Raw genomic sequence first — 113045 nt, forward strand, 5'->3', positions numbered from 1 at the left:
CCGAGTCCGGGATGTCGAACTTGCCCGGGTTCTCGGCGAAGTCGGCCGGGTCGGCTCCCACCGCGACGAGGTGCAGGGCGAGGTCTCCGACGACCTTCGATGAGGGAGTCACCTTGGGGATGCGGCCGAGGATCTTGTCGGCCGCGTCGTACATGTCCTCGATGCGCTCGAACTGGTCCGCGAGTCCGAGTGCGATGGCCTGCTGGCGGAGGTTCGACAGCTGGCCTCCGGGGATCTCGTGCTTGTACACGCGACCGGTCGGGCCGGGGAGACCCGACTCGAAGGGGCGGTAGACGAGGCGGACTGCCTCCCAGTAGGGCTCGAGATCGGTGACGTTCGTGAGGCTGATGCCGGTGTCCCGCTCCGTGTGCTCGAGCGACGCGACCAGCGCCGAGAGACTCGCCTGGCTCGTCGTGCCCGACATCGGAGCGCTGGCGACGTCGACGGCGTCGACGCCCGCCTCGCTTGCCGCCAGGAGCGTCGCCAGCTGCCCACCAGCGGTGTCGTGCGTATGCAGGTGGACGGGCAGGTCGAAGCGCTCGCGCAGGGCCGTGACGAGGATCGAGGCCGCCTGCGGGCGCAGGAGACCCGCCATGTCCTTGATCGCGATGATGTGCGCGCCCGCCTCCACGATCTGCTCCGCGAGGCGCAGGTAGTAGTCGAGCGTGTAGAACGGCTCAGCGGGGTCGGCGAGGTTGCCGGTGTAGCAGAGGGCGACCTCGGCGACGGCGGTGCCGGTCTCGAGCACTGCGTCGATGGCGGGCTTCATCTGCGAGACGTCGTTCAGCGCGTCGAAGATGCGGAAGATGTCGACGCCCGTCGCGGTCGCCTCGTGGACGAATGCCTTGGTCACGGCCTCGGGGTACGGCGTGTAGCCGACGGTGTTCCGCCCGCGGAGCAGCATCTGCAGGGGGATGTTCGGGACAGCCTCGCGGAGGCTCGCGAGGCGCTCCCAGGGCTCCTCACCGAGGAAGCGGAGCGCGACGTCGTACGTCGCCCCTCCCCAGGCTTCGATGGAGAGCAGTTCCGGCGTGAGGCGTGCGAGGTAGGGCGCCGCTGTGACGAGATCCCGCGTGCGGACGCGGGTCGCGAGGAGCGATTGGTGCGCGTCGCGGAACGTGGTGTCGGTCACGGCGAGTCGCCGCTCCGAACGCAGCTGCGCCGCGAAGGCCGTCGGCCCGAGCTCGAGCAGCTCCTGTCGGCGCCCGCCGGGCAGCGGGAGGGCGGTGTCGAGCTCAGGGAGCTTCGAGCGGGGCTCGACGGAGGTCGGCCGAGCGCCGTGCGGGGCGTTGACCGTGACGTCGGCGAGCCAGTTGACGATCTTGGTCCCCCGGTCGCCGGGTCGGCGGTACTCGAGCAACCCTGGACGCTTCTCGATGAAGTCGGTCGCGACGTCGCCACGCTGGAAGTCGGGGTCGTCGAGCACGCCGAGGAGGAAGGGGATGTTCGTGGCGACGCCGCGGATGCGGAACTCGGAGAGCGCTCGACGGGCCCGTCGGACGGCTGCGGGGAAGTCGCGTCCGCGAGCCGTGAGCTTCATGAGCATCGAGTCGAAGTGCGGCAGGACCTCCGCGCCCGTTGCGATGGTGCCGCCGTCGATGCGGATGCCGGAGCCGCCCGCGGAGCGGTACGTCGTGATGACGCCGGTGTCGGGACGGAAGCCCTGGGAGGGGTCCTCGGTCGTGATGCGGCACTGCAGCGCGAAGCCGTGGAGTTCCAGCTGGTGCTGTTGGAGGCCCATATCGTCGAGGCGCTCGCCCGAGGCCACACGCATCTGCGCCTGGACGAGGTCGACATCCGTGACCTCTTCCGTCACGGTGTGCTCGACCTGGATGCGGGGGTTCATCTCGATGAAGACGTGCTGACCTGCGCGCGGCCCGGCTGTGTCCAGGAGGAACTCCACGGTGCCGGCGTTGACGTAGTCGATGGACTTCGCGAAGGCCACGGCATCCGCGTAGAGCTTGTCCCTGACCTCCTGCGGGAGGTTCGGAGCGGGAGCGATCTCGACGACCTTCTGGTGTCGACGCTGGACGCTGCAGTCGCGCTCGAACAGGTGCACGACGTTGCCGTGCTCATCCGCGAGGATCTGCACCTCGATGTGGCGAGGCCGCAGCACCGCCTGCTCCACGAACATCGTCGGGTCGCCGAAGGCGCTCTCCGCCTCCTTCATCGCAGACTCGAGCGCCTCGCGAAGGTCCTCGGGGCGCTCGACGCGACGCATGCCGCGTCCGCCGCCTCCGGCGACGGCCTTCGCGAAGATCGGGAAGCCGATCTCGTCGGCGGCCGCGCAGAGCTCCTCGAGATCCGTCGAGGGCTGGCTCGAGGCCAGCACCGGCACGCCGGCGGCGATGGCCTGGTTCTTCGCCGTGACCTTGTTGCCCGCGGACTCGAGGACACGCGGCGGCGGACCGATGAACGCGATGCCGGCCTCCTGGGCAGCGCGCGCCAGTTCCGGGTTCTCACTCAGGAAGCCGTAGCCGGGGTAGATGGCGTCAGCCCCAGACTCCTTCGCGACGCGGAGGATCTCGGCGACATCGAGGTAGGCGCGGACGGGCTGGCCGACGGTGCCGATCTGGTACGCCTCGTCAGCTTTCAGGCGGTGCAGGGAGTTGCGGTCCTCGTAGGGGTACACCGCGACCGTCCGCGCTCCGAGCTCGACTGCGGCGCGGAATGCGCGGATCGCGATCTCGCCTCGATTCGCGACCAGGATCTTCTTGAACACCGGTGTTCCACCTTCCGACAACACGACAGGGGCATGCAGCAACGTGACCTCAAGCCTAGTGAATGTAGCCTGGGCTGGTGTTCGTCCTCAGCATCAGTTCTCTCAAGGGCGGCGTCGGCAAGACCACGGTGACCCTTGGCCTCGCTTCCGCCGCCTGGGCCCGCGGGCTCAGAACCCTCGTCGTCGACCTGGATCCCCAGTCCGACGTCTCCACCGGGCTCGATGCCCGAGCGCAGGATGGCGCCACGATCTCCGACGTCCTCCGCTCGCCGAAGCCCAGCACGGTTCGCGCCGCGATCGCCCGCTCGGCGTGGGGCGAAGGCAGCCGCGGCGTCATCGACCTCATGGTGGGCAGTCCAGCAGCACTGAGCTTCGATACCCCGAATCCCTCGATCCGAGAGATCTGGCGCCTCGAGGAGGCACTCGCCGTCGTCGAGGAGGACTACGACCTCGTCCTCATCGACTGCCCGCCCTCGCTGAACGCGCTCACGCGCACGGCCTGGGCCGCCTCGGACCGTGTCGCGGTCGTCACCGAGCCCGGGCTCTTCTCGGTCGCCGCCGCCGACCGCGCGCTCCGGGCCGTCGACGAGATCAGGCGAGAGCTGTCGCCGCGGCTCCAGCCGCTCGGCATCATCGTCAACCGTGCGAAGCACCAGTCCCTCGAGCACCAGTTCCGCCTCGGTGAGCTCCGGGACATGTTCGGGCCCCTCGTGCTCTCCCCCGCGCTCCCCGAGCGCACCTCCCTGCAGCAGGCTCAGGGAGCGGCCAAGCCCGTGCACCTCTGGCCGGGAAGCTCAGCCGAGGAGATGGCGGCGAACTTCGACAAGCTGCTCGACCGCATCATGCGGGCCGGCCGGCTGGGCACCTACGCGGAAGCCCCCGCCACCGGAGACGACGAAGCCCCGGTGACGCGCGGGCGTCAACGGGGCCGGTCGAACACCTAGCGAGCTCTTGAGAACCGGCGGCCTCGGCAGCGGGGCCGCCGACGGCGTCAGCTCGCGCGGCTGGCGCGGCGAGCTGCGAGCTCGTCGACGGGGTCGAGCGTCTGCTGCTCGAAGTCGACGAGTGTCGACTCGACCTCGCGGAGCACCTGGCCGACGAAGATGCCGAACACGCCCTGCCCGCGGTGCACGAGGTCGATGACCTGGTCGTTCGAGGTGCACAGGTAGACGCTTGCGCCGTCCGACATGAGCGTCGTCTGCGCGAGGTCGACGACGCCGGTCTCGGCGAGCTGGTCGACCGCCGTGCGGATCTGCTGGAGCGAGATGCCCGTCTCGAGCAGTCGCTTCACGAGCTTGAGGACGAGGATGTCGCGGAACGAGTAGAGACGCTGGGAGCCAGAACCCTTCGCCCCTCGAACCGTCGGCTCGACCAGACCGGTGCGAGCCCAGTAGTCGAGCTGCCGATAGGTGATGCCCGCGGCACGAGCGGCAACGGCGCCACGGTACCCGGAGCCCGGATCGAGGTCCGGAATGCCGTCGGTGAAGACCAACTCGCCGCCGGTTGGCGCGTCGCCCTGTCCCTGCTCGCTCATGCCTGCACCTTTCACACGTTTTCGACCAACTCAGCGCCCCGTACTCCTGGAGCAAGCCCTGCGCTCCGGGGAGCAGATGCGCCCTGGGGAAGCCTTGTACCACAAGGGAACTTGAGGTAAGTCCCGAGCCGTCTGGGTCGATTCTATTGGAGTGCATGCCACTCGGCTACTTCCGAACGACAACGATGTGATCCTGACCCGACTTGCCCCGGATTTCAGGCCTCCACGGCAGGCCTGCGGCGTGTCGTGGCACGAGATCGTGGCTCGAGAATCCACTTCACGTTCAAGTGGAGGATGAACCTACCTGCGACCGCGAACCGCTTGGCGGATGAGGGACCGGCGAACCGACCCGAGGTGCTCGGCGAGCTCGTTGGCGCGCTCGACGGCCTCACCCTGCGAGCGTGCTCGCCGCGCGTTCGTCGAGAGCGCCTGCTCGATGAGCCCGAACTCGTGGTGAGCGGCAGCGCGGAAGGGGCGCAGGTGGCGGGGCTCGATGCCCACTCGCTCGAGCTCCACGAGCGTGCTCAGCATGGTGAGCTCGTCTTCCTGATACCGACTCGCCGCTGGGATGAGTCCGGCGCTCACAGCCTGCTCGAGCAGCGCGGGCTTCGCTCCAGACCGCTCGAGGAGCTGCGCGCGATCGAGGACGGTGCCGGCGGCGAGCATGGTCTGCCGCTGCGGTGCCCGCGATCCCGGGAGCTCAGGCTCGAGGCCCCGATCGAGATCGTCGAAGTACTCGGCGATCACCTTGAGCGGCAGGTAGAGGTCGCGCTGCATGGTGAGCACCTCGCGCAGGCGAGCGACGTCGGCCGCGGAGAACTTGCGATACCCCTTCGGCGTTCGCTCGGGGTGCACGAGGCCCTTGTCCTCGAGGAAGCGGAGCTTGGAGGGGCTCAGCTCAGGGAACTCGACGTTCAGCCGCTGCAGCACCTGACCGATGCTGAGCGTCCGACCTGGTCCCCGCGCAGAAGCCGCCGCCGCCATAGCGGCCACGATCAGTTCCCGGCAGACGCGGAAGTCAGGCTGGTGTCAAGCGGAGAGCTGTAGAAAGTGAGCCGGAATTTGCCGACCTGCACTTCTCCGCCGTTGGTGAGGACGGCGGAGTTGATGCGCTCGCCGTTGTAGTACGTGCCGTTGAGCGAACCGAGATCGCGCATGTGGAACTCGCGGCCGTGCCGCGTGAACTCGGCGTGACGACGGGACACCGTGACGTCGTCGAGGAAGATCTCCGCGTTCGGGTGCCTGCCAGCGACCTGGAGGTCGGTATCGAGCAGGAACCTGGCTCCCACGTTGGAACCGCGACGGACGATCAGGAGCGCGGACCCGGAGGGGAGCGCACTGATGGACTCCATCTCCTCCTTCGACACGCCACCTGCGATCAGCGCAGCGAGCTGCGCGCTGAAATCGCCGGTGAACGACATCGTCGAAGACTGCGTCTGCTCATCGACGACGCCGTCGCCTTCAGGGGTTCGCGCCTCAGCGTCAGAACCAGCCATATTTGCCTCCTCGAGTCGATGCTCAAGCGTAGCGGAATCGGGGGTGCCCGAATTCCGGTCGGTTAATTGCAGCAGCACCGCCTGCCATTGTGCGTCAGACGACTGAGTGTTGTCGAAACGAGCGGGGAAATCGAACCCCATTTTCACCCTCGGCGTACACTTTCGGGGTGCTAGACGTCTCCTCCTCCGGCGATCGCGCGAGTTTCGACGGCCGCGCTGGGTCCGATGACCGCTACGCGGGCGACCCCATCGCCCGCATGCGCGAACGCAAGTCCGCGCCGCTCACGCGCAAGGTGCCCATGGCGAGCGGCATGTGGCTCGAGGATGCGGCGAGCGGCTTCTACGGCCGCCTCGCGTCGGCGAACAAGCAGACGGTGACGCTGCAGGACTTCGACGGCCAGCGCAAGGCGTTCCCCGCCGATTCGATCTTCCTGCTCGAGGACGAGGCCGTCCTGCTCGGGCCCCCGGCGGCCAAGCAGCAGTCTGGGCGCGCACGCAGCGCGTCCGGCTCCTTCCACGTCGCCGATGCCAAGGCGAGGACCGCGAGGGCCGGGCGAATCTTCGTGGAGGGCAAGCACGACGCCGAGCTCGTCGAGAAGGTCTGGGGCCACGACCTGCGCATCGACGGGGTCGTCGTCGAGTTCCTGCAGGGCGCCGACCACCTCGCCGAAGTGCTGACGGTGTTCGGACCGAGCCCGACGCGCCGCGTCGGAGTGCTGCTCGATCATCTCGTCAAGGGCTCGAAGGAGCAGCGCATCGCCGACGACATCACGCGGCGCTTCGGCGCCTCGCACGTGCGGGTCGTCGGCCACCCGTACGTCGACGTGTGGCAGTCGGTGAAGCCCGAGCGCCTCGGGCTCAAGGCCTGGCCCGTCATTCCCCGAGGGCAGGACTGGAAGAAGGGCATCTGCAGAGCGCTCGGCTGGCCCGCAGAGGAGCAGGCGGACACGGCAAGGGCCTGGCAGCGCATCCTGGAGCGCGTCCGCGACTACCGGGACCTGGAGCCGTCGCTGCTCGGCCGGGTGGAGGAGCTCATCGACTTCGTCACGGAGCCCGGCGGCGCAGGTACCTGACCGCGTAGACGGCTCCTGCTGCGACGTGCAGGACCGTCCCGATCAGCAGCATCCACCACGTGATGGTGCGCAGCGGCTCGGCGGGGACCTGCTCGGCGTACGACAGCAGGTGGAGCGGCATGGCGACCATGATGAACGCCGACCTGGCCTTGCCGAGCAGGTTCACGCGCCCCTCGCGGACCCGCTCGAGCCGCGCCAGCCCGATGACGAGCAGCGCCAGGTCGCAGAGGAAGATCGTGACCAGCACGAACCACGGGAAGTAGCCGAGGAGTGCAAGGCCGAAGCCGATGATGATGATGCCGAGCCGGTCGGCGACCGGGTCGAGGACCTCCCCCACTCGGGAGACCTGCCCGAGGCGGCGCGCGAGGAAGCCGTCGATCCAGTCGGTGGCCCCGAACGCAGCGAGGCTCAGGGTGGCGGCCAGCTCCCGACCGTCGGCGGCAAGCCAGATCGTGAGGGGCACGAAGACGAGCAGTCGTGCCACCGAGATGGCGTTGGGCAGCGTCGCCCACCGCATCGGGCTCTCGTGCCGGTCGCCTGCCATGACGTCATTGTCGCAGTGGCACGCCTCGCGCGTCTGTGCACGACCGCTGTGCACGACCGCTGTGCACGACCGCTGGGCGCGGCCGCGCGAACTCGATACGATCATCGGATGGACCGAGACGAGCACGGCTACCACCAGCCAGGACCCGCGTCCGTGCGGGTCGACGTGTGGCTCTGGGCGGTCCGCATCTACAAGACGCGCAGCGCCGCGACCGCGGCGTGCAAGGCCGGGCACGTCAAGATCGACGGCGATCGGGCCAAGCCAGCGCAGCGCATCCACGTCGGCGACGAGGTTCGGGTTCGGACTGACCGCGACCGGGTCCTCGTCGCGCAGGAGCTCCTCAAGAAGCGCGTCGGCGCGCCGATCGCGGCGAAGGCCCTCATCGACAACTCTCCTCCGCCTCCCCCTCGGGAGTTCGCCTCCCCCATCGCGTACCGCGACCGTGGGGCCGGGCGTCCGACGAAACGGGAGCGTCGAGAGATCGATCGCATCCGCGGCCGCGACGAGCGGCCCCTGCTCGACCCGGACGAGTGATCGACCCGGACGAGTGATCGCGAACCGCGCTCCGAGTTGGGTTCCGTGGGGCGCGGTTCGCGATCGTCGTCAGCGACTGGACGTTGACGTCAGGCCTTGATGGCGTTCCGCTCGCCAGCTCTGACCGGCACGCTGAGTCGGTTGTCGGCGGCAGGCGTCGGGCAGACGAAGTGGTCGCTGAAGGCGCACGGCGGCAGGTAGGCGCGATTGAAGTCGATCGTCGTCGCCCCGTCGGCCTCGGGGGCTGGGACGGTCAGGAACCGGAAACGGTAGCTCTCGACACCGCTCGTCGTGTCGGCGAACACGACTTGGAGTCCTGCCTCGGTGTGGTCGGCGTCGATCGAGAACGCCGAGCCGCCGAGCTCGAAGTCGAGCTTCCCGCCGAGGTCCTTCCTGGACACGTAGCCGTCCGCCTGGAGCACGTCGACCTGCTCGGTCGAGGGACGGAAGCTCGCGGACACGACGTAGTCGTCGTCGGGCTGGTAGCTGTCGATGCCGAGGAGCGCGGCTCGCCCCGACGCCTCGGGGTCGAGCACTCGGAGGGCGCGCTGATCGTCGCGCGCGAACGCCCGGAGGATGCGCGCACCGTCGCGGAGCTCCTCGCCCGTCTTCAGCGTCACGCGGTCGCCGACTCCGGAGCCGGAGGCGTCCACGTACCCGCTCTCAGCGAGCCCGCTGCCGACGACGGCGCCGTCGACGATGCTCCAGGTTCCCGCGACGCCATCGAGTTCGAGCTCGACGCCGTCGGCGAGCCAGTTGGTCGCGACGAGGGCCGCCGGCCCGTACGGGGCACGGACCGCGCGCTCACGACTTTCGTGCCAGACCGCCCAGCGTGCGCTGAAGTGGTCTCCGGTAGTGGTGCTCTGCTGCGTGCTCATGCTGTTCCCTCTCCTCGTTCTCTCTGCTGATCTCGCCGACGAGTCTCAACGTACTCAGGGCGACGGCGTCGTTCTCGCGGAACGAGACGGCGTTGGTCCGGGGGCGGGAGAACGCCCCGACGAATGGATTGGACGTGTACGGGCCGATGGCGAACCGACGGGGATGCGTCGTCCCGTCTGCCTGCACGATCCTCGAGTCCTCGCGGCGCACCTCGATGACGCCGGTGGCGAGGCTGCCCTCCGGGGTGGCGGCGATGCGCTCGCGCCCCTCGCCCGACTCGATGAGCTGCCTGAGCGCCAGGTTGTCGGTGTGGGCGACGTCGGCGTCGGGAAGCCAGGCGTCGATGAGCGCGCGGGCCGACACCTGTCGCTCGAGCGTCGTGCCCTTGGCCCGGAAGAGGCCTGCCTCCTCGTCCTCCCAGACGCGCAGCTCGCCGCCCAGGAAGTGCACGACACCGGCCTCGCTGAGCGCGAGGAGCTCGTCGAGACGGTGTCCTGGCGGGCCGGACGCGACGTAGCTGAAGAAGCCCTTCCACCAGACGCGAACGTCTCCGGCGAGCGAGGCCGGCGACCAGTTGGGGGCATCCTGGAACTCGACGAAGGTCATGAAGGAGAAGAGGAGGGCGAGGAAGAGACCCTGGTTCTCGCTGTGCTGCTGGCTGTTCCTCCTGCGGAGGTCTTCGCGGATGTAGTCGTGGAGGGCGACCGACACCGAGCCGACGTCGGTAGCCGCGGCCCCGCGCAGGGGGTGGTCGAAGGTCTCGATGTCGAGCTCGTCGCTCGGGTCGACGAGCGCGGCGAGCACCGCCTCGTGGAGTTCGGGTGACTGCGCGGCGAATCGGTCGAGCTCGGCTCGGAACTCGACCCAGGACACGCGCACTCGGTCGGGGTGACCCGTGAAGAGCTCGCGGTAGTAGCCGTGCAGCATCTCCTTGGCGAGGAGCGGCCAGAAGTGCGTGCGGAAGTCCAGGATCTCGTGCTCGGCGACGATCTCGCGGGCGATGTCCGCCGTGAAGTAGCGGGTCTCGAACGGCTCCCCCTGGAGCACGCTCGTGACCTTGGAGTGGTAGGGAACGCCCCGCCTGGAGCCGACGAGGATGCGCGGCTCGCGTCCGGAGGGACGGTACTTGAGGCGTCCCGGCTCGTCTCCGGGCACGAACGCGCCCCCGCGCCCCTCGGTGAGCAGCACGAGCAGGTCGACGGCGGCGAGGCCGAGACCGCGGACGATGACGGGCTCCCCGGCTTCCACTGCACTGAAGTCTGCGTCTGCCGTGAACGAGGGCGGCACGTAGGCGAGGTCGTGGCGGGCCGCGAACTCGCTCAGCTCGGCGGTTCTCGTTCCTTCGTGGACCAGGGTTCCGGAATGGCCGAGCGCGTACACGACGACGTCGACGGTGAGGCTGTCGCCCGTGTCGAGCTCGACGCGCTGCGCGCCGTTGTCGATCGTCGTGACGCCCGTCACCTCCGCGGCATGGACGAGGACCGTCAGGCCCTCCGGCGCCGAGTCCGCCGCCTGCTCGAAGAACCAGCCCAGGTACCTGCTCTGCAGGCGCCTCGTGGGGAAGCTCGCCGGACCGAGTGAGCGCACCTCGTCGGCCACCTGCTGGTCCTCCGTGTCGAGGTCGTACCCGTCCAGCTCGCCGCGGCTCGCGAGCTCAGCCCATTCGACGAGGGAGGGTCCCTGCCTGACCGGGCCCTCGATGGTGCTCGTCTCGTCGGTGAACATGGTGACGTCGGCCGCCAGCGAGTTGAGCTTCAGGAGCCCGGACTGGGCGTCTCGCCAGATGCGTCCGGCTCCAGGCGGGTGCGGGTCGATGAGGTGCACGACAAGCGGGCCCGTGGTGTCCCCGTCGTAGTTGGCGACGATGCGCTCGAGGAGCCCCGCTCCGCGAGGTCCGGCGCCGAGGACCGCGATGCACCTGGCTCCCCTGGTGCTGTCGATGTCGATGAGCCTGGCCGCGGATGTCATGCGATCGCCTCCAGGACGCGCTCGGTGGGCTTGCCGCCGGGGATGGCGTCGACGAGTGCTCGGGTGTACGCGTTGGTGCTGCGCTCGAAGACCTCGTCGACGGTGCCTTCCTCGAGCAGCTCGCCGCCGCGGAGCACGCCCACGCGGTCGGCGATCTGGCGGACGACCCCGAGGTCGTGGGTGATGAACAGGTAGCTCAGCGAGTGCTCGGCCTGGAGGTCCACGAGGAGCTGGAGGATCTGCGCTTGGACGGAGACGTCGAGGGCGGAGACCGCTTCGTCGAGGACGATGAGCTCTGGCTTCAGGGCGAGTGCTCGTGCGATGGCGACGCGCTGCCGCTGCCCTCCGGAGAGCTGCGTCGAGCGCCGTTGCGCGAAATCGGCGGGGAGCGCGACGTCGTCCAGCAGCTCGAGCACCCGCGCGCGGCGCGACTGCTTGTCGCCGATCCCGAAGGCCCGCAGCGGCTGCTCGATGGAGTCCGCGACGGTGAAGCGCGGGTCGAGCGATGAGTAGGGGTCCTGGTGCACGAGCCCGGTCCTTCGGCGGAAGGCTCTCAGGGCGCTGCCTCTGGCGCCGGCGACTTCGAGGCCGTCGAGGCGGATGCTCCCCTGGTCCGGTCGTTCGAGGAGCAGGGCGAGGCGGGCGGTCGTGCTCTTGCCGGACCCCGACTCGCCGACGAGCGCGTAGCTCTCGCCGCGGGCGATCGAGAAGGCGACGTCCTTGGTCGCGTCGACCCGTGCGCCTCCCGGCAGCCGGAAGGTCTTGCTCAGTCCCCTGACCTCCAGCACCGGGCGGCTGCGGTCGATGCCGAGGGTGCCGGTGGCCGGCGCGAGTCGCGTCGAGGTCCTGGTGGGTGCGGCCGCGACGAGTCGCTTCGTGTACGGGTGCTGCGGGTCCTCGAGGACCTGGGCGGCCGGGCCGGCCTCGACGATCGCTCCGTGCTGCATGACGAGGATGCGGTCGGCCCGGTCGGCTGCCACCCCGAGGTCGTGGGTGATGAAGAGCACGGCCGTGGATGCGACGGCGGCCCGTTCCGCGATGAGGTCGAGGATCTGGCGTTGGACGGTCACGTCGAGGGCGCTCGTCGGCTCGTCGGCGATGATGAGGCCGGGCGAGGCTGCGAGCGCGGCCGCGATGAGGACCCGCTGCCGCATCCCGCCGGAGAACTGGTGGGGGTACTGCGCCGCACGCTTGGCCGCGTCCGGGATGCCGGCGTCCTGGAGGAGTTCGACGGCTCGCGCGCGAGCGTCCTTCTTGGTGGCGAGCCCGTGGATGAGGAGCACCTCGGCGACCTGCGCTCCGACGGTCTGCAGCGGGTTCAGGGACGCCGAAGGGTCCTGCGGGATGAGGCCGATGCGTGCACCGCGGACGGCACGCCATTCGAGCGGTGTCAGGGCGGTGAGGTCGAGGCCGTCGTAGCGGAGGGCGTTCGCGGTCACCGCGGTGCTCGCGGGGAGGAGGTCGACGATCGACTTGGCGACGCTGGTCTTGCCCGAGCCGGACTCGCCGACGATGGCGACCTGCTCCCCCGGGTACACGTCGAAGGAGACGCCGTCGACGGCGAGCGTCGTGGCTCCCTTGTAGGCGAGCTGGAGGTCGCGGACGGAGAGGAGCGGCTGCGGTTCGCTGCCTGCCTGCTGCGTCAGGGGTGTGGAGGTCATGAGCGGTCTCCTCGTTCTTGGAGCCAGCGCGAGATGCGCGCCGTGGAGAGCACGACCGCGACGATCACGAGTCCGGGCAGGGTGGTGAGCCACCAGGCGGCCTGGAGGTAGTCGCGACCCTCGGAGATGAGGGCGCCCCACTCCGGCTGGGGCGGCGGGGCTCCGAAGCCGAGGAAGCTGAGGGCGGAGATGGCGAGCACTGCGGCGCCGAACTCGATGGCGGCGAGCGCGAGGACCGGGGTGATCGCGGCGGGGAGGACCTGGCGAAAGATGATGCTCGGCCAGCGAGCGCCCGAGAGCTTCGCCGCCTCGATGTAGCCGGCGGTGGCGACCGAGAGGACCTGCGAGCGCATGATGCGCGCGAAGGCTGCGGTGGACGCGAGGCCGACCGCGATCGCGATGTTGAGCGTCCCGAAGCCGAGTCCCGTGATGATGGTGAGCGAGAGCAGCAGGGCGGGGATCGCGAGGATGACGTCCATGAAGCGCATGATCGCCTCGTCGACGAATCCCCGGAGGTATCCGGCGAGGAGCCCGAGGAGCGCCCCGGTGCCGAGCGCGATGACGACGGCGAGGCCGGACGCGAGGAGGGTGGTCTGCGAGCCGTGGATGAAGCGCGCGAGGGTGTCTCGACCCAGGTTGTCGGTGCCGAAGGGGTGCGCGGGGCTCGGCGGCTGGAGGCGGTCGAGGAGGGTGCCGTTGATGGCGTCGTACGGCGTGAAGATCGACGGCGCGATAGCCCAAGCGACGACGGTGGCGAGCACGGCGACCGCCAGGATGAGGGACGGCAGGCGCAGGAGGCTGCGGAAGCGCGCGAACGACGACGGCTTCACGGCGGCAGGCACGGGCTGCGGGGTCCGCTCGGCGGCGGCGCCGCCGGCACTGCCCGGGGCAACGTACCGCTCGGCGCGACTCAGCACAGCGAGGTCCGACGGCGGTGTGAGGAGGGGCTGGGTCATGCTGCGACCTCGTTCGCTCGTGTCCTGCCGGGCTCCGTGGAAGCTGCGCCGGGCGCCGATGGGGGCGTCGGACGCCCCTTGGTCGCGGGGCGCTGCTTCGTGGAGTGCGAGAGGCGGGGGTCGACGAGCGGGTAGAGCGCGTCGACGATGAGGTTGGTGACGACGAAGATCGCGGCGGCGAAGACGACCGCGATCATGACGAGGGGGATGTCGCGGTTGGCGACGGCGGTCACGATCATGCGGCCGACGCCGTCGCGGGAGAAGACGGTCTCGGTGACGACGGTTCCCGCGAGGAGCTGGCCGACGAGCACCCCGCCGATCGTGAGGGTCGGCAGGGCCGCGTTCCTGAGCGCGTGGCGCACGAGGATGCGTGTGTCGCCGGCCCCCTTCGCCCTGGCCTGCTCGATGAAGGGCCGGGCGAGGGTCTCGTGCAGGCTGCGGGTGAGCACCTGGGCAAGGTAGGCGCCGGTTGGGATCGAGAGCGTCAGCGCCGGGAGGATGAGCCCCACGAACCCCGTGCTGCCGAAGGCTGGCACCCAGCCGAGCTGGAAGGAGAAGACCTGCAGGAGCAGGAGCCCGAGCCAGAACGTCGGGACCGCGATGGCGAGGGAGGGCAGCGATTGGAGGATGCCGCGCAGCCAGGAGGATCGGATGAGGTTGCTGACGAGCGCGAGTCCGATGCCGCCGATGACGGACAGCACGAGGGCTGCCCCGGCGAGGGTTGCCGTCGACGGGAGCGCGCGGGCGAGCACCTCGGTGGCGGGGATGCCGTTCTGCACGGAGCTGCCGAAGTCGAGGACCAGGGCTCCCCCGAGGGCGGCCAGGTACTGCTCGTGGAACGGAGCGTCGAGTCCGAGCTCCGCTCTCAGCGCCTCGATGGCGGCCGGGTCTGCGGCCCCCTCTCCGCCGCCGGCCGCGGCCACGGCCGCCGCGTCGCCGGGGAGGAGGTAGAGGAGGAGGAACGACAGGGTGAAGGCCGCCCAGAGGACCAGGATCCCCAGGGCGAGCCTCCACGCGAAGTAGCGAGCCATACGGTTACTCCGCGGCCTTCCAGGCTGCCGAGAAGTCGAGCCTGCTGGACGCCTCGAACTGCACTCCCTGGACGCCGGGCGCCTGGACGAGGTTCGTGGAGAGCTGGATGACGGGGACGGCGTAGCCCTCCTCGAGCAGCTGGGTGACAGCCGCGTCGACCTCGGTCTGGCGGGCATCCGCATCGACGATGGCGGCCTGCGAGTTGAGCACCTCGTCGATCGGGCCGACCTCGCGGTAGTTGTACTTGTTGCCGCCCTCAGCCGAGAAGAACACGCGGAGCGCGTCCGGGTCGGCGCGGGTGATGTTCGCCCAGGTGAACGGCTGCGTACCGTCGTTGATCGCGGTCACGTCGGCGATGGGGGCCTCGCGGAGCTGGAGGTCGATGCCGACGGCGGCGAGCTGGACCTGCACCTGCTCGAGGACGTTGGTGGTCGGCTGCCAGTAGGCGAGCTCGAAGCTCAGCTTCTGGCCGTCCTTCTCGCGGATGCCGTCCGCGCCTTCGACCCAGCCGGCTTCGTCGAGCAGCTTCGCGGCGTCCTCGACGTTGTACTCGAGGATGTCGCTCTGGTCGCTGTAGTAGGGCGTCGACGTGGCGAGCACGCTCGTGGCCGGGCTGTCCTCTGGCGTCAGGAGGGCGAGGAGCTCCTCGCGGTTGATGCTCTTCTGCACGGCGAGGCGCACGTTCTTGTCGGAGAGGATCGGGTGCGAGGCATTCGGGATGAGGTTGTAGACCACGCCGGGGTTGGCGCGGTTCTGCACGTTCGCGCCGGCGCCCTTGAGCGCGTCGAGGTCGACGAAGGAGACGTCGGTCGAGACGTCGAGCTGGCCGGACTGGAGCGACCCGGTGAGCGTCGATGCCTCCGGGATGACGGAGTACGTGATCGTGTCGAGGTAGGGACGCTCGGTGCTGCCGGTCGTCGAGGCACCCCACGCGTAGTCCTCGCGGGCGGCGAGGACCGTCTCGGCGTTGGGGGTGTAGCTCTCGACGGAGAAGGGCCCTGAGCCGATGAAGTCGCCGGCGCAGCGCGCTTCCTGGCTGAGCTTCGTGCTCTCGGTGGAGACGAGCCCGAGCGTGAAGGTGGAGGTCGCCTGCAGGAACTGCGCCGACGGCTCGGCGAAGGTGTAGGTGACCGTCTGCGGGTCCACGACGGTGACCGACTCGAGGCCGGCGAGGTACAGATTGCCGAGCGCCGACTTCGCGCCGAGCGCCTGGACACCCTCCGCGTTGGCCTTGACGGCTTCGGCGTCGATGGGCGTGCCGTCGGCGAAGGTCGGCCCCTCGGCGAGCGTGAAGGTGAACTCCCTCGCGTCGTCCGAGATCTCCCAGGATTCGGCGAGCCACGGGAGCACCTCGCCGGTCTCGACGTCCTGCGTCGTGAGCGATGCGACGGTCTGGCGGGCGATGTTGACGTTGTTGTTGTTGCCGACCTGGGCCGGGTCGATGCATCCGATGTCGCTGAGGATGCCGACGCGCAGGTTGCCGCCCTGGACGGGGTCTGCATCGGCCGCCGGAACCGCTCCAGACTGCGACGCGCACGAGGCGAGCGCCATCATCCCGACCGCGGCGAGGGCGGCGGCGGAGAGCGGTCTGGTCGAGCGGGTCATCTGGACTCCTTCTCAGCGGAACGCACCCCGAGTGCGGGATCCGTCCCAGGTACGGGGATGTCCAGAGACTAGGAAGACGGCCGCCCACTCAGGTGGACGGCCGAAATCTCAGGTACCAGGAGGACACGCAGGGTCACATTGCGCGGAGGAACCCGGCGAGGTCTTCCAGCTCCTGCGGCGAGATGCCGTGCGCGAGGCCCGGGTAGGTGCGCTCGCTGGCCGTCGCGTGACCGGACAACCACGCGGTGGTCCGATCGAAGGTGGCGTCGCTGATGATCTGGTCCCGGTCCCCGCGCCCGAAGAACACGGGTGGACGGATGCTGGTGAGCTCCTCGTCGCCCGGTTGCTCGCCCTGCAGGGAGAAGCCGGAGAGGACTGCCCCGCGCTCGAAGCGCTGCGGCTCCCGGCGCAGCAGCTGGGTCACCATGAGCCCGCCCTGCGAGAAGCCGATCGGGATGACGTTCGCGGCCGGTGCCGTGTTCTGGTCGAGCCAGGCGAGCACGGCGTCCGTGGCCGCTGCGGCCTTGGCCGGGTCGGGCAGGCCCGGGCGGTCGATGGGCACCCAGGCGTAGGAGCCGACCTCGGCGGGCGTCTCCTCGCGGAGGACGAGGGGCGCGCGCAGGGAGGCCCAGTCGAAGCCGTCGCCGAGGGACGGCAGGAGGCTCGTGAGATCGTCCTCGTGTGATCCGTAGCCGTGCATGAGCAGGAGGATCGGTCGCTTGCTCGAGGCGTCGATCGACGAGAGCGCCGTGCTGATCGCGAGCCCGCTCATGCCGCGACCGCCTGCGCACGCGTGCGGAGCACGACCTCGGAGCGCCAGGGATCCAGCACGGTGATGGTCGCGCCGTCGTCGGCGAACTGGAGGCCGGCGCCGCGGAGCCGGTCGGCGACCGCGTCGAGCTCGGTCCGTTCGGGAACCTCGATCGTGAGCTGGCCGAGGCCCAGGGTCGCGGCCCGGGGTCCGGCGCCCGCACTGTTCCAGACGTTGAGGGCGATGTGGTGGTGGTAGCCGCCCGCGCTCACGAAGAGCGCTCCTGGATAGGTGGTCGTCGTCTCGAAGCCGAGGGTGTCGACGTAGAAGCTCTTCGCGGTGTCGACGTCGCCGACCTGCAGGTGCACGTGGCCGACATCCGCTGCGGCCTTCTGGGGCGCATCCGCGGTGTCTTCGACGAGGTTGGCTCGCAGGTAGGCGTTGGGATCGAGGAACTCGGTGGACATGGCGATGCGCCCGGAGGCGTCGAGCCACGTGTCACGTGGACGGTCGGTGTAGAGCTCGATGCCGTTGCCCTCCGGGTCGGTGAAGTAGAAGGCCTCGCTGACGTGGTGGTCGGAGGAGCCGACGAACTGGGAGCGCGGGTGCTGGGCCGCCCGGTAGACGGTCGCGGCGAGGTCGCTCGGCGTGTCGAACAGGAGGGCGGTGTGGAAGAGCCCGGCGGCACGGCGCGGCGCGACCGGGAGGCCGGGGGTGTGCCGGAGGCGCACGAGCGGGGCGGCTCCTCGACCGAGCGTGATCTCGCCGTCGGTCTCCGCGATCGGCTCGAGGGCGAGCGCCGTGCGGTAGTACTCGGATTGCGCGGCGAGGTCGCCGACGTGGAGTGAGACGAGGCCCATCCCGGTGCCTGCGTCGAGCTTGTCGCCATCTGTTGTCGTCATGGCACGAACCGTAGCACTCAAGAACTTGCATCTACAAGTAAAAGGCGCGAGGATGAGGGCATGACCGAACCCAGATGGCTCTCCGCGGACGAGCAGCACTCGTGGCTGCACTTCATCGGGGTCGTCGAGCTGCTCCCGGGTGCGCTCGACACGCAGCTCGGCAACGACGCCGGCATCACGCACTACGAGTATCTCGTGATGGCGGTCCTCTCGGAGTCGCCGGGCCGGAGCCTGCGCATGACCGACCTCGCGACGCGCACCAACGCCACGCTCCCTCGCCTCTCCCGTGTCGTCCTCGGCCTGGAGCAGCGCGGCCACGTCGAGCGCACGAGCCACCCGGGCGACCGCAGGGCGAAGATCGCGAAGCTCAGCGACAGCGGCATGCTGTTCCTCGAGGAGACCGCGCCCGGCCACGTCGGCAAGGTGCGGGAGCTCATCGTGGATGCCCTCACCCCCGAGGAGTTCAGCACGCTCGGCAGGATCTCCCAGAAGCTGCTCGACCGGATCGACCCCGAGGACCGGTTCGGCGTCCACCGGACCGCGACGGAGCCATCGGGCTCGGACTCCGAGCCGATCGCCCGATTGGGCATCGGGGCTCCCGCGACCCGTGCGCTCGCCGGCGATGGGCAGACCCTGCTTGGCGACGTCGCCGGTGCGAGCCGCGAGCACCTGCTCTCCCTGCACGGCGTCGGCCCCCGCGCCGTCGGCATCCTCGAGGGTGCCCTCGAGGCGCGCGGTCTCGCGCCGCTGCAGCGCTGACGGTCCGGGCAGGGAGGCAGGCGCAGACCCCCGAACCACCAGCGCTGCTCTCGTGCCGCACATCGGCGAGCGACGGGCTGCCTCTCGCTCAGGCTGCGGCGAGGTGCGCCTCACGCTCGATGCTCCGCGCGACCGGCCGCTCGCAGAGATGGTGCGCGTAGGCGGGGATCGTCAGGAACGTCGGGAACTCGTCGTCCAACGAGACCCGTCGCAGGATCTGCGCGGCGGCCTCGAAGCGGTCGCCCTCGAAGCGATGCGCGTCGCCGAGGGCGCCGTCGAGCAGCGACTCGACCAGCTCACGCGTCACCACCGTGCCGGAGTCGGTCACCGTCTGCTGGGCGATCCACTGCCACAGCTGGGAGCGTGAGATCTCGGCCGTCGCCGCATCCTCCATGAGGTCGTCGATCGCGACGGCACCCACCCCGCGCAGCCAGCTCTCGATGTAGCGCAGCGCGACGGAGACGTTGGCGCGCACCCCCTCGTCGGTGACGTGCTTCTCCAGCGAGCGCACGTCGAGGAGCTGCGCCGCCGTGACGTCGACCTCGGAGCGGTCTCGTCCGAGCTGGTTGGGCGCCCCGCCGAGCACGGCGTCGAATTCTGCGCGCGCGACGTCGATGAGTCCCGGATGCGCGACCCAGGACCCGTCGAATCCGTCTGCAGCCTCCCTCGCCTTGTCGGCGCGCACCTTCTCGAGGGCACGCGCCGTGACCTCGGGCTCGCGGGAGTTCGGGATGAAGGCGCTCATGCCGCCGATCGCGTGGGCGCCCCGCGCGTGGCAGGTCCGCACGAGCAGCTCCGTGTACGCGCGCATGAACGGGACCGTCATCGTGATCCGATCGCGGTTGGGGAAGACGTACTGGGGTCCGCGCGAGCGGTAGTGCTTGATGAAGCTGAAGATGTAGTCCCATCGTCCGGCGTTGAGGCCCGCGCAGTGCTCGCGGAGCTCGTAGAGGATCTCGTCCATCTCGAAGGCCGCAGGGAGCGTCTCGATGAGCACGGTCGCCCGGATCGTGCCGTGCTCGATGCCGATGGCCCGTTCCGAGAAGGTGAAGACGTCGTCCCAGAGACGCGCCTCGAGGTGGTTCTCGAGCTTGGGCAGGTAGAAGTACGGACCGCGCCCGCGCGCCAGCAGCTCCGTGGCGTTGTGGAAGAAGTAGAGCCCGAAGTCAACGAGCGAACCGGATGCGGGCCGCTGCTGGCCCGAGCGGTCGGTGTAGCTCAGGTGCTTCTCGACGAGGTGCCAGCCGCGGGGCCTGACGATGATGGTCGGCGTCTTGTCGGCGGTGACCGAGTACTCCTTTCCTTCCGGACTCGTGTACTCGATGCGCTCCCTGACCGCATCCAGGAGCGAGACCTGCCCGCCGACGATGTTCTGCCAGGTCGGGCTCGTCGCGTCCTCGAGGTCGGCCAGCCAGGCGTTCGCTCCGGAGTTGAGGGCGTTGATGGTCATCTTGCGATCGGTGGGGCCGGTGATCTCGATGCGGCGGTCCTCGAGGCCGGGGCCGGCGCCGGCGACTCGCCAGCTCGGGTCCTCCCGCACGGCGGCGGTCTCGCTCAGGAAGCGGAAGTCGCGGCCGTTCTCGACGGCCTTCCGGCCGTCCATCCTGGCGAGCAGACGTTCGTGGCGCCTGCCCGCGAACTGGTCGTGGAGGCGCAGGACGAACTCGAGAGCTTCGCGGGTGAGGATCTCGTCGAAGCGATCGCCGATCGGCCCCGTCACCTTGAGGCGCGGTTCTGGTGTGCTGTTCATGGTCATGGCTGCTTTCTGCGTCGATGGGTCAGGGGGGGGCGTCGGGGTCAGGGAAGTGGAGGGAGAGCGTGACGTCGCGAGGTTCAGTGGAACTGCTCGGACTCGGTGGAGCCGACGAGCGCGAGTGTGGAGCTGGCGGGGTTGAGGCTCGAGGACAGGCGGTCGAAGTAGCCGGTGCCGACCTCGCGCTGGTGCTTCGTCGCGGTGTAGCCGTCGGCCTCGCTTGCGAACTCGGCTTCCTGGAGGTCGACGTAGGCGCTCATGTGGCGGGCGCTGTAGTCGCGGGCGAGCGTGTACATGGAGTGGTTGAGCGCATGGAAGCCGGCGAGGGTGATGAACTGGAAGGTGTAGCCCATGGCGGCGAGCTCGCGCTGGAACGCGGCGATCTGCTTGTCGTCGAGGTGGCGCTTCCAGTTGAAGGACGGCGAGCAGTTGTAGGCGAGCTTCTTGTCGGGGAACTCGGCGTGGATGCTCTCGGCGAAGGTTCGGGCCAGCTCGAGGTCGGGTTCGCCGCTCTCGACCCAGAGGAGGTCGGCGTACGGGGCGTAGGCGTGCCCGCGGGCGAGGACGGTTTCGATGCCTGGCTTCGTCTCGTAGAACCCTTCGGCGGTCCGGTCGCCCGTCAGGAACGGGCGGTCGCGCTCGTCGACGTCGCTCGTGATGAGGTTCGCGGCGAGGGAGTCGGTGCGGGCGATGATGACGCTGGGCACGCCGGCGACGTCGGCGGCGAGGCGGGCCGCGTTGAGGGTGCGAATGTGCTGCTGGGTCGGCACGAGGACCTTGCCGCCCATGTGACCGCACTTCTTCTCGCTCGCGAGCTGGTCTTCCCAGTGCACGCCCGCGGCTCCCGCCTGGATCATGGAGGCCATGAGCTCGTAGGCGTTGAGCGGGCCGCCGAAGCCGGCTTCGGCATCGGCGACGATGGGCGCGAGCCAGTCGCGGCTCGGCGCCCCGTCCTCGGCGGTCTCGATCTGGTCGGCGCGGAGGAGGGCATTGTTGATCCGGCGCACGACGGCCGGCACGGAGTTCGCCGGGTAGAGGCTCTGGTCCGGGTAGGTCTGGCCGGAGAGGTTCGCGTCGGCGGCGACCTGCCACCCGGAGAGGTAGATGGCCTTGAGGCCGGCGCGCACCTGCTGCACGGCCTGGTTGCCTGTGAGCGCCCCGAGGGCGGCGACCCAGCTGCCGTCGTCGTCGTCCACGAGGTCCCAGAGGCGCTCCGCTCCTCGGCGTGCGAGCGTCTGCTCCTCGACGACGCTCCCCCGCAGCGCGACGACGTCCTCGGCGGAGAAGTCGCGTGTGATGCCGCTCCAGCGGGCTTCCGTCTTCCAGGCCGTCTCGATGCTCGCGGCCTTCGCCTGCGCCGACTCGGTTCCATGAGGCGTCGTCTGGTCCATGATGAGCTCCTTTGCTCGAAGAACTGGTGTTGTGTCGATCCTGTGCCGTCGCGGACGCTCGAGATGGAGAATCCCACTGGAAATCTGCCCGTTCTTCTAGCGCGCAGAAGGATGCGTGTGGCACGGTTGCGCACATGGACATCGACGTTCTGACGCTCGGCCGACGCATCCGCTCGATACGGCAGGAGCGGGGCCTCACCCTCGAGGCGCTCGGCACCGCCATCAAGCGCGCACCCTCGCAGATCTCCGCCATCGAGACCGGGAAGCGCGAGGTTCGGCTGACCGAGCTGCAGGCCTTCGCGCGCCTCTTCGGGGTGAGCGTCGACGAGCTGCTCTCCGACGCCCCGCTCTCGAAGCGCGCGTCCCTCGAAGTCGAGCTCGAACGCGCGCAGGCGGGCCGGATCGCCCTCGCGCTCGGCCTCGATCCGCTTCCCATCCGCCGCTCGCTGAGCGATGAGGCCATCGAGACGATCCTCGCTCTCTACCGGGAGCTCGCCAGGATCGACTCAGAGCGGGCGGCGACCCCCGAGGAGGCTCGACGAGCCAACACCGAGCTGCGGCGCGCCATGCGCGAGCGGGACAACTACTACGCGGAACTCGAGGAGCAGGCCGCTGCGCTGCTCACGAGCGTCGGGCACGAGGATGGGCCGCTCTCGCAGCGCACCGCGGCCGACATCGCGGCTCACCTCGGGCTGACGCTGCACTACGTGCGCGACCTGCCCGTCTCGACCCGTTCGGTCGTCGATCGGAGACACGGTCGCATCTACGTGCCCCTGGCCCAGTCGGCGGATGCCGACCCACGATCGATCATCCTGCAGACCATCTCGAGCTACGTGCTCGGCCACGAGGCACCGCGCGACTACGCGGAGTTCCTCCTGCAGCGGGTCGAGACGAACTACTTCACCGGGGCGCTCCTGATCCCGGAGCTGGGGGCCGCGAAGCTCATGGGTGCGGCACAGCAACGTCGGGCGCTGTCGGTCGAGGACCTCCGGGACGCGTACGGGGTGAGCTACGAGACCGCAGCCCACCGGTTCACGAACCTCAGCACGCATCACCTCGGCATCCCGGTCCACTTCCTGAAGGTCAGCGAGTCCGGGGTCATCTCGAAGGCCTACGAGAACGACAGCGTCAGCTTCCCCACCGACGCGCTCGGCGCCGTGGAGGGCCAGTTCGTGTGCAGGCAGTGGAGCGCGCGGCGGGTGTTCGACGTCGAGGACCGCTTCAGCCCCTACCACCAGTACACGGACAAGCCGGTCGGCACCTACTGGTGCACCTCGCGCATCCAGAACACGCCCCTTGGCACCTTCTCGGTCAGCGTCGGCACGGCCTTCGAGCACGCGAAATGGTTCGCGGGGCGCGAGACGACGCGCAGGCACACCTCCACCTGCCCGAACGGCGACTGCTGTCGTCGCCCCTCTGAGCAGCTGTCGGCGAGGTGGGCGGGCGCGTCGTTCCCGAATGCCCGCCTCCACACCTCACTGCACGCGGCGATGCCGACCGGGGCGTTCCCCGGCGTCGACGAGGTGGAGGTGTACGAGTTCCTGGATCGTCACGCCCCGGCGGCACCCCCGGAGGCACCGCCCGCGCCGAGCAGCTGACCGCTGGGCGCATCGGCCGATGGCGGCTCCGCCGGCAGTCCGAGCGTCTCGCGGAGGGTGGCCCCAGGCGTGTACTCCTCGCGGTACACGCCGCGCTCCTGCAGCTCTGGGATGACGCCGTCGACGAAGCGGTCGAGCCCGTCGGGGATCAGCGAGGGCACGATGACGAACCCGTCGGAGGCGCCGCCCTGGACGTAGCGGGAGATCTCGTCGGCGATGTGCGACGCGGTCCCGACGAAGGTGTGCCGCGTGTTGAGCTTCACCATCAGCTCGCGCACGGTGAGCGAGTCCCGCTCCGCAATCTCCCTGAACTTGGAGATCTGGGCGCGCTGCTTGGAGAGGTCGTTCGCCTGACCGGCGCGGATGCGCTCGTCGCCAGGCTCGAGGTCGGGCAGCGGGCCGTCCGGGTCGACGCCAGACAGGTCCCTTCCCCACACCTGCTCGAGCATCGCGATCGCCGTCTGCGGGCTGACCTGGGCGAGGGCCTCCTCGCGGGACCGCTCGCGGGCATCCGCCTCAGAATCGCCGATCACGAATGTCGCGGCCGGCATGATCAGGAGGGAGTCGCGTGAGCGGCCAGCTGCGGGCAGGCGGCCCTTGACGTCGTCGTAGAACCGCTTGCCGTCTTCGAAGGCGGCGTGCAGGGAGAAGATGATCTCGGCGTTCGCCGATGCGAAGTCTCGCCCAGCCGGGGAGTCGCCGGCCTGCACGATGACCGGGTAGCGCTGGGGACTGCGTGGCACGTTCGGGATCGTCTCGACGTCGAAGTGCTTGCCGACGTGGTTGATGCGGCTGACCCCGCCGGGGCGCAGGTACTCACCACGGCCGGGGTTGGCGGCGATCGCGTCGGCCTCCCACGCGTCCCAGAGACGCTTCGAGAGCCGCACGAACTCCTCGGCCCGCTCGTAGCGCTCCGAGTACTCCAGGAACCCGCCACGGCGGAAGTTCTGGCCGTGGAAGGCGTCGCTCGACGTGACGACGTTCCAGCCGGCTCGTCCTTCGGAGAGGTGGTCGAGGGTCGCGAGCTGCCTCGCGAGATCTGCCGGCTCGTTGAAGGTCGAGGAGAGCGTGCCGACGAGTCCGATGTGCTCGGTGAGACTGGCGAGTGCGGCGAGGATCACGAGCGTGTTGGGGCGCCCGACGACGTCGAGCTCGTGGATGCGCCCCTTGTGCTCGCGAAGCCGAAGCCCCTCGGCGAGGAACAGGTAGTCGAACCTGCCGCGCTCGGCGGTCTCCGCGAAGGCCCGGAAGGAGGCGAGGTCGATCTGGCTTCCTGCATCCGGGTCGGTCCAGATGGTCGTGTTGTTGACCCCGGGGAAGTGCGCCGCGAGGTGGACCTGCTTGAGGGGCGTGCCGCTCATGCGCGCTGTGCCTTTCCATCGTTGACGAGGGCGCCGCGGCCGCGAGCCGCTTGGCGGTCTGCATGGGCTGCGGCGAAGCGGTTCGCGGGGCGCGGTTCGAGCCCGAGCGTCTTGCGCAGGCTCGGTGACTTCTCGCGGGGGTTCGGGGGCGAGACGATGCCTCGAGCCTCGAGCATGGGGCGCACCCTGTCGACGAACTCGGCGACGTCGCCGTGGGTCAGGGGGCGGACGCGCACGCCGTCGAGGCCGGCGTCCGCGTACTTGGCGATGAGCTCGGCGGTCGTCACGTTGGATCTGACCACGACTCTGGTGTCGCTGCGGTATCCGGAGTCTGCGCGGACGCGTTCGTCGAGCGCTCGGAAGTGCTCCTCGGTCGACCCGTCCTCGTCGCCGAGGAAGATCTCCAGGTCGGCGACGACGCGGAGGGGCTCGCCCGTGCGGCCAACGCGCTGCTCTGCCTCCCGGATCGCTGCGAGGAGCTCGGCGACCGTGGCTCGGCCGGGCGTGACGAACACGACGTCGGCCTGCCGCGCCGCGAACTCGAACGCGTCCTGCGTCTGCGCGAGCGCGAAGACCGGCGGCTGCCCCTGCGGCGAGCGCGGCACGATGGAGGGCCCCTTCACGCTGAAGTGCTCGCCCTCGAAGTCCGCGTAGTGCAGGCGGTCCGCGTCGATGAATCGGCCCGTCGGCTCGTCGCGGATGACGGCGTCGTCTTCCCAGCTGTCCCAGAGCCGCCGGATGACCTCGACCGAGTCCGCCCCTTCGGCGAAGATCGCGTCGAGGCCGAGTGAGCTCTTGCGTCCGAAGCTCGCCGCCTCCGCGGCACTCGCGCTGAGCTTGGCCCGGAGGCCCGCGCGGCCGAGCGACACGAAGTCGAGGGTCTGGATGCTCGTGGCAGCGTGGAACGGCTCCGCGTGCGTGAGGCCGATGGTGGGGACGAGCCCGATCCGCTTGGTGTGCGGGGCGAGGGCGGCCGCGAGAAGGGTCGCGTCGAGCGACACCTCGGCGAGATCGCGAGATGCCTCCCAGTCCGGGGCGCTCCCCTCGATCTGGTAGGCGTCCTCGAAGGTGACGTAGTCGATGCCGGCGCGCTCGGCGTGCTGGACGAGATCGCGCCAGTAGCCGAGCTCCGTGAGCCGAGTCCCGTCACCGCGTGGCAGCACCGTCCACGCGGCTGGGTGCCAGCCTGCGCCCTGGAGCGCGAGCCCGACCGTGAATCGTCCGGGGCTTGGTCGTCTCGACATGATGCCTCTCTCACGGGATCCGGTGTCCGAGCACCGCGGAGCGCAGCAGCCGCGGTGTTCTGGGTTGCCCGATCGTAGTTCCGCGCGTCACAGCCGGGAGTCCGGGTGCGTCACCCGCCGAAATGGAGTGCAACATTGCGACGCGCGCGAGCGACCGGGATCACGGCCGTGGCCGATTAGTCTGCTGTTCCATGGAGCTCGAACTCGCAGTCTTCGGTGTGGCGGCGGTCCTCATCATCGTCGCCGTGGCCGCCATCGCGCCCAAGCTGGGGGTCGCGGCGCCCATCCTGCTGGTGCTCGTCGGCATCGGGGTCGGCTATCTGCCCGGGGTCCCTGACTTCGAGTTCCCCCCTGAGCTGATCCTCACGATCGTGCTGCCGCCCATCCTCTACTCGGCCGCCGTGAACGTTCCGCTGGCGGATTTCCGCCGCAACCTGCGTTCCATCACGGGACTGTCGGTGCTGCTCGTCATCATCTCGGCGTTCGGCAGCGGGCTGCTCCTCTACGCGCTCCTCCCCGACCTGAACCTCGCCGCCGCGATCGCGCTCGGGGCCGTCATCAGCCCGCCGGATGCGGTGGCCGCGACGGCGGTCGGCAAGCGGCTCGGCCTTCCTCCGCGCCTCGTGACGGTGCTCGAGGGCGAGGGCCTCGTGAACGACGCGACGGCGCTTGTCATGCTCCGCAGCGCGATCGCGGCGACGGCGGGAGCGCTGTCGTTCTGGGGAGCTGTCGGTGACTTCGTGCTCGCCGTGACCCTGGCCGTCGTCCTCGGCGCCGTGGTCGGCGCGGTCACCGTGTACGTGCGCTCCAAGCTCGACAGCGCCGTGCTGACGACGGCGATCTCGTTCACGGTGCCGTTCCTGGCCTACGTGCCGACGGAGGAGGTCGGTGGCTCCGGTGTGCTCGCGGTCGTGGTCGCGGGACTCATCACGGGGCACGCCAGTGCGAGCCGCTTCAGCCCGCAGGATCGCATCAGCGAGCGCACGAACTGGCGCACGGCGCAGCTCCTGCTGGAGAACGGCGTCTTCCTCCTCATGGGCTTCGAGCTGTCGGCGCTCATCGAGTCCGTGGACGGCGACGAGGACGGCATCGGGCTGCTGCACGCTGTCGGCATCGGCCTGCTCGCGACGATCGCGCTGGTCGTCATCCGGGTGCTGTTCGTCATCCCGCTCGTGCTGATGCTCCGCAGGGAGCAGCGCCGAGCCGAGCTCGTCGCGCCTCGCGTCGAGCAGTTCCTCAAGCGGGTGACCGCCCCCGGACTCGCGAGCACGCGGCCGCGCCTCGTCGACCGGGCCAAGCGCGCGAGCGCCGACATCGCGTTCTATCGCGACGAGGGGCTCGGCTGGCGAGGCGGGGCCGTCCTGGCGTGGTCCGGGATGCGCGGGGTCGTCACGCTCGCGGCGGCGCAGTCGCTGCCCGCGGATTTCCCGTACCGGCCGCAGCTCGTGCTGATCGCCTTCACGGTGGCGATCGTGACGCTCGTCGTGCAGGGCGGCACCCTCCCGCTTCTCATCAGGAAGCTCGGGGTCACCGGCACGGACGCCGACGCGGACGCCCGGGAGCTCGCGAGCCTCGCCGACGAGGTGTTCGACGTCGCGCGCGAGTCGCTCGCGAACCCGGAGCTTCGGCGTGCTGATGGCGGAGCGTACGACGCTGAGCTGCTCGAGCAGGTGCAGGCCGTCGCCTCCCGGATGAGCCGGCTGCTCTCCAAGCCCGTCGACCTCGACGAGGACGCGCAGGACACGCACGTGCAGCGGCGGGAGCTCACACGCATCCTGCTCGACAACGCTCAGCTGGCGCTGCTCGACGCGAGGTCGTCGGGGAGCTACTCGTCTCGGACCATCGAGCAGGCGCAGCACCGCCTCGATGCCGAGGCTCTCCGCTTCGGCGGCGCCTGACGCGAGTGTGGGAGGCGGGCCAAACGCGAGTTCGCGCGGCGCCCGACGCGAGTTCGGCGCCGCCCGATGCGACTCCCTCACACACGACGGCGGGGTGCGGGCTCGTCCTGAGCCCGCACCCCGCCATGTCGCTCGAGCACCCGTCGGCCGTTGCCGTGAGCGCTGTCGGTGCGGCTACGCCGTGGCGTTCAGTGGATACCGCAGCGTCGCGGCCACCTCGGCGCCGTCGACGAGGTCGCCACGCCGGACGGCCCTGACCTTGGCGCCGTGCTTGAGGGCGCGGGCGGCGATCTCGTCCACGATGGCGTAGGTGTGCGGGCCGGGCGTCTCGGCGCGCGTGAGCTTGCCGTCCTCGTCCAGCTCGCCCTCCAGGGTCGAGTCCATGTCGAAGTAGAGCTCGGCGACGGCGCCCTGCGAGGCCGCCTTGGCGACCTCGTTGATGGAGGTGGTCGCGTGGCCGTTGCTCCGCTTCGTGCCGAACTCCTCGCGCCAGTCGTTGATCTCTCCCCGGTAGTGGTCGTCGAGGATGCCGCGCGCCTTCGCATCGAGCTCCCCAGGCGCGAGCGAACCCGGGTGTGCGCCGATGCGCTGCTCGAGGAGCCCCGGGTACTCGTTCACGGCCCGGTAGGCGGTGTCGAAGTCGCCGGTCGCGGCGAGGATGAGCGGGGCACCCGAGTCTCGGAGGATCGGGATGACCTGCTCCTGCACGATGCGCGCGAAGCGCTCGTGCCCGATCCGGTCGCCCGTCGTTCCCTGCGCGCGCTGCCGGTCGAAGCGGCCGCCGGTGGTCGTGTGCTCGAGCACCGTCGCGAGATCGTCGGGGAGCCCCTCGATGGGCAGCTGGCGCGGCTTCGCGTCGGCGAGCACCTCGAAGAGCGTCACCTCGCCTCGGGAGAGCCCGAGCACGAAGCCGCAGTTCGGGAACGTGGTCGCGCGCAGCAGTGCGCCGACGTCGAAGCGGTCGCCCACCGCGACGTGCTGGCCGAGGCGGTTGGCGAGGCGGAAGGTACGGAAACGGTCACTGGACGCGAGGATGACGAGGGAGCGGGATTGCGCCCGCCAGAACTCGGGATCGGACTCGAGCTGCTTCGCTGGATCGAGGATCTTCGCGATGCGCGTCCGATCCAGACCGAGGGTCTCGAGCTCCTTCGCCGCCTGGCTCACGGCGGCCCGCAACTCCAGTCGCAGGGCCTCCGACTCGCTCGGGGCGCTCGAGGCCGGGATGGCGATGCTCACGCTGCCCTCGCCCCGGTACTCGGTCAGTTCAAGCAGATCTTCATGGCTAGGAATATCACTTGGCAACATCTCTGCACGCTAATGATCGGGCCTGAGAGTTCGGTCATCGGCGAGCACCTAGACTGACGTGGTTACGCCCCTCCCTACTCTCTGCACGGCTCAGGACGCAAATCACATCTATGACAGGTAACGCGACTACTCGCTTCCACAACGTCTCGCTGCTGTCGGTCGCGAGCAGCCTTCCTTCGAAGGCAACGGCTTCGGCAGACATCGAAGGCAAGCTCTCCGCCGGCCTGAAGCGGCTCAGGCTCCCCGGCAACCTCCTCGAGCGCGTCGCCGGCGTGACCGAGCGACGCAACTGGGCTGAGGGGGAATCGTTCACCGAGGCGACCGTCGCCGCCGGCCACGAGGCGCTCCGCCGCGCGGGTGTGGACGCGAGCCAGGTGGGCCTGCTCATCAACACGTCCGTGACCCGCACCCATCTCGAGCCATCGGTGGCCGTGCGCATGCACCACGGCCTGGGTATGCCGAGCTCGGCTGTGAACTTCGACATCGCGAACGCGTGCCTCGGCTTCGTGAACGGCATGACGCTCGCGGCGCAGATGATCGAGGCTGGCCAGATCCGCTACGCCATCATCGTCAACGGCGAGGACGCCGACGAGATCCAGGTGAACACCATCAACCGGCTGCTCCGCGACGACATCGGGCGCGAGGACTTCATGAGCGAGTTCGCGAGCCTCACGCTCGGCTCCGGTGCGGCGGCGGCCGTGCTCGGACGCACGGATGAGCACCCGGAGGGGCACCAGATCCTCGGCGGCGTGACGCGAGCCGCGACCCAGTTCCACGAGCTGTGCGTCGGCAGCGTGCAGGGCATGTTCACGGATGCCAAGGCGCTGCTGCGCGGCGGCCTCGACCTCGTCGTGTCGGCCTGGAAAGAGGCGCAGACCGACTGGAACTGGTCGTCGATGGACCACTACATCACCCACCAGGTGTCGCGCGTCCACACCAACGCGATCGTCAAGGCCGTCGGCCTCGACTCGAAGCGCGTGCCGACCACCTACCCGACGCTCGGGAACGTCGGGCCCGCGTCCATCCCCATCACCCTCGACCTGCAGTCGAAGAGCCTGAAGCGCGACGACCGGGTCCTGCTCATGGGGGTCGGGTCCGGCCTCAACACGGCGATGATGGAGCTCAAGTGGTGAGGTCGGCCTCTCGCCCGCCCGCCGGCCTGCCCGGACTCCAGGAACGATTCAGCCGCCTCGTCGAGACGACGGGCGTCGGCGAGGACACCGGCTCGAGCCGCACCTGGCACCTCCTCGACACGGGGCCGATCCTCCAGGAGCTGGGGATCGAACCCGTCGGCACGGTCCTCGCCGTGCACGGCAACCCCACGTGGTCGTACCTCTGGCGCTCGCTGGTGAGCGAATCGATCTCGGCCGCCGAGTCCGGGGCACCCGCGTGGCGCGTCATCGCGGTCGACCAGCTCGAGATGGGCTTCTCCGAGCGCACCGAGGTGCGTCGCACGCTCGAGCAGCGCATCCTCGACCTCGGCGCGCTGACCGACGAGCTCCAGCTCAGCGGCGACGTCGTGTCCCTCGGCCACGACTGGGGCGGGGTCGTCGCGCTCGGCTGGGCGGTCCGCCACCCGGAGCTGCTCACCGCGGTCGCCTCCCTCAACACCGCCGTCGACCAGCCGAGCGAGCTGCCCATCCCGGCCGCCCTGCGCCTCGCCCGCTTCGGCCCCGTGCTGCGCGCATCCACGTCGACGAGCCCGGCCTTCCTGGCAACGACGCTCGCCCTCGCGAATCCGCCGCTCACCCTCCAGGTGAAGGCCGCCTACTCGGCGCCGTACCTCGACCGGGCCTCGCGGCTCGGCATCGAGCAGTTCGTGGCCGACATACCGGTCGACGAATCCACCCAGAGCCACGCGGCGCTGCAGGCGGTCTCGGCTGGCGTCGCGGCGCTCGACGTGCCGGCGCTACTGCTCTGGGGCCCTCGCGACCCGATCTTCACCGACCTGTACCTGGGCGACCTCATGCGTCGCCTCCCCCGCGCCGAAGTGCACCGCTTCGAAGGCGCTGGTCACCTCATCGCGGAAGACACCCCGTACGCGACGCATCTCCTCGCCTGGCTCGACGACGTCGCCGCGGGAACCGCTCGCCGCCGAGGCCAGCACGCTCCGGAGGCGAGCCCCGACGATGCATCCGCGCCCATGTGGGCTGCGTTGGACGAGCACCGTGACGACCCGAGCATCGCCGCCCTCGAGATGGGGCGCGGGGCGAACGGGGCCCCGCTGCGGGTCTCCTGGCGCCAGCTTGCGCGCCGAGTCGACGAGATCGCGGCCGGCCTGAGCGCCGTCGGGGTGCGCCGGGGCGACCGCGTCTCCCTGCTCGTGCAGCCTGGCGTCACCCTCACCGCCATCGTCTACGCCTGCCTGCGCATCGGCGCCGTCGTCGTCGTCGCGGATGCCGGGCTCGGCGTCAAAGGCCTCTCCCGCGCCGTCCGCGGCGCCTGGCCCGACGTCATCATCGGCCAGGTCCCCGGCCTGACGGCGGCCAAGGCGCTCGGCTGGCCCGGCCTGCGCATCAGCGCCACGAGCATCCCCGCCAGCGCTCGAGCCGCCCTCGGTGTCGCGCACTCGCTCGCCGAGGTGGCCGAGCTCGGGCGCGGCGCGGCGCTGCCCACTCCTCCCGGCCCCGAGGACCTCGCAGCGGTGCTGTTCACCTCGGGCTCGACCGGACCTGCGAAGGGCGTCGTCTACACGCACCGTCAGCTGCAGGCCGTGCGGGACACGCTCCGCGACACCTACGGGGTGACGGCCGAATCGGGCCTCGTCACGGGCTTCGCGCCCTTCGCCTTGCTCGGCCCGGCCCTCGGAACCCGGTCGGTGACGCCGGATATGGACGTCACCTCCCCCCGAACTCTCACGGCCACCGCGGTGGCCGATGCGGTCGTGGCGGCGGATGCTCGCATCGTGTTCCTCTCGCCGGCCGCGATCCTCAACGTCGTCGCGACGCGAGACGACCTCGATGCGGCGCAGCGGGAGGCCCTCGAGAGCGTCGACACGTTCCTCTCGACGGGGGCGCCCATCGGGGCTCGACTGCTCGACGACGCCTGCGCCCTCATGCCGAACGCGGAGGCGCACACCCCGTACGGAATGACCGAGTGCCTGCTCGTCACCGACATCGACCGCGAGGGCATCTCCGCTGCCGCGCTCGCCTCTGACCACGGCGTCTGCGTCGGCACGCCGATCGGGCGCAACGTCGTCCGCATCAGCGCTCTCGACGAGACGGGTGCCGCGACCGGCGCCCCCTCAGACGAGGCTGGTGTGCTTGGTGAGGTCATCATCAGCGCCCCCCACCTCAAGGAGCGCTACGACCGCCTCGCCATGACCGATCGGGCCGCCGTGCGCGATCTGCCCCACCGCGGCGCAGAGGCCGCCGGCCAGGGACACTCAGATCAGGCACATCCCGATCAGGATGACCTGGGCCGCTGGCACCGCACCGGCGACGTCGGCCACCTCGACGCGGAGGGGCGCCTCTGGATCGAGGGCCGCCTCCCCCACGTCTTCGTGACGGTCGACGGTCCACTCGCGCCCGTCGGCACCGAGCAGGACCTCGAGACGCTGCCGTGGGTGCGGCGCGCCGCGGTCGTCGGCGTCGGACCGGCCGGAACGGCGCAGGCGGTGGCCGTGCTCGAGACCAGGGAGCCCTCTCGCGGGGTCCGCGTGGCCGAGGCGGAGCTCGCCGACGCGCTTCGCGCCTCCACGACGCAGCCGCTCGCTGCCGCGCTCATCGTTCCCGAGCTGCCCACCGACATCAGACACAACTCGAAGATCGACCGGACAGCGCTCGCCGGCTGGGCCGAGCGCGCGCTCTCCGGGGAGCGGGTGTCGGCCCCGTGAGGGTGCTCGTCACTGGGGCGAGCGGCATGCTGGGGCGTGCCGTCGCGACGCAGCTGCGCGACGAGGGCCACGAGGTCACGACGATGCAGCGCAGTGCGAGCGGCATCGACGGCGTGACGGATGCCCTCGGCTCGATCACCGACGATGCAGCCGTGGCGCGTGCGGTCACCGGGATGGAGGGGGTTGTCCACCTCGCCGCCAAGGTGTCGCTGAGCGGATCGGAGGCCGAGTTCGAGGCCGTCAACATCGCCGGGACCGAGCGTCTCGTCGAGCACGCGAAGACTGCGGGCGCGACCCGCTTCGTCATGGTCTCCTCCCCCTCCGTGGCCCACTTCGGTGCGGCCATCCACGGCGCGGGTGCTGATGCGGCCAGGCCCGACCTCGCCCACGGCAGCTACGCCCGGACGAAGGCGGAAGCGGAGCTGCGAGCTCTCGCCGCCGACTCCCCGGACTTCGCCGTGGTCGCGGTGCGCCCGCACCTGGTGTGGGGCCCCGGCGACACGCAGCTCGTGGCGCGCATCCTCGACCGGGCCTCGAGGGGCACACTGCCGCTCCTCGGGCGCGGTGCGGCCCTCATCGACTCCTGCTACGTCGACAATGCCGCGTCGGGTATCGCAGCGGCGTTGCGGCGAGCACCGGTCGCCCACGGGAACAGCTACGTCATCACGAACGGGGAGCCGCGGACCGTCGCGGAGCTCATGGAGGGGATCTGCCTCGCGGGTGGGGCTCCGCCGCCCCGCCTCCGGGTGCCTGCCGTCATCGCTCGGGCCGCCGGCTCCCTCATCGAGGGGGTGTGGCGCATCCGACCGGGGCAGGACGAGCCGCCGATGACACGATTCCTCGCCGAGCAGCTCTCGACGGCGCACTGGTTCGACCAGCGACGCACGCGCGCCGATCTCGACTGGGCGCCGTCCGTTTCACTGGAAGAGGGGCTGCAGCGCCTCGCGGATCACACCGCGGGTTCCAACCCGGGAGCGGGCCAAGCGCGACGCTAGCTCGTGTCACACCGTGCCTAGTCGAGCAGGCCCCGCCGTTCGGCGGCGGCCACCGCGGACCGCCGGTCGCCTATCCCGAGCTTGCGGAACACGCTGCGCAGCTGAGCGCGCACGGTGTGCACGGAGACGAAGCGCTGGGCGGCGATCTGCGCGTTGGTCCAGTTCTGACCCACGAGCCTGAGCACCTCGATCTCGGCGCTCGAGAGCTCCTCGCCGACCGTAAAGGCTGACAGCGGGCGGGAGTCTTCCGCGGCGACGACGAGCAGGGCGGCGATGCGGCTCGGGAGCCTGTCGCTGATGGACGCCATGAGGGCAGCGTCGCTGTCCGTCGCGAAGCGGAGCGCGAACCGGGCGTTGCGGTCGTCGAGGCACTGGGTGGCGATCGTCGCGATGCGGTTGGCGGCGGCGGCCAGGTTGCCCATCCGCAGCAGGCACAGCGCCGTGATCGTTCGCCCGATCGATGCGAACCTCGGGGCGATCCGGGTGTCGGCCAAGGCCGCCTCGGCGTGCGCGAGGGCTTCCCTGTGCCGGCCGTTGGCGAGCTCGACGAGGCTCCGGGCGAGGCTGATGTAGCAGTCGCCCTGCGCACCTTCGTAGTCGGCGGCCAGCTGCGCGCGGGCGCTCTGGCCGCGCGTGAGGAAGAAGGTCGTCGCGGCGAACGTCAGCAGGGTGGAGGGTCGCCCATCGCGCCAGGCCTGCGCGCTGAGCCCGAGGAGTTCATCGACCTCGGCGATCGGGTCCTCGTCGCCGAGGAGCGCTTCGATGAGGATCCGGACGCTGGAAGCCGTGTCCTGCGGCAGGACGGCTCGCGGCAGGTCTCGGAGCTGCCTGGCCAGGTCGAGCGCTCCCGCTTCATCGCCGTTGTCGAGCAGCTCGAAGCACTCGGCGAAGCCCGGGAGGCTCCGCCCGCTGAGCTTCTCCGTGTCGGCCTGGCGGACGCCGCAGATGATGCCGATGATCTCGATGTGCCGCAGCGCATCAGCGTCGGTCCGGTTGAAGCTCTCGCCCTGCTCGGCGGCGAGCGCGGCGAGCTCGAGTGCGAACGGCAGGTCGTCGGAGAGGATCGCGGCCCACTCGAGGACGAGGCAGTCGGCCGCGAACCGGCCCCGAGCGACGGGAGAGGCAGCGAGCGCGGCGAGCAGGGTCTCGTCGCCGTCGCGGAGGAGGGCCTTCGCGTCACGGAGGCCCCGCCGGGCAGCCGCACGGTCACCCCCGAAGGAGGTCGCAAGCGCGTGCCTGGTGACCTGGGCGAAGAGCCCGATGGGGTCGCTCGGGGCGATCCTCGTCGTCGCGAGGCTCGACTCGCGGAGGCTGAGCAGGACGCCGCGTGTCGCCCCGAAGCGCCGCCATTTGAAGAGCGCGACCAGCAGGCGCGTGCTCAGGAGGCGAGCGAGCACGCTCGTCGGGACGTGCACCATCTCCTCGACGGTCTCGCGGGGCGCGTACTCGTAGATGGTCCTGAAGTGGCGTTGCGCGATCGACTCGACCTCACCCCATGAGCGAGCGCTCAGGGCGAGGAAGAGCCGCTGCATGACGTTCTGCTCACCCGGGAAGGATGCGACGGCCGCGGCGGCGGACGCCCGCGCCTCGTGTGGGGAGCGGTCTGCGTTGAGGCGCCGGAAGGTGTCGGAGTGCCAGACGAACTCGACGTCGAGCGTGATGCGGTTCACCTCGGTGGTGCCGTACGGCGAGGAGGCGAGCTGGTCGAACCAGTGATCACCGGCGATCTCCGGGGCGAGCAGGTGGAGGTCGCCCCTCGAGAAGCGGCGCAGGACGCTCACGGCTCGCATCATGCGGACCGCGTCGACGCGGGCGAGTTCGGCGGGGTCGAAGCGGCGGAGCTCCTGCAGGGTCATGGCGGCGCTCGACGCACCGCTGACGACGGACCATCCTTCCGCATTCGCGTCGGAACGATACCGCTGCAGAGCTATGCGGGTTGTGAGGGGGTGGCCGGCGAACGCATCGAGGAGCCGCATCCGAAGCCCTGGCGGTGCCCCCGGCTCGTTGAGCGCCAGCAGCCCGTCGAGCTCGGAGATGTCGAAGGCGAGCTCGCTCGGATGGAGCACAACCCCGTCGGAGCCGAGCGAGGAGGCCCAGTCCGGCATGGAGAGGGATGCGATGAGGAACCGCACGCCCCGCTCGCGGTCGGGGCCAGCCACGAACCGCCTGATGTCCTGCCACAGTTCGTCGTCCTGCGCCACGATGACGTCGTCGAGCATGACCGCGGGGCGACCCGTGTGCGCCCCGGAGTCCAGCTCGTCGAAGATGCGAATCAGCTCGGCCCGAGAGTGGCACCAGAGGACCGTGGAGCCGGCCGCGCCGAGCTTGCCCTGCATCTGCCTGAGGAGCGTGGTTCGACCGCCGCCCGGCATGCCGACGATGAGGGTGAGGCGTTGTTCGGCGAGCGCGAGCTCGGAGAGCCGGTCGCGTTCGAGCGTGTGCCAAGGCTCTGCGGCCCGAGATGCATCAGTGAGCGTGCTGCTGGACATGCGTGTTCTCTCCTGCTGATTCCCAGCGCTGCGCGCTGCGGACTCCCCCCAGAGTCCTGCGTGGTCTCGGAGATCGTCCTCCGACGCCACGCCTCGGCCCCACGATACGGTTTCGGAGATACACGCGTCGTATACGGTCCAGCGCTGTCCAACGGCCTCCACTCGATGCGACGCACGAACTCCGTGTCAGCTCGGGCGCGCCCCGCCTCGGGTGGAGCAGCAGGGTCGCTTCCGTCAGATGCCGAGCACGGATTTGGCGATCGAGAAGTAGACGATGAGTCCCGTCGCGTCGCAGAAGGTGGAGATGAAGGGCGTCGAGAAGACGGCCGGATCGACCCGGATGGACTTCGCGACGAGCGGCATGACGCCGCCGACGGTCGCCGAGATGGTGCAGACGGAGAGCAGGGTCAGGCCGATGACGGTGCCGATGCCCACCCCGTAGAAGAACGTCGCGACGGCGAAGGCCACCGCTCCCAGCGAGATGCCGAGCACGATGCCCGTGCGCAGCTCCTTGAGGGCGACGGACCAGGCGTTCCTCGGTCGCACCTCCCCCATCGCCAGGGCCCTCGTCACGGTTGTCGCGGCCTGCGATCCCGTATTGCCGCCGATGCCGGTGAGGAGAGGGATGAACAGGGCGAGGGCAACCTGCTGCTCCAGGGTCGCCTCGAAGAGCTCGAGGACGCTCACGGTCAGGATGGCGGAGATCGCGAGCACGAACAGCCAGACCACGCGCGAGCGCACGACCGCGAAGACCGGAGTGGTCAGGTAGGGGCGCCTCAGCGGCTCGGAGGCGCCGGCGTGCGCCTCGTCCTCGTCGCGGGCGGCCTCGACCATGCGGTGTGCGTCGTCGCCCGTGAGGAGACCGAGGAGGCGCTCCTCGCGGTCGACGATGGGCATCGCCAGGACTCCGCGGTCGACGAGCGTCCGGGCCGTCACCTCGGCATCGTCATCGGCGTGCGCATAGAGGGCGGTCGCCATGTGCGCCTCGACGGCATCGTGCGGCGACGCGAAGAACAGCTCACGGAGACTCACGACCCCGAGGAGGCGTCGACCGTCGTCGACGACGGGGATCGTGTAGATCGTCTCGGCGTCCCCGCCTCGCTGCTGGATGCGCTCGAGCGCCACTCCCACGAGCTCGTGCGCGTAGACGTGCACGTAGTCGGGCGTCATGCGCCTGCCGACGGACCCGACCGGGTAGCCGAGGATGATCGCCGTCTCGCCGCGTTCATCCGCCGGCAGCTCCTGCACGAGGCGCTTCGCGATCTTCGCCGGGAGCTCGTCCATGAGGGCGACGCGGTCGTCGGCGTCGAGCTCCGCGAAGACCCGGGCCACGTCGGCATCGGAGAGCTGCGTGACGACCTCGCGCTGAGCTGGGGCGTCCATCCGCTCGAACACGGTCATGGCCTCGTCCTTCGGCAGCAGCCGGAACGCGACCCCGGCATCCCGGGCAGGGAGGCGCTCGAGCAGCACGGCGACGTCCGGGAGCGGCGCGCTCGCCAGGGCGGTCGCGGCGGCGCTCAGGTCTCCGCGAGCGAGTTCGGTCGAGACGAGTTCGACGAGATCGTCGAGGGAGTGGATCGGAGGCATGGGGGCATCGAAGCACACCCTGCCCTCGGGATCGTGGCTCGCGCCTCGGCGGGTCGCTACGATCGCGGCATGCATGAAACCATCCGCGTGCGCGGCGCTCGTGAGAACAACCTCAAGGGAATCGACGTCGACATCCCGAAACGCAAGCTCACGGTCTTCACGGGCGTCTCCGGATCAGGCAAGAGCTCGCTCGTGTTCGGGACGATCGCGGCCGAGTCCCAGCGACTCATCAACGAGACGTACACGGCCTTCGTGCAGTCGTTCATGCCGAGCCTCGCCCGGCCGGACGTCGAGGTGCTCGAAGGGCTGAGTGCGTCCATCGTGGTCGACCAGGAGCGCATGGGGGCAAACGCCCGCTCCACGGTCGGCACGGCGACCGACGCGCACACCATGCTCCGCATCATCTTCTCCCGCCTCGGGGCTCCGTCAGCTGGACCAGCCGGCCACTTCAGCTTCAACCTCGCCGAGGGCATGTGCCCTCGCTGCGAGGGCATCGGACGCGTCACCGACCTCGACATCGACGAGGTCGTCGATCGAACGAAGTCGCTGAACGAGGGCGCGATCACGATTCCCGGCTACAAGGTCGATGGGTGGATGGTGCGCGGATACTCGGACGCGCCGTTCCTCGACGGCGACAAGAAGATCGCCGACTTCTCCGAGGCCGAGCTGCGGGACTTCCTGTACAAGGAGCCGACGAAGGTCAACATGCCGGCTCTCAACATGAACCTCACCTACGAGGGGCTCATCCCCCGCATCCAGAAGTCGATCCTGTCGAAGGACCCGGAGGCGGTGCAGCCCGCGATCCGCGCCTTCATGGACCGAGCGGTCACGTTCACCGCCTGCCCGGAGTGCCGAGGGGCGCGCCTGAACGAGGCGGCCCTCGCGAGCCGCATCCAGGGCAGGAACATCGCGGACTGCTCGGCGATGCAGATCAGCGACCTCGCGGCGTTCATGAAGGGCGTGCAGGACCGGCAGGTCGCCCCGGTCATCGCGACCCTGCAGGAGACGCTCGACTCCCTCGTGAACATCGGGCTCGGCTACCTGAGCCTCGACCGCGAGTCGGGGAGCCTCTCGGGTGGCGAGGCGCAGCGCGTGAAGATGGTGCGGCATCTGGGCTCGAGCCTCACCGACGTCACCTACGTGTTCGACGAGCCGACGGTCGGGCTCCACCCGCACGACATCCAGCGCATGAACGAGCTCCTGTTGCGCCTGCGCGACAAGGGGAACACGGTGCTGGTCGTGGAGCACAAGCCCGAGACGATCGCGATCGCCGACCACGTCGTCGACCTCGGTCCCCGTGCGGGCTCCGATGGTGGGGAGCTGCAGTTCGCGGGCACCGTCGAGGGCCTGCGCGCGTCGGGTACCCTCACGGGCAAGCACCTCGACGACAGGGTCTCGCTCAAGGAGGAGCCGCGGAGTTCGAAGACGAGCCTCGAGATCCGTGGGGCGACGCGTCACAACCTCAAGGACGTGGACGTCGATATCCCCCTTGGCGTGCTGACGGTCGTGACGGGGGTCGCAGGCTCGGGGAAGAGCTCCCTCATCCACGGGTCGATCCCGAAGTCGGCCAACGTGGTCGTCGTCGACCAGACCGCCATCCGCGGCTCCAGGCGGAGCACACCGGCCACATACACGGGGGTCCTCGACGCGATCCGGGCGGCCTTCGCGAAGGCCAACGGCGTCAAGCCGGGCCTCTTCAGTGCGAACTCCTCCGGCGCCTGCCAGAAATGCAACGGCCTCGGGGTCATCTTCACCGACCTCGCCATGATGGCGGCGGTGTCGACGGTGTGCGAGGAATGCGAGGGCAAGCGCTTCCAAGCTGAGGTGCTCGCCTACACGCTCGACGGCAAGAACATCAGCGAGGTGCTGTCGATGTCGATCGCGGAGGCGCACGAGTTCTTCGCGACCGGTCCCGCCAACAAGGTGCTGGGGCGCCTCGTCGACGTCGGGCTCGGCTACCTGGGGCTCGGGCAGCCGCTCACGACGCTCTCGGGGGGCGAGCGCCAGCGGCTCAAGCTCGCGATCCACATGGCAGAGAAGGGTGGCGTGTACGTGCTCGACGAGCCGACGACGGGCCTGCACCTCGCGGATGTGCGGCAGCTGCTCTCGCTCCTCGATCGGCTCGTGGACTCGGGCAAGTCGGTCATCGTCATCGAGCATCATCAGGCGGTCATGGCGCACGCCGACTGGATCATCGACATCGGCCCCGGCGCTGGTCACGATGGCGGCTCGGTGGTGTTCGAGGGGACGCCGGCGCAGCTCGTGGCCGATTCGTCGACCCTCACCGGCAAGCACCTCGCGAGCTACGTGGGCGCCTAGCTGCGAATCGCTTCGAGCTCGCCCTCGAGGTTCCGTCTCGCGCGTTCCTCCCAGTCCTCTGGGGCCGCGGGTGACACGAAGAGGCGGGGCGTCGCGAGCAGCGTCTCGAGCACGGACGCGCGGCCGGCGCGCCACTGCTCGTCGGTGACGTGCGCGTAGTCGCGTCTGACCAGTTCGACGTAGCGCGCGTAGCCGTCCTCCGAGCGGGCGAGGACGGCGAGGTCGGCGTCCATGAGGATCTGGCCGGCCGTGTCGCTCTCCGCCACCGCGTGGACGATGGTCGCGAGCACGAGGCGCTCGACGTCGCCGACGAGGGCGGGGTCGACGCGGAGGGCCGTGAGCCGTTCGACGGCGAGGTCGGCGCTGGCGCGTTCGTCGTCGCCTGCGGCGCCCGCGTAGACCGCGTCGTGGAACCAGGCGGCGAGCCTGGCGGTCAGCAGTTCGCGCTCGGCCAGGGGCGCCCGGGTCCCGGCCGCGCGGAGGCGAATGATGTCGATGGCGTCGAGCACCGAGAGCAGGTGCGTCGCGTCGTGGTAGTGACGGGAGGGAGCCGACCAGGCGTCCAGGAGCTCGTCGCGGAGTGCATCCGTCGCCGGCCGCCGGTCAGCAGTCACGGGCAGCTCGAGCTCGGCCCAACGTCGGATGAGGGTGAGCCGGGCTCGCTTGGGCCTGTCGCGGGCGGGCACGCGCACGCCTCCCGCCACGAGTCGGCGCACGAGCTCGGAGCCCCCGACGGGTTCGGCCCCGAGCGCGACGAGGGCGTCATACTGCTCGGCCGGGACGTCGTAGTGGTCGACGTCGAACGCGCGGTCGCGGATGCCCGCCCTCCGGGCGAAGGCGTGCAGCTCGTCGACGGAGGCGTCGGACACGAGATGCGAGAACGTCGTGCCGTGCGCGGGCCAGACGGGTGGATCGATCAGGATGACCATCCAGAGAGACTACGACTACCCTTGCCACATGGTCTCCCGTGTCAAAGGTGCAGTTGTCCGTGGCAAGAACGAACCGGTGTCGATCGAGACGGTGCTGGTCCCCGATCCGGGGCCAGGCGAAGCCGTGGTCGACATCATCACGAGCGGTGTCTGCCACACCGATCTCCACTATCAGCAGGGCGGGATCAGCGACGACTTCCCGTTCCTGCTCGGCCATGAGGCCACCGGCCGCGTGTCGGCGGTCGGCGAGGGCGTGACGGAGGTCGCGGTCGGCGACCGGGTCATCCTGAACTGGCGCGCGGTGTGCGGCGAGTGCCGTGCCTGCGCGAAGGGGCAGCCTCAGTACTGCTTCAACACCCACAACGCGACGCAGAAGATGACGCTGGAGGACGGCACGGAGCTCTCCCCGGCACTCGGCATCGGCGCGTTCATCGAGAAGACGCTCGTCGCCGCCGGCCAGTGCACGAAGGTCGACGAGGAATCGGATGCGGCTGCCGTCGGCCTGCTGGGCTGCGGTGTCATGGCCGGCATCGGTGCCGCCATCAACACGGGCGAGGTGAAGCGCGGCGAGTCGGTCGCGGTCATCGGCTGCGGCGGGGTGGGCATGGCGGCGATCGCCGGGGCCGCCCTCGCCGGGGCGACGACGATCATCGCCGTCGATATCGACCCCGCGAAGCTCGAGCGTGCCGCCCACTTCGGGGCGACGCACACCATCAACTCCCGCGAGGAGGACGTCGTCGAAGGCGTCAGGGCCCTCACGGGCGGCTTCGGAGCCGACGTGGTCATCGAGGCCGTGGGTCGCCCCGAGACGTACAAGCAGGCGTTCTACGCCCGCGACCTCGCCGGTCGGGTTGTGCTCGTCGGGGTGCCGACGCCCGAGATGACCCTCGAGCTCCCGTTGCTCGACGTCTTCGGCCGCGGCGGCGCTCTGAAGTCGTCCTGGTACGGAGACTGCCTCCCGAGCCGCGACTTCCCGATGCTCGTCGAGCAGTACCGCCTCGGCAGGCTCGACCTGGACGCCTTCGTCTCGGAGCGCATCGGCATCGACGACATCGAGGCGTCGTTCGGCCGCATGAAGGACGGCACGGTTCTGCGTTCGGTGGTGGAGCTGTGAGCGGCCACGGCAAGGTGCGCATCGACCGCGTCGTCACGAGCGGCACGTTCTCCCTCGACGGGGGCACGTGGGACGTCGACAACAACGTGTACCTCGTCGGCGACGACGAGGACGTCGTCGTGATCGACCCGGCCCACGACGCCCAGGCGGTGCGCGATGCGGTCGGCGACCGCCGGGTGCGCCGGGTGCTCCTGACGCACGGGCACGACGATCACATCGCGGCGGCGCAGGAGTTCGCGACGCTCGTGGACGCGCCCGTCTCCCTGCACGACGGCGACCGGATGCTCTGGGATGCCGTCTACCCCGACTCGGCTCCCGACATCGAACTGGCGGACGACGACCGCATCGTGATCGATGAGGTCGACCTGCAGGTGCTGCACACGCCGGGCCATTCGCCCGGGTCGGTCTGCTTCTACGCCCCGGCCCTCGGAGCGCTGTTCAGCGGAGACACGCTCTTCAGTGGCGGGCCCGGGGCCACGGGTCGGAGCTACAGCGATTTCGGGACGATCATCGCGTCGATCTCGGAGCGCCTGCTGACGCTGCCGGCCGAGACCAAGGTCTTCACGGGTCACGGGGACTCGACGACGATCGGGGCGGAAGCGCCGCACCTCGAAGAATGGATCGCGCGTGGCCACTGAGTCTCAGGCCTCGTCCGAGGCGAACGTGCCTCCCACGGGTGCTACGACGTTCGACGTCATCGTCATCGGCGCGGGCCCCGTCGGGGAGAACGTCGCCGACCGCACCGTTCAGGGTGGCCTGAGCACCCTCATCGTCGAGAAGGAGCTCGTCGGCGGTGAGTGCTCGTACTGGGCGTGCATTCCCTCGAAGGCGCTCCTTCGGAGCGGGGCTGCTCTGCGCGCGGCGCGTGCCGTGCCGGGCAGCCGCGAGGCGGCGACGGGAGACCTCGACGTGTCGGCGGTCCTCGCTCGTCGCGACTCGTACGTGTCCGAGTGGAGCGACGAGGGGCAGGTGGCCTGGCTCGCGGACGCTGGCATCGAGCTCGTGCGCGGGCATGCCCGCCTAACGGGTGAGCGTGAGGTGACGGTCGGCGAGACGACGTACTCGGCGCGTGTCGCCGTCGTCGTCGCGACCGGGTCGGCGGCACTGCTGCCCGACATTCCGGGGCTCGCTGACGCGGAGCCGTGGACGAGCCGAGAGGCGACGTCCCTCGAGCGCATCCCCGAGTCGATCACGATCATCGGCGGCGGCGTCGTGGCGGTCGAGATCGCGACGGCCTACACCGATCTCGGCGCCCAGGTGACGCTGGTCGCACGGAGCACGGTGCTCGGCAGCTTCGAGGCGTTCGCCGGTGAGGCGGTCGTGGCGGCCCTGCGCTCGCGTGGGGCGACGATCATCACGGGTGCGGCGCCAGCTGGTGTCGTCCGGGATGCGTCCGGTCGGGTCACGGTGACGCTCGACGACGGCCGCACACTCGAGAGCAGTGAGCTGCTCGTGGCGACGGGCCGGGTCCCGCGCACGGGCGATGTCGGTCTCGAGACGGCCGGGCTCGAGTCCGGGGCCTGGATCGATGTCGACGACACGATGCTCGTCCGCGGCAGCGACTGGCTGTACGCGGCGGGCGACGTCAACCATCGCGCCCTGCTGACGCACCAGGGCAAGTACCAGGCGCGGGCGGCGGGTGATGCGATCGCGGCGCGCGCCGCGGGGCGCACCCTCGACGATGGCCCCTGGGGCACGCACGTCGCGACGGCTGATCACGCCGCGGTGCCTCAGCTCGTCTACTCGGACCCTGAGGTCGCCGCTGTCGGGCTCACGGCTGGTGCCGCCGAGAAGCAGGGCCTTCGGGTGCGGGCCGTCGACGTGCCCATCGGCAACGTGTCTGGGGCTTCGCTGCACGCGGAGGGCTACGAGGGAACGGCCCGGATGGTCGTGGACGAGGATCGCCAGGTTGTCGTCGGGTTCACCATGGTGGGCCCCGACGTGGGCGAGCTGCTGCATGCGGCGACGATCGCGGTCGTCGGCGAGGTGCCACTGTCACGGCTGTGGCATGCGGTTCCGTCGTTCCCGACGATCAGCGAGCTCTGGCTGCGGCTGCTCGAGGGATACGGGCGTCCGCAGTAGCAGGCGACTCAAGCGCACGCCCACCGGCGGAGGGCGCGAGCGGGTTCTGCGAGCCCCTCCCGCCGGTACGGGTATTAGCGCGAGGTGCTGGTGCCGGGTGCTGCTGCGGGCGGGTGGTTGGGCGTCAGCAGCCCGGCGGCTCGGCATCACCAGACCGCAGGCTCGGCATCACCAGCCCGGCGGCTCGGCATCAGCAGCCGGCGGCTCGGCGTCACCAGACCGCAGGCTCGGCATCAGCAGACCAGCGGCTCGGCGTCACCAGACCGCAGGCTCGGCATCAGCAGACCAGCGGCTCGGCGTCACGAGACCGCGGGCTCGGCATCACCAACCCGGCGGCTCGGCATCACCGAGCGTCGGCTCCGTGTCACCAGACGGGCGGGAACCCATGTGCGAGGCAGTGTGGATTCCAGGTTGGGCCTCGGCTCTGGCACTCGCGCTTGCTTCGGTGCTCGCTCCGACCCAGGTCTCGCTCTGAATTCTGCTTCGGCGACGGCTCGGACTTCGGCGACGGCTCCGACTTTGGCTTCGGCACCGGTTCTGACTTTGCCTCCAGCACCGACACCGACACCGGCTTCGACTTCGCTCGTCTCAGCCGCCGTGGTCGCCGGAGAAGACCTGACGAACTGTCGGCGCACCCTCAGCCGTCTCGAGGACTTCGACGGTGTCGCCCGCCGCGATCTTGCCGTTCTTCGCGACGCGCAGGTAGGCGCCGACGCGGGCGGCTGCGCTGAATCGCTTCACCCAGCCACGTTCGTCGTCTCCCCCGACCCACCTGGCGAAGGTCTGGCATGGGACGCGCGGGGCGGTCACGACGAGTTCGACGACGCGGGATGAGCCCGCGGCGGTGAGGTCTCCGATGCGGAGGGTGTCACCGATGTGGAGGTCGTTGACGTCGAGCCCGTCGATGCGGAGGTTCTCGCCGAAGAACCCCGGAGGGAGCTGGCGGCCGAGTTCCTCGGCCCAGTGGTCGGCGTCAAGCTGCGAGTAGGCGTAGACCGCCTGGTCGAGGCCGCCGTGGTGCTTCCGATCGGCCTGCACGTCGCCGTAGACCCCGTAGCGCCCCACCTTGACGGGCCCCTCGAGGGTCCGCTTGTCGATCGCGGTGACGCCGACGGCACCCGGGTCCCGGCGGAGCTGCGCTACGGCGCAGACGGCGAGCAGCTGGGCCAAGGTCGGCTCAGTTCTTTCGCTTCGCGTGCAGTTCGGCGACTCGGGCGTTCTCGGCGCGGACCTTCGCCTGGACGCCTCGCTCGTGGGAGAGCCACGATGGGGCGCTTTCGAGGAGAGCCTGGATCTCTTCAGTTGTGAGCGCTTCGGTGACGCCGCCACGGGCGAGGCCGGAGTTGGTGATGCCGAGCTTGCGGGCGACGATGTCGCGCGGGTGGGGACCGGTGCGGCGCAGCTCCTGCAGCCATTCGGGTGGGGTCTCCTGCAGCTCGAGGAACTCGCTGCGGGTGAGCGGGGCCTCCTGGAATGCTTCTGGGGTTGCCGGCAGGTAGATGCCGAGCTTCTTGGCGGCGGTCGCCGGCTTCATGGTCTGGTCTGACCCGCGGTCGGCCGCGGTGTGGCTCTCGGCCGAGTTGCCTTCTGATTCGCTCATCTGAGCATCGTACCCAGTAGCCTTGCGGGCATGGAGACTCCGACGCACCTCACGGTCGCTCTCGCCCCCGGCATCAACCCACGGAAGTGGTCTCGAGTGTGGGAGGAGCGGAGAGCAGAGACGCCGCTGGAGTTCGCGACCCTGCATTCGGCCGAGGCCAGGCAGCTCGTTCTCGACGACGGCGCGCAGGTCGCCTTCGTGCGGCACCCCTTCGAACGTGAGGGGTTGAACGCGATCGATCTGTTCGCCGAAGATGTGGTCGCTGTGGTCGCGGTCGAGTCGGATCTCGACATCGACGAGCCTTTGCGGTTGGAGGAGCTCGACGACTGGCAGCTGGTGCTGGCCGCGTGGACCCCCGATTGGGCGGAGGCGGCAGAGCGCCTGGGGCTCGACTCGGGCGAGGCGGCCATGACGACCGATCCGGCGGACGCGATGGAGCTTGTCGCGGGCGGGGCCGGGGTGGCGATCGTCCCTCAGTCGGTCGCGAGGCAGCACGCCCGCAAGGACGTCACGTATCGGGTCATCAGCGACCTCCCTCGGGTTCCCGTTTCTGTGGTTTGGGCGGTCGCCGATGACCGTCTCGACACCGAGGAGTTCGTCGGCATCGTCCGAGGGCGCACCGCGGGGAGCTCGAGGGGACGCACCGGCGCAAAGTCTGCCGCGCTGCAGCGGGAAGAGCAGCAGGCGCTGGCGGAGGCCGAGCGCCGCGTGAAGGAGCAGCAAAAGAAGCGGGCGACCGCGAAGCGAATCGGCACCTCCTCCGGGACGAGCCGCGGCGCCCAGCTCGCCGCGAAGCGCGCAAAGGCGGGCGGATCGGGCGGCAAGCGCAAGCGCCGCTAGCGCTGGCTGGGTGGCTGGCTCGCTGGCTTGCTGGTTCGCTCGCTTGTTGGCCGACCGGCTGCGTGCTCGCCTGCCAGACAGATGAGCCAACAAACCAACAGGCAGGCAGGCAGGCAGGCAGGCAGGCAGGCACGCACGCAGGCACGCAGGCATGCAGGCGGGTAAGCAGGCAGGCAGGCCGAGCTCTTGCCGACTTCTCTGACAGGGTTCGGGTGAAATCCCGCGCCCGCGGCAGCGGCAGCGGCAACGGCAGCGGCAACCTTCTTGACGTCGCGCGGCACCGAGCCTAGAAGGGCGGCAATTCGTCTGCGCTCCCCTGCTGCTCCGGCTCATCTGGGGCTGGCGCCTCAACGTTGCTGTTCTGCTGAGACGTTGGCCGCGGCATCGCCATGCCTGTCGCGGCGCGGCCGTCGCGCGCCTCATCGCTCGGCCTGAATTCGATGTTGGTGCTGGCGTGGGTGTCGTGGTGTTCGGGCTGGTCGGTGTACGTCTTGCCACTGGGGGTGCGCCATTCAAGGACGCCACCGCCGAGTTGTCTCACGGTCCATGCGGTGGCGTGTTTCATGACGTGGTGCCCTCTGCACAGTCCGCAGAGGTTGTCGATGCTGGTGGTGCCGCCGTGTTCCCAGGCGTGGGTGTGGTCGAGGTCGCAGCGCGCGGCGGGTTGCCGGCAGCCGGGCCAGCGGCAGTGAATATCTCTCGCGGTGAGGAAGGCCCGCATCGCCGCGGTGGGACGGTAGGTATCGACGGCCGCGACCGCACCCGTGATGGGGTGGGTGAGGATCCGCTGGAATGAGGGAGCGTTCGCCGCGAGTCGTTTCGCTTCCTCGAGCGGAATGGGTGACATGCCGTTCAGCAGCGCGGGCGCCGGAGTCAGGCGATCAGTGTCAGGGGCGACAGCGCGGTCAGGGCCGAGGAGCGTGAGGATCGGGATCGTGAACTGCACGCTCGCCTGTATCCCCGCAGCCGCGCCGTTGGAGGTGGGCGTCGAGGTGAGGAGCACGTCTGCGAACAGGTCGGCCTTGACCTGGTCGACCGTTCGCTCATCCGGAGCCTCGTCCGTCATCTCGCCCGGCATCTGGCCCGGCCCCTCATCCCGAGTCGCGTCCGCCCCCTCGGCGCGGGCCCCGCTCGCGGCGCTCTCGCTGATCCCAATACCCCCGGTGCTCTGGGTGCTCTGGGTGTTCTCGGTGTTCTCGGTGCTCTGGGTGTCCCCGGCACTCCCGGCAGTCCCGGTCCTGCCCGTGATGCCGGCGGGTGCAGGCCTCGCCCGGATCACGGCCTTGGCCTGCTTACGCAGGCGGTCCGCGATCGCCTTGCCCTCGATGAGCGGCAACCGAGCTCGCAGCAGGCACATGCCGTTCTCCGCCTCGGTCACCGACACGTACCGCGTCTTCCGCGCCCGCGCGAACCGCTCGCACACCGACTCCTGCGTCAACGACTCCGCGACCCTCGCCGCCGTCACCCGCAGCGCGCGGGGCGGCAGCACCCGCGCACCAACCTCCGCGAGCATCACGCGGACGAACGCAGCTCGGCGTGCTGTCTGCTCCCCCGCATTCAGGTGCGACACCGACAGGCCTGCCTCGGTCAACACCCGCAGTTGCGCCTCGCTCACCGCGCCCGCCCCCAGTGCGTCCACGAGCCCCGGGAACTCACGCACCGCGGTCACCGCCTCCTGCAGGAGTCCCTCCGCGACCGACTGCCCAACCTGTTCGACCAGCGCCACCTCGGCTGCCAATGACCGCACATGCAGACCGTGTTCCGCCGAGCCCTCAGCCGCATCCAAGGCTGCCGCGATCTCCGCCAGCTCAGCCCGAACTCGGACCTGCGCCGCCGCGACCACAGCCGCCGCTGCCATCAGCCCCGTCTCCCTCGCCAGGAGCAGCCGACGCCGCGCAGCGACCGACCCCGGATCGCGGGGATCGCACCCCAGCCCGGTCGGCGTCACATCATCGTTCGAAGTCATACCCGAATCTTGGACCGGACCACCGACAATTGGCACCCCGGGTGCTCACCGTTCAGCGAAACCCCAGATCAAACGGCGAGTTTCCGGGAAGCAGGGAGACGACCGGCTCCCGGCCGGTGGTAGCTTGAAAGGCACGAACAAGGAGGTTCGCTGATGCGCAAGGTCACCTACTCGCTGGCCCTCACCCTCGACGGGTACATCAAGGACTCAGACGGCAGCTTCGACTGGGGAGACCCCAGCGAGGAGGTGTTCCGCTTGGCGACCGAGGAGGTGCGAGCGGCCGACTTCCACCTGATGGGTCGCCGCCTCTACGAGACGATGGTCTACTGGGAGCCGACCGACGAAGCCCGGGAATATGGGGAGCTCGAGACGGAGTTCGCCGAGCTCTGGCGCGCCCTGCCGAAGATCGTGTTCTCGAACACGATCACCGAGGTGCAAGGCAATACCAGGATCGCCGAGGACGGGCTCGCCGAGGAGATCGAGCGCCTGAAGGCCGAACCGGGAGAAGGACCGATCGCGATCGGTGGAGCAGAGCTGGCGCATCAGGTTGCTGATCTCGACCTGGTCGACGAGTACCTGCTGCGCATATGTCCCGTCCTCGTCGGAGGCGGCACGCCGTTCTTCTCACAGAACGACCGCCGCACGAACCTCGAGCTGCTCGACTCGCGAACCTTCGAGTCGGGCGTCGTGCATCTCCGATACCGCGTCCTGCGCTGACCCGGACTGTCGACTACGCCTCGCGCGACCAGCCGCTCGCCGGAGCGATGTGCTCCGCGATGGTGGCGAGCATCCGCGCGTTGTAGGCGACACCGAGCTGGTTCGGGATTGCTTTGGATGTAACTAGCGCTCTCCCACGGAACGGAACTGGATGACGAATCGAGGCAATGCCGCCATCTACTGCCGCATTTCCCGTGACGCCGAAGGAGACGCTGCCGGTGTTCAGCGGCAAGAAGCTGCGTGCCGCGAACTAGCGGCTCGCTTGGGGCTCAAGGTCGCTCACGTTCGTACCGACAACGACGTGGGCGCGCACGATCGAACCCACAAGAGCAAAGTAAGGCTCGACTACAGCGACCTGCTGCTCGACGCTCGCACGGAGATCTACACGCATATCCTCGCCTACTCGAACAGCCGCCTGACCCGCCAAATGTCAGAACTGTCGGACCTCGTGAATCTGGTGAGGACCACGGTGTCTCCATCCATACAGTTGCCTCGGGCGACTACGATCTCGCCTCCTCCGATGGCCTCCTCGTCACTGACGATTCTCACCTCCGTCGACACGTCAGAGTCAAACAAGATCAGTGAGCGTCAGATGGCCGCGTTCCGTGCCAACGCCCGTAAGGCGTTCCCAAGCAACGTCCACGAGCTTTCGGCCGAAAGGCCGATGGGGTGACTCTCGAACCGGAAAAGCTGCATTGATCCGCGACGCCTTTAGACGGTTGATCAGCGGAGAGCCCAACACCTGCACAGCTCGTCAGCGAGAAGCGGCCGGCGTGCTTACCGCCGCTGGGAAGACGAAGTGGGACTGGTCACCTCTCCAAAAGGTACTCATCGGTTGGAGACCAGCCGGTGTCCGCACCTACAACCGCGAGCCACTGAGAGATGCAGGCGGAAACCTTGTCAAGGGTACATGGCAGCCGATCATCTCTTTGGGAGCGCGACGCCGCCATCGCTATGCTCGGAAATCAAATCATCAAGAAGGTGCGCCAATGAAGTTGGCTGTTCCCAGACATCGTCACCTGTGGTGAGTGCGGAGCGTCGGTCGACGGGCAGGTGCGAGACAAGCAGTCCGACACGATCCAAGCCTGCAAGCGAGGGGACGGAGCGATCAAGGCGGCTCTTCTTGAAGAGAACATGGAATCCGAAGACAGCCGAGGCGAAAGCCGACGGGGGCAGGCTACTCAACGGTGACCTCGGTGGTCCGCGATCGTTCCCCACCATGCAGCCGCATCTTTGCGAGGAGTAGCCGGAAGCCGTGATGGCCGCTCTTCTCCGGAACCGTGGAAAATTTTACCGCCCCGTTGCCTAGAACCGGCCTGAGGTTGAGGCGGCCATCGAAGGCGCAGCTCCATCACAACGGATGCTTCTATGCCGGTTACGAAAGGCACCTGCGAGCCCTCACGGATCTATCCCGCCCGTGTCCCGTATGCGGGGCTCTGGTTGGAGAGACGTGTCACACCAACTCCAAGTCGTTTACGACACTTCGCGACCCGTGCGTGAATCACAAGGCGCGACCGCGCGGCTGAACCGACTTGGACGCGCTCGCATCTCTAAAGCATCGCCACACTGGCGATCGCCGCTAGTATCCAGCCATGGGGTTTGACACATTCTTTGACGTTGCCAACCGCACGCTGATCGATTATCGCAAGCAGGCTGGCGATCTGCCGAGGTTCGTGTTCGACTCCTCCGACGCGGTTGTCGAAGGTGGTAGCGACGAGGAGCCACCCGAGAGCGTTGACTTCGCGACCACCGTTGAGGGTGCGCTGGCCGTGCTTGAAGCTCAGGGGTTCGGCTGGAACGCATGTGTGGCCGCTTATGGTGCGGTTCGAGGTGGTGGGATTGCTGGGAGCCTTCTAACCGGTATGTACATGGCTGAAAACCTGCTTGGAGAGGGCATGGAAACGTTCAAGAAGGCTGAGCGTGAGGCAGAGGAGTGCGTCGAAAAAGAGGCCGAGGCCAGCCCTCATGACGACTTGACGGTGCTCGGAAAACTGTTAGCGGCGTCCTGGCTGGATAAAACGGTTGAGAAGCCTCTTTTCTTAAACGAGTTTTTGTGGGGTGAGATACCTGAACCATCAACGGGGCATATCTCTCAGGTGATTCACGCAGCGCAGAAGGCCGGACTCGACCCGCTCCCTCCCGCGCGCGCTATCGAGACCCTCGGGAGCCTCTTCCGTGAAGCTCGTCTCGTCGCGTGGCCCATTCTCTTGACAGTTTTCTTGACTCACCTTCCTAGCGATGCTCGAGTCAGCTATTCACTCACGGGAGGCATGGACGAGTTCGAGATTGTGGATCGGCCTTCGGCGCGGGCTTTTGTCGACAGATGGTGGACCGGCACGGGTGAAGCGGTTGCCGACTACGCTCGCAATCTCGGTGTCCTATTTGGTGTACTAGCTGACTTCGAAGGTCACCTCAGTCCTCAATATTGGTTTGGTCAAGCCATCGCGGCTCTCGACCACCTCGAGGCGTTGAACGTTGATCGATCAACGAGCACGAACAAACAGCGAGGTGATGCGCTTGAGCGTCTCGTCGAGGCATTGTTCTACACCGAAGGGCCAGACCTCATGGTGGCGGAGAAGAACTTCCGCACCGAGGAGGAGGAGGTTGATCTTGTTCTACGGAGTAATCTGCCCGCTCCGTTCTGGGCGTCGCAGAAGAGTGCGTACTGGTTCGTTGAGTGCAAGAACTGGTCTAGACCGATGGGCGTTGCAGAGATTCGCGTGTTCGAGTCAAAAATCGATGATCGGAAGTCGAGCGTCCGAATAGGAGTATTCGTCTCTACAAGTGGTTTCTATAGCACCGCAGTCCACCGTCTGAAGTCTGCGCAGATCAAAGACATTGGCCTCATCTACGCCATCACTCTCGAAGATATTCGCGGTTTGCTGGACCGTCGTCAGTCGTTGTCGGACTGGTTACTCAACGAGGGTGCCATGCGAGCCTTCGGGAATGGTCTCAACGGCATCAAAGAGTGACCCGCACTTCGGAGTCTCTATCGGTCCTTGATGCCGAGTACGTAGCGAGTGTGAACGTTGCTCGCTGCGTTGCCCCATGCTCCTAGAACTGTCTCAAAAGCCACCGAGATTGTGGGACCGGAAGCCGGTTCTACGGCAGATCGGCCGTCACGGCGAAGACGGTACGCCGAACTGGCGACAGGCGCTGGCTCGCGATCTGGACTCGCTCTGAGCGCAACCTCGCTGCAGCGAAACTCCAGCGCAGAGTGGGCCTGTCGGCTGCGTCCGATTACTGGAGGGGCCATTACCGATTGCCGTCTCCGGCGGAGCGCGCATCTTTAGCACTAATGGCGGCCTTCGCTGCAGCCACAAAAACGGGAGCTAGCGCCACTGCGTACGCTAGATAACGAAAGCAGACGTGCCCATCAGCTCCCGGGGGTGTAGAGATCCTCTCCCGCTCGTCCATCACGCCCTGCCAATGCGAAGGATTCCCAGCGATGAGATGAGCTGAGCTGAGCTGAGCGCCTAAGAGGCACGCTAAGCCCGAGCCGTCAGCTCTCGATAGAAACCGTCACCTGAGTGACGGACACCACGTCTAGCTGAGTGGCGGTTGCAACAGTTGGGTGGAAGAGTGCGATGTTCACTCCGTCGTCGCTGCTGACCGAGCTTCTGTACAAGACCCCGTTGAAGCCTTTTTTCTTGATGTACTCGCACAGGTACTGCGTTGGAACATACTCGTAAGCGACGCCGCTCGGCTGGACAGGCCGCGTTAGTTCCTCGCCAAGTCGCTCAAGGAGTGGCAAGTCGGCTCGAAGCTCGACGATCAAGGTCTCATCCCCATCGCTCAGCGGCGAGATGAGGGATCGAGGATCGCGAAGATCAGCCAGCTTGAGGTTCTCTGCGTCTGAGAGGTCGAAACGAGCGACACATGCCCGCTCGCCGGTGTGAGGTCGAAGCTCTGCGACTGCGGTTGCGCGGGTCGACCCAAGGTAGAGGTAGGGAATACCTGCGGGATTTGCTCGACCGTGTCCCGCCTTGTGACGTGGCGGCGCGCCCATGTCCGTCAGGGGGAACGCCTTATCGCCCGTCATTAGGCGGGCCCGGTACCAGTTGCTGAACTCAAGGGCCGTGGGCGTAGTAATCAGCTGGTCGAGCAGAACTGCCAAACGATCCATGTCCATGGGTTCTTCGAGGAACCAGCGGTTGCTGTGCATGAGTTCATCGCGTAGCTCTTCCCAGCGACGAAGGTTGCCGCCGCTCGGATGCGCAATCGGCGTGAACTTCTTGCGAACGATCTCACCGTCGTTAAGCACGTCGGCAAGCAGCTCTTTTGCCTCTGCTTCACTCAGCCTGCCGCTTGAGAACATCCTCCACTCGCTTATCAGGTGTCGGACGAGGAAGTCGCCGTCTGGATCCGCACTATAGGTCGCAACGAGCGGGGCGAACCATTGACTCAGCCTGGATGGGATGATGCAGAGCGCGTCTGCTTCGCCGCAGTAGTCGCAGTCTTGCCTAACGGGTTCGCATTGACCGATCAACTGAGCTCGAATATGCCGATCATCGAAGCACGTGGCGCAGCACCGTCGTTCAGGCATTTGCGTGGTAGTCCGCAAGCGTCTCGATGTGGTGCTTGATGGATAGTTTTTTGACGTATCCCAGACCAGGGAAGTGTTTGCGCTCGTACAGGTCGCGGAACTCTTCAACAGCCGTTGTGGAGACGATCTTCGTGAAGGGGTCATCGACCGCCGCGATAAGCTTGGCGAGCGCTTGCGCGAACTTACCTGCCGGGTCGACGGGGGTATCGTTTGAGTCGGACTTGAAGTGATGAACGAACATCGCGTCATCGTTGGACGGGTCGATGTACGTCAGGTGGATGGCCACAGCATATGCGGGACCGCCGCCCTCGCTGTAGTGATCGCCAACCGTCAGGAAGTCACCGTAACCGTCGCCACCTAGTTCTTCGTAGGTAACGTGGAGATCTGAGAACCTGTTGACCAGGTCGTAGTCCGCGTTCTTTTTTCGTTCGAACCCGTCGTCAATCAAGATGCGCCGTGCGCCCTTGAACGGGCGGCGGTAGAGAGTGTTGCGAGCATCGAGGAAGACGTGCGTTATCGAGTCCGCCTGGAGGCTGTTGGCTAGAGCTTTTCCATCAGTAAACCCACCGTGGACGAGCGTTAGTGGCCGTTCAGCGTACGGTTCGATGAGCCTAAGTACATCGTCCACAGACAGGTCGCTCGTGAGAAGGAGTGCTGGGGAGATTGCGTCGTTGTCCCCATGGCTGTCCGCCATGTACTGCGCTAGCATCTCGCTGCTATCCCTGTGATCGCCGTGTCTGGGATTCACGATCACCGTTGCGTTGGCACCGTTCAGAAGTAGTTCGTCCAGTGTGCGCTGAAGTCCTTTGAAGGTCTCTCGAACTGGCTCAATGATCGGATTGAAACCTGCATCTGCGATGACCGCTGCACACTCGCGGATCGCTATTAACTCGAACTGCTTGCCACGAAAGTAGGGGAAGTACATCTTCGTTCCTAACTCCAGGTCATCACTGACGACATCAATGTACCAGTAGCTACAGACAGATTCGCACGCGCGCCGTCATCCAAGTCGCCAAAGAGTGCTGCCGTCCTGATCGACGGCGGCAAAGTTCCAATGTGTTCTTCCTGAGCTGCGCGTGATCGGTTCCGCTTCAAGACGCTGACGGCATGCTGATGGACGTCAACTGGGTCGAGGTCCGCGAAGAGCTTCCTCAGTTCCACCCAGAGGCGGGTGTTCGGAACGTCGGGCGCCTCTATGCCGATCCTTTCGAGCACCTGCGCAGCCTCGCTAGAGCGGAGAGTCTCTAAGAGCGCCGTCGGGTCGATGCGTTCAGGGAGATCTTGGGTTTCACGGACGACCTGCAGTCGGAGACGAGGAGAGAGCACAAGCACGCCGACATCCTCCGGAGCGAGGCGAAGCACAGCGTCCGTCTGAATCGGGCTCGTGACCACTGTGACACTTGCGAAGACAGACCTGTAGTCGCTGAGCTGGCTAGTGAGGCGGCTGAGCGAATCTCTTTCCGACTTGATCTCGTAAGCCGTAGCGGTGCCGTTGAGGATCACTAGATCCGCCTTGGACGCCCGTGCGCGCACCTCACTTAGAACTGTCGCTGTGCGGAGGTTGTGTCGACCGAGGGCAATTTTCTCGACTACCGAACTCCGATAGACATAGTCATCTCTATTGCCGGACTTCGTCAGCTTCGCGTAGCCGAGATCGAGTGCGTCCCTCAGAGTTGCTCCTCCGGGCAAGTCCGCCGGTAGTGAAGTGTCTTGCAGCAGGCGAGCGACAAGAGGCGAACGACCGCTTCTACCCAGTTCGCGCATAGCGGCTGGGGAAAACAGGCGCGAGAGAGCAGCGAGTTCTCCGTTGGCAGATGTGCCCACGCGAAACACCCCCCACCGTTCGGAACCGTTGGTTGATTCTAGCTGGCCACCCCTTCGATGACTGTTAGCCCACGGCGCTGCGGCACAGGTCCGCCGGCCTCACCTGGCCGCAACAGCGTTTCCCCTGATGGGCCCTTCCCAGTTGGGCTTCCACCCCATTGACGGGGCGATATACTTCGCAAAGTTCTCAAGGAGCCTTGTGCAGTAGGCGACACCAAGCTGGTTCGGCACGGTCAGCAGAAGCGTGTCCGCCGCCTGGACGGCAGCATCCGCCGCGAGCTCCTCCGCGAGACGATCGGGAGTGCCCTGGTAGGTGCGACCGAAGCGTGAGCGCATCCCGTCGAGTACACCGACCTGATCGCCCTCCCCGCCGCCTCGCCCGCCGAAATAGGTCACGTCCTCGTCGGTCGTGATGGGGATGACGCTGCGGCTCACCGAGACCCGGGGCTCTCGACGGTGTCCGGCGGCCGCCCACGCGTCCCGGTACCCCTGGATCTGCTCGGCCTGCAGCTCATCGAACGGAACGCCCGTGTCTTCCGTGAGCAGCGTCGAGCTCATGAGGTTCATGCCCTGCTCCGCAACCCACACGGCACTGGCTCGGCTTCCGGAGCCCCACCAGATGCGGTCGTCCAGGCCGGCGGACTGCGGCTGGATGGGGAGCGGCGCCGTCGAGCCTGTCATCTGGGGGTTACCGGCAACGAGCCCCGCACCGGTGATCGCCGCGCGGAACAGCTCCGTCTTCGCGCGGGCCAGCTCGTCATCGGTCTTGCCCTCGGGCGGAGTGAAGCCGAACGCGTGTGCGCCGTCCTGGGCGGGCTCGGGTGAGCCTCGGCTCAGACCGAGCTGGAGCCTCCCCTCGCCACCGGCGTGTGCGCTGATGAGGTCGGCAGCGGCAGCCTCCTCCGCCATGTACAGGGGGTTCTCGTAGCGCATGTCGATGACGCCGGTGCCGATCTCGATGCGGCTGGTCCGAGCCCCGACGGCTGCCAGGAGCGGAAATGGGGCAGCGAGCTGTCGCGCGAAGTGATGCACGCGGTAGTAGGCGCCATCGATGCCGAGCTCTTCCGCCGCGACCGCGAGTTCGATGGACTGCACGAGCGCATCACCGCCTGTTCGCGTGCCCGATTGCGGAGACGGGTGCCAGTGCCCGAACGAGAGGAAGCCGATTTTCTTGCGCATGCTGAGCACAGCGTCTGGGATGCATGTCGCATTCCCGAGACCGCTCGCGTGTCGCCTTCTCCCGATTGTCGGAGGTCGGGGTTACCTTCCTCGCATGACGAACGTGATCTACAACACCGCCACGACGCTCTCCGGCTTCATCGCCGACGACGACGACGCTCTCGACTGGCTGTTCGTCGTCGACCAGCCCGACGACGACAGCTTCGGTTCGTTCCTGGCGAGCGTCGGCGCGCTCGTGATGGGATCGACCACCTACCAGTGGGTCTACAACCACGAGGGTCTCGACGAGCATCCCGAGAAGTGGCGAGCCTCCTACGCCGACCGTCCGACGTTCGTGTTCACGAGCCACGACCTGCCCGTCCCTGAGGGACTCGACATCCACCTCGTGCGGGGTGCCATCGCCGACCACATCGGCGCCATTGCAGCGGCCGCCGGCGACCGCGATATCTGGGTCGTGGGTGGCGGAGACCTCGCCGGCCAGTTCTACGACTCGGGCCACCTGACTGAGGTCCGCCTCTCCATCGCGCCGGTGACCCTCCCCTCCGGAGCTCCGGTACTCCCCCGCCGCATTGAAGCGGATGCACTGCGCCTGACCTCCGCGCACGCGCGGGGACAGTTCGTGGAAGCCCGCTACGAGGTGAGCTACCCGCGGAGGTGACGAAGGCGTGACCTCGTCGCCAGAGCGAGCACAAGCGCGCCCGCGACCAGAAGCACGATCGAGACGACTGGAAGGCCCACAGCCCAGAGCATCGTCGCGGCCAGCCCGAGGAGCCCCGAGATGATGACCGAGTCGAGCTGCCAGACGAGCCTCGCGAGCACGGACACGTCGCCGACCTCGCTCGGCATGGGCGTCAGGAGCAGCGGAGGGAGGTGCCCGCGGCCCGCTTCGTAGGCGCGCACGGCGACCATGGCGAGGCTTGCGAGCAGGGGCGCGGCACCACCACCGCCACCACCCGAGACGAGGAGCGTGACTCCGACGACAAGGACGACGACGGCCAGAGGGAACGCGGCGTGCAGCAGGAACTGCTCTCCCGTCGGCGTTCCGAAGACGGCGGCCCCTGCGGCAGCGTCGGCCGCATGCCGGAACCCCTCGGTGAACGGGGCCAGGGCGAGGAACATCAGAATGGAGCCACCGAGCGCGGCCAGCGCGGCGACCGCCGACGGGCTGACAGCCAGACCCAGGAGCAGGGCCGCGGCCACAACCCCGACGAGCCCGAACACGGTGCGCTGCGGTGTCCGCAAAGCACCGACCCCATCGCGGACCAGCATGGACAGCACGCGCGGCCCGCCGACGACGGCTCGAAGCCCCCTCCCCATCGAGGGCACCTCGCGGTAGGCCGCCGATGCGCCCGCCAACTCCCCTGCCGCTACGGCGAAGGCGGCAGCCTCCCGGCGCCGTGCCTGCCGGAGGAGCTCGTCACCCCGCAGTCGATCCAGCAGCCGAGGCATGGAGGCGAGCGCAACCGCAAGGACCCCGAGGAGCACCAGTGCACCGACGAGAACGAGACTCAGGCCCGCGTCATGCCCAAGCCAGCCCTCGAGGGCCGAGTGGAGCCCTCGACCGTTCCCGCCGCTCAGGCCGACGACGCCGGTCCAGATCGACCCGAACCAGGCCCCGACCCCAACGGGCGACACCCCGAGAAGACCGAGAGCGATCGCCACCCCCCACGCGCGCAGGCTGCCGATGACCTGGCCTACGAGCGCCGCGATCACGCCGAGGCACGCCAGGGCGACGGACGCCGCCACGAAGCACGCCACTGGCACCAGAGGGGCCCCGACGCCCACGACCAACGCGGCCCCCAGGAGACAGGCCAATAGCCCCGTCCCTGCCGAGGCTGCGAGTGCACTCCGCCGGAACGGCCGCCGCAACGAGACGCGCCTCGGCACGTCATTGGAACCGAGGGTGACCGTAGCGAAGGGATCAAGCAGGGCCGGACCACGAGTCGTCCCCACCAGCAGACCGAGGGGTACCACCGCGGCAGCCACGATCCGAAGCTGCTCTGCGAACGCCGGAGACGTAAGCCAGGCGATCGAGGCAGGTTCCAGGAGCGCGATGAACAGCATCCGCGCCAGTGGCGCGACCGCGACGAGCACCACCGCTCCCGCGAGGTAGGCGCGGTACGCACCCTCACGCCGCCGCACGCCCACCGCCCTGGTCGTCGCCATCGCGTTCGCGTTCGCCGGCAAGCCGCAACTCGTCCGCACCCAGCGCCTCGATGAGCGCTCGGCTGTGGGTCGCGACGATGATCGCCGCGCCCCTGTCTCGCTCTTCCACGAGGATGCGGGCAAGCAGCTCTCGTCGCTCCTCGTCGAGACGCTGCTCGGGTTCGTCGAGCACGAGCACGTCGAACGGACGCGCCAGAACGGTGGCCAGTGAGAGCAGCTGGAACTGCCCGGACGAGAGCTCGTGCGGGAACCGCGTGGCCAGATGCTCGATGCCGAGGCGCGCCAGCACCGTATCTGCGGAACGCTCCCCCTCGAGCGTGCTGGTCTCCCACGATGCTGCGACGGCCGTCAGATGCTCTCGTGCAGTCAGGGTGAGCGAGAAGGGGACCGACCCGAGCAGGGCCGCGAGGCTGCGCCGGAACCGCGGACTCCGTTCATCCACCGCCCGGTCGTCGAGGAGGATTGTGCCGTCGCTCTGCGTGACGAGCCCGGCCAGCGCGCGGAGCAGCGTCGTCTTCCCTGAGCCGTTCGCCCCCGTCAGGCACAGCACCGATCCGGCCGGCACCGCGAGATCGACATCGGAGAGCACCCGCGTGCCCCCGCGCTTCACCGAGAGACCCTCGACGCGGACGACTGGCACGCAGCCATCCTCCGCTCGACCAGGACCGCGATCACGTCCCCCAGGGCCGGACCCGCTCACGACCGCAGCCCCTCGACGAACGCTTCGAGGCGGCGCAGCCCTTCGACGAGCTCCGCTCGCGAGGCAGCATAGGAGAGTCTGACGTGGGTCTCGCCCGTGTGCGCTCCGAAGTCGCGGCCAGGTGTCAGCGCGACCTGGGCCTCCTCGAGCGCCCGTCCGCAGAAATCCCACGAGGACAGACCGGTCCGGGACACGTCGAAGTACACGTAGAAGGCTCCGTCGGGCAGGACTGGAACCGGGAGACCGATGCGCTGCAGGCCCTCGAGCACGAGTTCGCGACGATTGGCGAGCTCGACCCGGCGCTCCTCGCAGATCGACAGCGACTCGGGGGTGAACGCGGCGAGAGCGGCAAGCTGCGCCGGTGCCGACGCCGACAGGAAGTAGTTCGTCGCGAGCTTCTCGACGGCCGGGACGAGAGCCTCAGGGAGCACGGCCCAGCCGAGTCGCCAGCCGGTCATGCCGAAGTACTTGGAGAAGCTGTTGATGACGATCGCTTCCGGGTCGACGCTCAGGACGCTCCGCGGAGGGGTGCCGTCCTCGCCCGGGTCGGAGAGGTTCAGGTAGATCTCGTCGACGATTCGCCACGCGCCCCGCTCTCGGGCAAACGCGCAGAGGGCACCGAGCTCCTCGAAGGGCACGGAGGTGCCGGTCGGGTTCGACGGCGTCGCGACCATGATCGAGGACGTCCGCTCACCCCAGACCGCTTCGACGCTGGACACGTCGAGCTGGTAGCGGGACTGGATGCTCGTGGGCACGCCGACCACCCGTCCGCCGAAGCTCTCGACCAACTGCCGATTGCAGGGGTACGACGGATCGGCCATGACCACATCGTCACCGGGGTCGGTGGTGGCGGCCACGACGACCAGGAGGGCCGCCGAGGCGCCCGAGGTCACGAGGATGCGGGCCGGGTCGACCTCGACGTCGTGACGGATGCGGTAGAACTCGCTGATCGCTTCGCGGAGCGCTGGGAGCCCGAGCGCGACGGTGTACGGGAGCGGCCGACCATCCATGGCATCGCGCATCGCCTCGCGAACCTGAGGCGGCGCCCCGAAGTCGGGTTCCCCCAACGAGAGCTTGACGACGCGCTTGCCCTCCGCTTCGAGGGCGGCGGCACGCTGCCCGAACGCCATGGCGTGGAACGGCTCGACCGTCTGGGCGCGATGCGAGAGCTTCATACCCCAAGGATGCCAGGTGGCCCGGTCTCAGGGCAGTTGGGGGTCGTCCGCCGAGCAGCGCGACGCTCAGCTCCTGGTGGCGCCAGCCCCGGTGCGCGCGCCCCGGGACGGAGAAGAGGCCTGGTCGTCCGTGATCGCTCGCACTCGCGGGCTCCTGCCCGCTTGGGTGTGCAGCCAGGCGCCCGCCGGGACGGTCTTGATCGACTGCCAGGCGTCCCGGTCGAGGTGCCCAGAGCGGGGCGAGAAGACCTCCTCGAGAAGTCGGGGGTCGTCGCTGATGAACGCCGACGTGCCTTCCTCCAGCCACACCGGCCTGCTCTCCCCTCGTTCTCCGGGGCGTGCGCCTTGGACCCGCAGCGCCCCGGCCCGGTCCTTGGCGATCATGATCGCGGATGGCACGAGCAGCTCCGGGACATCGTCGAGCTCGTCCAGGAATCGTCGCCTCTGGGCCCGCAGCACGACGGACGTCGCCGGCTCACTGGAGAGGCGAGTGAGGAAGATGAGGTCGAGGTGCCTCGTTCGGACCTCGGTGAGCGCCCGCTCCAATGGTCGCGCGAGCAGCCACGGTGCACCCGAGCCGTGGTCGGCGACAACTCGAAGACGCCCTTCGACGATCGCCCTTCGAACGTCAGGATGCACGTCCTGGTCCGGATGTACGAGTACTCCCACGGCTCTCCAAACTCACGAGCGGTGTTGCTCCGCACTGAAAATCTCCGCGCAACGTAGCATGCTGACGGAGCAGTGTCGGCGCGTTCGCGACGAATTCGTCTTCACATATGGCCGATACCGCCATCCTCGCCCCACCCCGAACGGGGTGCGGTACTGCCCCGATCGTCACTACACTCACTGGCTATGAATGCCCTCGCCCGATCGGCCGGCGGACCCCAGCAGCAGCGCAGCATCCAGACTCGGAGTCGCCTGGTGCTCGCAGCGGCCACCACCTTCGTGGAGTACGGCTTCGCCAGCTCGACCCTGTCGCGCATTCGGGCGAACTCGGGAGTCACGAACGGGGCCTTCTACCACCACTTCGCGACCCGCGAGGCGGTCGCCGAGGCGGTCCTCGGCGAATACGCGGCGCGGGCATCGAATGCGGTGGCCGAGGCCACGAGGTCGGCGGCAAGCGGCATCGACGCGCTCCTGAAGGTGTCCGTCGCCTTCGCGAAGCTCCTGCAGAGCGACGTCGTGGTCCTCGCAGGCGTCATCGTGACGTCGGAGATCGGCTCGAGCTTCCTCTCGCACGGCTCCTACCTCGACTGGCTCGCGCGCATCCGTCCCGTCATTCGCATCTGCCAGCGAGAGGGCAGCATCCGCGGTGACTTCAGTGCCGACCACGTCAGCTCGCTCTTCGTCTCGTCCTTCACGGGCACGCAGCTGCTCTCTGGCGCGCTGACCGACCGGCAGGACCTCGTGGAGCGTATCGGCGTGCACTGGCGGATGATCCTGCTCGGCCTCACGACGCCCGAGAGCGCCGAGCGCGTCGAGAAGCTCGTGGACTCGGCCTTCGGCGACTACCAGACCACCGGCGTCTCCGAGATGACTGACGACGCGCTGAGCACCTCGCGCACGGAGGAGGCTCAGCATGCCCTTCGCTGATGAGCTCCTCGGAGCCCAACAGGCGTCCGCGATGGTGCAGCTGCTGCAATCGGCGGCCGGAGGCCGTCAGCTCTCCGCGACGCGGGCGACCGCTGATGGCCTCGACGGGCTCGCCCTCGGCGCGCGGAGCTCCCACCTCGCTGCCTCCATATTGGAGGACCTCCCGGTCGGCTACCCCGAGTTCGCCGCGATCATCCGCCGTGCGCTGGAGTCGTCCGCCCTCGAAGGGTGGATGGTGTGGCCGATCTCGAATGCGGTTTCCGCTGCCGCCATCGCCGATGGCGGCGCTGCGGCGTTCGACGACGGCATGCAGCTCCTCGCGGAACTCACCCCTCGGCTGACCTGCGAGTGGGCGGTGCGGCCCATGCTGCGGGCGAGGCTCGAGCGGGCACTCGAGATCATGCTCGAGTGGACCAGGAGCGACGACGAGCATGTGCGTCGGCTCGCGTCTGAGGGGACACGGCCGTACCTGCCGTGGGGCACTCGGGTCGCCGAGATCACCCGCGATGCGCGCCTGTGCATCCCGATTCTGGATGCGCTCTACCGCGACGACAGCGAGGTCGTTCGCCGATCGGTCGCCAACCACCTGAACGACATCAGCAGGCACGACGGGGCCCTGGTCTGCGAGACGGCCGCCGCGTGGCTCGCCGACGGTGACGAGCACACGCCGAGACTCGTTCGCCACGCCCTCAGGACGCTCGTGAAACGGGGAGACCCCGACGCCTTGGCGCTCCTCGGCTTCGGCTCGGCGGAGGTCGTCGTGGAGGGGCCCACGCTCGATCGCACGAGCATGGTGCTCGGCGAGGAACTGCTCATCACCGCCAGCATCACGAATCGTGGTGAGGTCGCGGCGGATCTCGTCGTCGACTACGTCGTGCACCACGTGAAGGCGGACGGCAGCCGCACCCCGAAGACGTTCAAGATCTCGACGACGACACTCGCACCGGGCGCCACGCTCAGCATCAGCAAACGGCACGCCGTCAGACCCATCACCACGCGCCGCTACCATCCCGGCGTGCATGCCATCGAGCTGCAGGTCAACGGTGTCCGGCACGGATTCGCCGAATTCGACCTGGCTCTCGACCCGGTGTGCTGAGATACCCGCATGTCCGAAGAACCCTCCGAAGCAGTCGACACCGAGACCATTCGTCTCGAGCGGAGCGTGGACGCCGCTCGGGAGGAGCTGTGGCTGTGGTTCACGGCGAGCGAGAAGACAGCCAAGTGGATCGGCCCGTGGCACTTCACTGACGAGCAGCGCGGCCGGATCGGGCTGCAGCTCGTGGCCGAGGAGGGTGCCCCGGCAAGCGCCGCGACGATCCGGCGCTGCGAGGCCCCGAGCCTGTTGGAGGTCACGACCGAGGATGCAGCCGGATCGTGGCACCTGCGTGTCTCGCTGGCGGAGTCCGGGGTGCGGGGCGCGGCCACTCGGCTCGTCTTCGAGCACTTCGAGGTGCCCGTGGCGATGCTCTCGGACATCCGGGCAGGCTGGAACTACTACCTCGACCTGATGCTGGCGGCCAAGGACGGCCTCGAGACGCCCGTCTTCGAGGACTACCTGGAGGTCCCCTCTGCAGAGGCCTGACCGACCGCGCGATCCCCACTTCTCCTCGCATCACCCGAGCGGATGTCATTCCCGGTCATGATGGATGCCGTGTCACATTGTCGATACACAGCATCGGTAGCCTGGGCTCATGCTCGAAGCCCCAACGAACTCCCCCGCCAGCCGCACTGAGGCTGGCGCTGAACTGCCAGATGAGCTGCGCTCTGACGTGCACCTCCTCGGCACCCTGCTCGGCCAGGTCCTGACAGAGACGGGAGGCCCCGAGCTCCTCGACGACGTCGAGCGACTGCGTCGCCTCACGATCTCGGCCTACGAGCACGACGGCGCGGCCGCGAACGACTCGTTCGCCTCCGCCGAGGAGCTCGTGGACGCGCTCTCACCGGCACGAGCAGACGAGGTCGCGCGGGCGTTCACCTGCTATTTCCACCTCGTGAACCTCGCCGAGGAGCACCACCGCGTGCGCGTGCTTCGCGCCCGCGGCACCTCACCATCGAAGCAGCAGGAAGACACGATCTCGCAGGCGTTCGCGCGCCTGAGCGACGAGATCGGCGCCGATGCCGCGTCGGTGCGCGTCCGCGCCCTGCGTTTCCACCCCGTCTTCACGGCGCACCCGACCGAGGCCCGCCGACGGGCTGTCTCCTCCGCGATCCGTCGCATCAGCGACCTGCTCGAGGAACGCGACGAGCAGCGGCTCTCGGGTGGCGCATCCGAGGGCAGCCCCGCCGCTCAGGAGCTGACCCGTCGCCTGCTCGAGGAGATCGACCTGCTGTGGCGCACCTCGCCGCTGCGCAGCGACAAGCCGACGCCCGTCGACGAGGTGCGCACCGTCATGGCCGTCTTCGACGAGACCCTCTTCACGACGGTCCCCCGCGTCTACCGCCGAGTCGATGAGGCCCTGCAGGGTGCGCTTTCTGGAACGTCGAAGCCCATCGCCGAACCCTTCGTGCGCGTCGGCTCCTGGATCGGCGGCGACCGAGACGGCAACCCGTTCGTGACCGCGAAGGTCAGCCGTCAGGCAGCCGTCATCGCATCCGAGCACGTCCTCCTCGGCCTCGAGCGCGCCTCGGCTCGAATCGGGCGCACGCTCACGCTCGGCGCCGACACCACTCCCCTCGACGCGGCCGCCGCAACCCTGCTCGCGCGCCTCGGCAGCGGCGACGAGAGTGCCGCGGCCGAGATCGCCCAGCGCTCGCCCGGAGAGCCGCACCGCCGCATCCTGCTGCTCATCGCCCGCCGCATCGAAGCCACCCGGAGACGCAACGCGGACCTCGCCTACAAGGTGCCGGACGAGCTGCTGCGGGAGCTGCGCATCCTGCAGGCATCGCTCGTCGCCGCTGGCGCCGGCCGGCACGCCTACGGCGAGCTGCAGCACCTCATCTGGCAGGTCGAGACGTTCGGCTTCCACCTCACCGAGCTCGAGGTGCGCCAGCACTCGCAGGTGCACCGCAAGGTGCTCGCCGAACTCGCCGAGCAGGAGGCGGGCGCGGAGCCCAGCGAGCTGACCGCCGAGGTGCTCGACGTGTTCCGCTCGATCGCGTTCATCCAGGAGCGCCACGGCCCGCGCGCGGCAGGCCGCTACATCGTGTCCTTCACGCAGTCGTCCGAGGACATCGCCAACGTCTACAAGCTCGCCGTCGCGGCGACGGGCCCCGGGGCGACTCCGCCCGCACTCAACGTGATCCCCCTCTTCGAGACGTTCGCCGACCTGCAGGCGGCTCCTCGCATCCTCGCCGAGATGCTCGAGCAGCCCGAGGTCGTCGAGCTGCTCGCCGGCAACGGGCGCAGGCTCGAGGTCATGCTCGGCTACTCCGACTCCTCCAAGGACGTCGGGCCGGTGGCTGCGACGCTCGCGCTGTACGAGGCGCAGAGCCAGATCGCCGCCTGGGCCCGCGAGAACGGCATCGAGCTCACCCTCTTCCACGGCCGCGGCGGTGCGCTCGGCCGCGGCGGCGGCCCCGCGAACGTCGCGATCCTGGCCCAGCCGCCGCACTCCGTCGACGGTCGCTTCAAGCTGACCGAGCAGGGTGAGGTCATCTTCGCCAGGTACGGCGACCCGGACATCGCGGCCAGGCACATCGACCAGGTCATCTCGGCGACGCTCCTCGCCTCGGCCCCGTCGACGGAGACCCGCAACGCGGATGCCGCCGAGAAGTACGCAGGGGTCGCCGCGACCATGGACTCCGCGTCACGCGAGCGGTTCTTCGCGCTCGTGAAGGCCCCCGGTTTCGCACCGTGGTTTGCTCGAGTGACCCCCATGGAGGAGGTCGGGATGCTCGCCCTCGGGTCGCGCCCCGCCCGCCGCGGGCTCTCCGTTGAGTCCCTGGAAGACCTGCGCGCCATCCCGTGGGTGTTCGCGTGGACGCAGGCGCGCATCAACCTGACCGGCTGGTTCGGCCTCGGCACGGCGCTCGACGCGGTCGGCGACCTCGACCAGCTGCAGGCCGCCTACGCCGAATGGCCGCTCTTCAGGTCGATGATCGACAACGTCGCGATGAGTCTCGCGAAGACGGACGGACGCATCGCCCGCCGCTACCTGGAGCTCGGCGACCGCCCGGAGCTCGCCGAGCTGGTGACGAGCGAGCTCGACCTCACGGCGAGCTGGGTCACCCGGATCACGGGTGGTGCCGAGCTGCTCGAGCGCAAGCCCGTGCTGCAGCGCGCCGTGAAGATGCGCAGCCCCTACGTGGACGCGCTCTCGCTCCTGCAGCTGCGCGCGCTCCGTAGGCTGCGTGACGACGCCAGGAAGCCAGACGGGGATGAGGCCGCCGAGCTCCAGCGGCTCCTGCTGCTCTCCGTGAACGGCGTCGCCGCCGGTCTCCAGAACACCGGCTGACGCCGCCGGCGACTCGTGTCGCCGACGCAGCGAGAGGTCGTCATCCCCGTGGGGATGGCGGCCTCTTCGTCGTTGTGGCCCGGCTGGCTGGTGGAGACACGAAAGGGCAGGTCCCTCCCAGGTGCGCGCCTCAGTCGCGGATGACCCTGCCATCGACGTAGACCCAGCGCCCGTCGCTTCGCCTGAAGCGGGCGCGCTCGTGGAGGAGGCCTGCACCGTCGCCGTCACGGTACGACGCCCGGAACTCGACGACCCCCGTCGAGTCGCCCTCTGCGCCGTCGAACGTGTCGACGATCTGCAGACGCCGCCACACCGTGCCGTCTTCGAGCTCGAGGTCAGCTGGGCGGGTCTCCGCGTCCCAGGTCGCATTGAGATAGTCCGGCAACCCGCGAGCGAACGCCGAGTACCGGGATCGCATGAGCTCCTCAGCTGTCGGAACTGGGGCGCCTGCGTGGAAGACGCCGCAGCACTCGGCGTACGTGGCCCCCCTTCCGCATGGACAGGGCTCGGCCCGAGTCTGGGTCTCGGCCTGGGTCTCCGTGCCCGGCGCCGCGTCGTGGGACGCTGCCGTTGCCTCGCTCATTCGCTCGCCGCCGAAGGCTTGGTGGCCTTGCCATCCAGCCACAGGGTGTCCGACTCGTCGCCGTGCGGGCCCGCCCTTCCGACGTGCTTGTCGCTGATCTTCGGCCCCTTCTTGATGACGTGCACCAGCGCCATCCCGTGGCCTCGACCGAGGTCGTAGTCCTCCTTGAGCCAGGCGAGGATCTCCCCGGCCTTCGTGGCCTCGCCATCGAGACCCTTCTCCTTCGCGATCGCGATGAACTGACGCGGCGTGAGGCCCGTCTTCTCCTCGATGTTGTCGAGGTACGACTGGAACGACATGGATGCACCCTCCCTTGGCTCGCCTCTGGCCGGAGAACCGTGCTGGCATCCTAACGACCCGACCTTCCTTCCAAATGCCTGCGGATCGGACCGGGCCCGCCAGAGCAGGAGGAAGATGAGGCTATGTCGCACCATCCAGCACTGTCGCGGCCGCTGTTCCACGACGCAGACCAGAACTTCGAGGCCAAGGTCGTCCTCGGATCCGTCGGTGCGGGTGCCGGCGATCTGGGCGAGATCTTCGCAACGCTCGCCGCCATAGAGGACGGGAAGCGGGAGTCGTGGATCAGGGCGTGGTTCGCCCGAGCCCAGGTCACGCGGCAGCTTGCCGAGGTCTCGACGGGCAATGGGCGAAGCGCGACGGCCGCAGCCCAGTGGCTTCGCGCATCCGCCTACTACGGCCATGCCCTGAACGCCATCGCTGCGATCGGCGACGATGACGGCTACACGAACGCCTTCGCGCTGCACCGCGCTGCCTGGGATCGCTTCGCGGACCTCCGGCGAGTGCCGCTGGAGCGACTCTCGATCCGCTTCGGGAAGGGAAGGCTCCCCGGCTACCTGCAGCGTCCCGAGGTCGGTGCCGAGGACGGGCCATCTCCGCTCCTGGTGCTCGTGAACGGCAGCGACGGAACACTCACCGACCTCTACTCCACGATCGGAGCATCGGCCGCCGCCCGGGGCTACGCCGTGCTGTACTTCGACGGCCCCGGCCAGCAGAGCCAGCTCGTCGCCGGGTCGCACTTCAGGCCCGACTTCGAGGCTGTGCTGACGCCGGTCGTCGACACGGCGCTCGGACTCTCAGGTGTGGATGCCTCACGGGTCGCGGTCTACGGCGTCAGCCAGGCCGGCTACTGGGTGCCACGAGCGCTCGCGTTCGAGCACCGCGTGGCCGCGGCCATCGTCGACCCCGGGGTGACGGACGTGTCGACTTCATGGCTCTCGCACCTGCCCGCTCCCCTGCGCCACGAACTCGCGAAGGGCGATTCGAAGCACTTCGACCAGTACATGAAGCTGGGTCTCGGCCACAGCGCTGCGGAGCGCGCAGTGTGGAGCTTCCGCGCGAAGCCGTACGCCAGCACCGGCTACTTCGCCGTCTACCGGGAGGTCGAGAAGTATCGCCTCACGGCTGAGCTCGCCAGCTCGATCACGACGCCACTGCTCATCACGGCACCGGAGAACGAGCAGTTCTGGCCAGGACAATCCGAGGAACTCGCGTCGCTTGTCCCCGAAGCAGAGCTCGTCCGCTTCACCGCCGTCAACGGCGCCGACGCACACTGCGAGCCGCTCGCTCGCACCGCGGTCAACGAGGTGCTCCTCGATTGGCTCGATGCGCGCCTCGTTCGCTAGCCTCTCGGCGCTACTCGCTGCGCTTCGCGACGAGCCCGTCCCGCACCTGTCGACGGAGCACCTTGCCGATGAGCGACTTCGGCAGCTCGTCGACCTGCACGACCCGCTTCGGCACCTTGTAGGACGCGAGGCGGGAGCGGCAGAAGTCACGAAGGGCATCTGCATCGAACGCGGCGCCCTCCCGGAGGACAACGGCGGCAGTCACATCCTCGCCACCGGAGCTGCGGGGCAGGCCGACGACTGCCGCCCCCTCCACGTCGGGATGCGCCGTGAGCGCCTCCTCGACCTCTGAGGGGCTCACGTTGAAGCCCCCCGTGATGATGAGCTCCTTCATGCGGTCGACGACCGTCACGAACCCGTCGTCCGAGACGGTGACGATGTCACCCGTGCGAAGCCAGCCACCGGCGAGCAGCACCTCCCGCGTCTCGTCGGGGCGCTTCCAGTAGCCCTGGAAGACCTGGGGGCCGCGGATGAGCAGCTCGCCCGGTTCGCCGAAGGCACGCTCCACACTCGGATCCTCGGAGTCGACGACGCGGATGTGCGTGCTCGGGAACGGCACCCCAACCGTGCCGGGGCGGCGGCTCGGACCGACCGGGTTGCCGAGCGCGACCGGTGAGGTCTCGGTCATGCCGTACCCCTCGACGAGGAGTCCGCCGGTGACCTCCTCCCACCGTTCGACGGTCTTCACTGGCAGGCTCATGGCCCCGGAGATCGCGAAGCGGATGCTCGTGAAGCTGACGCCCTTGCGGGAGGACGCCCGCGAGAGCGCGTCGTAGATGGGCGGAACCGCGGGCAGGAACGTCGGCGGCGACGCCTTCGCCGCCGCGACCACGAGATCGACGTCGAACTTCGGGAAGAGGACGAGCTTGGCGCCGAGGCTCATGGCGAAGGTCAGGCACAGCGTCATGCCGTACGCATGGAAGAGCGGAAGGACGCCGTAGAAGATCTCGCGCCCCTCGGTGAGGCCCGGCACCCAGGCGCGTCCCTGCGCCGCGTTCGCGCGCAGGTTGCGGTGCGTCAGGATGGCCCCCTTGGGGTTGCCGGTCGTTCCGCTCGTGTACTGCAGCAGCGCGACGTCATCGATGCCGGGATGCGGCACTCGCTTCGAGATGCGCTTGGCGTTCGCGATGCGCTCCCACTTGAGCACCCTGCGGTCCGAGGGCGCTGCCGTCATGGCCTCGCGCGACTCGCGGGCCTTGGCGATGGGCAGGCGCAGGGCGAGTCGCTTCCCGAACGGGAGCGCCGAGGACATGTTGACGGCGACGATCGTCTCCGGCACCACATCGCTCGGCAGCTCGGAGATGAGGTCCGCGACCTTGTCCCAGACGATCGCGAGCTTCGCGCCGTGGTCTTCGAACTGGTGCCGCAGCTCCCGGGCCGTGTAGAGCGGGTTGTGCTCGATGACGATGGCACCGAGACGGAGCGCGGCGTAGAAGGCGACGACGTGCTGCGGGCAGTTGGGGAGCACGAGCGCCACACGGTCTCCGGCCCCGACTCCGAGCTTGCGGAGCCCCTCAGCAGCCCGAGCAACCTGCTCGCCGAGCTCGCCATAGCTGGTCTCCGCCCCGAAGAACTCGAGCGCGGGTCGAGACCCGAACCGCTTGACCGCGTTGTCGAGCAGGTCCACGAGCGATTCCCGAACCTCCGGGATGTCGTGGGGCACGTCCTCCGCGTAGGCGGCCAGCCATGGCCGGGATGCGAGGGCGGAAGTCTTGCTGGTCTCGTTGGCGTCGTTCACCGGGGTCCCTTCGACGATCACGGCTGCGCGCACAGCGGTGCACTCGAACCTTATGACGGGGCGGTTGTGCTGGAGCCGTGCGTCGGTCAGGGCCGTGCCATAGACGGGTCGCGGATGAAAGCACCAGTCCTCTTCTCAGACGAAGGTGACGCCAAACCCATAGCTCGTCCATAGAAAAGTGCTTCAAGCTACAACTATGAAGAAGCCATCGAAGAATGCCACCATCGGCATCGTCATCGCGGCTGTCGTCGTGGTGATCGGCATCGCGGCCGCAGTGTTCGGCCCCATGATCTACCGCGATGTCATCGCCGCCCCCGCAGCTGAAGCTCCTGCCCTCGAGATCGAATCCACGACCCCGAGCAGCGCGGATGTCGGATCGCTCGCCGGCTCCTGGACCGTCGCCGCTGGCTCCTACGCGGGCTACCGCGTCGACGAGGTCCTCAACGGCACGGATGTGACCGTCACCGGACGCACCGAGACCGTCTCCGGCACCCTCACGACCACCGACACCGAGCTCACGGCCGCCGACATCACGGTCGACGTGGCGTCCATCGCGACCGACGAGCAGCGCCGCGACGAGTACTTCCGCACCGAAGCCCTGGACACGACCACGAACCCGGAAGCGACCTTCACGCTCGACGAGCCCGTCGCAGCACTCGATGGCCTCGCCGAAGGCACGCAGGAGACCATCCCGGCGACGGGCACGCTCACGCTCAACGGCGTCAGCCAGCAGGTGAGCATCGACATCACGGCCGGCCTCGACGGCGAGACCGTGCAGGTCGCCGGCAGCATCCCCGTGACCTTCGCCGACTACGGTGTCGAGGCGCCGAACCTCGGGTTCGTCTCCGTCGAGCCCACTGGCGACGTCGAGTTCCTCCTGGTGCTCGAGCGCGCCTAGCGTTCGTCGCCCAGCCGACACCTCCGGCCTGGGCTTCGTCTCCAGGCCGCCCCACACGCCCGTCCTCGCACTCCATCCGCTGACCAACTTGCGTGACAGAACCGGTGCATCCGGCCAGAACTTGGCCCGGGCAGCCCGCCTGTCACGCAAGTTGGTCGTTTCTGCGTGACGCGGCTTCAGCGCGACCCCGGTTTCAGGCCCCGAGCGCGTCGAGCTTGCCTTGCAGCACCCGGCGCTGCTGCTCGTTGCCGCTCAGCTGGATAGCGACCAGCAGCTCGGAGCGAGCCTCATCCACCCTCCCGAGCTGCACCAGCAGCTCCCCGCGGACGCTCGCGAGCAGCGGACCGCCGGCGAGAGCACCGGATGCACCCAGCCGGTCGACGATCGCCAATGCGCTGGCGGGTCCCGTCGCCATCGACACGGCCACCGCACGGTTGAGCTCGACGATGGGGCTCGGCGCGATGCGTCCGAGGACCTCGTAGAGCAGGACGATCTGCGGCCAGTCGGTGTTCGCAACGGATGTTGCGACCGCATGACGCTCGGCGATGGCGGCCTGCAGACAGTAGGTGCCTCGCCCCTTGCCCAGCGCATCCGCTCGCGCCAGGAGGGTTCGACCGCGGAGGATCGCAGATCGGTCCCAGCGGCGACGATCCTGGTCTGCGAGGAGGATCGGGGTGCCATCCGCCGCTTCGCGCGCCGCAAAGCGCGAGGACTGCAGTTCCATGAGCGCGACGAGCCCGAGCACCTCCGGCTCGCGCGGCAGCATGCTGCTCAGGGCGCGGCCGAGGCGCAGCGCCTCGGCCGCGAGGTCGGATCTCAGCCAGCGGTCGCCGGAAGTCGCCGCGTACCCCTCCGTGAAGATGAGGTAGATCACGGCGAGGACCCCCTTGAGGCGGGCGGTCCATTCGCTGGGGTCGGGCGTCTCGAAGGGCACCTTGGCGGCGCCGAGGCTCCTCTTGGCGCGCACGATGCGCTGCTGCACGGTCGCGACCGGCAGCAGGAAGAGGCGCGCGATCTCGCCAGTCGTCAGGCCACCGACGATGCGCAGGGTGAGGGCCACCTGGGCTTCGCGGGAGAGCGCCGGGTGGCAGGCGACGAACATGAGCCGAAGGACGTCGTCGCCGATCGGCTCCCACTCGTCGCTCGCGGATGCATCCGCTTCGCTGAGGTCGCGCGCGATGGCGCTGTAGCGCTCGTCGAGTCGCTCGCGCCGCCGCCATCCGTCGATGGCCTTGCGCTTGGCGACGGCCGTGAGCCAGGCACCCGGGTTGAGCGGGACGCCCGACTCCGGCCACTGCGTCAGCGCGTCGGCGACCGCTTCCTGCGCGAGGTCCTCTGCGAGGGAGACGTCGCCGACCATCCTCGTCAAGGTGGCGACGATTCTCGCGCTCTCGATGCGCCAGACCGCATCGATAGCCGCCATGCTCGCCCGCGGAGCTTTGCTGACGTCGACGTCGACGTCAACGGCAGCGGAAGCGGAAGCGGAAGCGGAAGCGGCAGCACCCCTGGCAGAGCCGCCGCGCGTCTCAGGTTCGTGGCCGTGCTCGGAGGCGGTCATGGCCGTTGGCGAGGTGAGGACTCGAGACGTGCCGGGTCTCAGGCGCCCGCCTGTTCCTCGCGCCAGCCCTCTTCCTTGCGGAGGTACTCGTTGTCTTCGTGGCCTTCGAAATCGCTCATGTCGGTGACGCGGCGAACTTCGAGCTTCGACCCTGGACCTTGGAGTGGGGCGCGGGACGCCCACTGGATGGCTTCGTCGCGGGTTGCGGTCTCGATGATCCAGAAGCCGTTGAAGAGCTCATGCGTCTCGCCGTATGGGCCGTCGGTGACGACGGGCTGCTCGCCGGTGAAGTCGACGACAAACGCCGTGCTGAGGTCGTCGGCGAGGCCTTCGCCTGCGAGCAGGACACCGGCCTCCATCATCGACTCGTTGTACTTGCCCATGGCGTTGATGATCTCGGTGAAGTCGGTGTTCTCGTAGGAGGCCTTGGCTTCGTCGGTGGCGCGCATGATGAGCATGAACTTCATGATGGTTCTCCTTGTCTGCGACCCATTCGGGGCCGGTTTCAGGGTGCCGGTCAGCACCCTTCTACTATTGCGTCGAACAGGAGCCGGCGGAATCGACACACGTCGGAAACTTCTTTGGATTTTCTTCTGCAGGCCGGTCGGCGCATCCCCACCTCGGGTTGTTACCTTCCGGTCATGACAAGCGATTTCGAACCACGCGTCGACCGGGTCTCCCGGGTGCTGCCAGCGAGCGCATCCCATGTCTACGGGGCTTTGCTGGACCAGCGGGCGCTTGAGTCCTGGTTGCCGCCGCAGGGCATGTCGGGGAGGTACCTGAGCTTCGAGCCCTGGGTGGGCGGGCGCAGCGTGCTCGAGCTCACCTACGCGGAGGCGCCGGCGGGTGGCGGGAAGACGTCCGAGTCTCGGGACGTCTCGGCGTCTGTACTCGTGGAGCTCGTGCCCGACGAGCGGGTCTCGCAGCAGGTCGTGTTCGAGTCGGAAGACCCCGCGTTCGCTGGAACGATGACGATGGTGTGGGAGCTGGCGGAGTTCCCTGGCGGGACCTTGGTGACGGTCTCGGCCTACGACGTGCCGAGCGGCATCACTCAGGCGGACCACGTCGACGGTATGTCGTCGTCGCTGGAGAACCTGTCGGCGTTCGTGGGTCGCTCGTGAAGCAGCAGGTGAACTTCGTGACGTTCGCGACTCGTGATCTGGACGAGGCGCGGCGCTTCTACTCGGAGGCGCTGGGGTGGGAGCCGCTGCTGGATGTGGTGGGCGAGGTGCTGTTCTTCCAGATCGGGGCCGGTCAGGTGCTTGGCTTCTTCGATGCGGAGAAGTTCGACCGTGACCTGGGCACGGGCGAGCAGCGGTCGACGGTGTCCGGTGTGACGCTGGCGCACAACGTGGGCAGCCGGGAGGAGGTCGTCGCGGTGGTGTCGGCGATGGCTTCCGGTGGCGGGGTGATGTTGAAGGTGCCGCAGGAGGGTGAGTTCGGCGGGGTCTTCCATGGGCTCGTCGAGGACCCGAATGGCGTCGTCTGGGAGGTGGCGCACAACCCGGGCTGGGCGGTGCTGCCTGACGGTTCCGTCGTCTTCGATCAGGCCGGGCAGGAGTAGCCGGCCTCGAGCTGGGTTCGAGTTCGCGTTCGTGCTCGCTCGCCTTCGTTCGCGACGGTCGTTGTCTGGGGCAGATCAGCAACGGGGCTGTTGCGGGTGCTCGCTGCAGTCGCCGACGGTGATGACGGTGTCGGCGGTGAAGAGCTCGATCGGCACAGCCGCGGAGGCTCGGTCGAGCGTGCCGGTGACGGGGATGCTCGTGCCGCTCGCGAGGGTCACGCTTGCCGCGTAGACGACGGTGACGGAAGCCTGCACGGAGGCCTTCTCGCGGTAGACGTGGCTGGTTGCCGTTGCGGTGAAGTCCTCCTGGCCGAGTGCCACCCAGCTCGCTCCCGGCGTGGTCGTCTCCCGCGTGGTGCCGTCGCCGGAGTCCCATCGGTAGGACACGGGCGTGAAGGTCACGGTGATGGGGTGCCCGAGGACGGTGCCTGCAGCGGTGTGCTCGGTCGCTGTGGTGAAGAAGTTCGTGTGGGAGCCGACGATGCTCCACGTGGACGGCTCCGCCGTGAGCGTCACCGAGGCCGGTGCGAGCGTGAGCACGTCGCTGATCGTGAAGCTCCTGGGCGGGGCCGGCACGGTCGGTCGTGCGCCTCCCCCACCGCCACCGCAGCCTCGGCACTGCACCGGCGTGAGGAGCGAGCTCATCGGCGACGCCAGAGCCCTCACGCTGGGCGGGAACGAAGGCGGGCCGCCCGGGCCAGCTGCATCGCCACCATCTCCGCCGCTCTCTCCGTCGTCCCACCCGCCCCCGCCGGCGTCGGAGAAGTCCGGAGAAGCGGACTCGTCCGAGTACGTCTCTTCCACCTGAATGTTGACGCTGTCGCCACCATTCGATGCACCGCAGACGCCAGTTGCGCTTTCGATGAGCGTGCAGTCAAGCGTCGACGGCGCGACCCTCTCTGTAGGACTCAAGACGAGAGCGAGCGACGCGACTAGCAGAAGGACTCTCCTGGCCAAGGTGCAGCCTCCTTCACGACAAAGTGGTCGCCGCTGCCAACGACCCCATAAACCATCGTTGAACGGTCCATAAGGCCCTCAGGCTGAACACTATTTCCCAGGGCATCCAAGACATCCACGCCAGAAATGTCCTGACAGGCATAACTCGAGATTTTCACGCCGTTCTCGTCGGGCTGAACACTTTGGACGCTCAAGTTGGACACGTGAGGCGCACCCACAAGACGATGCCCCTTCGCAGCTAGATCTGTCACACCAGCGCGGACACTGTCGACGTAAGAACCTGCTGCAAGGGCTTCAAGTTCTGAGAAATTTCCGTTTTGCGAGGCGGTTGCCTCCGCAGCCAGGAACTTCGGCACGAGCTCCTCCACGATCGCGAGGGCTTCTTCGCTGGTCGGCAGCACGGGCGCGGTGCCGGTCGGCGCGCTGAGCGTTGGACTGGGGGGTGGCCCTGGGGCCGGTTCCTGGGGCGCGCATCCGCTCACCCCGACGGCCGACCCGACGCTGAGCATGACGAGCAGCGCGGCCCTGACGGCACGCCTGCTTCTCTCCCCTGAACGCATGGGCGTCAACGTAGTGGCCTCCGAGAATTCGCGCAGAAGTTATCCACACCTCGCCAACCGTCTCCGGCGGCTGGCTAGCATCGACGCATGACTGCACCCAGCGAATGGATCGAGCACCGACGAGGAGACGGCGAGCTCCTCGGGTGGATGTGCCCGCGCGGCGACGGCTTCGTCGTCATCGACCTGCTCGGGCGGGAGCGCTCGGATGCCATCGACTGGCTGGAGGCCGAGACCCTCCTAGAGGAGACCGGCATCGGCTACCTCGCCGACGCCTACGAGCTGCGCCTCGAGGACGGCCGCTGGACCCGTGTGCGCATCACGGAGGTGTCGGCGATCCGCATCCGCGTGAAGCGCGAGGACTGGGGTGACATGACCGTGCCGCACAACGAGTACCTACTGCCGTTCCCACCCGCAGGTGACCTCCGGACCGTGCAGACGGCCTGACCCACCGCGACCACGATCACGACCACACCCGGCCCCGCCCGCTGAGACTCTCGCCTCCGCACTCAAGACGGTGACGCTCGGAGCCTCTCGGTGTCACAGTCTCGGTTCGCGGTCAGGCGCGTGCCCTTGGATTGTCTCCGCGACGCCTCGCCGCACGATCTCGTCTCGGGGCCGGTCGCATTCGCCACGATGAAGGGAGCACCGCTATGGGCTACATCAAGGTCGGGACGCAGAACAGCACGGACATCGAGCTTTACTACGAGGACCACGGCGCGGGGCAGCCGGTGGTCCTCATCCACGGGTACCCCCTGAATGGGGCGAGCTGGGAACGGCAGACGCGAGAGCTGCTGGCCGCTGGCTACCGCGTCATCACGTACGACCGCCGCGGCTTCGGTGAGTCGAGCAAGGTGACCGAGGGCTACGACTACGACACGTTCGCGAACGACCTGAACGTGGTCCTCGAGACCCTCGACCTGCGCGACGTGATCCTGGTCGGCTTCTCGATGGGCACCGGCGAGCTGGCGCGGTACGTGGGCAAGCACGGTCACGACCGCGTTGCGAAGCTGGCCTTCCTCGCCTCGCTCGAGCCGTTCCTCGTGCAGCGTGACGACAACCCAACGGGCGTTCCGCAGGAGGTCTTCGACGGCATCTCGGACAACGCGAAGGCCGACCGTTTCGCCTGGTTCACGAACTTCTACAAAGACTTCTACAACCTCGACGAGAACCTGGGATCCCGCATCAGCCAGGAGGTCGTCGACGCGAACTGGACGACGGCAACCCAGTCGGCGCCGGTCGCCGCCTATGCCGTTGTGCCCACGTGGATCGAGGACTTCCGCGAGGACGTCGCGGCGGTGCGCGCGAGCGGCAAGCCGTCGCTCATCCTGCACGGCACGAGCGACAACATCCTGCCGATCGATGCGACGGGCCGCCCGTTCCACGCGGCGTTCCCTGAGGCCGAGTACGTCGAGGTCGACGGTGCCCCGCACGGACTCCTGTGGACCCACACCGAGGAAGTCAACGCGGCGCTCCTGAAGTTCGTCAAGGCCTGACAGACCGAGCAGTCCGCACGACGTCGCGCCCCGCACATCCGCAGATATCAAAGATATAAAGCGGATGCGCGGGGCGCGATCGCGTAGCGAAACAGTCGCTGCCGACCCATGCAGCTCGCGAAAGCGACCGACGCGGTCAGCCTTCGACGTGTTGCCCATCTCGTTCTCTAGGCTGGCCCCATGCCCCGCACTCTGATCCTTCTCCGCCATGCCAAGGCCGAGCATCCGATGACGATCGACGACCGCCAGCGCTCGCTCGCCGACCGGGGCGTGCAGGAGGCCACGGAGGCCGGCGACTGGCTGCGCGCGAACGCGCCGAAGGTCGACAAGGTGCTCTGCTCGCCGGCTGCCCGCACGCGGCAGACGCTCGAGACCGCCGAGATCCTCGCTCCCGCCGAGTTCCCGAGCACCCTCTACATGGGTGGCGAGGACGACTACCTCGAGCAGGTCAAGGAGACCGACGCCGAGGTGCAGACGCTGCTCGTCATCGGCCACGAGCCGACCGTCTCGGGCACTGCGATCGCGCTGGCCGCCGACAAGGACTCGGAGCTGGCTCGGGAGATCCGGCACGGCTACCCCACTTCGGGGATCACCGTGCTGACGTTCCACGGCGAGTGGGATGCGCTGCGCTGGAACTCCGCGAACATCACGGCCTTCCGAGCGCCGCGCTGACCTCTCCACACGAGCGCCGTCTCTGACGGTCGCCGCACCTGACGGCCGCCGCCCCAGACTGTTCGGTCGAAGCCCCGTGTCCCGTCAGCAATCTCGCCGTTTTCCGGCGGCAATCTCGCTGCGTCAGAAGTTGGCGCTCTCGTGCCGCGTCGCATCGGCTGGCCGCAGCGCCATGCCGAGGATAGGGAAGAGCAGCACGGAGAGCATTCCCGCTCCGACGAGCGACGACGCGAGGCCGGGGTCGAGGACCTTCTGGTCGACGCCGATCGCGGTCACCGCGACGATGATGGGTAAGGCTGTCGCGCTGAGGAGGCCGATGCCCGCCCGTTCGCGGTTGCCCGCGCCTCGCGGTGCGACGATCTGGGCGGGCAGCCCCCTGATCGCCAGCAGCAGGATGAGGAACACCGGCAGCAGGATGAGCGCGAGCTGGCTGCCGAGGAGCGCATCGAGGTTGAAGGTGACGCCCGTGTAGATGAAGAAGAGGGGCACGAGGAAGCCGAAGGCGATCGCTTCGATCTTGCTCTCGACCTGCTCGCGGTCGGCCTCCGGCGCGCTGCGCATGATGATCTGCCACATGACGCCGGCGGCGAAGGCGCCGAGGAGGATGTCGAGGTCGAGCATCGCACTGAGGGCGACGAGGCAGGCGAGCGTGAAGATGACGACGCGCACCGCGAACTGACCTGAGGTGTGGAGGCTCGCGCTCACGAGCCGATGCAGGTGCCCGTGCTGCATGCGCACCGCGACGAAGATCGCGACGCCGGTGATGACGACGAACAGCGCGAGCACGAGCGTGGAGACGCCCGGGGAGCGGGTGCCGAGGAAGATGGAGATCGCGACGAGGGGCCCGAACTCGCCGACCGCTCCCATCGCGGTCGTCGCCTTGCCGAAGGGCGAGCTGAGCTCCCCAGCGTCGCGGAGGATGGGGATGAGCGTGCCGAGCGCGGTCGAGCTGAGGGCGATCGCGATGATGACGGCCGCCTCTCCCGGCGCGATGAGGAACCCGGCGGCGAGCCCCATGACGAGGCTCGCGACCCAGGCCAGCGATGCGCGGGCGAGTGGGCCGCCGCCGAGGCTGCGGAAGCGGATCTCGTTGCCGGCGACGAAGAAGAGGGCGGCGAGGCCGAACTCGGAAAGCCAGTCGAGCAGGTCCGATTTGTCGACCCAGCCGAGGAAGCTCGGCCCGACGGCGATGCCCAGGAGGAGCTCGAACACGACGATGGGCACCTTCACCCAGCGCGAGATGCTGCGCGTGAAGAGGGGGGCCAGCACTGCGAGGGCCGGTATGAGGAAGACCCCGGGTTCCGACACGCGCTCAGAGTAACAGCGGGCACGCGTAGCGTGGGCGGCGATTCGGACACGAGCACTGGAGCGGATGCATGAAGCTGCACACGATCACCACCGGCGACGGCCCGCGGAAGGTGGCGCTGGTGCACGGCATCGGCGCGAGCGCCGAGCTGTGGGGCTCGCTCGCCGGGCGCATCGCCGAGTCTGGCGAGTACACGGCCATCGCCGTCGATCTGCGGGGCCACGGCGAGAGCCCGCGGGCCGAGAGCTACCGACTCGAGAAGTTCGTCGATGACCTGATCGAGACGCTTCCGCACGACCTGCACAGCGCGGTCGGGCATTCGCTGGGCGGTGCCCTGCTCGTGCGGGCGGCGCCCCGGCTTCGCCCCGAGCGGGCCATCTACCTCGATCCGGGGTTCAAGCTCGGACTGCCGAGCGAGGGAGTCGGGGCGCGCGTGTTCTGGGCCCTGTCCGGAGTGACGCTGCCACTCGTGATGCTGGCGGGCGCCGCAACGGGGACGAATGACACCAAGCGGTACTCGGCAGAGACGCGGGCGCTGAATGCTCGGGCGAAGGAGCGCTTCGACGGGAAGATGACGGTGGGCATCTTCGATCAGGTCGCGCACGCCCCGTACGCGCCTGCCGTCCCGGTCGTGCCATCCACGATCGTGCTCTCCGCCGAGGGGAAGGCCGTGGTTCCGGCCCCGATGCCCGCCGAGCTCGAGGCTCTCGGGTGGCAGGTGCGTCAGCTTCCCGAGGTCGGCCACCCGTTCTGGCTGCACGACGTGGATGCGAGCTACGGGGCGATCCGCGACCTGATCTGACGAGGAGTCAGGGCACCTCTCCCCCGCCCCGGGGCGGCTCGCTCCCCTAGGCTGAGCCGCACATCGATGAACGATGAAGGGGTGCGCATGCTGTCCGTCGAATTCCCGAGAGATGTCATCTTCACTGCGTCCCTGTTCGGCTTCGCGACGTTCGTCTGGGCGGGGTGGGCGCAGGAGCGGCCCCGACATTGGGCCTGGCGCATCGTCTTCGGGGTGCTGAGCCTCGCCGGCGTCGCACTTGTGGGCATCACGCTGCCGACAGCGATCAGGAACTGGACGAGCGCGACGGCCCTGCGGGTCGACTCCGTGCCGTTCGCGGTCTACATCGCCATGGTGGCGGTCGAGGTCGTCGGCGGCATCATCGCCGCGATCATCCTGTTGCGGAAGAAGAAGGGCGAGCTCATGGCGCCCGTCATGCTGCTCATCGTGGGCCTGCACTGGGTGCCGATGATCTGGGTGTTCGAGCAGCCGTTCCTGGCCCCCGTGTCGCTGTGGGCGATTGTGGTGGCGATCGTCACCTTCTTCCTGCCGAGCGAGAAGCAGGCGCCGAGTTTCTGGTGCGGCATCCTCGGGGCGCCCGTGTTCCTCATCACCGGCGTCGTCTTCGCGGTCGTCGGGCTGAACCAGTTCGCGAGCATGACCTGCGCCTGCTGAGCGAGGCGCGACGACGCGGTGACCTGGCGTTCACGGAGCGCGCGTGGCACCCCGCGTCGGGTCTAGCATCAGCCCTCATGGACTTCTTCCCGATCTTCGCCGTCGCCGCACTCTTCGCCGTGCTCGGGGTGTGGCAGGCCGGTTGGCCGGCGGCTGCCGCATCGACGGGCCAGCGGTGGATGTTCCGCGACCGCGAGCCGAACTGGAGCGACGCGTACCTCGGCTACATCAGGTTCGGCGGCGTCGTGTTCTGCCTGCTGGCGATCGCGGCCACGATCTTCGGGGGCACGCTCGTCTTCCGTTCGACGCTGGCTGAGCGGTGCGAGACCGAGCTGAAGCCGGCACTGGATGCGACCCGCAGCCAGGAGGGCTGGACTGCGTCCTCCATGCAGGCGTTCGCCGACGAGCACGAGCTGACGCTGAAGACGGACACCGAGAAGCTGGAGCTCCCCGAGCTTCCTGACTTCGGCGCGGTCTACGGACTCGACACGGAGGCGCCCGCGAAGCCGACCCCTCTGGTCACGACGACGTACACGTTCTCGACGATGGGGACGGCCATCGTCGCCGGCTCGGTGCAGACCGGCGGCTACGACTCGTCGGGCACCGAGCTCGAAGAGGACAGCGCTGTCTGCATGCCCTGAGCGGCGCATCCGCGTCGCCGTCGGCGGCGACGAGAACGCGACTTGTTAACCTGGTGGTCGGTACAGCGTCATACGTAACTCGACCAGACATACAGAACCAGGGAACAACAGAACATGAGAATTGCGATCATCGGTGCGGGCCCGAGCGGCATGGCACAGCTTCGAGCGTTCGAGTCGGCGGCAGAGCAGGGGCGGGAGATCCCGGAGATCGTCTGCTTCGAGAAGCAGGCGGATTGGGGCGGCCAGTGGAACTACACGTGGATGACCGGCCTCGACGAGCACGGCGAGCCCGTCCACTCGAGCATGTATCGCAACCTCTGGTCGAACGGCCCGAAGGAGGCCCTCGAGTTCGCTGACTACAGCTTCGACGAGCACTTCGGCCGCCCCATCTCCTCGTACCCGCCGCGGCCGGCCCTGTGGGATTACATCTCGGGCCGCGTCGAGCGCGCCGGGGTGCGCAAGCACGTGCGCTTCAACACGGTGGTGCGCTGGGTCGACTTCGACGAGGCGACGCAGCAGTTCACGCTCGTGAGCGAGGACCTGGAGTCGAAGAAGACGAGCCGGGAGGTGTTCGACCGCATCGTCGTGGGATCCGGGCACTTCTCGTTCCCGAAGATGCCCACGTTCGAGGGCCTGGAGACGTTCCCCGGCCAGGTGAGCCACGCGCACGAGTTCCGCGGCGCGGAGAACCTGCGGGGCAAGGACGTGCTGGTCATCGGCTCCAGCTATTCGGCGGAGGACATCGGCAGCCAGGCCCACAAGATGGGTGCGAGCTCGGTGACCGCGAGCTACCGGACGGCGCCGATGGGCTACGACTGGCCGCTCGGCTTCGAGGAGCGCCCGCTCGTGACGCGGTTCGACGGCTCGACCGCGCACTTCGCGGACGGCACGGAGAAGGACTTCGACGCGGTTGTCCTGTGCACGGGCTACCTGCACAAGTACCCGTTCCTCCCGAGCGAGCTGGCGCTCGACTCCCCCAACAACGTGTACCCGGAGGGCCTCTACAAGGGCGTGGTGTGGGAGCAGAACCCGCATCTCTTCTACCTGGGCGCGCAGGACCAGTGGTTCACCTTCAACATGTTCGACGCGCAGGCCTGGTTCGTGCGCGACGTGATCCTGGGCGACGTCGTGCTGCCGAGCGTGGATGCGCGCCGGGCCGACATCGAGGCGTGGCTCGAGCGCTTCCACGCGATCGGCGGGGCCGCGGACGAGATCCGCTTCCAGGCCGACTACGTGCGTGACCTCATCGGGGCCACCGACTACCCCATGTTCGACCTCGATGAGGTCGTGGAGATCTTCCTCGAGTGGAAGCACGACAAGGCGGAGGACATCATGGGGTACCGCGACCGCGCCTACCGTTCCGTGATGACCGGCACGATCGCATCCACGCACCACACGAAGTGGGTGGATGAGCTCGACGACAGCCTGGCCAGGTACCTCGCTCCGCTGCCGGCTGCGAACACGGCCGCGAACCCGGCCGCGGACTCCGCCGGCGCGCCTGCGCTCTAGGCTGGCGGGATGAAGCTCAGCCGACATGATGCAGCGATCCGCCTCGACATCCCTCTGGAGATGGCGAAGCGGAACGGCCTGCCCCCGTACATCGCCGAGGAGGCGTTGGCGGAGCTGGACGCGAACCCGCCGGCGTGGCTGGCGCAGTCGCGGGCGAACCGCACGGGCAAGCGCCCCGTGTGGGCGACGCTGACGTGCGAGGTGTGCGGGACGGTGGAGAAGGTGCGGCCCAAGAAGTGGTGGCCGGAGTTCACGTACGTGTCGTGCGACAACCATGACCTCGACGAGTTGCCGGAGCCCGCCGCCGGAACGACCCGGGAGTTCTCGTATGGCATCGGGACCCGCTTCACGGGGGTCGTCGACGCGTAGGCGTATCGGATTATCCAGATAGGCGACTTCCATCTGAATATTCAGATACTCGAGTAGTATCTGAATATTCAGATGGGAGTTCATCATGGTTGCTCGTGCTCGACTGCATGCGCCTGCCGATTTCGGCTTGGCGGTGCAGCAGGCGCGACTCGAAGCCGGTCTGAGCCAGGCTGAGCTCGCCGAGCGTCTGCAGCTGTCGCAGAGTGCGGTGAGCGAGATCGAGAGCGGGAAGACGACGATCTACCTGCGGAGACTGTTCGATCTGATGCACGAGCTGGATATCGAGTTGTCTGCGAGCTGGGAGCAGCGAACCGACGAGCCGACCGGGCCGCGCTGATGCGCTTGGCGGTGGAGCTCTACGGCGTCGTCGTCGGGGAACTCGAGGGCGATAACTCTCGGTCGTTCGACTTCGTTGCGTCCACGGCCGGCATCGCCGAGTTTGGAACAAACAGCAGCATTCTCGGGGTCGAGCTCCCGCTGGTCGCTCGCCAGACCCGGGCGAAGGCGGGCAGACGTCGAAACTGGTTCGCAGAGCTCTTACCAGAGGGCGATCAGTACGAGTACCTGCGGACTCAGGCGGGCCTTCGTCCCGGAGATGTCTTGGGGTTCCTCGCTCGCTACGGGCGCGACGTGGCGGGTGCGGTGCAGCTCTGGGATGTGGACGATCCGACGGAGCCTCGTGCGCCTGGCACGAGTCCGGTCGACGACAGCCAGATTCGGGCACTCCTTGAGGACCCGCTGTCCGCATCACTTGGGAACCTCGCCGAGGTCGGCAAATCGTCGCTGGCTGGCGTGCAGCCCAAGATCGTGTTGGCCGCAACAGCATCGGCGATGGGCGGGGCGCAGTGGAGCCAGGCTTTCGGTGGCTACCCGTCGACGCACATCCTGAAGCCGAGGCTGTCGGCGAACCCGACGGTGATCTTCGACGAGGAGTACGGTGCGCGACTGGCGCGGCGGCTTGGGCTTGCATCCTTCTCGACGACGGTCGCCGAATTCGATGGCTTGCCGGCGCTTGTTGTCGAGAGGTTCGACCGGGTCGATGGAGCGCGCATCCACCAGGAGGATTTCAGCCAGGTTCTCGGAGCGTCGGGCAATCAGAAGTACCAAGAGCTGGGCGGCGTCACGAGTTTGAAGCGTGTCGCCCAGGCGCTGCGTGGGCAGTCGCGTTCGAACGATCTGGTCCTGCTGGCGCGGATGCTCGTGCTCAGCGTCGCCGTCGGCAACCTGGACTTGCACACCAAGAACCTTGGGCTGCTGCACCCCGTCAACGGTCGCACGCGTCTGGCCCCCGCGTACGACGTGGTGCCGCAAGCTCATCAGGCTGGGGTGGATGGTCGACTCGCGTTGGCGGTGAACGGTCGCTACGAGCATCACCTGATGGAGCGTTCGGATGTCGTGTCCGAGCTCACGTCATGGGGACTCCGCGGTGCAGAGCGACTTGTCAACGAGACGCTCGATGAGATTCTGGCCGCAGTCGCTACTGAGCAGCCCATTGAGGGCTCGTGCCCGAACTTGACCGCGCAGATCCGGACCTTTACGGAACGATTGCGCGCGGGGAAAGCGGTCGGCCACCCTCTGCCCGTCGAGTAGCCCGTCGAGTAGCCTGCCGTCGCCGCGCGGAGAAGTCGAGCTGGTGCCGGCGATGACGGGCTGTGACGAAATCCCGCAGTGTGCTCCGAGTCGGTCGCCCGCTGTCTCTAGACTTGCGCCGTGAATGACGCCTCCTGGACTGCCGAGCGGCTTGTGCGCGCCTTCGCTGCCGCCACGAACCTGGTGATCGCCGGGCAGCGCATCCACGTCGCCGGTGCGGGCGAGCTGGCCGGCGCGCTCCGCAGCCTGCTGCGCGCGCTTGGCGCGGTCTCCAGCGGGTCAGACCGGGCCGACTATGTCTTCCTGACCGCCGACGGAGCCAGTCCGTCGGCTGCTGCAGCGGACGAGCTGCCGTTCCGCGACGGGGCGATCGTGGTCGACGCGAGCGACGACGGGGCTCTCGCAACCGCACTGGGGGCACTCGGCCTCGCAGAGCTCGCGACGCGACTGCCCTCGCGCCGCTATCGCCTCGCCGACGGCCGCGGCCTCGACGTGCTCCGGCTCGACCCCACAGCCCTGCGCCTCGACCCCGTCGCTGCGCGACTCGACTCCACTCGCCGCCGGGCTGAGGCGCTCGAACCTGGCTCCTACGCGGCTGCCCGTGACGCCGACCTGCGCCTCGACTGGGCTCGCCGGTTCATGCCAGCCTCCTCGAGGGTGGCCGCGTCGCTCGCGGCAGAGGGAGCGCTGCGGGGGCGTCGCTTCGGGGTGAGCATGGTGCTCGAGCCGAAGACGGCCGTGCTCTCGCTGCTGCTCGCCGAGGCCGGGGCGCAGGTGTCGCTCTACGCGCACAGCGACGAGACCGATGACGCCGTCGCCGATGCCCTCCGGGCTCGCGGCTTCGCCGTGCACGCCGGTTCTGGCGCGGACGCCGACGGGCAGCTCGCGAACGCGCGCGCGTATCTCGCCGAGGGCCACGAGTTCCTGCTCGACGACGGCTCGCACCTCATCCGCCTCGCGGCCCACGACGGTGTCGAGCTGCTCGGTGCCGCCGAGGAGACCACGAGCGGCCTCCGCCCGCTGCACGCCATGGGCGAGGCGCTGCGCATCCCCGTGCTCGCCGTCAACGACGCCCGCGTCAAGACCCGCTTCGACAACCGGTACGGCACGGGCCAGTCGTGCGTCTTCGCGATCGCCGACCTCCTCGATCAGCTCGGCAGGGGCTTCGCAGATGCACGCGTCGCGGTGGTCGGGTTCGGCCCGGTCGGGGTGGGGGTCGCGCAGCACGCGTCGGCGCTTGGCGCGCTGGTCACGGTGTGCGAGCTCGACCCGGTGCGGGCGCTCGAGGCGCGGTACGCCGGCTACGACACGGCGCCCCTCGAGGACACGGTGGGCACCGCCGACGTCGTCATCTCCGCGACCGGTGAGCCGCAGACGATCACCGCCACCCACCTGCGCGCGGCCGGCCCCGGCACGGCGTTTGCCGTCGCGGGCGGCGTGCTCGACGAGATCGCGCTCGACGACGCGCAGTCGCTGGGTGCGCGTCTGGAATCGCGGGCGTGGAAGGTTGACGCGGTGCTCTGGCCCGGGGCCGAGCACGAAGACCGAGGCGGCGACGCGACGGCGGCATCCGCGTCGGGCTCCGGCTCCGGCTCCGGCGCAGACTCCCCGGCACTTGTCCTCGATCGTGGCGGCTGCATCAACATCACCGCCGCGGAGGGCAACCCGGTGCAGATCATGGACCTCTCGTTCGCGGCGCAGCTCACGGCGGCCGGCATGCTGGCGCGCGGCGACGTGCGGGGGCCGGGAGTGCATCCGCTGCCCCCGAGCGCCGACGAGGTCATCGCGGCCGGGATGCTCGGTGCCGACGACAGGCCGAGAAGTCCGGAACTCACCGAGGCCGAGTCAGAGTCTGAGCCCGAGTCCGGGCAGACGGCTCAGAATTCGCGCGAGATCCTGAGCCCGAGCTCGAGGCCCGCCTGGCATCCCACCAGATTCCCGAACGCATGACTGGAGCGCCCGTGCAGAACGCAGCGACGACCTCGACGAACGACGTCACGGTCTATACGGCGACGCTGGTCATTCCGATCACCGCGCCCCCGATCCTGGGCGGCGCGGTGGCCGTGCGCGGCGGCAAGATCGTGCACGTCGGCGAGCGCGCCTGGGTGACGGAGTCGCTTGCCGAGCAAGGCGTCGTGGCGCGGGAGGTGCACCACGACGGCATCCTGATGCCGGGGCTCGTCAACGCGCACTCGCACCTGCAGTACACGGGCATGGCCGCGGTCGGGCAGCGCCAGTACAACGGGTTCGAGGATTGGGCCGAGGCCTTCAACCGCGATTACGTGCTCCCTCACGACTGGTACGCCGACGCCATGGCGGGCGCGCAGAGCCTGTTGCGCGCGGGCACGACCAGCGTCGCCGATATCGTCACCGACCCGACGGCGATCCCCGTGCTGCACGAGTCGGGCCTGCATGGCATCACCTACTGGGAGGTGATGAGCTGGACCAACGAGGACTGGCAGGAGCGGGGCCGTCAGCTCATCGTGGAGGAGCTCGACCGCATCCCCACCACGCCCGGCGCCGGGCTCTCCCCGCACGCGCCGTATTCGCTCGACGCGATTCCCCTGCTCGATATCCCCGACATCGTGCGCCAGCGCGGGCTGCGCACGCACCTGCACCTCGGCGAGGCCGCGTTCGAGGGCGAGCGCGATGGCAGCGACGTCGACGGCGACCCCTGGCAGATGGTGAAGCTCGAGAGCTTCCGGGCGATGCGCTCAGCGGGCTTCGGGATGAGCGCGACCGAGTTCGTCGACCAGCTCGGCGTGCTCGGCCCCGACTGCCACGTCGCGCACGGCGTGTACATGACGGCATCGGACCGGGCGCTGCTGCGCAAGCGGGGCACGAGCGTCGCCCTGTGCCCGCGGTCGAACGAGGTCATCGGCCTCGATGCGCCGCCGGTCGCGGAGTACCTCGTGGAGGGCAGCCCGATCGCGATCGGCACTGACTCGCTGTCGTCGAGTCCGTCGCTCGACCTCATGCACGACGTCGCGACGCTCGTCGAGGTGGCGCGCTCTCAGGGGTATCGGGGCGACGACCTGCACGAGCGGATCCTGTCGGCGGCGACGCTCGGCGGGGCGCACGCGCTGGGCCTCGACCTCGGTCCCGACCGCACCGGGTACCTCGCCGTGGGCGCGCGCGCCGACCTGGCGTTCTTCGACGTGCCCGTGGTGTCGGTGGCTGACGGTATCGTCGCGCTCGCCGAGGCGGGGGCAGGCCGTGCGTCCGCGACCATGATCGGCGGCGAGCTCGTCTGGGCTGCCGACACCACTGAGCTGGAGGTTTCACGTGGCTGAGCAGGAGAACGCAGAGCAGCAGCAGAGCGAGACGCAGGCGTCTGCAGCCGAAGGGTCAGTTACGCAGGGGCGTCAGGATGCGAATGCGCGCGAGCCGTCCGTCATCCCCGCGCGCGCCAGGGAGCTGGGCCTCGAGCCGCACCCCGAGGGCGGCTGGTATCGCCGCACGTGGACGTCGGGCGACCGCCTGCAGACCCCGAACGGCGAGCGGCCCGCGGCCACGCTCATCCACTTCCTGCTCCCGCCTGGCGAGTCGTCGGCCTGGCACCTCGTAACGAGCGACGAGATCTGGATGTGGCACGGCCCAGGCTCGCTCGAGCTGCAGCTGGGCGGCAACGGGTCTGCGCCGGATGCCCGCGAGCCCGTCACGCTCGACCTCCGGCACGCGCAGGCCCTTGTCCCCGCCGGGCACTGGCAGCGCACGCTGCCGGGCGAGGACGAGGTGCTTGTGAGCTGCCTCGTCTCCCCCGGTTTCAGCTTCGACGATTTCACGCTGGACGACGATCACGAGGCGTGAGCCTGCCTTGCCTGCAACCAGGCGTAATGGGCGCATGCCTGCGTGCGCCTTCCCTTATCTTCAGCAGTGAACGAAAGGCTTGTCATGACTCTCTCCTCCCGCATCCGCAAGGGCGCTGCCGCCGCTGGCGTCATCGCCGCGCTGTTCGCGCTTTCCGCGTGCTCCGGCACGTCCACGACTGAGCCGGCTGCCGAGGGTGACGGCCTGCAGACGCTCACGCCGGGCAAGCTGACGATCGCGACCGGCGAGCCGGCGTACTACCCGTGGGTCATCGACAACGCTCCGGAGACGGGCGAGGGCTTCGAGGCCGCCGTCGCGTTGGCGGTTGCCGAGGAGCTGGGGTACGCGCCGGAGGATGTGGAGTGGGTGCGCACGACCTTCGACAGCGCCGTCGCGCCGGGGCCGAAGGACTTCGATCTGAACCTGCAGCAGTTCACGATCTCCGAGGAGCGGAAGAAGGCCGTCGACTTCTCGTCGCCGTACTACACGACGACGCAGGCGATCATCACGACCGAGGGGTCGAGCGTCGCCGGCGCTGCATCGATCGCCGATTTCGCGGACGCCAAGGTCGGTGTCGCCGCGGCGTCGACGAGCTACTCGGTCGCGAAGGATGCGCTCGGCAAGGATCCTGAGGTCTTCAACTCGAACGAGGACACGGTGCTGGCGCTGAAGAGCGGCCAGATCGACGCGCTGGTCACCGACCTGCCGACGGCGTTCTACCTCACCGGGGTGGAGCTCGAGGATGGCAAGATCATCGGCCAGTTCGACTCGACCGAGGGTGGCGACGAGTTCGGCATCGTGCTGCCGAAGGACTCGGCGCTGACGGCGCCGGTCACCGCCGCCGTGGACGCGCTGCGTGACAACGGCAAGCTCGGCGAGCTCGAGACCGAGTGGCTCGAGACGTCGGTTGACGTTCCGACGCTGAAGTAGCTCGTGTCGCAGGTCCCTCACCCTCCCGCCGACGTGTCGGCGAGCGCCGCGGCCGCCGAGCCGTGGTCGCCGAGTGCGATCGAGCTCGAGCGGCGCGCGTTCCGGCGACGCCAGTCGCAGCGTTCGGTGCTGGTGGCGCTCGTCTCGACGCTCGCGTTCGCGGTCATCGTCTGGGCGACGCTCATCAACACGCCTGGCTGGGCGGCGGTGTCGGAGACGTTCTTCGATCTCGACTACGCGATCGAGGTGCTGCCGACGGTGCTCGAGGGTCTGTGGTTGAACATCCGCGTGCTGGCCGTCGCCGTGGTGGGGGTCGCGATCTTCGCGACGCTGCTGGCGGTCATCCGCACGCTGCGCGGACCGGTCTTCTTCCCGTTGCGTGCCGTCGCGACTGTGTACACGGACCTGTTCCGGGGCATGCCGATCATCATCGTGCTCTACCTCGTGGGTATCGGCGTTCCGGCGTTGGGCATCTTCCCTCGCGTGGATGCGGCTGTCTGGGGCACCCTCGCGCTTGTGCTCGTGTACTCGGCGTATGTCGCCGAGGTGCTGCGGGCGGGTATGGAGTCGGTGCATCCGACGCAGCGCGTGGCCGCACGTTCGCTTGGCCTCTCGCACGCTGCCACGTTGCGCCTGGTGGTGATGCCGCAGGGTGTGCGGAAGGTGACGCCGGCCCTCATGAACGACTTCATCTCCATGCAGAAGGACGTCGGCCTCATCTCGATCCTGGGTGCGGTGGATGCGGTGCGGGCCGCGCAGATCGAGACGGCGCTCACCTACAACTACACGCCGTACGTGGTCGCGGGACTGCTGTTCGTGCTGATAAGCCTGCCGATGATCCGTCTCACGGATTGGTACACGGCTCGGGCGCAGAAGCGCGAGCAGATCGGGGGCACGGTATGAGCGACGTGTACGCGTACGACGACGAGCCTGCCGCCGCGGGCGCTGCTGCATCCGCTGCCGCCGCGGGCGATCTGAAGCCGGTCCTGGAGGTTCGGGGCGTGCACAAGCAGTTCGGTGACGTGCAGGTGCTGCGCGGCATCGATCTTTCCGTGCTGCCACATCAGGTGATCGTGCTGGTGGGGTCGAGCGGTTCGGGCAAGTCGACGCTGCTGAAGACGATCAACCTGATCGAGCGAGTCGACGATGGGCAGATCTTCCTCGATGGGGAGGACATCTCCGACCCGCGCGCGAACGCGGACGCGGTGCGGAGCCGCATCGGTGTGGTGTTCCAGCATTTCAATCTGTTCCCGCACATGACGGTGCTCGACAACGTGACGTTGGCTGCCCGGAAGGTGCACAAGACGCCGCGGGCTGAGGCGGCGGCGCGGGGCACGGCCATCCTCGAGCGCGTGGGCCTGGGTGCGCATGCGACGAGTTACCCGGATCGCCTGTCGGGTGGTCAGCAGCAACGGGTGGCGATCGCCCGGGCCATCATGACGGAGCCGAAGGTGCTGCTGCTAGATGAGATCACGAGCGCGCTCGACCCGCAGTTGGTGGGTGAGGTGCTGGATGTGGTGCTCGAGTTGAAGGAGCAGGGCGCCACGATCCTGATGGCGACGCACGAGATGAGCTTCGCGCGCCGCGTGGCCGACCAGATCGTGTTCCTCAAGGACGGCGTGCTCATCGAACGCGCGGCACCCGAGCAGTTCTTCACGAACCCGCAGCGGTCCGAGACGGTGGAGTTCCTGTCGCGGGTGAACTTCGGGGCGTGAGGAGTAGATCGGGAAAGTCCTAGCTCTCGGTTGTCCGAAAGCTAGCTATGGCAGCGCGCAACTCGCACAGACGCAGCGGAGCTGGTCGATGGCTCGAAGACCGCGTTTGACGATGTCGCCATCGATCTCGCCTGTGATCTGGTCACGGCTCAGGACGTAGATCGGCAAAGCAGCACCGTCCCACGATCCCTTTCGGTGGGCTTCCGTCGAGGAGGTCAACGACCTGGAGTGGGGCGGATCAGACGTTCCCGCTGTCGCAGCACAGCTAGGACGCTTTCACTCATCACGGTTTCCGCCCCTGCTCCCGAGCGCCACTCGAATTGACGAGTACCCGCGTGCACCGGCAGTTTCATCGAGTGCGCCCCGATCCTCCTGCCCACAATGCCGTTGCTGCGTTGGCCCGACGTGCCCACACCCGCGCCACACTTTGCGGGAAGCGTCCGTGGGTGAAAACACATTTGAGCACGTCGCCTCCGTCACCGTCACATAAGTTGCGAAGCCATCTAGCCCTTGACGGCTCCGGCTGTCATACCTTTCGCGAGGAAGGGTTCGAGGAAGAGAAAGAGGATGACCATCGGGATTGTCGACAGAAGGCCAGTTGCCATGAGGCCGGACCAGTCGACGCTGAACTCGCCGATGAATGAAGCGATACCGACTGTGATGGTCCATCCGTCAGGGTTTGACATCAATGTGCGCGCGAACAAGAAGTCGCCCCAGGTCAGGATTGCGGCGTAGGTGAATGTTGCGGCGATGCCGGGCAGGAGCACGGGAAGGACGACGAGCCGGAGCGCTTCGAGCCTCGAGCATCCGTCGATCATGGCAGCCTGCTCGATTTCAACCGGGACCGAATCGATGAAGCCCTTCATAAGCCAAGTCGTGAATGGCACCGTCGCCGCGATATTCACGAGGATGACCGACCACAGGTTGTTGATGAGATGTGTCGTGGCGAACACCATGAACAACGGAATAATAAGCAGGGTGCCCGGCAGCACCCGGCTCACGAGAAGACTGAACCCCATAGCCTGCTGCCCTCGCGTGCGGAATCGCGACAGGCTGTATCCGCCCAGCGTGCTCACGACGGTGGACACGACGGCGGCGCCGAGCGTCGACAGCGCGGAGTTCCCGAGCCACGTCAAGATCGGGCGGCCCGTGATGACCTCCGTATACGCGTCGAACGAGACCTCGTCCAACGCAGGGAAAAGTGGCGGGTTCTCCGTCAGGAGACTTCGAGACGGCACGAGGGACGTCATGACCATCCAGTAGATGGGAAACAGTAGGATCCCGCTCGCGACGAGAGCGATCGCAAGCAGCCCGTACTGCTGAGGGCGTGAAAGTTGACGCATGCTTCGTTCCTAACTCTGAGTGCGCAGCGAGCGCATGAAGAATGCGAGCACTGCCGTAGCGATGAGCATCGTGATGACCCCAAGGGCCGCAGCGAGCCCGAGCTGGAAGTACTGAAATGCCTCGTTGTAGATGCGTATCGCCAACGTCTGCGTGGCGTTGTTCGGCCCGCCCCCGGTCAGCGGGTAGATGAAATCGAACTCCCGGAAGATGCCGATAGCCGTGATGACGATGGAAAGCGCCGACGCAGTGCGCACGGCAGGCCAAGTGACGTAGCGAAATTGCTGCCTGGCCTTCAAACCATCGAGTTGCGCAGCCTCGTACAGCTCACCCGGCACGCTCTGCAGCGCGGCCAGCAACACGAGAGTGAAGAACGGGTAGTACTTCCAGACAGTCGGAATGATAACCGCCAGCATTGCCGAATCCGGGTCGGCCAACCAGGCAATGTTCTCCTGAATGATGCCCAGATTGCGGAGGATAGCGTTCACGATGCCGTACGACGCGTCCAGCATCCATGCGAATGCCGCGCTGACTGCGATGCCAGGCACGGCCCACGGCAGCAGCACGAGCGGCCGGAAGATCCTGCGCCCCGGGAAACTGCGATTCAACAGGAGCGCCAATGCGAGTCCGATGAGGAACGCCGGGATGAGCACTCCAAGCGTGTAGACGACGGACCGTCCGAGGTCGCCGAGCAGTTGAGGATCGGTAAGGATCTGCACGTAATTATCGAACGTCAACGGCAAGGAGCCGACCTCATCCAACGACTGCACGCGGCCGCCCCTGAACGACAGGTCGATGGCGACGTAGAACGGATACGCCATAAGCAGGCCAACCACGACCAGCGTTGGCGTCAGCGTCGAGTAAGCAAACAGTCCATCCCGTCGACGAGTCGGAGAAGCCTGCCGACCAGTCTTCGTCGCGGGTCGGGACCGCGGTTGCCGGTCAGAAGCTACGTTCACGCTCTCCCGTTCGCGTACATCAGTCACGAGCCGCTCCCGAATTCGCGCACCAACTGTTCCTGCAGGGAAGCTGCGACCTCAGGCGTGGGTGTGTCTGTGGTCGTGAGCGTGATGGCCGCCTCCGACACGATCTGACTGAGCCTTGTGAACTCTTCACGCTGCTGCGCATCCTGCGGGTAGATGCTCACAGCCTCATCCGCGAGCTCCTGGAAGAGCTCCAACTCCGGCCGGTCGGTTAGGGCTTCTTCGGTGATCGAACCAGTGCGCGGTGCAGGCACCGCCGCGAGCTCCGTGTAGCGTTCCTGCCACTCAGCGCTCGACGCGAGCTCGATGAACTCCCACGCCGCCTGCTCGGTCCGCTCATCCAAGCCCGCCGGCAGGTGGATGCTGTTGCTCACCCCGCCTGGGATGGTCTCGAATGGCGCAGCCGCCGTCTTCAGCGAACCAGCGACACTCTCTGCGGCTCCGTCGAGCTCTGCAACAAAAAAGGGCCCGTCCAACAGCATCGCGATGTTGCCGTTGAGAAACAGCTCGTTGCGCTGCTGCGTCTGGATACCCGCCGGTGCCTGCGCCAGCGCGGCCCTATACTGCTCCATTCCGGCGATAGCCTCAGGAGTGTCGACCGTAAACACGCTCCCGTTTGCGAGCGCACCCCCGTTGCCGGTGATGAACGACATCAGCTCGGTGTAGTTGTCTGGACTCTGCTGGGTTGTTGCACCGAATCCGTAGACGCCGTTGCCAGTTATCGCTTCCGCGGCGGCGACAACCTCTTCGCCCGTAGTCGGTACGGGTAGGCCGGCCTGCTCCAAGAGATCCGCGTTGTAGTAGAGCGTGTAGCCATAGCCCAGCAGCAGCACTCCGTACGACTGGTCTTCCCACTCCATCTCCGTTTGCAGCGGCGTCCACGTTTCCGGGATGTCGGTGCCGTCAAGGTGCGCATCCAACGGAGCGAGCCAACCCCGGCTCGCAAACTCAGACGCGTTGCGCGCAGGCAGGTGCACGATCTCCGGTTGGTCGTTCGCGGCGAACCGAGTCGTCAACTGGTCAACGTAGCTGCCGAACGGGACCTGGTAGAAGTCGATGTCAACGTCGGAGTGTTGGGCTTCGTATTCGGTGATCACCTCGCTCCACCAAGCGCCGAATGCAGGGTCTTCGGCCTGCCAACTCGGGAACTCCAGGGTGATCGGCCCCGTGGCATCCGGGGTGTCACCGGAGCCGCAGGCGGTCAGTCCGAGAACGGTGATCGCTGTGAGGGAGAGGATGCTGTTTCTTCGGGTTCGTTGCATGCTGCGACACTTCCTTGTGTGCTGAGGTGGGGATGATTGCTGAGCCAGCTATGCGCGGTGCGGGTGTTGGGTCGAAGCGCGGGGACCCAGATAGCCCATCGCTGTGCTGATGGAATCGGCAACCTCGATTGCCCGCTGGGCGATCTCCGACTCGCGAGTAGTCAGGTCAAGCGCGCTGAGGGGTCCTGAAATCGAAATCGCGGCCACGATGCCTCCTTCGGAGTTGCGGATGGGGGCGGCAACGCAGGATCGCCCCAGGGCCAACTCCTCGCGTTCCGTCGAGTAGCCGCTGCGGTGCACGGACGCGACTGCCTCATCAAGACGCTCATGGTCGACGATGGTGTGCACGGTGAACGGTTCGAGATCAGGCAGCAATGCACGGCGCTCGTCGCCGGATAGCCCTGCGAGCAAGCATTTTCCGAGAGCCGTCGAATGCAGAGGACTGCGATGCCCCATGAGTGTGAAGCTCTTCGGCGCGAGCGCACCCTCGAAATTCGAGAGGTAGTAGAGCTCCCCACCCCGACGGATGGCGACGTTCACGCCGAGCCCCAGCGACGCCGCGAGGTGCTGACCGGGTTGCCTCGCGTGCCGAAAAACGGACTGCTCGTTGAGCGCGGCACCGGCCATCGCCAGGAAGATCAACCCGAGACGATACGTGCCGGATTCCGGATCGCGCACGACGTAGTCGAGCAGCTCGAGCGAGGTCAGGAGCCGGGAAACCGTGGACTGTCCCAATCCTGTCTCCGTCACGATGTCCGCGACCCGGGAAGGCCCGCAGCGGGTTATCGCTTCTAGAACGGATGCAGCCCGCTCAAGCCCCTGATTGGCTCCATCTGCTGCCATGACTTCTCCCATCGCTAGACAACCTCGACAATAATGGATAGCGTAATCCGCACAGTGCATGAATGCAACCACTGATTGGATATATGCATGCGAATTGCGTCCGTAGAGGTCTTCGTCCTCAAGCTGCAGCACCGGGAGAACTACCTCGGGGCCTTGCAGGGTGGAGCCAGCGTGCCCGCTGGCTACCACGTTCGTGAACCGTGGCGGAGCCTGTACTCCCCACTTTTCGAGACAGTGCTCGTCAAGATCACCGCCGATGACGGCACAGCCGGATGGGGAGAAGGGCTCGCACCAGTTGGCCCGGAGATTCTCGCCATGATCATTCGGCGGCTCATTGCGCCGCAACTCATAGGCATGAGTGCCGTCGCACCACGACCAGCCTGGAACCGCACGACCTCTCTCATGCGTGAGCGAGGACACCTCGTGGGCCACCAGGCTGACGCGCTCGCAGCGATAGACATAGCCCTCTGGGACCTCGCAGCCCGTCTCCACGACGTTCCGCTCGTCGAGCTGCTCGGTGGAGCCTTCCGCGAAGAAGTTCCCGTGTACGTCTCCGGCCTCCCACGCTCAACCGACGCCGACCGCGCGCTACTCGCCCGCGAATGGCAGGACGCGGGCATGAGGTCCGTAAAACTGCACCTCGGGCTGGGTGTTGACCACGATCTGGCGACCGTCGCGGCAGTCCACGAGGCAGCGCCTCAGCTGCGGATTGCCGTCGACGCCCATTGGGCTTATTCGCCCCACGACGGCCTGCGCCTCGCGGAAGGGCTCAGCGCACTCGGCGGCTGGTTCCTCGAAGCTCCGCTTGTTCCCGAGGACGAGCAAGCCCATCGCGAGCTTGTTCGGCGCAGCCCCATCCCCATCGCCGTCGGAGAAACGCTACGCAACCGATTCGAGTTCGAACGCTGGACCGCACAGCGTGCACTCGACCTCGCGCAACCTGACGTCGGGCGCACGGGCCTCACCGAGGCTCTCAGCATCGCCGAAGTCTGCTCAGCCCGCCACTTGCCGACCGCGCCCCACCATTCAGTGGGCCTCGGTGTGCTCCTTGCCGCTGGCATCCACTTCAGCGCCGCAATCCCCGACCTTCTCGCTTTCGAATACCAGCCGACGAGCACCGAGATCGGCCAATCAATCCTGACCACCTCGCTCCTCCCGGACGGGGCGAGCTTCCGGATACCGAACGGCCCCGGCCTGGGAATCGACATCGACGAACCACACATCCGCCAACTCGCAAAGGAACACAGCTGATGCCAGCCCCCCAAGGCCTCATTCCCATTCTCGCGACGCCGTTCAATCCCGACGGCACGCTCGATCTCCCCAGCCTCCGCAGACTTACTGAGTTCTGCTTGGAAAGCGGAGTCGACGGAGTCGCTGTCAACGGCAACGCGAGCGAGGCCTTCGCGCTCACAGCATCGGAGCGGCGCTTGGTTCTCGAAGAAGTTCGCGCCGTGACTGACGGCGCCGTTCCTGTCGTCGCGGGAGTGAACGCCATGTCGACAGTTACTGCCGTCGAACAGGCGAGAGACTCCTCCGAGCAGGGCGCCGATGTACTGATGGTCCTTCCGCCGTTCATGGTGAAACCCACCCCACCGCAACTTCTCGACTTCTACGGCGAAGTCGCGAACACCTGCAGCGAGTTGGGTTCCGAGGTCATGCTGCAGGATGCTCCCGGCCCGACCGGAGTGCAGTTCCCAGTCGACACCATCGTGGAGCTGAGCCGAGTCACGGCTATCTCATCGGTGAAAGTCGAGGCACCGCCGACGGCAGAGAAGATCGACACTGTCGCCGCGAGCTGCGCTACACCCGAGTTCACCGTTCTGGGTGGGAACAACGCACAGCTCTGCCTCGAGGAATACGCTCGTGGCGCGACGGGCACCATGCCTGCGAGCGAATTCGTCGATGTCCTCAGACCTGTCCTTGATGCGTGGAACGCTGGAAATCATCTCGAAGCACGCCGCGGTTTCGCGTCCCTGCTGCCACTGATTCTCTTGGGTGTGCAACCCGGCCTCGCCTGGAGCGTGCACAAAGAAGTACTCGTGCTCCGCGGCATCATTGCTGCGGCGACCGTGAGGGCGCCCGCAAAGCCCCTGAGCGCTCGTTCGCGGGATGCACTCACAGCCGTCCTCTTGTCTCTCTCGATCCCGACTCCGGTATCGAGCCGGTGATGACCGTATGCGAGGATGCAGTCCGGCAGTCATGAACGACGCGCGGTTTCGTTTTCGCACCCCAAGCGCGGTGGCGACTTTCTCACCGTCGTGGATCTCCGCGCTCGGACGGTCGGGCTCGTAGCGGCGGACTGGTTCCACTGTCCGAACATCAACATGCGAGGGCCGATTCAAGCGAGCAAGGACCTCTCTGGTGCAGCGCGCAGTGGTAGCAGCGGCACGAAGCACCGAGAGGTCCTCACTCTCATTCCTTGCCTACAGCGAATCGTCACCCACCAACCAACTGCCTGAGCATTACAACTAGCCGTCGCGCGTAGCTTGGACCAGACTGTCTGGCGTGGCTATGGGACACGAGACAACGATTACAGTCGTCGCGGGCGTTTTTCTTCAAGACGGAAACGTGCTCGCTTGCAGACGAGGCTCCGACAAAAGTGGCGCCGGATCATGGGAGTTCCCCGGTGGCAAAGTGGAACCTGGCGAGACACCCGAGGCGGCTCTTGCGCGGGAGATCTCAGAGGAGCTCCACGTCCACGTCAACGTTCTGGAACTTGTCGATCGTTCGAGGACGACGCTGGGAGATGTAACCATCGACCTCAGCTGCTATTTCGTCGAGACTCTTGAAACTGAGCCCAGCAGCAGCACGGACCACGATCTTCTGCGCTGGGTCCCGATTAGCCAGCTCGCGGCTCTCGAATGGGCGAAACCAGATCTTCCAACTGTGGGGGCACTCATACGGAGCGTCGGCTGAGCCGGAACGCCCCGTTCACCAGTCGCTTTCGACGAAACCCTCTCCCACGCGCGTGTGGACCCGAACGTTGAGCTCGCGACAGAGCTCTGAGAGGTCGTCTTCCATGCGACCTGGCATGAGGATCGCCGGTTTCACGGGGTAGCCGGCTCGCCGCGCATTGTGCGCGTAGTCGAGCGACTGCCCGATGGCCGTGCGAACGTACGAGCGAGCGGTGGATTTCTTCGCCTCGATGACTTCGCCCGCGGTGCTGTCGTAGAAGTCTGGACGGATCCGAGTGTTTCCGACTGTCAGCGACATGGACTGAACCACATGGTTCTTTGACTTCAGCCAGGTTCCGAATGCTGCCTGGAGATTGAATTCGACCCTCGATATCTCCAGTTCACGAGGCTGCAGCTCGACAGTGAAGCCTCCCCATTCGGGCATGACCCAATCAGCGACGACGACTTGTTCAGCCTCGGGTGCGCCACTCGGCATGAGCCGCGCCACGTCCGCGTCGACCGGAGCGAGTAGGAAGATGATGCCGCGGCGGGATCCGCCTTCTACGTCCGGTATCTCCTGGTACTCGAACGCCGGGTCAGCAAGAGTGAAAGCGCCGACGTAAGTGGCATCAACTCCCCGCACTGTGAAGAGCCTGATCAGTCGACCATCTTGCACAGATGACATGATGGCTGCGTTTCCGCGAAGAAACTGTTGATTACCGAGGGTTCCTTCACCCGTATACGCGTAAATTCCGTCGGCGCGGAGGCCTTCGTGGAGGTCGTACCCATATCGCTGCCCCTTCTTGGGGTCCGTGAAGATGAGGATATTCGGGTTTCCACGGGGAGTCGATATTCCCTGCTGTTGCTGCCCGCCCAGCATCTCGTGGATTCGGCGTCGCCGAAGGGTCTCACCGATGCATATGGGCCAGGGGAAATCCACGTTTCTAGACTAGCGATAGCCGTGCACGAGGAAAACCTCGCGGGTGCGTCGAGTTCAAGCCACACGCGCGCTCTCCCTCTCCGCTCAGAGCTGAGCACCCAATTCCCCAGCACCCGGGCATTTCACGACATGAACTCTGGTCGCATAAGCTCGCCCGGTCTTCCTCGCTCTCCCCCATCTCTGGAGCCCCTCATCGTGAACTTCCCTCGCGCCCCTAAGTCGCGCCTGCCCCGCCACACCCTTTTGGCTGCGGCAGCGGCCCTTTCGATCGTTGCGTTCGGAGTGCTCAGTGGATGCGCCTCCGCGAGCGAGCCAGTCGCCGAGCCGGCCCCAACGGTCACCGTCACGGCGACGGCCACGCTTCCCGTCGAGACGGTGACAGTCACCGTCACAGCGACCCCTGAAGTTGTCGTTCCAGCTGAAGAAGTCAGCGTTCCCGAAGCGGCGCCCGCTGCGCCGGAGCCCGCACCTGAACCCGAAACGGCGCCAGTGCCGCTCGCCGCGGAACCCGTCGAGCAGCCGTCAAACGTTTACTACAAGAACTGCACCGCAGCCCGCGACGCAGGCGCAGCACCCGTCTACTCCGGGGATCCTGGTTACGGCCCACACCTCGACCGTGACGGTGACGGCATCGGCTGCGAATAGCCACATCATCACCGAGCCTCGAACCAACAGCGGCTCAAGAGCAAGAGCGTTGAAACTGCAGTCGAGCAGTCGGATGCTCGAAGGACGCAATGATCTCAGCGTTTGATGCGGGGAGACCGAGCTCCACGAGGTTCGGCGGCCCCGGCACCTCAGGCTCGTCGACGAATTGGCCCGCGTCCCAGCGCTCTCGGGTAGCTTCGACAGCTCCCAAGTCAGAATCCCACTGCTCTGCCGTGGGCTCCGGGTCCGACGGCACCACCTGAGTCTCGAGAGAGAACTCGGCCAGAACGTCGTCGACCGTCGGCTGCACAAGCATGCGAGTCAACACGAGACGTTGCCATTCGTTCTCGCAGGAGGCGACAACCGCGTCGAAGGCGCTCTGGGTCCGTGCATCCCATGCACGCGCGAAGAGTTCTCGAGGCAAACCGATTCGCCGCTCGACGTCCATGGGCGGGAAACGACCATGGATACCTTCGAAGCCAGCCGCATTCTGGTCTTGCTGCCCCTGCTCGAAGGCACGCATCTGCTCGAAGGTCACGAACACGGCCGTCACCTCGCCGTTCTGCGTTCGCGTACCGATCCACTCACCACGAGCCTCATCAATTGGATCCCCCTTGGCTGCAGCTTCCACCATCACTCGTTCGGTGGCTGCCCTCCACTGAGCGTCAGCGTCGTCCGAGGCTTCAGATTTGTCTGTGAGCTCTGGGGCGTTCCCCGGCTCCGATTGTTCCTCTTCGCTCAATGGCGCAAAGTGCTCAGAACACCGCTCAGCGTCCGAACGCATCATGCGCTGCATCTCAGCGCGGCGTTCGATTGCGTCCTCGGCGCTCGCCGCCTGCTCGAGTTCAGGCAGACCGTTGACCGGGTTCAGCTGGAGCACCAAAGTGCGTGCCTTCTCTCGGGAGACTGCTGCAGGCCATATGCCGGCGATTACCGCGGCGCTCGAAGCCGGCGACACCTGGAGCACGAAGACCAGCGCCGAGTATCCGCCGTCGAGAGCCACCAGTCGCGCCCGCGAATCTGTTGCCCCGGGAACACGCTCAAGCCCGGGCGCGGAATCCGCACCGAATTCGAGCATCCGCGTGAAGAGCGCCTCAAGGGCTTTTCGTGCCTGCGGGTCAGCTTCGATACTGCGCTGACGGTTGACATAGATCGACGTCATCAAGCTTCTCCCACCGCGCAGCGATCAGCTTCCAACCATAGAGGCGACTGGTCCTCGCGTGAGGGCGGGAAGACAAGTCAGCTCCCCTGCACGCACCCCGGCGGCAGTGAGTTCCCGCTGATGGCGAAGTCGTCGCAGGTGAGGAAGTGCGCCTGGTTGAGGCCGAGCACGTAGGCCACCACGACGATGCCGCCGACCACGGCGACGATCAGCCAACGCCGATGCAGTGAGGTGCGGTCGACGAAGTCGGGCCACACGATGCGCAGCAGCACCCAGAGGGTGAAGGGCACGCACACGAGCACGACGAGGATCGCGGCGAGGTCCACGAAGGCGACACCGAGGTTGCCCGAGTCGTCGTCCACGAGGAAGTTGAGGACCAGCCACATCGTCGGCACGAGCAGCAGCCCCGCGCGCCACAGCCTGCCCCACACCCTCCGCCGTTCGAGCAGCACGAACACGAACGCGGCTGTCGATGCCGCCCAGAACCCGAGGATGTCGTCGAAGAACACCTCTCCCCACGCTCCGAGCGTGAACGCCGGCCACCAGGCGACCGCCGCCATGCCCACCATGACGACGCCGAGCGGCACGTCGCGCTGGCGCTCGTCGGCGGGCTCGTCGACCTCTCCTGGGGTGCTCACCCTCGAAACGTAGTACTCAGTCGTGGATCTGCGCAGCCGGAACTTTCATCTACCGAAGTTGCACTCTCGAGCGGACCAGGTGTTCTTGCTCTGCGCTGAGTGGTCCCCACCGCATACCTCGGGTTGGTAGAGTCCCGTACTCCGCGCGCAACTGGTCACGCACATGTTTGGCGCTTACGCCCAGTTCGCGCGCGAGCTCAACTGGAGTAGGTCCAGGCCGCCGTAGCTCCGAATCGCGACCAGCCTGCACTTCGCGGTCCTCGGGAAGGGCGAAGGCGCCCTGCGAAGCACCGCTTGATCGCCGAGGTGCTTCCTGTTGCCAGCTTCGGGCCTCATGTGCCATAGCTGCTCGTGCTGATCGAAGTCCTTCTTGTGGATGGGCATTACCAGCAAGATTAAGTGGGGGATGCCACTTGCGGATTACCGCAGACTCGATGGAGGTGAGCGTCTCTCCCCCGCGTAGATCGTGTGGTTTTTCCCACACCGCAATCGATAGGTGGAGGCGCATCCAGCTGGAAAGTCGCTCGTCGCCGCCTTCTGCGAGACCGTAGTGAGAGAAGTAGCCCGGGTTCTGAAGGTTGCGAGGCACAGCCGTCAGATCAAGAACGTCTCGGAGTAAAGCTGCGAACGATCGCCGCACCGTCGATGATCCAGTCGTTGGCATTGAGCCAACGCCCGCTGCGAAGTGCGTTCGAAGGTCTCGTTTCACGAGGTTGTCCTCGCTCTTGCCAACGTAGAGGGGCCCCGCGTACGAAGTTGAAACGCCGAGTTCACTGCGCGCTGCAGCGGGAGCATAGATCGCGTACAAACCCGGAACGGGCCCAATATGCGTGGGAGCCGCAGCGATGTCCCAACGTTCTCCCGATAGGGCCGCGAGTGCCGCAACCAGATGACTCATGCTCGAAGCGCTTTCCGCAGGAGTTCGGTTTCCGGCGCACCCGGCGGGCCTGCGTAACCGCGCTGCCGCAGGACGATCAGATCTTGCCCGGACGGAAGAGAAAACTTGCGCGCAGACCGCGAGGGCACAGCCCACGAGACCGAGAGCTCATCCCCCGCCCCGAGCCCCATGGCTCCGGCGGCTCGAAGCCAGGGCGCCCCGAACGCGAAGATCTGCGGTGTGTTCACTTCACTGAGCGGACTCCACACGAATTCGTTCAGCACATCGTGCGGCGCCTGAATCGAACCGGTCAGCTTCTTGCTGTGCCACGGGTAGAGCTCCACGTAGAGCAAATCCTTGGGCGCAACCTCGCGCTGCAGAAACCGCGAAGCGAAGGATGCGCGATTGCGGTGATAGCTGTTCCGTCCGTTCACCGCTTCCCAGGGTGCCGAGGTGTACGGACCGCTCGCCGCCCACGCGGTGTAGCCGCTGGTCCTCACCTCGTCTGCGAACGAACCGCCTCTCCCTTGAAAACGCACATCCGCGCCTCCCGGATTCAAGCCAAGCATGACCATGGCGGGTTCGTTTCCACGCGCGAAGGGTCCGATGTACGGCTCCGGCATTGCGTCCAACTGCAGTGCACCGAGCCCCCGTCCCTGGTAGCTGGCACGCCAATCATCAAGACACGGATCGGAGACGCCCTCGTCGGCGAGCCAAGCCGCGATCGTGTCATCCCAGAAGTCAGCAACTCTCGCGCGAGCACTCATCAAGGTCAGCCTCTCGTCGGCATCCGGGGGAACTCCCTGAAGCCTAGAGAACGGCTCCCGCATCCTGAACGCTACGCTCCACCTTCGCGTGTAGCTTTCTCTCACCCCGTGTGAGAAGTTGAGTCCACCGGCACCCGAGATTCACCAGAATCCCCGTAGCGCTTCGTACGAAGGAGCACCAGATGTCGTTCCCCGCGCGCGCATGAGCGCCATTCTCGAGCTGCCCATCGTCGACTCGCCCGCGATGTGGATCATCTACCTCGTCGCGGTCGCCCTCACGATCACGCTGCTCGTGCGGGACCCCGACCCGAAGTGGTTCGTGCGCGCCTCCATCGGCGCCGTCGCGGGAGCGCTGCTCGGCATGGGCATCTACTTCGCCGGCAACCTGCTCGACCTTTTCGGCGTGAACCTGCCCCTCATGGTGGGCGTGTGGACGACCGCCATGTTCGCGGGCGTCGGCCTCGCCATCGCCTCCTTCCCGGACGCGAAGCCGTGGCGCAAGGTCGTCGCGAGCGTCGCCATCCTCGCCTACCTCCTCGCGGGGGCAACCGGCATCAACGCGTTCTACGGCCTCAACCCCACCCTCGGCTCCGTCTTCGGCGACGTCGAAGAAGCGCAGATCTCACTCCCGGACGCCAACCCAGACAACCGGGCCGCACCCGCGCAGCCCCTCGCGGCAACCTGGCAGGCGCCAAGCAGCATGCCCTCCGTCGGCGAGCGCGGCTCGGCCCCCATCCCCGGGACCGAATCCGGCTTCGTGGCGCGAGACGCGGGCATCTACCTGCCCCCGGCTGCTCTGGTCGACAACGCCCCCGCTCTCCCAGTGGTCATCATGATGATGGGATACCCGGGAAACCCCGACGGCACGATCATCAGCGACGTGCTCGACGAGTTCGCCGCCAAGAACAACGGCCTCGCGCCGATCGTCATCATCGCCGACCAACTCGGCGCCGCCGGCGTCCAGGACCCGGCCTGCGCCGACTCCGCAAAATACGGGAACGCCGAGACCTACATCACGACGGACGTCGTCAACTGGGCGAACACGAACCTCAACGTCATCAAAGACCCCAAGTACTGGACCATCGCCGGCTACTCGAACGGCGGCGGATGCGCCGCGAAATACGGCGCAAAGCACCCCGACCTCTTCAAGAACGTCATCAGCGTCTCGGGCGAGGAGTTCCCCGGTTCCGAGGGCGCGGATGCTGCGACCGCCGACCTCTACGGCGGCGACACGACCGCTTTCGAAGCCTCCAAGCCCATCAACATCATGAAGGCTGCCCCCGCCGGCAGCTACTCCGGTATGACCGCGATCTTCACCGCCGGCAGCGAAGACCCCACGTTCGCCGCGGCGGCAACGGCCGTCTCGCAAGCGGCCGATGCAGTCGGCATCGCCACAACCCTGTTCCTCGTGCAGGGCGCCGACCACGGCGGCGACGCCGTCAGCGGCGGCCTCACCGAGGGCTTCGACGTGCTCTACCCCGTGCTCGGACTCTCCACCGGCACCTGAACGAGCTTCCGCCAGCCTTCGGCCACCACGCTCACGAGCGACAGCTAGGGGCGGGCCGACCCCACAGCGTCACGCGCTTCCGGAACCCGCCCCACCCGACGCCTCACGAGCATCCACGCGATGCCGAGAACGACGAACCACACCGGGGTCAGCAGCAGTGGCCCCCGAGTGTCGTCGAACATGCCGAGCACCACGAGCATGAAGACGAAGAACCCGAGCACCACCCACGAGAGCGGCACACCGAAACGCAGCCGGTAGGCGGATGCGGCATGCAGCTCGGGACGGCGGCGCCGGTACACGAGGTACGACGCGAGGATCATCGACCACACGAAGATGAAGAGAATCGACGAGACCGCTGTGACGAGCTGGAACGCGTCGTCGAAGATCAACCCGAGCGATCCGCCCAGCAGCACGACCCCACAGGACAGCAGCAGGGCACGGCCAGGCACGGCTGTCCGCGTCAGCTTCCCGAACATCGCGGGAGCCTGCCTCCTCGTCGCGAGACCGTAGGCCATACGACTCGAGGAGAAGAAGCCGCTGTTCGCGGCTGACACCGCCGACGTCATCACCACGGCGTTGATGAGGGCTGCCGCCCCACCGAGACCGATGAGCAGGAAGAGCGCCACGAATGGGCTCTCGCTCGGGTCGATCTCGCTCCACGGCGTCACGCACATGATGACGCCGAGCGCGAGCACGTAGAAGAACAGGATGCGCATCGGCACCTGGTTGATCGCCTTGGGCAGGTTCTTCTCCGGATCCTTCGCCTCGGCCGCCGTCGTGCCGACGAGCTCGATACCCGCGAACGCGAAGATCGCGATCTGGAAGCCGCCAAGGAACCCGATGAGACCGTTCGGGAAGAAGCCGCCGTCGTCCCACAGATGCGTGACGCTCGCCGCATCCCCGTTCGGAGCCGTGAACGCCGTCGCGATGAGGAAGATACCGACCACGATCAGCCCGAGAATCGTGACCACCTTGATGAGCGCGAACCAGAACTCGGCCTCTCCGAACGCCTTCACGGCAATGAGATTCAACGCCAGCACAAACGCGACCGCGATGATCATCGGCACCCAACCGGGAAGATCCGGCCACCAGAACCTCGCATACGTCTGCACGCCCACCATGTCAGCCGTCGCGATCGAGATGAGACACAGCCAATACGTCCAGCCGATGAAGAAGCGCGCCCATTCACCGAGATAGTCGGCGGCGAAGTCCTGGAAGGTGCGATAGCCGAGATTCGAGAGCAGCAGCTCCCCCATCGCCCGCATCATCACGAACAGCATCGCGCCGACGACGACATACACGAGCAGAATCGACGGGCCAGCCTTATGGATGCCGATGCCGGAACCCAGGAAGAGTCCCGTTCCGATCGCACCGCCGATAGCGATCAGCTGAATGTGTCGGTTGCTGAGACCGCGCTCAAGGGATGGCCCGGCAGTTGGGGAATCGCCTTCGATACCGCTCATGGCCAGAGCCTAGATCCAGTGAGAGGAAAACTCACCAGAAAAGATTGGTGGAGGACTCTGGAATTGCACCAGACAAGGCGTCTCAAGAACGCATCCCCCAAGGATTCGAGTGTAAGCCCATGATCGTTCCGGGAGCAAGTTGGAAACGCCGAGAACGGATGCGAGAACCGGCGCTTTCCACCCGTCAGCCGCCGCGCTTCTGCGCCTCGAGATCCCACACGAGCTCGAGCGAGGAGAAGCCCTCCTCACCATCGGAGTCTCGATACAGCTCGACGAAGCGTCCGATGTCCTCCTGCCAGCGCGCATTCGCCGGATCGACGTCGAGCGCGGCGATGGCCGCATCCCAGTCGTCGCAGATCACGTCGTGGAAGAGCCGATGCCCGGAGCGGAAGATCGTCCAGCTACGGATGCCGACCCGGCCGAACGCGGCCATGAGCTCGTCAGGCACGACGGCGTGGCTGGCGCGGTACCCCTCGATCGATCCCGGCTTGATCTCCGAGTGGAGCGCGACCCTCATCGTGAGACTCGCATCCAGCGCTCGCCGCGGGCTGCAGCACACGTCTCGTCTCGAAGAAGGGCTCCATCGGTAGCTTCCATACTCGAATGCTAGCGACATCGTGTCCCCCGGGAGCGCAGCACATGGCATACAGAATGGCCCAGCCACCCCGGGAGCGGTGACTGGGCCATTCGAGGCAGGGACCTAGGCCAGGGCGGCCTGCTGGTTGCTCGCGTTGCGCGAGTCGATCGACTTGGCGAGCACCCCCGTGACGGCGATGAGGATCGCGACCGCGAGGGCGACGACGCCGACGAGCGTCGACTCGGGTGCATCCGCGAGCCGCCCGAAGCCAACCCAGGCGACACCCCAGATGATGGCCGCCGACACGGCGAGGTTCTTCCATCGCCACACGTAGAACGTCGCGAGTCCGAGGACGGCGACGAGGGCCGCGGTGGTCGAGATCTCGCCGAGCGTGCTCTCCGCAGCCACCCCGGTCGAGACGATGGCCGCCCCGAGGTTCGCGAGGGTCGCAACCGACACCCAGCCGAGGTAGAGGCCGAAGGTCGTGTCGACCGCGAGGCGCTCGCCCCAGTTCTCGGCAGGGCGCGCGGCGATGCGGCTCACCAGCGCGATGCACACGGCGAGCAGCGCGACGATGACGACGACACTCACCCAGATCAGGCCGAACTGAGTGACAAGGAGCCATCCGGCGTTCAGGAGCATCGACAGCGCGGCCAGCCAGCCCGTGGAGCGAGCCTTGGCCGACGTGGCCTGCTTCGGCAGCCACTGCCAGACGACGTAGGCGAACAGGCCGAGGTAGATGACCGACCAGATCGAGAAGGCCGTGCCGGCCGGGGCGATGAGCGTTGCGTCGGCGGAGAGGTTGCCGCTCGACGACTGATTGACCTCAGTGCCGCCGAAGAGACCCACCCCGTAGAGGGTCCCGACGACGCAGAGGATTCCGGAGACGGTCACGAACAGACGGCGGAGAAGATCGGAGGACATGCAAAGAAGCTAAACGATCTAACTGAATGCGGCGTGGATGTTGACACTCTCGCGTGCCAGAGGCGATCGAGTCGCCGCAGCATGGGAAAACGCCCCCGACCATGAACAGCACCGCGTGGTGCTCATGGTCGGGGGCGTCAGAGGAGTCCGGCTCCGAGCCGACTCCGCGCCGCTTAGAGCTGGACCTTTCCGCTGTCCCCCTCGATGGGCTCTCCGGAGACCTTCGACTTGATGAAGCTGAAGACCGTCGCGATGCGGCCGCCCGGGGTGTCCCAGTACTCGCCACCGCTCGCCGTGAACTTCAGGACGCCCACGTTCGGGTCCTCGGGTCCGTCAGGGAACCACGCCTCGGCCGCAGGGTTCCAGAGCTCGCGCAGCTTCTCCGGCGCATCCACGACCCCCGCCGTCCCGGAGAGCGAGACCCACGAGTCGTTCGAGCTCAGTGAGACCCCGGCGCGAGCATCCGCTGCGAGGTTGCGGACCGTCGTCGAGTCCTTCTGGATGAGGAACCACAGGTCGCCGTCGAACTCCGCCTCCTGAATCGTGAGCGGATGCGCGACCAGCGACCCCGAGCCCTCGATCGTCGTGAGCATGGCGAAGCGGAACTCCTTGACGAGCTTCGCGATCTTCGCAACCTCGTCGGCATGCGAAGCGTTCGAGTGGGTTCCGTGGCCGTCGTGCGTCGTGTGGTCGGTCATGTATTGCTCCTCGGGGGATCAGATCGTGCGCGTTGTCGCGCCCGTCGTCGGGCGCTCCCGCTAACGGGACCCGGCGAACGTACGCACGGGGCCTCCGAATCCCCCTCGTGTCTCCCGGATGCCCGCCGTGCACTCCCGGCGCGGCGCCTGGGAGCGAGACGAAACGCGTGTGCTCTAGCGGCGAGCGCCGTAGCCGATCAGCTCGCGCAGCCAGCCGACTCCCTTGACGGTGGCGCCGACGGCCGCGACGCGTTCGCTGAGCTCGCGATCGCTCGTGGCGACCGTCACGGTCTCGCCCCCATCGACCCGGCGACGTGCCTCATCGACGATCGCGTCGTCCCCTGACGCGCTCGCGCGCACCACTCGAACCTGGGCGTGCTGTGCCTCGTCGTCCGACGGGCCGCGGATCTCCCGCGCGGCGCCCTCGACGACAACCGCGAACTCCGGGAACCAGCTCGTGCCGCCCAGCCCCAGATCTTCGGCCGAGACGCCGGACGTCATCGACGTGGATCCGGACGACGCAGGCAGGGCCGCTCCGGCTCGAGCGAAGGCCTCGACCTTCGACAGCAGCCGCTCGGCTGCGCCCGCACGGTCTCGCCACCAGCCGTCGGGGACCGAGCCGACCACGTTCGCCGCGTCGACGACAACCGCCGGGCGCACCTCGAGGGCGGCCCGCAGCGCAGGCCAGGAGGCTGCGAAGCCGTGGTGCAGCGGCAGCTTGTCCACCTCGTCGATGGGAACCCAGCGCAGCTCGAGGCTCTCCGCGTCGGCGATGACCGGATCGAACGGCTCGACGACGCGAGCGACGAGCGTCGTGTACCGCCAGAAGCCCAGCTCCAGCACGCTCGTGAAGAGCGGCAAGACGGAGCCGCACGGCACACCCGCTTCCTCTGCGGCCTCGCGGAGGGCGCCGACGGCCGGGGATTCGCCCTCGTGCAGCGCCCCGCCCGGGATGCCCCACGTGCCGCCGTGGTGGCTCCACTCGGCGCGATGCTGAAGCAGGATGCCGCGCTGCGGGTCGACGGCCACGAGCCCTGCGGCACCGAACCGGCCCCAGTAGCGCTGTCCGGTCTCGGAGTACACCCACGCGTCGCCGGGATCGCGCGGCCCATGCAGCAGGCGGCGCGAAACCTGGTTGCCGGCGGGGGAAGTCGTCACCCCGTCAGCTTCACACGGCGCGGCTCCGCTGCCAAGAGCCCAGCCAGACGGGCGTAACAGATGCTCTCGCATGGACCGTGCGGGCGAGGGGCGACTCCGCAGACGTGCAGCCTGTGGACGCGCCCCTTCCACAGGCGCGAGGGCAGCTCGGTTCCGGCCCGTTCGTCGCGCGCACACTCGTCGCATGACAGCGATCCCAGCCCCGATGACCGAGCCCATCATCAGCGACGAGGAGGTGCTTCGTCACGTGACCGGCCTCGTCGGAGAGGCCTATCGGCGCCAGCTCTGGCTCATGTTCCTCGACGCCGACGACCTCGCCCTCCCGGTCCTCATGCCGATCGAGGCCTACCCGAACAGGCCCACGTATCCGCACCTCGAGAAGATCGCGGGGGCCATCGCCGAGATGGTCGCCGAGCTGCGGGCCGCGAGCATCATCCTCACGTGGGAGCGGCCAGGCCCTGGCGACTCCACGCCAGACGAGCGGCTGTGGGCAGCCGCGCTCGGCATCGCGTGCGAGGTGCGCGAGCTCTCCGTGCGCGCGCAGCTCCTCGCGTCGCGCGAGGGCGTGCGCCACTTCGACAAGGCCGAGTACTTCGCCGTGGCGGCGTGACCGATGCTGACACCCCCTCCGAGGCTGTCGACAGAGGTCACACGAAGCGTGGCGGCGACACGAACCGCGGCAGCCGCAGCAACCGCCGCGGCGACACGGTCCGCCGAGTCAGTCGGTGGTCAGCACCACGAGGCGCTGCGTGGCCCGGGTCATGGCGACGTACCGGTCGACGGCACCCTCGATCCCGGTCCCGAACTGCTCGGGATCCACGAGCACGACCAGGTCGAACTCGAGGCCCTTCGCCGTCTCCGGAGTGAGCGAGCGCACCCGGCCTCGGTTGTCGAACTCGACTTCGCTCGGGCCATCACCGCCACCGCTCCCGCCCCCGACGGCCGTGATGACGCAGGCGATTCCCTCGAGGTTCTCGTCCAACCACGCATCCAGCACCTGCTGGAGGTCAGCGACCGATCCGTGCACGACGGGCAGCCCGCTGCTGCGCACCGACACCGGAACGTTGGCATCCGGCAGCGCCGCCAGGATGACGGGCGCAGCTTCAGCCATGACCTCCTCCGGCGTGCGGTAGTTGATCGTGAGCTGCGCCACCTCGACCTTCGGCAGGCCGATGCCTCGCAGACGCTCCTCCCACGTCTCGCGGAAGCCGTGCCTCGCCTGCGCCCGGTCGCCGACGACCGTGAAGCTGCGCGAGGGGCACCGCGCAAGCAGCATCGCCCACTCGGCATCGGTGAGCTCCTGCGCCTCGTCGATCACCACGTGCGCGAAGGGGCCAGCCAGCTCGTCGAAGTCGACCGGGGGCAGGGAATCCTCGTCGATGAGCGAGTGCTGCGCATCCTCGACCCGGAGCATCGTGACGACACCCTCGCCGTCGTCGTCACCCTCGATGAGGTTGTCGACCACGTGCGACATGTTCTCCTGCTGCGACACCAGTGCCTCGGCCCGCCGGGCCCGCTGCCGGAACTCGTTCGGGTCGCCCGTGAGTCGCCTCGCCGCGTCGATGAGCGGGAGATCCGAGACGGTCCACGAGCGAGCATCCGCCCGCTGCAGCGCCCGAACCTGTTCAGCGCTCAGCTCAGGGGCGCACCACTGCAGGTACGCCGGCACCGACCAGAGGTCGGCGATCACGGAAGCCGGGTCGAGCAGCGGCCACGCCTTCGCGAACGCAGCCCGCAACCGCTCGTCACGCACCAGCGACGCCCGCACAGCGTGCTCGGAAGCCTGCGGCGAGCGCTTGTCGACGAGGAGCCGCAGCACCTCCTCCCACACCTGCTCACGAGCCTCGTTGTGCGTGAGCCCGGGCTCGTACGCCACCAACGCCTCCGCCCAGTCGCGGGCGTCCAGGGTCAGCTCCTGCGAGTCCGTCGTCGTCACCGAGAACGGCGCCCGCGGCGGACGCTGGTGGTACCGCACCGCCTTGCCCACGGCCCGCACCAGGTCGAGCGACGACTTCAGCCGGGCGACGGATGCATCGGTCTCCTCCCGCGCGTCGGCCCCTTCCGGGAGCAGGTCGCGGAGCGTGCACAGCTGCACGCTGTCCTCGCCGAGGCTCGGGAGCACGTTCGCCACATAGTTCAGGTACGGGCGGCTCGGGCCCACGAACAGCACCCCGCCGCGCCCCTGCTTGAAGCGGGGGTCCGAGTACAGCAGGAACGCCGTGCGGTGCAGCGCCACAACCGTCTTGCCGGTGCCGGGCCCGCCATCCACGACCAGCGCGCCCCGCGAAGGGGCACGGATGATCGCGTCCTGATCGGCCTGGATCGTGCCGAGCACGTCGCGCATCTCCCCCGACCTCG

General features: G+C 67.9%; 104 protein-coding genes (2 of these 104 cut by a window edge). 49 read left to right on the forward strand and 55 right to left on the reverse strand.

Features of this window, described 5'->3' with window-relative positions:
• Positions 1–2722: the 5' portion of a pyruvate carboxylase gene (locus tag C5E07_RS08315; protein ID WP_104299074.1), read on the reverse strand. 701 nt of this gene lie to the left of the window's left edge; only the first 2722 of its 3423 coding nucleotides appear in the window; its start codon is at positions 2720–2722; the stop codon falls past the left edge of the window.
• 77 nt (positions 2723–2799) lie between these two features.
• Between C5E07_RS08315 and C5E07_RS08320 the strand changes: the two genes are divergently transcribed.
• Complete coding sequence (locus C5E07_RS08320; RefSeq protein ID WP_104241119.1) at positions 2800–3666, forward strand: ParA family protein; 867 nt, start codon at positions 2800–2802, stop codon at positions 3664–3666.
• A gap of 47 nt (positions 3667–3713) precedes the next feature.
• On the opposite strand, the gene C5E07_RS08325 is transcribed toward C5E07_RS08320, so the two are convergent.
• The 3 genes from C5E07_RS08325 to C5E07_RS08335 all read right to left on the reverse strand — a co-directional run bounded on the left by C5E07_RS08325 (position 3714) and on the right by C5E07_RS08335 (position 5752).
• Positions 3714–4256 carry a MerR family transcriptional regulator gene (locus C5E07_RS08325; protein WP_104241118.1) on the reverse strand — a complete coding sequence of 181 codons (543 nt, stop codon included), beginning with the start codon at positions 4254–4256 and terminating at the stop codon, positions 3714–3716.
• A gap of 300 nt (positions 4257–4556) precedes the next feature.
• Complete coding sequence (locus C5E07_RS08330; protein WP_308471360.1) at positions 4557–5186, reverse strand: MerR family transcriptional regulator; 630 nt, start codon at positions 5184–5186, stop codon at positions 4557–4559.
• 65 nt (positions 5187–5251) lie between these two features.
• Positions 5252–5752: an FHA domain-containing protein gene (locus tag C5E07_RS08335; RefSeq protein ID WP_068478243.1), complete on the reverse strand. Its 501-nt coding sequence runs from the start codon at positions 5750–5752 to the stop codon at positions 5252–5254.
• Positions 5753–6009: 257 nt separating this feature from the next.
• Between C5E07_RS08335 and C5E07_RS08340 the strand changes: the two genes are divergently transcribed.
• Positions 6010–6825 carry a DUF3097 family protein gene (locus C5E07_RS08340; RefSeq protein ID WP_104299185.1) on the forward strand — a complete coding sequence of 272 codons (816 nt, stop codon included), beginning with the start codon at positions 6010–6012 and terminating at the stop codon, positions 6823–6825.
• Here the strand turns inward: C5E07_RS08340 and C5E07_RS08345 are convergent.
• Positions 6797–7369, reverse strand: a complete 573-nt coding sequence (locus tag C5E07_RS08345; protein ID WP_181057884.1) for a CDP-alcohol phosphatidyltransferase family protein — start codon at positions 7367–7369, stop codon at positions 6797–6799. The two genes, C5E07_RS08340 and C5E07_RS08345, sit on opposite strands and share 29 nt — an antisense overlap.
• Positions 7370–7477: 108 nt before the next feature.
• Here C5E07_RS08345 and C5E07_RS08350 point away from each other — a divergent pair, with 108 nt between their 5' ends.
• Positions 7478–7903, forward strand: coding sequence for an RNA-binding S4 domain-containing protein (locus C5E07_RS08350; RefSeq protein ID WP_104299076.1), 426 nt, complete (start codon positions 7478–7480; stop codon positions 7901–7903).
• 89 nt (positions 7904–7992) lie between these two features.
• Here C5E07_RS08350 and C5E07_RS08355 read toward each other — a convergent pair whose 3' ends face one another.
• The 8 genes from C5E07_RS08355 to C5E07_RS08390 all read right to left on the reverse strand — a co-directional run bounded on the left by C5E07_RS08355 (position 7993) and on the right by C5E07_RS08390 (position 17657).
• Positions 7993–8781 (reverse strand): DUF1684 domain-containing protein, encoded by a 789-nt coding sequence (locus C5E07_RS08355; RefSeq protein ID WP_104299077.1) that lies wholly within the window; start codon positions 8779–8781, stop codon positions 7993–7995.
• Positions 8708–10750, reverse strand: coding sequence for an FAD/NAD(P)-binding domain-containing protein (locus C5E07_RS08360; RefSeq protein WP_219820066.1), 2043 nt, complete (start codon positions 10748–10750; stop codon positions 8708–8710). The genes C5E07_RS08355 and C5E07_RS08360 overlap by 74 nt, the downstream gene beginning before the upstream one ends.
• Positions 10747–12411: an ABC transporter ATP-binding protein gene (locus tag C5E07_RS08365; protein ID WP_181057886.1), complete on the reverse strand. Its 1665-nt coding sequence runs from the start codon at positions 12409–12411 to the stop codon at positions 10747–10749. Before C5E07_RS08365 ends, C5E07_RS08360 begins: the two co-directional genes overlap by 4 nt.
• A complete protein-coding gene (locus C5E07_RS08370) occupies positions 12408–13367 on the reverse strand; it encodes an ABC transporter permease (RefSeq protein WP_104299078.1) in 960 nt (319 codons plus the stop codon). The genes C5E07_RS08365 and C5E07_RS08370 overlap by 4 nt, the downstream gene beginning before the upstream one ends.
• Entirely contained in the window at positions 13364–14398 is a 1035-nt protein-coding gene (locus C5E07_RS08375) for an ABC transporter permease (RefSeq protein ID WP_104241113.1), read from the reverse strand. Before C5E07_RS08375 ends, C5E07_RS08370 begins: the two co-directional genes overlap by 4 nt.
• Positions 14399–14402: 4 nt before the next feature.
• Positions 14403–16004, reverse strand: a complete 1602-nt coding sequence (locus tag C5E07_RS08380) for an ABC transporter substrate-binding protein (protein ID WP_104299079.1) — start codon at positions 16002–16004, stop codon at positions 14403–14405.
• A 133-nt stretch (positions 16005–16137) separates the two neighbouring features.
• Complete coding sequence (locus C5E07_RS08385; RefSeq protein ID WP_104299080.1) at positions 16138–16776, reverse strand: alpha/beta hydrolase; 639 nt, start codon at positions 16774–16776, stop codon at positions 16138–16140.
• Positions 16773–17657, reverse strand: a complete 885-nt coding sequence (locus C5E07_RS08390) for a VOC family protein (RefSeq protein WP_104299081.1) — start codon at positions 17655–17657, stop codon at positions 16773–16775. The genes C5E07_RS08385 and C5E07_RS08390 overlap by 4 nt, the downstream gene beginning before the upstream one ends.
• A gap of 60 nt (positions 17658–17717) precedes the next feature.
• On the opposite strand from C5E07_RS08390, the gene C5E07_RS08395 reads away from it, so the two are divergent.
• On the forward strand, positions 17718–18416 hold the full coding sequence (locus C5E07_RS08395) for a MarR family transcriptional regulator (protein ID WP_104299082.1): 699 nt from the start codon (positions 17718–17720) through the stop codon (positions 18414–18416).
• Positions 18417–18504: 88 nt separating this feature from the next.
• Here C5E07_RS08395 and aceB read toward each other — a convergent pair whose 3' ends face one another.
• Together aceB and aceA are read right to left on the reverse strand one after the other, a co-directional pair.
• Positions 18505–20172 carry a malate synthase A gene (gene aceB / locus C5E07_RS08400; protein WP_104299083.1) on the reverse strand — a complete coding sequence of 556 codons (1668 nt, stop codon included), beginning with the start codon at positions 20170–20172 and terminating at the stop codon, positions 18505–18507.
• 77 nt (positions 20173–20249) lie between these two features.
• Entirely contained in the window at positions 20250–21560 is a 1311-nt protein-coding gene (gene aceA / locus C5E07_RS08405) for an isocitrate lyase (RefSeq protein ID WP_104299084.1), read from the reverse strand.
• A 134-nt stretch (positions 21561–21694) separates the two neighbouring features.
• On the opposite strand from aceA, the gene C5E07_RS08410 reads away from it, so the two are divergent.
• A complete protein-coding gene (locus C5E07_RS08410) occupies positions 21695–23158 on the forward strand; it encodes an XRE family transcriptional regulator (protein WP_104299085.1) in 1464 nt (487 codons plus the stop codon).
• Here the strand turns inward: C5E07_RS08410 and C5E07_RS08415 are convergent.
• Positions 23110–24519: an NtaA/DmoA family FMN-dependent monooxygenase gene (locus C5E07_RS08415; protein WP_104299086.1), complete on the reverse strand. Its 1410-nt coding sequence runs from the start codon at positions 24517–24519 to the stop codon at positions 23110–23112. The genes C5E07_RS08410 and C5E07_RS08415 overlap by 49 nt on opposite strands.
• Positions 24516–25763 (reverse strand): LLM class flavin-dependent oxidoreductase, encoded by a 1248-nt coding sequence (locus C5E07_RS08420; RefSeq protein ID WP_104241104.1) that lies wholly within the window; start codon positions 25761–25763, stop codon positions 24516–24518. The genes C5E07_RS08415 and C5E07_RS08420 overlap by 4 nt, the downstream gene beginning before the upstream one ends.
• A gap of 191 nt (positions 25764–25954) precedes the next feature.
• Here C5E07_RS08420 and C5E07_RS08425 point away from each other — a divergent pair, with 191 nt between their 5' ends.
• The gene (locus tag C5E07_RS08425) at positions 25955–27661 is read left to right on the forward strand and encodes a sodium:proton antiporter (protein WP_104299087.1); all 1707 of its coding nucleotides are present in this window, start codon (positions 25955–25957) and stop codon (positions 27659–27661) included.
• 174 nt (positions 27662–27835) lie between these two features.
• Here C5E07_RS08425 and C5E07_RS08430 read toward each other — a convergent pair whose 3' ends face one another.
• Positions 27836–28897 carry a hypothetical protein gene (locus tag C5E07_RS08430; RefSeq protein WP_104299088.1) on the reverse strand — a complete coding sequence of 354 codons (1062 nt, stop codon included), beginning with the start codon at positions 28895–28897 and terminating at the stop codon, positions 27836–27838.
• A gap of 179 nt (positions 28898–29076) precedes the next feature.
• On the opposite strand from C5E07_RS08430, the gene C5E07_RS08435 reads away from it, so the two are divergent.
• From C5E07_RS08435 to C5E07_RS08445, 3 genes are read left to right on the forward strand one after another with little or no spacing between them, the layout of a single operon-like run.
• Positions 29077–30099: a 3-oxoacyl-ACP synthase III gene (locus C5E07_RS08435; protein ID WP_104299089.1), complete on the forward strand. Its 1023-nt coding sequence runs from the start codon at positions 29077–29079 to the stop codon at positions 30097–30099.
• Positions 30096–32801 (forward strand): alpha/beta fold hydrolase, encoded by a 2706-nt coding sequence (locus C5E07_RS08440; protein WP_308471361.1) that lies wholly within the window; start codon positions 30096–30098, stop codon positions 32799–32801. The genes C5E07_RS08435 and C5E07_RS08440 overlap by 4 nt, the downstream gene beginning before the upstream one ends.
• Positions 32798–33796: an NAD(P)-dependent oxidoreductase gene (locus C5E07_RS08445; protein ID WP_104299091.1), complete on the forward strand. Its 999-nt coding sequence runs from the start codon at positions 32798–32800 to the stop codon at positions 33794–33796. Before C5E07_RS08440 ends, C5E07_RS08445 begins: the two co-directional genes overlap by 4 nt.
• 17 nt (positions 33797–33813) lie before the next feature.
• On the opposite strand, the gene C5E07_RS08450 is transcribed toward C5E07_RS08445, so the two are convergent.
• Both C5E07_RS08450 and mgtE read right to left on the reverse strand, forming a co-directional pair.
• Complete coding sequence (locus C5E07_RS08450; protein ID WP_104299092.1) at positions 33814–36285, reverse strand: helix-turn-helix transcriptional regulator; 2472 nt, start codon at positions 36283–36285, stop codon at positions 33814–33816.
• Between the two features lie 234 nt (positions 36286–36519).
• The gene (gene mgtE, locus C5E07_RS08455) at positions 36520–37872 is read right to left on the reverse strand and encodes a magnesium transporter (RefSeq protein WP_104299188.1); all 1353 of its coding nucleotides are present in this window, start codon (positions 37870–37872) and stop codon (positions 36520–36522) included.
• Between the two features lie 69 nt (positions 37873–37941).
• On the opposite strand from mgtE, the gene C5E07_RS08460 reads away from it, so the two are divergent.
• On the forward strand, positions 37942–40191 hold the full coding sequence (locus C5E07_RS08460; protein ID WP_104299189.1) for an excinuclease ABC subunit UvrA: 2250 nt from the start codon (positions 37942–37944) through the stop codon (positions 40189–40191).
• On the opposite strand, the gene C5E07_RS08465 is transcribed toward C5E07_RS08460, so the two are convergent.
• Positions 40188–41120, reverse strand: coding sequence for a DUF4031 domain-containing protein (locus C5E07_RS08465; RefSeq protein WP_104299093.1), 933 nt, complete (start codon positions 41118–41120; stop codon positions 40188–40190). The genes C5E07_RS08460 and C5E07_RS08465 overlap by 4 nt on opposite strands.
• 28 nt (positions 41121–41148) lie before the next feature.
• Here C5E07_RS08465 and C5E07_RS08470 point away from each other — a divergent pair, with 28 nt between their 5' ends.
• Genes C5E07_RS08470 through C5E07_RS08480 form a run of 3 tightly spaced genes read left to right on the forward strand, consistent with a single transcriptional unit; the run spans position 41149 to position 44316 of the window.
• A complete protein-coding gene (locus tag C5E07_RS08470; RefSeq protein WP_104299094.1) occupies positions 41149–42234 on the forward strand; it encodes an S-(hydroxymethyl)mycothiol dehydrogenase in 1086 nt (361 codons plus the stop codon).
• Entirely contained in the window at positions 42231–42872 is a 642-nt protein-coding gene (locus C5E07_RS08475) for an MBL fold metallo-hydrolase (RefSeq protein WP_258063813.1), read from the forward strand. Before C5E07_RS08470 ends, C5E07_RS08475 begins: the two co-directional genes overlap by 4 nt.
• Entirely contained in the window at positions 42862–44316 is a 1455-nt protein-coding gene (locus tag C5E07_RS08480) for an NAD(P)/FAD-dependent oxidoreductase (RefSeq protein ID WP_104299095.1), read from the forward strand. The genes C5E07_RS08475 and C5E07_RS08480 overlap by 11 nt, the downstream gene beginning before the upstream one ends.
• Before the next feature lie 588 nt (positions 44317–44904).
• On the opposite strand, the gene C5E07_RS08485 is transcribed toward C5E07_RS08480, so the two are convergent.
• Together C5E07_RS08485 and C5E07_RS08490 are read right to left on the reverse strand one after the other, a co-directional pair.
• Positions 44905–45486 (reverse strand): MOSC domain-containing protein, encoded by a 582-nt coding sequence (locus C5E07_RS08485; RefSeq protein WP_104299096.1) that lies wholly within the window; start codon positions 45484–45486, stop codon positions 44905–44907.
• Between the two features lie 7 nt (positions 45487–45493).
• The gene (locus C5E07_RS08490) at positions 45494–45850 is read right to left on the reverse strand and encodes a DUF5997 family protein (protein ID WP_219819490.1); all 357 of its coding nucleotides are present in this window, start codon (positions 45848–45850) and stop codon (positions 45494–45496) included.
• Between the two features lie 96 nt (positions 45851–45946).
• Here C5E07_RS08490 and C5E07_RS08495 point away from each other — a divergent pair, with 96 nt between their 5' ends.
• Complete coding sequence (locus C5E07_RS08495) at positions 45947–46756, forward strand: substrate-binding domain-containing protein (RefSeq protein ID WP_104241091.1); 810 nt, start codon at positions 45947–45949, stop codon at positions 46754–46756.
• A gap of 286 nt (positions 46757–47042) precedes the next feature.
• Here C5E07_RS08495 and C5E07_RS08500 read toward each other — a convergent pair whose 3' ends face one another.
• Entirely contained in the window at positions 47043–48704 is a 1662-nt protein-coding gene (locus C5E07_RS08500; RefSeq protein ID WP_104308678.1) for an HNH endonuclease signature motif containing protein, read from the reverse strand.
• Between the two features lie 171 nt (positions 48705–48875).
• Here C5E07_RS08500 and C5E07_RS08505 point away from each other — a divergent pair, with 171 nt between their 5' ends.
• The 4 genes from C5E07_RS08505 to C5E07_RS08520 all read left to right on the forward strand — a co-directional run bounded on the left by C5E07_RS08505 (position 48876) and on the right by C5E07_RS08520 (position 52411).
• Positions 48876–49439, forward strand: a complete 564-nt coding sequence (locus tag C5E07_RS08505; protein ID WP_104241089.1) for a dihydrofolate reductase family protein — start codon at positions 48876–48878, stop codon at positions 49437–49439.
• A gap of 151 nt (positions 49440–49590) precedes the next feature.
• A complete protein-coding gene (locus tag C5E07_RS08515; protein ID WP_104299098.1) occupies positions 49591–50112 on the forward strand; it encodes a recombinase family protein in 522 nt (173 codons plus the stop codon).
• Entirely contained in the window at positions 50045–50467 is a 423-nt protein-coding gene (locus tag C5E07_RS19980; RefSeq protein ID WP_374953197.1) for a recombinase family protein, read from the forward strand. The genes C5E07_RS08515 and C5E07_RS19980 overlap by 68 nt, the downstream gene beginning before the upstream one ends.
• A 564-nt stretch (positions 50468–51031) precedes the next feature.
• On the forward strand, positions 51032–52411 hold the full coding sequence (locus tag C5E07_RS08520) for a restriction endonuclease (RefSeq protein WP_104299099.1): 1380 nt from the start codon (positions 51032–51034) through the stop codon (positions 52409–52411).
• 530 nt (positions 52412–52941) lie between these two features.
• Here C5E07_RS08520 and C5E07_RS08525 read toward each other — a convergent pair.
• From C5E07_RS08525 to C5E07_RS08540, 4 genes are all read right to left on the reverse strand, one after another.
• Positions 52942–53928 (reverse strand): RES family NAD+ phosphorylase, encoded by a 987-nt coding sequence (locus tag C5E07_RS08525; RefSeq protein ID WP_219820065.1) that lies wholly within the window; start codon positions 53926–53928, stop codon positions 52942–52944.
• Between the two features lie 49 nt (positions 53929–53977).
• Positions 53978–54910: a sce7725 family protein gene (locus tag C5E07_RS08530; protein ID WP_104299100.1), complete on the reverse strand. Its 933-nt coding sequence runs from the start codon at positions 54908–54910 to the stop codon at positions 53978–53980.
• Between the two features lie 8 nt (positions 54911–54918).
• Positions 54919–55809: a sce7726 family protein gene (locus C5E07_RS19170; protein WP_146080550.1), complete on the reverse strand. Its 891-nt coding sequence runs from the start codon at positions 55807–55809 to the stop codon at positions 54919–54921.
• Positions 55810–55908: 99 nt separating this feature from the next.
• On the reverse strand, positions 55909–56988 hold the full coding sequence (locus C5E07_RS08540) for an LLM class flavin-dependent oxidoreductase (protein ID WP_104299192.1): 1080 nt from the start codon (positions 56986–56988) through the stop codon (positions 55909–55911).
• Between the two features lie 94 nt (positions 56989–57082).
• On the opposite strand from C5E07_RS08540, the gene C5E07_RS08545 reads away from it, so the two are divergent.
• Entirely contained in the window at positions 57083–57646 is a 564-nt protein-coding gene (locus C5E07_RS08545) for a dihydrofolate reductase family protein (RefSeq protein WP_104299102.1), read from the forward strand.
• Here the strand turns inward: C5E07_RS08545 and C5E07_RS08550 are convergent.
• The 4 genes from C5E07_RS08550 to C5E07_RS08565 form a co-directional block, all read right to left on the reverse strand.
• Positions 57631–59154 carry a hypothetical protein gene (locus tag C5E07_RS08550; RefSeq protein WP_104299103.1) on the reverse strand — a complete coding sequence of 508 codons (1524 nt, stop codon included), beginning with the start codon at positions 59152–59154 and terminating at the stop codon, positions 57631–57633. The genes C5E07_RS08545 and C5E07_RS08550 overlap by 16 nt on opposite strands.
• The gene (locus C5E07_RS08555; RefSeq protein ID WP_181057888.1) at positions 59117–59794 is read right to left on the reverse strand and encodes an ABC transporter ATP-binding protein; all 678 of its coding nucleotides are present in this window, start codon (positions 59792–59794) and stop codon (positions 59117–59119) included. Before C5E07_RS08555 ends, C5E07_RS08550 begins: the two co-directional genes overlap by 38 nt.
• A gap of 56 nt (positions 59795–59850) precedes the next feature.
• Positions 59851–61029, reverse strand: coding sequence for an aminotransferase class I/II-fold pyridoxal phosphate-dependent enzyme (locus C5E07_RS08560; RefSeq protein ID WP_104299105.1), 1179 nt, complete (start codon positions 61027–61029; stop codon positions 59851–59853).
• A gap of 66 nt (positions 61030–61095) precedes the next feature.
• Positions 61096–61698, reverse strand: coding sequence for a hypothetical protein (locus C5E07_RS08565; protein ID WP_146080551.1), 603 nt, complete (start codon positions 61696–61698; stop codon positions 61096–61098).
• A gap of 183 nt (positions 61699–61881) precedes the next feature.
• On the opposite strand from C5E07_RS08565, the gene C5E07_RS08570 reads away from it, so the two are divergent.
• The 4 genes from C5E07_RS08570 to C5E07_RS08585 all read left to right on the forward strand — a co-directional run bounded on the left by C5E07_RS08570 (position 61882) and on the right by C5E07_RS08585 (position 67016).
• Positions 61882–62622, forward strand: a complete 741-nt coding sequence (locus tag C5E07_RS08570; RefSeq protein ID WP_104299107.1) for a TetR/AcrR family transcriptional regulator — start codon at positions 61882–61884, stop codon at positions 62620–62622.
• Positions 62609–63718 carry a DNA alkylation repair protein gene (locus C5E07_RS08575; protein WP_104299108.1) on the forward strand — a complete coding sequence of 370 codons (1110 nt, stop codon included), beginning with the start codon at positions 62609–62611 and terminating at the stop codon, positions 63716–63718. Before C5E07_RS08570 ends, C5E07_RS08575 begins: the two co-directional genes overlap by 14 nt.
• A 9-nt stretch (positions 63719–63727) precedes the next feature.
• Entirely contained in the window at positions 63728–64204 is a 477-nt protein-coding gene (locus tag C5E07_RS08580) for an SRPBCC domain-containing protein (protein WP_104299109.1), read from the forward strand.
• Between the two features lie 109 nt (positions 64205–64313).
• Positions 64314–67016 carry a phosphoenolpyruvate carboxylase gene (locus C5E07_RS08585; protein WP_104299110.1) on the forward strand — a complete coding sequence of 901 codons (2703 nt, stop codon included), beginning with the start codon at positions 64314–64316 and terminating at the stop codon, positions 67014–67016.
• A gap of 130 nt (positions 67017–67146) precedes the next feature.
• Here C5E07_RS08585 and C5E07_RS08590 read toward each other — a convergent pair whose 3' ends face one another.
• Positions 67147–67599, reverse strand: a complete 453-nt coding sequence (locus C5E07_RS08590) for a YchJ family metal-binding protein (protein ID WP_104299111.1) — start codon at positions 67597–67599, stop codon at positions 67147–67149.
• Positions 67596–67898, reverse strand: a complete 303-nt coding sequence (locus C5E07_RS08595) for a DUF4287 domain-containing protein (RefSeq protein ID WP_104299112.1) — start codon at positions 67896–67898, stop codon at positions 67596–67598. Before C5E07_RS08595 ends, C5E07_RS08590 begins: the two co-directional genes overlap by 4 nt.
• A 123-nt stretch (positions 67899–68021) precedes the next feature.
• Between C5E07_RS08595 and C5E07_RS08600 the strand changes: the two genes are divergently transcribed.
• Positions 68022–69242: an alpha/beta hydrolase gene (locus C5E07_RS08600; RefSeq protein WP_104299113.1), complete on the forward strand. Its 1221-nt coding sequence runs from the start codon at positions 68022–68024 to the stop codon at positions 69240–69242.
• A gap of 10 nt (positions 69243–69252) precedes the next feature.
• Here the strand turns inward: C5E07_RS08600 and C5E07_RS08605 are convergent, their stop codons facing one another.
• Positions 69253–70980 (reverse strand): long-chain-fatty-acid--CoA ligase, encoded by a 1728-nt coding sequence (locus C5E07_RS08605; protein ID WP_104299193.1) that lies wholly within the window; start codon positions 70978–70980, stop codon positions 69253–69255.
• Between the two features lie 196 nt (positions 70981–71176).
• On the opposite strand from C5E07_RS08605, the gene C5E07_RS08610 reads away from it, so the two are divergent.
• Positions 71177–71878 (forward strand): YceI family protein, encoded by a 702-nt coding sequence (locus tag C5E07_RS08610; protein WP_104299114.1) that lies wholly within the window; start codon positions 71177–71179, stop codon positions 71876–71878.
• 193 nt (positions 71879–72071) lie between these two features.
• Here the strand turns inward: C5E07_RS08610 and C5E07_RS08615 are convergent, their stop codons facing one another.
• Both C5E07_RS08615 and C5E07_RS08620 read right to left on the reverse strand, forming a co-directional pair.
• Entirely contained in the window at positions 72072–73301 is a 1230-nt protein-coding gene (locus tag C5E07_RS08615; protein WP_104299194.1) for an RNA polymerase sigma factor, read from the reverse strand.
• Positions 73302–73474: 173 nt separating this feature from the next.
• Positions 73475–73903, reverse strand: a complete 429-nt coding sequence (locus C5E07_RS08620; RefSeq protein ID WP_104241075.1) for a YciI family protein — start codon at positions 73901–73903, stop codon at positions 73475–73477.
• A 174-nt stretch (positions 73904–74077) separates the two neighbouring features.
• Between C5E07_RS08620 and C5E07_RS08625 the strand changes: the two genes are divergently transcribed.
• Both C5E07_RS08625 and C5E07_RS08630 read left to right on the forward strand, forming a co-directional pair.
• The gene (locus C5E07_RS08625; protein WP_104299195.1) at positions 74078–74557 is read left to right on the forward strand and encodes an SRPBCC domain-containing protein; all 480 of its coding nucleotides are present in this window, start codon (positions 74078–74080) and stop codon (positions 74555–74557) included.
• Complete coding sequence (locus C5E07_RS08630; RefSeq protein WP_104241074.1) at positions 74554–75000, forward strand: VOC family protein; 447 nt, start codon at positions 74554–74556, stop codon at positions 74998–75000. The genes C5E07_RS08625 and C5E07_RS08630 overlap by 4 nt, the downstream gene beginning before the upstream one ends.
• A gap of 75 nt (positions 75001–75075) precedes the next feature.
• Here the strand turns inward: C5E07_RS08630 and C5E07_RS08635 are convergent, their stop codons facing one another.
• Entirely contained in the window at positions 75076–75645 is a 570-nt protein-coding gene (locus C5E07_RS08635) for a hypothetical protein (RefSeq protein ID WP_146080552.1), read from the reverse strand.
• Between the two features lie 287 nt (positions 75646–75932).
• Positions 75933–76325 (reverse strand): hypothetical protein, encoded by a 393-nt coding sequence (locus C5E07_RS19175; RefSeq protein WP_146081438.1) that lies wholly within the window; start codon positions 76323–76325, stop codon positions 75933–75935.
• Between the two features lie 279 nt (positions 76326–76604).
• Between C5E07_RS19175 and C5E07_RS08640 the strand changes: the two genes are divergently transcribed.
• The 3 genes from C5E07_RS08640 (at position 76605) to C5E07_RS08650 (ending at position 78682) form a co-directional block, all read left to right on the forward strand.
• Entirely contained in the window at positions 76605–76961 is a 357-nt protein-coding gene (locus tag C5E07_RS08640; protein ID WP_104299116.1) for a hypothetical protein, read from the forward strand.
• Positions 76962–77167: 206 nt separating this feature from the next.
• On the forward strand, positions 77168–78010 hold the full coding sequence (locus C5E07_RS08645; protein WP_104241070.1) for an alpha/beta fold hydrolase: 843 nt from the start codon (positions 77168–77170) through the stop codon (positions 78008–78010).
• A 180-nt stretch (positions 78011–78190) separates the two neighbouring features.
• A complete protein-coding gene (locus C5E07_RS08650) occupies positions 78191–78682 on the forward strand; it encodes a histidine phosphatase family protein (RefSeq protein WP_104299117.1) in 492 nt (163 codons plus the stop codon).
• A gap of 123 nt (positions 78683–78805) precedes the next feature.
• On the opposite strand, the gene C5E07_RS08655 is transcribed toward C5E07_RS08650, so the two are convergent.
• A complete protein-coding gene (locus C5E07_RS08655) occupies positions 78806–79990 on the reverse strand; it encodes a cation:proton antiporter (RefSeq protein ID WP_104299118.1) in 1185 nt (394 codons plus the stop codon).
• Between the two features lie 68 nt (positions 79991–80058).
• Between C5E07_RS08655 and C5E07_RS08660 the strand changes: the two genes are divergently transcribed.
• From C5E07_RS08660 to C5E07_RS08720, 13 genes are all read left to right on the forward strand, one after another.
• On the forward strand, positions 80059–80790 hold the full coding sequence (locus C5E07_RS08660) for an alpha/beta hydrolase (protein ID WP_104299119.1): 732 nt from the start codon (positions 80059–80061) through the stop codon (positions 80788–80790).
• 87 nt (positions 80791–80877) lie between these two features.
• A complete protein-coding gene (locus tag C5E07_RS08665; protein WP_146080554.1) occupies positions 80878–81444 on the forward strand; it encodes a hypothetical protein in 567 nt (188 codons plus the stop codon).
• A gap of 77 nt (positions 81445–81521) precedes the next feature.
• Positions 81522–82085, forward strand: coding sequence for a hypothetical protein (locus C5E07_RS08670; RefSeq protein ID WP_104299121.1), 564 nt, complete (start codon positions 81522–81524; stop codon positions 82083–82085).
• A 114-nt stretch (positions 82086–82199) separates the two neighbouring features.
• Positions 82200–83594, forward strand: a complete 1395-nt coding sequence (locus C5E07_RS08675; protein WP_104299122.1) for an FAD-dependent oxidoreductase — start codon at positions 82200–82202, stop codon at positions 83592–83594.
• Between the two features lie 9 nt (positions 83595–83603).
• A complete protein-coding gene (locus C5E07_RS08680; RefSeq protein ID WP_104241063.1) occupies positions 83604–83963 on the forward strand; it encodes a hypothetical protein in 360 nt (119 codons plus the stop codon).
• A gap of 85 nt (positions 83964–84048) precedes the next feature.
• Positions 84049–84300 (forward strand): helix-turn-helix transcriptional regulator, encoded by a 252-nt coding sequence (locus C5E07_RS08685; protein WP_104299123.1) that lies wholly within the window; start codon positions 84049–84051, stop codon positions 84298–84300.
• 11 nt (positions 84301–84311) lie between these two features.
• Positions 84312–85553: a type II toxin-antitoxin system HipA family toxin gene (locus tag C5E07_RS08690; RefSeq protein ID WP_258063814.1), complete on the forward strand. Its 1242-nt coding sequence runs from the start codon at positions 84312–84314 to the stop codon at positions 85551–85553.
• Between the two features lie 120 nt (positions 85554–85673).
• On the forward strand, positions 85674–87503 hold the full coding sequence (locus tag C5E07_RS08695) for an adenosylhomocysteinase (RefSeq protein WP_146080555.1): 1830 nt from the start codon (positions 85674–85676) through the stop codon (positions 87501–87503).
• Complete coding sequence (locus C5E07_RS08700) at positions 87500–88846, forward strand: amidohydrolase family protein (RefSeq protein WP_104299126.1); 1347 nt, start codon at positions 87500–87502, stop codon at positions 88844–88846. The genes C5E07_RS08695 and C5E07_RS08700 overlap by 4 nt, the downstream gene beginning before the upstream one ends.
• The gene (locus C5E07_RS08705) at positions 88839–89363 is read left to right on the forward strand and encodes a cupin domain-containing protein (RefSeq protein WP_258063815.1); all 525 of its coding nucleotides are present in this window, start codon (positions 88839–88841) and stop codon (positions 89361–89363) included. Before C5E07_RS08700 ends, C5E07_RS08705 begins: the two co-directional genes overlap by 8 nt.
• 84 nt (positions 89364–89447) lie before the next feature.
• Positions 89448–90293 (forward strand): ABC transporter substrate-binding protein, encoded by an 846-nt coding sequence (locus tag C5E07_RS08710; RefSeq protein WP_104299127.1) that lies wholly within the window; start codon positions 89448–89450, stop codon positions 90291–90293.
• 3 nt (positions 90294–90296) lie between these two features.
• Positions 90297–91196 carry an amino acid ABC transporter permease gene (locus tag C5E07_RS08715; RefSeq protein ID WP_374953198.1) on the forward strand — a complete coding sequence of 300 codons (900 nt, stop codon included), beginning with the start codon at positions 90297–90299 and terminating at the stop codon, positions 91194–91196.
• Positions 91193–92008 carry an amino acid ABC transporter ATP-binding protein gene (locus C5E07_RS08720; RefSeq protein WP_104299128.1) on the forward strand — a complete coding sequence of 272 codons (816 nt, stop codon included), beginning with the start codon at positions 91193–91195 and terminating at the stop codon, positions 92006–92008. Before C5E07_RS08715 ends, C5E07_RS08720 begins: the two co-directional genes overlap by 4 nt.
• Positions 92009–92511: 503 nt before the next feature.
• On the opposite strand, the gene C5E07_RS08725 is transcribed toward C5E07_RS08720, so the two are convergent.
• Genes C5E07_RS08725 through C5E07_RS08740 form a run of 4 tightly spaced genes read right to left on the reverse strand, consistent with a single transcriptional unit; the run spans position 92512 to position 96437 of the window.
• The gene (locus tag C5E07_RS08725) at positions 92512–93351 is read right to left on the reverse strand and encodes a carbohydrate ABC transporter permease (protein ID WP_104299129.1); all 840 of its coding nucleotides are present in this window, start codon (positions 93349–93351) and stop codon (positions 92512–92514) included.
• A 9-nt stretch (positions 93352–93360) separates the two neighbouring features.
• Positions 93361–94335 carry a carbohydrate ABC transporter permease gene (locus C5E07_RS08730; protein WP_146080556.1) on the reverse strand — a complete coding sequence of 325 codons (975 nt, stop codon included), beginning with the start codon at positions 94333–94335 and terminating at the stop codon, positions 93361–93363.
• The gene (locus C5E07_RS08735; RefSeq protein ID WP_104299131.1) at positions 94332–95594 is read right to left on the reverse strand and encodes an ABC transporter substrate-binding protein; all 1263 of its coding nucleotides are present in this window, start codon (positions 95592–95594) and stop codon (positions 94332–94334) included. The genes C5E07_RS08730 and C5E07_RS08735 overlap by 4 nt, the downstream gene beginning before the upstream one ends.
• Before the next feature lie 48 nt (positions 95595–95642).
• Complete coding sequence (locus C5E07_RS08740; protein WP_104299197.1) at positions 95643–96437, reverse strand: IclR family transcriptional regulator; 795 nt, start codon at positions 96435–96437, stop codon at positions 95643–95645.
• A gap of 87 nt (positions 96438–96524) precedes the next feature.
• Between C5E07_RS08740 and C5E07_RS08745 the strand changes: the two genes are divergently transcribed.
• The 3 genes from C5E07_RS08745 (at position 96525) to C5E07_RS08755 (ending at position 99353) form a co-directional block, all read left to right on the forward strand.
• Positions 96525–97688: a mandelate racemase/muconate lactonizing enzyme family protein gene (locus C5E07_RS08745; protein WP_104299132.1), complete on the forward strand. Its 1164-nt coding sequence runs from the start codon at positions 96525–96527 to the stop codon at positions 97686–97688.
• Positions 97688–98605: a dihydrodipicolinate synthase family protein gene (locus tag C5E07_RS08750; RefSeq protein ID WP_104299133.1), complete on the forward strand. Its 918-nt coding sequence runs from the start codon at positions 97688–97690 to the stop codon at positions 98603–98605. Before C5E07_RS08745 ends, C5E07_RS08750 begins: the two co-directional genes overlap by 1 nt.
• A 343-nt stretch (positions 98606–98948) precedes the next feature.
• Entirely contained in the window at positions 98949–99353 is a 405-nt protein-coding gene (locus tag C5E07_RS08755; RefSeq protein ID WP_104299134.1) for a (deoxy)nucleoside triphosphate pyrophosphohydrolase, read from the forward strand.
• A 15-nt stretch (positions 99354–99368) separates the two neighbouring features.
• On the opposite strand, the gene C5E07_RS08760 is transcribed toward C5E07_RS08755, so the two are convergent.
• Entirely contained in the window at positions 99369–100271 is a 903-nt protein-coding gene (locus C5E07_RS08760; RefSeq protein WP_146080557.1) for a hypothetical protein, read from the reverse strand.
• Between the two features lie 129 nt (positions 100272–100400).
• On the opposite strand from C5E07_RS08760, the gene C5E07_RS19925 reads away from it, so the two are divergent.
• Positions 100401–100916, forward strand: coding sequence for an excalibur calcium-binding domain-containing protein (locus C5E07_RS19925; protein WP_104299136.1), 516 nt, complete (start codon positions 100401–100403; stop codon positions 100914–100916).
• A 34-nt stretch (positions 100917–100950) separates the two neighbouring features.
• Here the strand turns inward: C5E07_RS19925 and C5E07_RS08770 are convergent, their stop codons facing one another.
• From C5E07_RS08770 to C5E07_RS08785, 4 genes are all read right to left on the reverse strand, one after another.
• Positions 100951–102078: a hypothetical protein gene (locus C5E07_RS08770; protein ID WP_104299137.1), complete on the reverse strand. Its 1128-nt coding sequence runs from the start codon at positions 102076–102078 to the stop codon at positions 100951–100953.
• 77 nt (positions 102079–102155) lie between these two features.
• Positions 102156–102716, reverse strand: coding sequence for a hypothetical protein (locus C5E07_RS08775; RefSeq protein WP_258063817.1), 561 nt, complete (start codon positions 102714–102716; stop codon positions 102156–102158).
• Between the two features lie 49 nt (positions 102717–102765).
• Positions 102766–103614 (reverse strand): GIY-YIG nuclease family protein, encoded by an 849-nt coding sequence (locus tag C5E07_RS19985; protein WP_374953199.1) that lies wholly within the window; start codon positions 103612–103614, stop codon positions 102766–102768.
• Positions 103611–104360 (reverse strand): hypothetical protein, encoded by a 750-nt coding sequence (locus tag C5E07_RS08785; protein ID WP_146080558.1) that lies wholly within the window; start codon positions 104358–104360, stop codon positions 103611–103613. Before C5E07_RS08785 ends, C5E07_RS19985 begins: the two co-directional genes overlap by 4 nt.
• Before the next feature lie 202 nt (positions 104361–104562).
• Here C5E07_RS08785 and C5E07_RS08790 point away from each other — a divergent pair, with 202 nt between their 5' ends.
• Positions 104563–105867 (forward strand): esterase family protein, encoded by a 1305-nt coding sequence (locus C5E07_RS08790; RefSeq protein ID WP_104299140.1) that lies wholly within the window; start codon positions 104563–104565, stop codon positions 105865–105867.
• 44 nt (positions 105868–105911) lie between these two features.
• Here the strand turns inward: C5E07_RS08790 and C5E07_RS08795 are convergent, their stop codons facing one another.
• The 5 genes from C5E07_RS08795 to C5E07_RS08815 all read right to left on the reverse strand — a co-directional run bounded on the left by C5E07_RS08795 (position 105912) and on the right by C5E07_RS08815 (position 110687).
• Positions 105912–107330: an amino acid permease gene (locus C5E07_RS08795; RefSeq protein ID WP_104299141.1), complete on the reverse strand. Its 1419-nt coding sequence runs from the start codon at positions 107328–107330 to the stop codon at positions 105912–105914.
• A gap of 184 nt (positions 107331–107514) precedes the next feature.
• Positions 107515–107847 carry an L-rhamnose mutarotase gene (locus tag C5E07_RS08800; RefSeq protein ID WP_104299142.1) on the reverse strand — a complete coding sequence of 111 codons (333 nt, stop codon included), beginning with the start codon at positions 107845–107847 and terminating at the stop codon, positions 107515–107517.
• A 183-nt stretch (positions 107848–108030) separates the two neighbouring features.
• Entirely contained in the window at positions 108031–108831 is an 801-nt protein-coding gene (locus tag C5E07_RS08805) for a tryptophan-rich sensory protein (protein ID WP_181057890.1), read from the reverse strand.
• Between the two features lie 173 nt (positions 108832–109004).
• Positions 109005–109529, reverse strand: a complete 525-nt coding sequence (locus tag C5E07_RS08810) for a pyridoxamine 5'-phosphate oxidase family protein (protein ID WP_104299143.1) — start codon at positions 109527–109529, stop codon at positions 109005–109007.
• Positions 109530–109703: 174 nt separating this feature from the next.
• Positions 109704–110687: an NUDIX domain-containing protein gene (locus C5E07_RS08815; RefSeq protein WP_258063819.1), complete on the reverse strand. Its 984-nt coding sequence runs from the start codon at positions 110685–110687 to the stop codon at positions 109704–109706.
• Positions 110688–110871: 184 nt separating this feature from the next.
• Here C5E07_RS08815 and C5E07_RS08820 point away from each other — a divergent pair, with 184 nt between their 5' ends.
• On the forward strand, positions 110872–111297 hold the full coding sequence (locus tag C5E07_RS08820) for a hypothetical protein (protein ID WP_146080559.1): 426 nt from the start codon (positions 110872–110874) through the stop codon (positions 111295–111297).
• Between the two features lie 108 nt (positions 111298–111405).
• Here the strand turns inward: C5E07_RS08820 and helR are convergent, their stop codons facing one another.
• Positions 111406–113045, reverse strand: the 3' portion of a protein-coding gene (gene helR / locus C5E07_RS08825) for an RNA polymerase recycling motor ATPase HelR (RefSeq protein WP_104299146.1). The gene runs 550 nt beyond the window's last position; 1640 of the gene's 2190 nt are visible here — the last part of the coding sequence; its start codon lies off the right edge, out of view; it ends in the stop codon at positions 111406–111408.

It is taken from the genome of Pseudoclavibacter sp. RFBJ3 (genome assembly GCF_002931375.1).
In the GTDB taxonomy this organism is placed as follows: domain Bacteria; phylum Actinomycetota; class Actinomycetes; order Actinomycetales; family Microbacteriaceae; genus Pseudoclavibacter.

Coding starts and splice junctions, on each gene's coding strand:
- C5E07_RS08325 (WP_104241118.1), bottom strand. CDS start 4,256: ATGAGCGAGCAGGGACAGGGCGACGCGCCAACCGGCGGCGAGTTGGTC.
- C5E07_RS08335 (WP_068478243.1), bottom strand. CDS start 5,752: ATGGCTGGTTCTGACGCTGAGGCGCGAACCCCTGAAGGCGACGGCGTC.
- C5E07_RS08340 (WP_104299185.1), top strand. CDS start 6,010: ATGCGCGAACGCAAGTCCGCGCCGCTCACGCGCAAGGTGCCCATGGCG.
- C5E07_RS08345 (WP_181057884.1), bottom strand. CDS start 7,369: ATGGCAGGCGACCGGCACGAGAGCCCGATGCGGTGGGCGACGCTGCCC.
- C5E07_RS08350 (WP_104299076.1), top strand. CDS start 7,478: ATGGACCGAGACGAGCACGGCTACCACCAGCCAGGACCCGCGTCCGTG.
- C5E07_RS08355 (WP_104299077.1), bottom strand. CDS start 8,781: ATGAGCACGCAGCAGAGCACCACTACCGGAGACCACTTCAGCGCACGC.
- C5E07_RS08360 (WP_219820066.1), bottom strand. CDS start 10,750: ATGACATCCGCGGCCAGGCTCATCGACATCGACAGCACCAGGGGAGCC.
- C5E07_RS08365 (WP_181057886.1), bottom strand. CDS start 12,411: ATGACCTCCACACCCCTGACGCAGCAGGCAGGCAGCGAACCGCAGCCG.
- C5E07_RS08370 (WP_104299078.1), bottom strand. CDS start 13,367: ATGACCCAGCCCCTCCTCACACCGCCGTCGGACCTCGCTGTGCTGAGT.
- C5E07_RS08375 (WP_104241113.1), bottom strand. CDS start 14,398: ATGGCTCGCTACTTCGCGTGGAGGCTCGCCCTGGGGATCCTGGTCCTC.
- C5E07_RS08380 (WP_104299079.1), bottom strand. CDS start 16,004: ATGACCCGCTCGACCAGACCGCTCTCCGCCGCCGCCCTCGCCGCGGTC.
- C5E07_RS08385 (WP_104299080.1), bottom strand. CDS start 16,776: ATGAGCGGGCTCGCGATCAGCACGGCGCTCTCGTCGATCGACGCCTCG.
- C5E07_RS08390 (WP_104299081.1), bottom strand. CDS start 17,657: ATGACGACAACAGATGGCGACAAGCTCGACGCAGGCACCGGGATGGGC.
- C5E07_RS08395 (WP_104299082.1), top strand. CDS start 17,718: ATGACCGAACCCAGATGGCTCTCCGCGGACGAGCAGCACTCGTGGCTG.
- aceB (WP_104299083.1), bottom strand. CDS start 20,172: ATGACCATGAACAGCACACCAGAACCGCGCCTCAAGGTGACGGGGCCG.
- aceA (WP_104299084.1), bottom strand. CDS start 21,560: ATGGACCAGACGACGCCTCATGGAACCGAGTCGGCGCAGGCGAAGGCC.
- C5E07_RS08410 (WP_104299085.1), top strand. CDS start 21,695: ATGGACATCGACGTTCTGACGCTCGGCCGACGCATCCGCTCGATACGG.
- C5E07_RS08415 (WP_104299086.1), bottom strand. CDS start 24,519: ATGAGCGGCACGCCCCTCAAGCAGGTCCACCTCGCGGCGCACTTCCCC.
- C5E07_RS08420 (WP_104241104.1), bottom strand. CDS start 25,763: ATGTCGAGACGACCAAGCCCCGGACGATTCACGGTCGGGCTCGCGCTC.
- C5E07_RS08425 (WP_104299087.1), top strand. CDS start 25,955: ATGGAGCTCGAACTCGCAGTCTTCGGTGTGGCGGCGGTCCTCATCATC.
- C5E07_RS08435 (WP_104299089.1), top strand. CDS start 29,077: ATGACAGGTAACGCGACTACTCGCTTCCACAACGTCTCGCTGCTGTCG.
- C5E07_RS08450 (WP_104299092.1), bottom strand. CDS start 36,285: ATGTCCAGCAGCACGCTCACTGATGCATCTCGGGCCGCAGAGCCTTGG.
- mgtE (WP_104299188.1), bottom strand. CDS start 37,872: ATGCCTCCGATCCACTCCCTCGACGATCTCGTCGAACTCGTCTCGACC.
- C5E07_RS08460 (WP_104299189.1), top strand. CDS start 37,942: ATGCATGAAACCATCCGCGTGCGCGGCGCTCGTGAGAACAACCTCAAG.
- C5E07_RS08465 (WP_104299093.1), bottom strand. CDS start 41,120: ATGGTCATCCTGATCGATCCACCCGTCTGGCCCGCGCACGGCACGACG.
- C5E07_RS08470 (WP_104299094.1), top strand. CDS start 41,149: ATGGTCTCCCGTGTCAAAGGTGCAGTTGTCCGTGGCAAGAACGAACCG.
- C5E07_RS08490 (WP_219819490.1), bottom strand. CDS start 45,850: ATGAAGCCGGCGACCGCCGCCAAGAAGCTCGGCATCTACCTGCCGGCA.
- C5E07_RS08495 (WP_104241091.1), top strand. CDS start 45,947: ATGGAGACTCCGACGCACCTCACGGTCGCTCTCGCCCCCGGCATCAAC.
- C5E07_RS08505 (WP_104241089.1), top strand. CDS start 48,876: ATGCGCAAGGTCACCTACTCGCTGGCCCTCACCCTCGACGGGTACATC.
- C5E07_RS08515 (WP_104299098.1), top strand. CDS start 49,591: ATGACGAATCGAGGCAATGCCGCCATCTACTGCCGCATTTCCCGTGAC.
- C5E07_RS08520 (WP_104299099.1), top strand. CDS start 51,032: ATGGGGTTTGACACATTCTTTGACGTTGCCAACCGCACGCTGATCGAT.
- C5E07_RS08530 (WP_104299100.1), bottom strand. CDS start 54,910: ATGTACTTCCCCTACTTTCGTGGCAAGCAGTTCGAGTTAATAGCGATC.
- C5E07_RS08540 (WP_104299192.1), bottom strand. CDS start 56,988: ATGCGCAAGAAAATCGGCTTCCTCTCGTTCGGGCACTGGCACCCGTCT.
- C5E07_RS08545 (WP_104299102.1), top strand. CDS start 57,083: ATGACGAACGTGATCTACAACACCGCCACGACGCTCTCCGGCTTCATC.
- C5E07_RS08550 (WP_104299103.1), bottom strand. CDS start 59,154: ATGGCGACGACCAGGGCGGTGGGCGTGCGGCGGCGTGAGGGTGCGTAC.
- C5E07_RS08560 (WP_104299105.1), bottom strand. CDS start 61,029: ATGAAGCTCTCGCATCGCGCCCAGACGGTCGAGCCGTTCCACGCCATG.
- C5E07_RS08570 (WP_104299107.1), top strand. CDS start 61,882: ATGAATGCCCTCGCCCGATCGGCCGGCGGACCCCAGCAGCAGCGCAGC.
- C5E07_RS08575 (WP_104299108.1), top strand. CDS start 62,609: ATGCCCTTCGCTGATGAGCTCCTCGGAGCCCAACAGGCGTCCGCGATG.
- C5E07_RS08580 (WP_104299109.1), top strand. CDS start 63,728: ATGTCCGAAGAACCCTCCGAAGCAGTCGACACCGAGACCATTCGTCTC.
- C5E07_RS08585 (WP_104299110.1), top strand. CDS start 64,314: ATGCTCGAAGCCCCAACGAACTCCCCCGCCAGCCGCACTGAGGCTGGC.
- C5E07_RS08590 (WP_104299111.1), bottom strand. CDS start 67,599: ATGAGCGAGGCAACGGCAGCGTCCCACGACGCGGCGCCGGGCACGGAG.
- C5E07_RS08595 (WP_104299112.1), bottom strand. CDS start 67,898: ATGTCGTTCCAGTCGTACCTCGACAACATCGAGGAGAAGACGGGCCTC.
- C5E07_RS08600 (WP_104299113.1), top strand. CDS start 68,022: ATGTCGCACCATCCAGCACTGTCGCGGCCGCTGTTCCACGACGCAGAC.
- C5E07_RS08610 (WP_104299114.1), top strand. CDS start 71,177: ATGAAGAAGCCATCGAAGAATGCCACCATCGGCATCGTCATCGCGGCT.
- C5E07_RS08615 (WP_104299194.1), bottom strand. CDS start 73,301: ATGGCGGCTATCGATGCGGTCTGGCGCATCGAGAGCGCGAGAATCGTC.
- C5E07_RS08620 (WP_104241075.1), bottom strand. CDS start 73,903: ATGAAGTTCATGCTCATCATGCGCGCCACCGACGAAGCCAAGGCCTCC.
- C5E07_RS08625 (WP_104299195.1), top strand. CDS start 74,078: ATGACAAGCGATTTCGAACCACGCGTCGACCGGGTCTCCCGGGTGCTG.
- C5E07_RS08635 (WP_146080552.1), bottom strand. CDS start 75,645: ATGAGCTCGCTCCTCACGCCGGTGCAGTGCCGAGGCTGCGGTGGCGGT.
- C5E07_RS08640 (WP_104299116.1), top strand. CDS start 76,605: ATGACTGCACCCAGCGAATGGATCGAGCACCGACGAGGAGACGGCGAG.
- C5E07_RS08645 (WP_104241070.1), top strand. CDS start 77,168: ATGGGCTACATCAAGGTCGGGACGCAGAACAGCACGGACATCGAGCTT.
- C5E07_RS08650 (WP_104299117.1), top strand. CDS start 78,191: ATGCCCCGCACTCTGATCCTTCTCCGCCATGCCAAGGCCGAGCATCCG.
- C5E07_RS08660 (WP_104299119.1), top strand. CDS start 80,059: ATGAAGCTGCACACGATCACCACCGGCGACGGCCCGCGGAAGGTGGCG.
- C5E07_RS08665 (WP_146080554.1), top strand. CDS start 80,878: ATGCTGTCCGTCGAATTCCCGAGAGATGTCATCTTCACTGCGTCCCTG.
- C5E07_RS08670 (WP_104299121.1), top strand. CDS start 81,522: ATGGACTTCTTCCCGATCTTCGCCGTCGCCGCACTCTTCGCCGTGCTC.
- C5E07_RS08675 (WP_104299122.1), top strand. CDS start 82,200: ATGAGAATTGCGATCATCGGTGCGGGCCCGAGCGGCATGGCACAGCTT.
- C5E07_RS08680 (WP_104241063.1), top strand. CDS start 83,604: ATGAAGCTCAGCCGACATGATGCAGCGATCCGCCTCGACATCCCTCTG.
- C5E07_RS08685 (WP_104299123.1), top strand. CDS start 84,049: ATGGTTGCTCGTGCTCGACTGCATGCGCCTGCCGATTTCGGCTTGGCG.
- C5E07_RS08700 (WP_104299126.1), top strand. CDS start 87,500: ATGACTGGAGCGCCCGTGCAGAACGCAGCGACGACCTCGACGAACGAC.
- C5E07_RS08710 (WP_104299127.1), top strand. CDS start 89,448: ATGACTCTCTCCTCCCGCATCCGCAAGGGCGCTGCCGCCGCTGGCGTC.
- C5E07_RS08720 (WP_104299128.1), top strand. CDS start 91,193: ATGAGCGACGTGTACGCGTACGACGACGAGCCTGCCGCCGCGGGCGCT.
- C5E07_RS08725 (WP_104299129.1), bottom strand. CDS start 93,351: ATGCGTCAACTTTCACGCCCTCAGCAGTACGGGCTGCTTGCGATCGCT.
- C5E07_RS08735 (WP_104299131.1), bottom strand. CDS start 95,594: ATGCAACGAACCCGAAGAAACAGCATCCTCTCCCTCACAGCGATCACC.
- C5E07_RS08740 (WP_104299197.1), bottom strand. CDS start 96,437: ATGGCAGCAGATGGAGCCAATCAGGGGCTTGAGCGGGCTGCATCCGTT.
- C5E07_RS08745 (WP_104299132.1), top strand. CDS start 96,525: ATGCGAATTGCGTCCGTAGAGGTCTTCGTCCTCAAGCTGCAGCACCGG.
- C5E07_RS08750 (WP_104299133.1), top strand. CDS start 97,688: ATGCCAGCCCCCCAAGGCCTCATTCCCATTCTCGCGACGCCGTTCAAT.
- C5E07_RS08755 (WP_104299134.1), top strand. CDS start 98,949: ATGGGACACGAGACAACGATTACAGTCGTCGCGGGCGTTTTTCTTCAA.
- C5E07_RS19925 (WP_104299136.1), top strand. CDS start 100,401: ATGAACTCTGGTCGCATAAGCTCGCCCGGTCTTCCTCGCTCTCCCCCA.
- C5E07_RS08770 (WP_104299137.1), bottom strand. CDS start 102,078: ATGACGTCGATCTATGTCAACCGTCAGCGCAGTATCGAAGCTGACCCG.
- C5E07_RS19985 (WP_374953199.1), bottom strand. CDS start 103,614: ATGAGTCATCTGGTTGCGGCACTCGCGGCCCTATCGGGAGAACGTTGG.
- C5E07_RS08785 (WP_146080558.1), bottom strand. CDS start 104,360: ATGAGTGCTCGCGCGAGAGTTGCTGACTTCTGGGATGACACGATCGCG.
- C5E07_RS08790 (WP_104299140.1), top strand. CDS start 104,563: ATGAGCGCCATTCTCGAGCTGCCCATCGTCGACTCGCCCGCGATGTGG.
- C5E07_RS08795 (WP_104299141.1), bottom strand. CDS start 107,330: ATGAGCGGTATCGAAGGCGATTCCCCAACTGCCGGGCCATCCCTTGAG.
- C5E07_RS08800 (WP_104299142.1), bottom strand. CDS start 107,847: ATGAGGGTCGCGCTCCACTCGGAGATCAAGCCGGGATCGATCGAGGGG.
- C5E07_RS08805 (WP_181057890.1), bottom strand. CDS start 108,831: ATGTCCTCCGATCTTCTCCGCCGTCTGTTCGTGACCGTCTCCGGAATC.
- C5E07_RS08810 (WP_104299143.1), bottom strand. CDS start 109,529: ATGACCGACCACACGACGCACGACGGCCACGGAACCCACTCGAACGCT.
- C5E07_RS08820 (WP_146080559.1), top strand. CDS start 110,872: ATGACAGCGATCCCAGCCCCGATGACCGAGCCCATCATCAGCGACGAG.